The following is a 91,711-nucleotide window of genomic DNA, read 5'->3' as shown; positions in this document are numbered from 1 at the left end:
GCCTGGAGCCGGCCAGCGGCCGGCGCTGGTCGGCTGCCATCAGCCACGCATGGCGTGGCTCTACCGGTTGCCGCGGTCTCCGGGGGTAGAGCCACGCCATGCGTGGCTGCCCCTGCCCGGTTGCCGGATCAGGCGTCCAGCTCTTCCCAGCGCGCGTACGCGGCATCCAGTTCGGCCTGGACCTTGCCCAGCTGCTGGGTGTGCGCCGCCATGTCGGCAGCGCTGCGCTGATAGAACGCGGGGTCGTTCATCGCGGCGGTGAGGCCTTCGACGTCCTTCTCCAGCCTTTCGATCTTCAGCGGCAACTGCTCCAGCTCACGCGCGTCCTTGTAGCTCAGCTTGCGCTTCGGCTCGGCCGGTGCCGCCGCGGCAGCGGTCGCCGCAACGGGCTTGGCGGTCACCACCGGGGCGGACGCCGCCGCGGCGGCCACGCGTGCGGCATGGCGCTGCCAGTCGGTATAGCCGCCGACGTATTCGCCGACCACGCCGTCGCCTTCCATCACCATCGTGGAGGTCACCACGTTGTCCAGGAAGTCACGGTCATGGCTGACCAGCAGCAACGTGCCGGTGTAATCGCTCAGCAGCTCTTCCAGCAGCTCGAGGGTTTCCACGTCCAGGTCGTTGGTCGGTTCATCCATCACCAGCAGGTTGGACGGCTGCGCGAACAGCTTGGCCAGCAGCAGGCGGTTGCGCTCACCACCGGACAAACGGGTGATCGGCGCGCGGGCGCGCTCCGGCGAGAACAGGAAGTCCTGCAGGTAGGCATGCACGTGCTTGCGCTTGCCGTTGAACTCGATGAAATCGCGGCCCTCGGCCACGTTTTCGATCGCGGTCCAGTCTTCGCGCAGCACCGCACGGTACTGATCGAAATACGCGATCTGCAGGTTGGTACCGGCACGCACCTCACCGCTCTGCGGCTGCAGGTCGCCGAGCAGCAGCTTGAGCAGCGTGGTCTTGCCGCTGCCGTTCGGCCCGATCAGGCCGATGCGGTCGCCGCGCAGGATCACGGTGCTGAAATCCTTGACCATCACGCGCTCGCCGAAGGCGAACGAGATGTCCTTGACGTCGATGACCTTCTTGCCGGAGTTCTCCGCCTGTGCGGCTTCCATGCGCACGTTGCCACCGAGTTCGCGGCGCTGCGAGCGATCGTTGCGCATCGCCTTGAGGCGGCGCACACGGCCTTCGTCGCGGGTGCGGCGGGCCTTGATGCCCTGGCGGATCCAGATTTCTTCCTGCGCGAGCAGTTTGTCGAAGCGCGCGTTTTCCTGCGCCTGCGCGTTCATGCGCTCTTCGCGGCGACGCTCGTAGTTGGCCCAGTCGCCCGGCCAGCTGGTGACCTGGCCGCGGTCGATCTCGACGATGCGGGTGGCCAGTGCACGCAGGAAGCGACGGTCATGGGTGACGAACACCACGCTGCCGTTCCAGTTCTTGAGGAACATTTCGAGCCAGTCGATGGCTTCGATGTCCAGGTGGTTGGTCGGTTCGTCGAGCAGCAGCAGATCCGGCGAGGACACCAGCGCGCGGCCGAGCAGCACGCGGCGCTTCATGCCGCCGGACAGGCGCGCGAATTCGGCCTCGCCATCCAGGTCGAGCTTGGTCAGGGTTTCGCTGACGCGCTGGTCCAGGCCCCAGCCGTTGGCGGCGTCGATCTTGGCCTGCACGGCCGACAGCGCATCGCCGTCGAAATCGTCGGCCATGCTCAGGTGATGGAATTCGGCCAGCCACTGGCCCAGTTCGCCCAGGCCGTCGGCGACCACGTCGAAGACGCTGCCGGCGGCACCGTGCGGCACCTCCTGTTCCAGGCGGGTGATGCGCACCCCCTGCTGCACGCGGACTTCGCCATCATCGGGCTTGTGATCGCCGGACAGCAGTTTGAGCAGGGTCGATTTGCCGGCGCCATTGCGCCCGATCAGGGCGATACGCTCGCCCGGCTCGATCGACAGTTCGGCTTTTTCCAGCAACAGGGGGCCGCCGACGCTGAAGTCGACGTTTTGCAGAGTAATCAGAGGCATCCGACCATTGTACGGTCTGGCGGCAACCGCGTCGCTTACTCCCGACCGAACGCGTCCGCAGGCAGCCCCAACAGTGCCCGCAGCGGCGGGGGCACCCGTTTGCCCGGATGCCGCACCACCCAGAGCTGGCGCGACATCGGCGGCACCTGCGTCTCGACGATCGTCAGGCTGCCCAGCGCGATCAGATCGGCCACGGCATGTCGCGACAGGCAGGCCAGCCCGAGGCCAGCCGCGGCGGCCTGCTTGATCGCCTCGGTGCTGCCCAGCTGCATCGAACGGGCGAAGTGGTGCAGGTGCGGCAGCAGGGCCTGTTCGACCGCCTCGCGGGTGCCCGAACCCGGCTCGCGCAGCAACCAGCGCGCCTGCGCCAGCGCAGCGAGGTCCATGCGATCGGGCACGGATCCCGCAGCGGCCACGATGACCAGGTCGTCGCGCTGCCACGGCAGCACCTGCAGGCCACTTTCGTGGCAGGGGCCTTCGATCAGGCCCAGATCCACCTCCAGGCGCTGTACCGCGGTGACCACGTCGGCGCTGTTGCCGATCCGCAGGTCGACCTGGGCCTGCGGGGTGTGGCTCATCAGTGCCGAGACGCGGGCCGGCAGCAGGTAGTTGCCGATCGTGGTGCTGGCCCCGAGCCGCAGCAGCAGGGGCAGCGGGCCGGCGTTGGCCTGCCCCACTCCCGCCACCCGCTCCAGATCGGTCGCGGCCACCAACAGCGCACGGGCCGGATCGAGCAGGGCCCGCCCCTGTGCGTTCAACACCAGCCGGCGGCCGATCCGGTCGAACAAGGGGCTGGCCAGCTGGTTCTCGAGTTCATTGAGCGCGGCGCTGGTGGCCGACTGCGACAACGCCAGCTGCGCCCCGGCGGCAGCCGTGGTGCCGGCGTCGGCGATGGACACGAACACCTGCCATTGGCGGAGGGTGAGATGCATTCAAGCCATTAACGCATCAAACGGGTTGAAATAACACACATAATGCGTTTTACAGGTTGATCAGCGGCGCGCAGGCTGGGCCTGTGAACCTACCGGAGACCTCTGTGAACACCGCTGCCGCCGCCCTGCCCTCACCCTCCATCGCACAGCGCTGGCGCGGCCGTCTGCCCGGCCTGCTGCTGACCGCGGCCGTCGCTGCCGCCGCCATGGGCCTGGCGACGTTGCCGTGGCTGCAGGCGCACGGGATCAGCGCCCTGACCCTGGCCATCGTGCTCGGCATCGCCGTGGGCAACACCCTCTACCCCCGCCTGGCCACCCAGGCCGGCGCCGGAGTCGGATTCGCCAAGCACTGGCTGCTGCGCGCGGGCATCGTGCTGTACGGGTTGCGCCTGACCTTCCAGGACATCGGCCAGGTCGGCGCCAGCGGCGTGCTGATCGATGCGCTGGTACTGACCAGCACCTTCGCGCTGGCCTGGTGGGCCGGCACGCGGTGGTTCGGCATCGACAAGGAGAGCGCCCTGCTGATCGGCGCCGGCAGCGCGATCTGCGGGGCGGCAGCGGTGATGGCGGCCGAGCCGGTGGTGCGCGGGCGCGCCGAGCAGGTGACCGTAGCCGTCTCGACGGTGGTGGTGTTCGGCACGCTGGCGATGTTCCTGTATCCGGCGCTGTACCAGCTCAACCTGGCGCACGGCTGGATTCCGATGAGCGCGCAGGCGTACGGCGTATTCACCGGCTCGACCGTGCATGAGGTGGCCCAGGTGGTCGCTGCCGGACGCGCGGTGAGCGCGCCGGCGGCCGACACCGCCGTGATCGCCAAAATGGTGCGGGTGATGATGCTGGCGCCGTTCCTGATCGGGCTGTCGATGCTGCTGGCGCGGGGCCGCAAGGGAGCCGCTGACGGCCAGCGCGCGAAGATCGTGGTGCCCTGGTTCGCGTTCGGCTTCGTGGCCGTGGCCGGGCTCAACTCGCTGCAGCTGCTGCCGGCGACCGTCGTCGGCGCGGCGGTCGATCTGGACACCGTGCTGCTGGCGATGGCGATGGCCGCGCTCGGCCTGACCACGCACGCCTCGGCACTGCGCAGGGCCGGGATGAAGCCGCTGCTGCTCGCGCTGCTGCTGTTCGGCTGGCTGCTGGCGGGCGGGCTGGGGATCAATCTCGGCGTGCACGCGCTGCTCGGCTGAGGCACGCCGGGCGGACTTCTGCGACACTACCGCATGTCTGAATTCTCCTCCCTGCCGCTGAAACCAGCGCTGCTGCCCGGCATCGATGCCATGGGCTATACCTCGCTCACCCCCGTGCAGGCCCAGAGCCTGCCGGCCATCCTCGAGCGCCGCGATGTCATCGCACAGGCCCCCACCGGCAGCGGCAAGACCGCGGCCTTCGGCCTGGGCCTGCTGCAGGCGCTGGATCCGTCCGTGACCCGCGCGCAGGCGCTGGTGCTGTGCCCGACCCGCGAGCTTGCCGACCAGGTCGGCAAGCAGATCCGCAAGCTGGCCACCGGCATCCCGAACCTGAAACTGCTGGTGCTGACCGGCGGCATGCCGCTGGGCCCGCAGCTGGCCTCGCTGGAAGCGCACGATCCGCAGGTGGTCGTCGGCACTCCCGGGCGCATCCAGGAACTGGGCCGCAAGCGCGTCCTGCACCTGGGCGGCGTGACCACCCTGGTGCTGGATGAAGCCGACCGCATGCTCGACATGGGCTTCGAGGAGCCGATCCGCGAGATCGCCGGTCGCACCAGCAAGGACCGCCAGACGCTGCTGTTCTCGGCGACCTTCCCGGATGAGATCCGCGAGATCGCCCGGGTGCTGCTGCGTGACCCGGTGGAAGTCACCGTGGAAGGCGCCGACCATGCGCCGGCGATCCGCCATCTGTTCTGCGAGACCGAGCTGGCGCTGAAGCAGAAGGCGCTGGCCGGCCTGCTGCTCAAGTACACGCCGGAATCGGCCGTGGTGTTCTGCAACACCCGTCGCGACGTGGACGATGTCGCCATTTCGCTGCAGCAGTTCGGGTTCTCCGCGCTGCCACTGCACGGCGAGATGGAACAGCGCGACCGCGACGAAGTGCTGGTGCGCTTCGCCAACCGCAGCTGCAACGTGCTGGTCGCCAGCGACGTCGCCGCGCGCGGGTTGGATGTGCAGGACCTGGCCGCGGTGATCAATTACGAGCTGCCGACCGACATCGAGACCTATGAGCATCGCGTCGGCCGTACCGGCCGCGCCGGTGCGACGGGCTTGGCGATCAGCCTGGTGACGCACCGCGAGCGCAGCCGCGCCGATGCGCTGGAAATGGCACAGGGCAAGCCGCTGGACTGGCAGAAGACGCCGCTGGCCACCGCCCGCCCGCCGGTGCTGCCGCAGGCGGCGATGACCACGCTGCGCATCGACGGCGGCAAGACCGACAAGCTGCGCCCCGGCGACATCCTTGGTGCGCTGACCGGCGACGCCGGGCTGGCGGCCAAGTACATCGGCAAAATCGATATCTACGCGACGCGCTCGTATGTGGCCATTGCACGCGAGCAGGCCGGCCGGGCGATCGCCCAGCTGGAGGCCGGCAAGATCAAGGGCCGCCGGTTCCGCGTGCGGAAGATGGATGTCTGAGCGGTAGAGCCGACCGTTGGTCGGCTGCGCCTTCGTCGGGGCGTTTGAGGTGCCGGCCAGCGGCCGGCACTACGAGATGATGCGTGGGCTGCCGGCCAGCGGCCGGGTCGCCGCGGATTCCGCGATCAATAGACCAGGTTGGCCAGCAGTGGGACGTCACTCGTCCAGCGTTCGCGGCCGCCGAGGCCGGCCAGTTCAACCAGCACGGCCGCACCGACCACCTCGACCTGCAGCTGACGGGCCAGCGACAACGCGGCCAGCAGGGTGCCGCCCGTGGCCAGCACGTCGTCGATCACCAGCACGCGCGCGTCGGCCGGCAAGGCATCGGCGTGCACTTCAATGCTGTCCGTGCGGTATTCCAGGGTGTAGTCCTGGCGCAGCACCTTGCCCGGCAGCTTGCCCGGCTTGCGTACCGGCACGAAGCCCACGCCCAGCACCCGCGCCATGGCCGCGCCCAGGATGAAGCCGCGCGATTCGATGCCCATCACCGCCTGCAGCTTGGCATCGCGCCACGGCGCGACCATCGCATCGATGGCCGCCGCGAAATCCGGACCATCGGCGAGCAGCGGCATGATGTCCTTGAACAGGATGCCCGGCTTGGGGAAATCGGCGATGTCGCGCAGGCGGCCGGCCCAGGCGGGCGTGGCGGAAGACTCGGTCATGGGTCTGGAAACGAACAGGGTGGCATAGGGTAACCGAGCCTCCTGCCGCAGCGCCTCACACGACCGGCATGCGGCAGAACGGTTCGTCCCGCCCTACCCGCCCGCGCAGGTCAGGAGCTGCAGGACAGCATCGAGCAGCCGGCCTTCTCACGCGCCCACTCGGGCCGCTTGCCCGCGAAGTGCTCGCGCCCGGGCTGCACGTCATACGGGTGGCGCAGCACCTCCAGCAACGCATGCACGCCACTGAGGTCACCCTGCTCCGCCTGTTCGATCGCCTCCTGGGCCAGCCAGTTGCGCAGCACGTAGACCGGATTGGCACGGCCCATCTGCTGCTGCCGCGCCTGCACACTCAAGTCATCGGCACGCAGGCGCGCCGCATACTGCTGCAGCCACGCCAGCAGTGACGGCAGTACCGCTTCGCGGCGTGCCGGGCTGTAGAAGGCCTCCTCCAGCACCGCCACGGAAGGCGACGCGGGATCGAGCGCCATCAGGCCGCGGAAAGCAAGGGTCATGTCCATCTCGCCCTCGTGCAGGATCTCCAGCCAGGCCGCCATCAACGCCACATCGGCATCGCGGCAGCGGTCCAGGCCCAGTTTGGCGGCGATATCGGCGCGCTCGCATTCGGCGTGCACCTGCTGGAAGCGCGCCAGCCCGTCGTGCAGCGGCGTGACATCCTCGAACAACGGCGCCAGCGCCTGTGCCAGCCGGGTGAGATTCCAGTACGCCACCTGCGGCTGCGTGCCGAAACGATAGCGTCGCCCCTGCGCGTCGGTGGTGTTGGGCGTCCACTCGGGATCGTAATCCTCGACCCAGCCATACGGGCCGTAATCGATGGTGAGCCCCAGAATGGAGAGGTTGTCGGTGTTCATCACCCCGTGCACGAAGCCGACCCGCATCCAGTGCGCGACCAGCACCGCGGTGCGCTCGCAGATCTCGCCGAACCAGCGTGCATGGCGCGCGTCGCCCAACTCGGCCAGTGCAGGAAAATCCCGCGCGATGCAGACATCGGCGAGTTGCCGCAGCAGCGCGGTGTCGCCGCGCGAGGCCGGCAGCTCGAAGGTGCCGAAGCGGATGAAAGACGGCGCGACGCGGCAGACGATCGCGCCGGGTTCGGCCTCGGGGTGGCCGTCATAGAACATGTCGCGCACGACGGCATCACCGGTCCCGACCAGGCTCAATGCGCGCGTGGTCGGCACGCCGAGATGATGCATCGCCTCGCTGCACAGGAACTCGCGGATCGACGAACGCAGCACTGCACGTCCGTCGGCACCGCGCGAGTACGGCGTGCGCCCGGCGCCCTTCAACTGCAGCTCCCAGTGCGCACCGTCCGGCGTGAGCAGTTCGCCCAGCGAGATCGCGCGGCCATCGCCGAGCTGCCCCGCCCAATGCCCGAACTGATGGCCACCGTAGTTGGCCGCCCACGGCGCCATGCCGGCGTACAGCGCATTGCCGCCGAACACCCGCGCGAAATCGGCGCTCTCGATCAGGTCCTCGCCCATGCCGAGCAGTGCGGCCACCTCCGGCGAGTACGCCAGCAGTTGGGGCGCCGCGACCGGGGTCGGCATCACCGACGACCACGCGGCCTCGCGCACTTCACGCACGCGCGGGCCGGTTTCCGGGTCGCCGGGCAGGTCACGGATGAAGCGATTGTCGAAACGCAGGGGCTGGGTGCTCATCGGTATGAAATGGGGGCAGCCAGGCTGCCCCGCAAGCTCAGCGCGAACCGCCGCCGAGGTTCAACGGACCACCGCGTTCCACCGCACGCTGGTACGCCGGGCGCTGCTCGATCCGCGCCAGGTACGCCTGCAGCCGCGGATAGGCGGCCATGTCGCCACCGCGCGCGGCGGCGGCCTGGATCGGGAAACTCATCTGGATATCGGCGGCAGTGAAGCGCTCACCCGCGAACCACGGCGACTGGGCAAGCTCGCGCTCCATCCAGTCCATGTGCAGCTTCACCTGCGGACCGACGAAGCCCTTCATCACCTTGTCGGCGATCGAGCGCGCGATCGGCTTGGCGAAGAACGGCATCGGCGCCTTGCGCAGCCGCGCGAACACCAGCGTCATCACCAGCGGTGGCATCGCCGAGCCTTCGGCGTAGTGCATCCAGTAGCGGTAGCGCACGCGCTCGGGCGCCTGCGCCGGCATCGGCTCGGGCGAGAACTGGCGGCCACTGTCGTAGCGATCGGCCAGGTATTCCAGGATTGCGCCGGATTCGGCGAGGACCAGCGCGTCGTCCTGCAGCACCGGGGACTTGCCCAGCGAGTGCACATCGCGCAACGCCTGCGGCGCCAGCCAGGTCTTGGGGTCGCGCTGATAGTTGACGACCTGGTACGGCAGGCCCAGCTCTTCGAGCATCCACAGCACGCGCAGCGAGCGCGAGTGGTCCAGATGGTGCACCTTGATCATCGACGGTTCCGCAGGGTCAAAGCGGCATCGTAACCGGGCGGCCGGGAGGATGACGTCGTCAACACAGTCTGCGTCGACCAGGGCCGAATGCCGCCCAATAAAAAACGCCGGAAGCTTTCGCTTCCGGCGTTTTAGGCGACCTTACGGTGGCGGGGGGTCGATTAGACCGCCTGCACCTGGTCAGCCTGCATACCCTTCTGGCCCTGAACGGCGACGAACGTCACCTTCTGGCCTTCCTGCAGCGACTTGAAGCCGGTGCCCTGGATCGCGCGGAAATGCACGAAGAGGTCGGGGCCGCTTTCCGGGGTGATGAAGCCGAAGCCCTTGGCGTCGTTGAACCACTTCACGGTGCCCTGCTGACGATCAGACATGTACTAACTCCTGAAACAATAGTTGAAATAATCGCGGCCGCCGCGTATCGGAGCCGAGACTGAGTTGCAGGCGTTGGTAAAGCGGATCGATGAGCAGATCGTGAGATCAACTGCACCAGGCCACGATTCACGGTGACCCTAGCAAACACAGTGTGGGTGACGATACTCGTGTTTTACCGAAAAAGCGATAGCTGGTTTATTCAGCCATCCCCCCTTCTCGCCTGACAGGACAAGGGGTCGGGCGATCTTACACGAAATCCCACCCCCTATTCAGATTTTTCCTACCTTAAGATCAGCCAAATGACCGACGCCCCTGCCCCTAAAGTTCACATCTGGGTGGACGCCGACGCCTGTCCGGCGGTGATCAAGGAGATTCTGTTCCGCGCGGCCGAACGCGCCGGCATCGAGATGACCCTGGTCGCGAACCACTGGCTGCGGACGCCACCGTCCCGTTTCATCCGCTCGATCCAGGTGCCGCCGGGCCTGGACGTGGCCGACAGCGTGATCGTGGAACGGGTCCAGCCCGGCGATCTGGTCGTCACGCAGGACATCCCGCTGGCGGCGCTGGTGCTGGACAAGCACGCGGTTGCGCTGAACCCACGCGGCGAGCTGTACACCCCCGACAACATGGCGGAGCGGCTGTCGATGCGCAATTTCATGGAGGAACTGCGCGGATCGGGCATCCAGACCGGCGGGCCGGCGCCCCTGCACGCGCGCGACAAGCAGGCTTTCGCCGCGCAACTGGACCGCTGGCTGGCCAAGCGTTAAGGCTGATGAACCGTTATCACCCTGATGAACCGTCAGCAGGCGGAGGTTCCGGCGTGGAAGGGGTCCGACGTGGCTGAGGCCCGGTCCTGGTAGTGCCGGCCGCTGGCCGGCTCCTCCGTAGCACCCGGTGACCACAGGACCGACCATGGCCCCCGGCAGCCGGCCAGCGGCCGGCCCTACAGGTGAAGCGACAGGCCGCTGGAGAACGTGCGCCGCTCCCCGGTCAACGGATCATCGAACGCCAATTCCTTGGCCAGCAGCTGCAGCGGCGCGTCCGCCGGCGCGTCCGCGAGCAGCTCCGGGTACAGATCGTCGCCCAGGATCGGCGCGCCCAGTCCTGCCATGTGCACGCGCAGCTGGTGCTTGCGGCCGGTGACCGGGTGCAGCCGGTAGCGCCAGACCGGTCCGGCGCCGTCGATCACCTCGATGCGGGTCCGCGCATTGGGCTCACCGGGCACCTCGGCCATGCGGAAGAACGGCTCTCCCGGGACCAAGCGGGTCTGCCGCTCCAGCGGGAACGGAAGTTCGGGCAGTCCCGGCGCCAGCGCCTCGTACACCTTGTCGATCCGGCGCTCGCGGAACAGGCGCTGGTAGGCATCACGACTGTCCGGCCGGGTCGAGAACAGCACCAGCCCGGCGGTCAGCCGGTCCAGGCGGTGCAGCGGCACCAGGTCGCGGTTGCCGGTGCGCGCCACCAGCCGGGCCAGCAGCGTCTCGCGCACGTAGCCCCCGGCCGGGGTGACCGGCAGGAAGTGCGGCTTGTCGGCCACCAGCAGGTGCGCGTCCTGGTGGACGATGGTCTCCACGAACGGAATCACCGGCTCATCGGCCACTTCACGGAAATACACGATCTCCAGCCCGACCTGCCAGGCAGCAGCCGGCCGCAGCGCCCTGCCCTGCACATCCTGCACCCGCCCACGGGCGAAGCGGTCCACCCACTGCGCGCGGTCGATGCGAGGGAAGCGCGCGCACAGCCCGTCGAGCAGGCTGGGCCAGTCGCCGGGCGGCAACTGCAGGCGGCTGGGCGCGGGGGCAGCGAGGATCGGATCGGACGGGCTCATGGCGAACCATTATCATGGCGCTCTTTGTTTCAGGTATCCCCATGGCCCTCACCGCCACCATCCGCAAGGCCGAACTGCAGATCAGCGACATGGACCGCGGCTATTACGCCAGCCACACGCTGACGCTGGCCCAGCACCCGTCCGAGACCGATGACCGCCTGATGGTGCGCCTGCTCACCTTCGCGCTGAACGCCGATGACCGGCTGGAATTCGGCCGCGGCCTGAGCGTGGACGACGAGCCGGACCTGTGGCGCCGCGATTACACCGGCGACGTCGAACTGTGGATCGAACTGGGCCAGCCCGACGAGTCGCGCCTGCGCAAGGCCGCCGGCCGCGCGCGTGCGGTGCAGCTGGTCACCTACGGTGGCCGCGCCGCCGATATCTGGTGGGACCGCAACGCCTCCGCGCTGAAGAAGCTGTCCGCGCTGGAAGTGATGGACCTGCCGGGCGAGTTCGTCACCGAATGGGGCGCGCAGATCGAACGCACGATGCAGTGGGACGTGCAGATCCAGGACGGCGAAGTGCAGTTGACGTCCGACAAGGCGCAGCTCAGCGTCATCCCGACCTGGCGCAAGCAGAAGCCGCAGGCGTGAGTGTGATCCGCTGCGACGTGCTGGTCATCGGGGCCGGTGCGGCCGGGCTGATGTGTGCGCTCACGGCGGGCCGGCGCGGACGCATCGTGCAGGTGATCGACCACGCCAACAAGGTCGGCAAGAAGATCCTGATGTCCGGCGGCGGGCGCTGCAACTTCACCAATACCGGCACCACGGCGGCCAATTTCCTGTCGGCCAACCCGCACTTCTGCAAATCCGCGCTGGCCCGTTACACGCCCTGGCACTTCATCGAGATGGTGGAGCGGCACGGCATCGCGTATCACGAAAAAGAGCTGGGCCAGCTGTTCTGCGACATCTCCTCCAAGCAGATCGTGAAGATGCTGGTGGACGAATGCCAGGCCGCCGGCGTGCAGATCCGCACCGACTGCGGGGTGCAGAAGGTGGAGCGCGGCACGGACGGCTTCCACGTGCACACCGCGCAGGGGCATTTCCATGCCGCCTCGCTGGTGGTGGCCACGGGCGGCCTGTCGATCCCGAGCATGGGTGCGACCGGCTTCGGCTATGAGCTGGCCCGCCAGTTCGGCCATGAGGTCCTGCCGACCCGCGCCGGGCTGGTGCCGCTGACCCTGAGCGGCAAGCACCAGGAGCGCTTCAATGACCTCAGCGGGGTGGCGCTGCCGATCACGGCGCGCTGCAACGACGTCGAGTTCCGCAATTCCATGCTGATCACCCACCGCGGCATCAGCGGCCCGGCGATCCTGCAGATTTCCTCGTACTGGCAGCCCGGCGACGAGCTGCGGCTGGACCTGCTGCCCGGCCAGGACGCGCTGGAGTGGCTGCGCCGGATGAAGGCCGAGCGCGGTGCCGCCGAGCTGCGCACGGTGCTGTCCGAGGTGCTGCCGCGCCGGCTGGCGCTGCGCCTGTGCGAGCACTGGCTGCCGGACCGGCTGGTGCGCCAGATCGACGAACCGCAGCTGCGCCAGGCGGCCGATCTGCTGCAGAATTTCCCGCTGGTGGCCAGTGGCACCGAGGGATACCGTACCGCCGAGGTGACGCTGGGCGGGGTCGACACCCGCAAGGTGTCCTCCAGTACATTTGAATCCCAATTGGTTCCCGGCCTGCACTTTATTGGGGAAGTGCTGGACGTGACCGGCTGGCTGGGGGGCTACAACTTCCAGTGGGCCTGGGCCTGTGGCCATGCCGCGGGCAGCGTGGCCTGAGCCGGAACGAACGTTCCGTGATCGGCTGCCGTTTGCCGCATGGACGTAGTCACACGCATCGTGTATCAAGTTTGCAGTCCGGGGAGTAGTGAATGCAGAACGCGAATGACATGACGGTCCGCCTGCTGATCGTGGACGACAGCGGCGAGAACGCCGAGACCATCGTCAGCACGCTGCGCAACAGCGGCATCGCGGTGCGCCCGACGCGCCCGCAGCACAGCGAGGAACTGGCCCAGGTGCTGGGCACCCAGCCGATCGACCTGGTGCTGGTCACCGCCGCGCAGAGCATCCCGCTGCTGCAGGTGACCCAGCAGATCGCCGCCAGTGGCAAGGACATCCCGATGATCCTGCTGGCCGAATCGATCAACGAAAACGAGTGGGTCGAGGCCGGCGCCAACGGCATCCGCGCCATTGCCCTGCGCCACCGCCCCGAGCACCTGCTGGCGGTGGTCCGCACGGAATGGACCGATCTGCATGCGCGCCGCGGGCTGCGCCGGATTGAGGCGCAGATGCGCGAGACCGAGCGCCGCTGCGACGCGCTGATCTCCTCCTCGCGCGACCCGATCGCCTACGTCCATGAAGGCATGCACATCCGGGCCAACGAGGCCTACCTGGAGATGTTCGGCTACGAGGCCTTCGACGACGTGGAAGGCATCTCGCTGCTGGACATGGTCGCCCCGCAGCACGTGGACGGCTTCAAGCAGCTGCTCAAGTCGATGAGCAAAGGCGATGCCCCGCCCCCGCAGTACCAGGTGGATGCGCGCAACCAGGACGGCGCGGTGTTCCCAGCGACGATGGAGTTCACCCAGGCCAGCTACGAGGGTGAATCCTGCCTGCAGGTGGTGTTCCGCCGGCGCATGGAATTCGACCCGGAGCTGGCGCGCGAGGTCGAAGACCTGCGCCAGCGCGACCAGGTCACCGGCCTGCTCAACCGCCCGACCTTCATGCTGCACGTCGAGAACGCGGTCGCCCAGGCCGGCCGCAGCGAAGGCCGTTTCGGTCTGCTGCTGATCGAGCCGGACCATTACGCGCGCCTGCTGCCGGAGATCGGCCTGGACTCGGCCGATGCGCTGATCGGCGCCCTCGCCCGCGTGCTGGCCCAATCGGTTGGCGACACCGCCCAGGTGGCCCGCTTCGGCGAACACAGCTTCGCGGTGCTGACCGAGGGCGCGTATGCGCAGACTGTCGCGTTGGCCGACCAGATCCGTGACGCCTTCGCCGGGCAGGTGTTCAGCATCGGCGAGCGCTCGGCCACGGTCACGGTCAGCGTGGGCGGCGTGCAGGTCGGCGAGAAGATCGCGAGCATCGGCCAGGTGCTGGCCCGCGCCACGGAGTGCACGCAGGCCGCACTGGAGCTGGGCAACACCACGCGGGTATTCGACCCGGCCGCAGTGGACCGCGTGGAGGAAGAGCGCATCCAGCACTGGGTGGCACGCATCCGCCAGGCGCTGGAAGGCGATGGCTTCCAGCTGCATTACCAGCCCGTGCTCAACCTGCAGGGCGAGGCGCTGGAGCTGTACGAGGCGTACCTGCGCCTGGAGCACAACGGCGAGCTGCTCAGCCCGACCGCATTCCTGGGCATCGCCGAGGATCACGGCCTGCTGGCCGACATCAACCGCTGGGTGGTCACGCACGCGATCGGCATGCTCGCCGCGCGCAGGCGCGAGGGTCATGTCACCCACATGATGGTCAAGATCACGCCGGAATCGTTCAACGATCCGCAGATGATCGCCACCCTGCGCCGCGAGCTGCAGGCCCAGGGGGTGCCGGGCGAACAGCTGTGGCTGCACGCGCCGGAGGCCAAGGTGTTCACCCATCTGCGCAACGCGCAGCAGTTCCTGTCGGCGGTCGCGCCGCTGGGCTGCCGGATCGGCCTGGAGCAGTTCGGTTCGGGGCTGGATTCGTTCCAGCTGCTGGCGCATTTCCAGCCGCAGTTCCTCAAGCTGGACCGCGATTTCACCTGCGATTTCGCCAGCACCCGCGAACACAGCGAGAAGATCAGCGAGATCACCGCCCGTGCGCAGGCGGCCAATATCCAGACCATCGCCGAGTTCGTCGCCGATGCCAACTCGATGAGCCTGTTGTTCAGTGCCGGCGTGGATTACGTGCAGGGCGAGTTCGTCGGCCCCGCCGGCCCGGCGATGAATTTCGATTTCAGTTGAGGGGGAGCGTCACGACCAACGGTCGTGACCCACCGATCATGCGGCGCGGGGCGGTAGATGCCGACCGTGGGTCGGCATCGATCCTTCCGATCAGGCCATCTCGACCAGGTTCGGAATCTTCACATCGGTCGCGACGTCGGCGTCGTAATCCACGCCCTCCACGCCGAACCCGAACAGGCGCAGGAAGTCGGCCTTGTAGCCGGCCAGATCGCTGATCTCGTACAGGTTTTCGTTGGTGACCTGCGGCCACAGCGCGACCACCTCACCCTGCACTTCCGGCGCCATTTCCTTGTAGTCCGCGCGCAGGCGGCCGGCGTCATCGATCAGCGCGACCTTGCGGCCGCCGTCGGTGACCAGGTCATGGCGCAGGCGCTCGGTGGCGGTACCCGCGTCCTTGCCGCCGTAGAGTATGTCGTACAGCGTATCAAGCTGCTCGATGCAGCCTTCGTGCGTGCCCTTGGCCTTCATCACCTTGAACAGCAGCGACAGGTACAGCGGCATGGTCGGGATCGCCGAGCTGGCCTGGGTGACCACTGCCTTGAGCACGGACACGCGCGCATCGCCACCGATCGGGGCCAGCTTCTGGCGCAGGCCGACGACCTTCTCGTCCAGATCCTTCTTGGCCGCGCCGATGGAGCCGTTCCAGTAGATCGCCTGGGTGATTTCCTCACCGACGTAGGTGAACGCCGTGGTGGTCGCGCCTTCGGCCAGCACACCGGCCTCCAGCAGCGCATCGATCCACATCTGCCAGTCTTCGCCGCCCATGACGGCAACGGTGCCGGCGATCTCTTCCGGCGTCGCCGGCTCGATCGTGGTCTCGGTGATCACTTCCTTGTCGGTGTCCAGGCCACGCAGCGTGATCGGCGCACCGATCGGCTTGAGCGTGGAGCTGATCACTTCACCGGTCTTGGGGTGCTTGCGGCGCGGCGCAGCCAGGCTGTACACCACCTGGTCGACCTGGCCGAGATCCTGCTTGATCAGCTCGATGACCTTGGCCTTGACCTCGTCGGAGAAGGCATCGCCATTGACGCTCTTGGCGTACAGGCCGGCCTGCTCGGCGTACTTGTGGAACGCGGCGGTGTTGTACCAGCCAGCCGTGCCCGGCTTGCTCTCGGTGCCTGGGCGCTCGAAGAACACCCCCAGCGTCGCCGCATCGCTGCCGAAGGCGGCGGTGATGCGCGCAGCGAGTCCGTAGCCGGTGGAGGCGCCAAGCACCAGCACCTTCTTCGGGCCGTTGGCGATCTTCGGCTTGGACTGGATGTAATCGATCTGCTGCTTGACGGCCGCATCGCAGCCGACGGGATGGGTGGTGACGCAGATGAAGCCGCGCACACGCGGTTTGATGACCATGTAAACCTCGAGGGGGACTGGCGCAGGGCGGACCGGCGCGATGAAAAGGGAGGTCGCGCGCCACCTGGGCGGCTGCGCGGAACGCAAGGGATCGTAGTGCGCAGCGCTGCGGAGTACAACCGACGGGGGTGTATGTTCCTTGTGGCCTGGGACCGGTGAGGGCAGCTCGGGACGCGCCGTGAATCCGTCCTTGGAGGCTCGACACCCGCATCCATGCGGGTGACGGTCCCGCCCTGCCCTCACCGGCCCCTGCCCGACACAGGGCCGCTACGGATGGGAGAGCAGCCACGCATGCCGTGGCTCTACTCTTGATACCCCGCGTGATATGGCCTCTGACCGGGCCGCCGCCGTCGGATCGTTATCGCCCGCCTGGCAGCGCCGAAAATCTAACGCGCGGCGAACCACGCAGGATTCGACACCTAGCAGTCTTGAGAGTTTTGTCAGTTCCTGCGGAGCCGCCCACTGAAAAAGCTGATCCCGCCAGTTCTTGACGCATCTTGCACCCATATTGAAAGTCCCCCGGACAGGGGCTAGTGCCTTGAGTTAGGTTTCGGACCTGCACCTTCCGACCGCAGTAAATTTGCGGAAGCGCGAGTGCCAGACCGGACAAACACCGACAGCACAAACTGGGCCTATGAGCGAATTCGCTGATTACTTCATCAAAAGATACGGGAGCCCGGAGCTCACCGTTGCGTTGAGACCCGACGAGCTGGATCAAGCAGAACGCGTGCTTCCCCAACAGTTGATTGAGCTCTATCGGCGCTTTGGCCGATGCGTCATGCGTGGCGGGCGCATCCAACTCTGTCTCCCTGATGATCTTGGCCCCGTCCTTGACCAGACGTTCGACGGAGATGAAACGTTCTCAAGCTCAAACACACACGCATTCGCTTATACCGCGTTCGGATGTATCTACTTCTTTCACGAATCACTAGGTCTGGGGTCGGTCGACCTACTAACCGGTCATGTCGAGGTAGAAGATCTGACATCCCCACCTCCACCAGGTACGCCGATTGACACGGCTGTTCACATTCCCCTGGTCCTGAGCGACGAATCTCTGGACTTTCGGGATCTGGACGGAAACCCGCTGTTTGAGAGAGCTACCAAGGCATTGGGGACGCTGCAGATCGGCGAATGTTATGGCTTCTTCCCAGCACTCGGCCTCTGTGGCATTGCACATATCGATTACGTTCGCAGAACACCCGCTAGAGCGCATATGTCATTGATCTGCCAAATGACGGAGTTTGCGATCTTCGGCACGACAGAGACGTACAGCCTGTTTTTGCACCGAAAAGTAGGGCCTCAATGAGACCCTGCTTCGCATAGCGGCAGCGTGCGCTCCGATCCGCTGCGAAGCAGCCACACATGTCCTGGAAAGATCCGCCCGATTGCTTCCTCGTACACAACAGTTGCTAGCGGCAATGGTTGTCTGCGCCAATTGGACCTGACGCTGGCATCATGCCGGACACCGCGCACGCTCTGCCCGATCCTGCCTTGGCTTCGCTCCACCAACCGCCCTCCCGCACCCTCTCTGGAGGGCGACGGATAGCGATGTGCAGGACCGTTGGAGCGCCAAGGATGGCGCTCACGAGCCCCCAAGGATGGGTTTACGGCGGGTCCAGCACAGCGCTATCCGTCGCCCTCCAACCATGAGAACCCGAGGCGCCGCTCTGGCTCTGGCTCTTGTAAGGCTCCCGATCCAGCCGACTCGACGCACACCCAAAAGAAAGGCCGCGCAATGCGCGGCCTTCCGGATGTTGCAGGCCACCAGAAACCTTACGGACGACGCTCCAGCGCTTCCATGTCCTTGGCCTTCGGCAGCAGATCCTGCTTGCTCACCGCCAGCGCGCCCATCGTCAGCAGCGGGCAGGCAATGAAGATCGACGACAGCGTACCGATCACCGCACCAATCATCTGGCTCAGCGCCAGCCCTTCCAGCGAACCACCGCCGTACAGGTACAGCGCCAGCACCGACAGGAAGAACACCAGCGAGGTGATGATCGTGCGCGACAGCGTCTGGTTGATCGACCGGTTCATCACTTCCAGCGGCTCGACACGCAGGCTGCGGAAGTTTTCACGCACACGGTCGAACACCACGATGGTGTCGTTGATCGAGAAGCCCATCACCGACAGCAGGCCGGCCAGCACGGTTAGATCGAACTCGCGGCCACTCAGGGAGAAGTAACCGGCCACCACCAGCACGTCGAACAGCGTGGTGATGATCGCCACCGTCGCGAACTTCCACTCGAAGCGGAAACCGATGTAGATCAGGAAACCGATCAGCACGAACAGCGCCGCGTACAGGCCGTTCAGGGCCAGCTCCTTGCCGACCTGCGGGCCCACGAACTCGGCACCCACGATGGCGGCCTGGTTGCCCTCCACCGAGATCGCCTTCTGCACGGCCTGGGCGGTGCGGCTGTTGGCTTCACCGGCATTCTCGCCAGCGGCCATCTCCTGCGGCTGCAGACGGATCAGCAGGTTGCTGCCGCTGCCGAAGCTCTGCACCTGGGCACCGGCATAGCCGGCACCTTCCAGATGCTCGCGGACGGCATCGACGTCAGCGGGCTTGTCGAAGCGCACTTCGACCACGGTGCCGCCGGTGAAGTCCAGCGCGTAGTTGAAGCCCTTGAAGGCAATGCAGCCGATGGCGGCAATGAACACCAGCGCCGCCAGCGACACGGCCACCCAGCGGGTGCGCATGAAGTCGAACTTGGTGTCGTTCGGGATCAGATGCAACGGGAAAAGTTTCATGGTTTCTATTCGCTTCCCGTCAGATGGCCAGGGTCTTGAGCTTCTTGCGGCGGCTGTAAAGCAGCACGGCAAGGGCACGCGAGACGGTGATTGCAGTGAACATGGAGGCCAGGATGCCGACGATCATGGTCACGGCGAAGCCCTTCAGCGGGCCGGTACCGAACGCATACAACGCCACACCCGCCAGCATGCCAGTAAGGTTGGCGTCCAGGATGGTTCCGGAAGCCTTCTCGTAACCGGCGACGATGGCCGACTTGGGCGGCATGCCGGCCCGCAGCTCTTCACGGATACGTTCGTTGATCAGCACGTTGGCGTCGACCGACAGGCCGATCGACAGCGCCAGACCAGCAAAGCCCGGCAGCGTCATCGTCGCACCGAACAACGACATCACCGCCACCACGATCAGCAGGTTGAACAGCATGGCCACCGAGGTGATCACGCCGAACATGCGGTAGTACACCGTGAAGAAGATCAGGGTGAACAGGAACGCGAAGCCGACCGCGGTCACGCCGCGCTCGACGTTCTCCGCACCCAGGCTCGGGCCGACGATGCGCTCTTCGACGAAGTCCATCGGCGCGGCCAGCGAGCCGGATTTCAGCAGCTTGGCCAGGTTGTCCGCTTCAAGCTTGTCCAGGCCGGTGGTCTGGAAGTTCTTGCCGAACACGCCGTTGATGTTGGCGACCGAGATCACCTCCTCCTTGACGCGGAAGCTGCGCACTTCCTTGCCGTCAACCACGTTCACGGTCGGGATGCGTTCGGTGTAGACCACCGCCATCGGCTTGTTCACGTTGGCGCTGGTGAAGTCGAACATGCGCTGGCCGCCGACATTGTTCAGCGTCACGCTGACCGCCGCCGAACCGTTCTGGTCGGTGGTGGCCTGCGCGGCGACCATCTGGTCACCGGTGACGATCACGCGCTTGTTGAGCAGGATCGGGCCGCGGTTGTCGCGCTGCTGGTAGACCTTGGCCTCCGGCGGAATGCGGCCGCTGGTGATCGCATCCTGGGCATTGCCCTCGACCACGGCGCGGTATTCCAGCGTCGCGGTGGCGCCGATCATGCGCTTGGCTTCGGCGGTGTCCTGCACGCCCGGCAGCTGCACGACCACGCGGTCGGCACCCTGGCGCTGGATGATCGGCTCGGCCACGCCGAGCTGGTTGACACGGTTGCGCAGGGTATTGACGTTCTGCTCGATGGCGCCATTGGCGATCGCGGTCAGTTCGGCCTCGGGCATGCTCACGGTGATGCGGTTGCCCGCCACTTCGTAGCCCAGCGTCGGCTGCGCCTTGACCATCACTTCGCGGGCACGCGCCGCCGCATCGGCACCGGCGGACGGGCTGATGGTGGCCACGATGGTGTTGTCACCACGACGCTCGACCGACTGGTAGGCGATGCGGGCATCACGCAGGCTGGTCCGCACGTCTTCGGCGTAGGCATCCAGACGCTTGTCCAGGGCCGCCTTCTGATCGACCTGAAGCACGAAGTGCACGCCGCCCTGCAGATCCAGGCCCAGCACCATCGGCTTGGCGCCGAGGTCGCTCAGCCAGTCCGGCACGGTGGAGGCCAGGTTCAGGGCGACCACGTAGTCCTCGCCCATCTCGTCGCGCAGGGCGTCGTTGGCGGCGGTCTGCGCCTGCAGCGTCGGCAGGCGCACGATCAGGCTGTCGCCTTCCTTGGCCACCGACAGCGGCTCCACGCCGGCCTGCTTGAGGTCACCCAGCACGCGGTCGCGCAGGGCGTCGTCGATCTGCCCGCCACGGTTGGCGGTGATCTGCACGGCAGGGTCCTTCTGGTAGATGTTGGGCAGTGCATACAACGCACTGACCGCCAGCACGATCAGGATGAGGAAATACTTCCAGCGTGGAAATTCGAGCATTGCTTGGGTCCCGCGCGGTGCCCGTCCCGGCACCGCGGTTGAACGGAAAGGGAGTGGATCAGTTGGCCGACTTCAGCGTGCCGGTCGGCAGCACATTGCCCACGGCGCCCTTCTGCACGCGGATGCGCACGTTCTCGGCCACTTCGATGGTGATGAAGTTGTCGCCGATGTCGGTGACCACGCCGGCGATGCCGCCGTTGGTCAGCACTTCGTCACCGCGCTTGACCTTCTCCAGCATGGCCTTGTGTTCCTTCTGGCGCTTCATCTGCGGCCGGATCATCAGGAAGTACATGATCGCGATCAGGATGATCGGGAACAGCAGGGTGGTCAGACCCATGCCCTGCGGCTGGCCACCGGCGGCCTGTGCGTTGGCGGTGGGAATCAGGAAGGCGAGCAGGTTCATAGTGTGTCCTTGGGTTGGGAGGCGCCCTGCCCCTTTGAGGGTCAGGGAGTCGCCGCGAAACGGGGGTCAGCCTCGAAGTATGCCATGGCCCCGGGAGTTCGTCCTTGGGCCGTTTGGCAGGGTCGGCGCGCCGGAGCGGCCGGCCGGGGTCACTTTACAGCGCGGGCGTGACCGCACCACGGGCCGCGTAGAAAGACTCGCGGAAGGCGGTAAAGGTTCCCGCCGCGATCGCCTCGCGCATGTCGGCCATCAACTTCTCGTAGTAATAGAGGTTGTGGATGGTGCCCAGCATGGGCGCCAGCATCTCGTTGCAGCGGTCCAGGTGGCGCAGGTACGAGCGCGTGTAACCGCTGGTGCAGGCATGGCAGCCGCAGCCGGGCTCGATGGTGTCCATGTCGCGCTCGTAGCGGGCGTTGCGGATGCGCACCGTACCGAACGAGGTGAAATAGTGGCCGTTGCGGGCGTTGCGGGTCGGCATCACGCAGTCGAACATGTCCACCCCGCGGGCGACGCCTTCGACCAGATCTTCCGGGCGGCCCACCCCCATCAGATACCGCGGGCGGTCGGCCGGCAGAATCGGATGCATGTGGTCGAGCATGGCGTTGCGCTCGTGCTCGGGCTCGCCCACGGCCAGCCCGCCGATGGCATAGCCGTCGAAGCCGATCTGCTGCAGGCCCTCGGCCGAGCGGCTGCGCAGATCGTGATGGACACCGCCCTGGACGATGCCGAACAGCGCCGCGTCGTTGCCCAGCTCATCGTGCGCGTTGCGGCTGCGCTGGGCCCAGCGCAGGCTCAGCTCCATCGAGGTGCGCGCGACCGGCTCGGTGGCCGGGTACGGGGTGCACTCGTCGAAGATCATCACCACGTCCGAGTCGAGCACCTTCTGGATGCGCATGCTCTCTTCCGGGCCCAGGAACACGCGGGCGCCGTCGGTCGGCGAGGAGAAGGTCACGCCCTGCTCGGTGATCTTGCGGCGGTGCGCCAGCGAGAACACCTGGAAGCCGCCGGAGTCGGTCAGGATCGGGCCGTTCCAGCGCGCGAAGCCGTGCAGGCCGCCGTGGTCGGCGATCACGTCCAGGCCCGGGCGCAGGTACAGATGGAAGGTGTTGCCGAGGATGATCTCCGCACCCAGCGCGCGGATCTGCTCCGGCAGGATGCCCTTCACCGAGCCATAGGTGCCCACCGGCATGAAGGCCGGGGTTTCCACGGTCCCGCGCGGGAAGGTCAGGCGGCCGCGGCGGGCGCGACCGTCGGTGGTCTGGAGCTGGAACTGGAGTCGGGACATGGAGCGGTCATTCGGGCAAATAGTCTGCCATTGTCGCCGAAAACGGCGGCGCCTGCCCCGCCAGCCTCATTCCCCCTGCGGGAACAGCAGCATCGCATCGCCATAGCTGAAGAACCGGTACTTCTCCGCGATCGCAGCCCGGTAGGCCTCGAACACCCGGGCCTGGCCGGCAAACGCCGAGATCATCATCAGCAGCGTGCTTTCCGGCAGATGGAAGTTGGTCACCATCGCGTCCACGCTGCGGATGCGGTAGCCCGGGGTGATGAAAATCTGGGTTTCCCCGGCGTACGGCAGCAGCTCGCCCTCGCGCATGGCGCTTTCCAACGCCCGCACCACGGTGGTGCCGACCCCGATCACCCGGCCGCCGGCAGCGCGCGTGCGGCGCACCTGCTGGACCAGCTCGGCGCCGACGTTCAGCCATTCGCGGTGCATCACGTGTTCCTTCAGGTCGTCCACGCGGACCGGCTGGAACGTGCCCGCGCCCACGTGCAGGGTCACATGGCCGAAGTCGACGCCGGTGTCCTTCAAGGTGGCCAGCAGGGCCTCATCGAAGTGCAGCCCGGCGGTCGGGGCGGCCACCGCGCCGATCTCGCGGGCGAACACCGTCTGGTAGCGCTCGCGGTCGTCCACCCCCGGCTCGCGCTGGATGTAGGGCGGCAACGGCAGCCGGCCGGCGTGCAGCAGCCACTGCTCCAGCGCTTCGGGCACATGGAACTGCAGCACATAGAACTCGCCATCGCGGCCCAGCACCTCGGCCTCGCCACCCGCATCCAGGGCGATGCGGCTGCCCGGCTTGGGCGACTTGCTGGCGCCGACCTGGGCGCGCGCCTGCTGCCCGCCGAGCAGGCGCTCGATCAGGATCTCGACGCGGCCGCCGCTGGCCTTCTGGCCGAACAGGCGGGCCGGGATCACGCGGGTATCGTTGAACACCAGCAGATCGCCCGCACGCAGCAGCTGCGGCAGGTCGCGCACCTGTCGGTGCTCGAAGGGGGCCGGGGCCGGCGGGACCACCATCAGGCGGCTGGCCGAGCGCTCCGCGAGCGGGGCCTGGGCGATCAGTTCGGGCGGCAGGTCGTAGTTGAAATCGGACTTCTTCAAGGGAGCGCACGGCAACGTGTAGGCAATGTCGGCCATTGTACGACTGGCCCTCGGTGGCAATGCAGCTTTGAGCGAACGTCGCGCAAAATGCTGCTCTGCAACAGTTTTTGACGGGGTTATCGCGCGAAAAACCGCGTGCTAGCATCGAGCCGGAAGTCTGATGCACGAGCAGGAATGCCCGAAGCGCGCGCGAATAGACGCGCGTTTTGCTTTTCCGCCGTGCCGCCATCGTTTCAGGAGATCTGCAATGAGCTTCATCGAACGTCTCGCCCCGCTTCGCGCCCAGCCCGGCACCCGCCTCACCACCGGCCTGGATGACGCCACCCTCGAACGCCTGGCCGCCGGCCACCCCGCCCTGGTCGCCGCCATCGATGCCGCCGCCGCTGAATTCGAGCGTGTGCGCGCCGATCTGGGCGACCTGCTGGCCCTGGACGAGCGCGCCCAGATCGATGCGATGCAGGAGGGGTTCGTCAATTTCTATGCCGATGATGCGGTCACCCCGTATGTCGCCCTCGCCGCCCGTGGCGCGTGGGTCGTCACCCTGAAGGGTGCGGTGCTGTACGACGCCGGCGGCTACGGCATGCTCGGCTTCGGCCACACCCCCGAGGCGGTGATGGAGGCGATGGCCGCCCCGCAGGTGATGGCCAATGTGATGACCCCCAGCCTGTCCCAGCAGCGCTTCATCCAGGCGCTGCGCAAGGAGATTGGTCACCGGCGCGGCGGCTGCCCGTACAGCCACTTCATGTGCCTGAATTCCGGCTCCGAAGCGGTCGGCCTGGCCGCCCGCATCGCCGACGTCAACGCCAAGCTGCAGACCGACCCGGGCGCCCGCCACGCCGGTGCGAAGATCAAGCGCGTGGTGGTCAAGGGCAGTTTCCACGGCCGCACCGACCGTCCGGGCCTGTATTCCGACTCCAGCCGCAAGACCTACATGCAGCACCTGGCCAGCTACCGGGGCGAGGACACGGTCATCGCGATCGCGCCGTATGACGAAGACGCGCTCAAGCGCGTGTTCGCCGAGGCCGAGCAGAACCGCTGGTTCATCGAGGCCGTGTTCCTGGAGCCGGTGATGGGCGAAGGCGATCCGGGCCGTTCGGTGCCGCCATCGTTCTATGCGCTGGCCCGCGAGCTGACCCGCCAGCACGGCAGCCTCCTGCTGCTGGACTCGATCCAGGCCGGCCTGCGCGCGCACGGCGTGCTCTCGATCGTGGATTACCCGGGCTTCGAAGGCCTGGACGTGCCGGACATGGAGACGTATTCCAAGGCGCTCAACGCCGCCCAGTTCCCGCTCTCGGTGCTGGCCGTGACCGGGCATGCCGCGCAGCTGTACCGCAAGGGCATCTATGGCAACACGATGACCTCCAACCCGCGGGCGCTGGACGTGGCCTGCGCCACGCTGTCGCTGCTGACGCCGCAGGTGCGCGAGAACATCCGCGTGCGCGGTGCCGAAGCGGTGCGCAAGCTGGAGCAGCTGAAGACCGAGCTGGGCGGGCTGATCACCAAGGTGCAGGGCACCGGCCTGCTGTTCTCCTGCGAGCTGGCCCCGCAGTTCAAGTGCTACGGCACCGCTTCCACCGAGGAATGGCTGCGCAACCACGGCATCAACGTCATCCATGGGGGCGAGAACTCGCTGCGCTTCACCCCGCACTTCGGGATGGATGGCGAGGAGCTGGACCTGCTGGTCGGCCTGGTCGGCCGCGCCCTGAAGGAAGGCCCGCGCAAGGAGCAGTCGCAGGCCGCCTGAGTTCGGCGGCCGTGCGGGTGTGAGCCCGCACGGTGGGTAGCCGACCGACGGGAGGAGAAAAGGCAGCCGACCAACGGTCGGCTCTACCCCGCTGGCCGATTGGCCCCCGCGCCCGAAACACGCGATAATCCGGCACCGCACCTGCGGAACGACACCCCGTCACGAGACCAGCGCACCGGTCATCGGCGGGGCTTTTTCGTTTCCGGTTGCTACAGATACGAACAACAGGAAGATCCAATGAAGTCGATTTGCGTTTACTGTGGTTCCAACCCCGGCAGCAAGCCGGTCTATACCGAGCGCGCCATCGCGCTGGGTGACCGCATCGCCCGGGACGGCCTGCGCCTGGTCTACGGCGGGGGCAACGTCGGCCTGATGGGCACCGTGGCCAATGCCGTGCTGGAAGGCGGCGGTGAAGTCACCGGCGTGATCCCGCAGCAGCTGGCGGACTGGGAAGTGGCCCACCGCGGCCTGACCGAGCTGGAAATCGTCGGTTCGATGCACGAGCGCAAGTCGCGCATGTTCGACCTCTCCGATGCGTTCGTGGCCCTGCCCGGCGGCTTCGGCACCATGGAAGAAATCTTCGAGATGCTGACCTGGCGCCAGCTGGGGATCGGCAACAAGCCGTGCGCGTTCCTGGATGTGGACGGCTTCTACGCCCCGCTGATCGGCATGATCGATCGCATGGTCGAAGAGCGCTTCCTGCACCCGGCCCAGCGCGCGGACCTGTGGTACGGCTCGGACATCGATGAAATGCTCGCCTGGATGCGCGCCTACGAGCCGGCGCAGGCGTCCAAGTGGATCGATGAGAAGCGGGCCAACGCGCTGCGTTGATCCACCCGCTGCCGCGACGGTTCAGGCCGTCGCGGTCGCCGCCATCGGGGCCGGCCGGCCGAGCAGGTAGCCCTGGCCGTAATCGCAGCCCAGCTGCAGCAGCGTGTCGTGCTGGGCCTGGGTCTCGATGCCCTCGCCCACGGTTTCGATGCCCAGCGTGCGCGCCAGCGACAGCACGCCCTGCACCAGTGCGCGCGTGCTCTGCATGTCCTGCCCGTGCAGGCCGGCAATGAACGATTGATCGATCTTCAGCGTCGAGATCGGGAACCGGTGCAGGTAGGACAGCGCCGAGAATCCGGTGCCGAAATCATCCAGCTGCACCAGCACGCCGCGGTCACGCAGGGTCTGCAGGATACGCAGCGTACGCGGGCCATCATCGAGCAGCGCCACTTCGGTGATTTCCAGGCGCAACCGGTGCGGATCGGCGCCGGCCGCTTCGATCAGTCCGAACAGGCGGGCGCTGAAGTCGGCCGAGCGGAAGTGCCGCGGCGACACATTCACCGACAGATAACCGCGGCCGCCGCGCGCGAGCTGGGTGATCACCTGCTCGTACAGCAGCCAGTCCACCTGCTCGATCAGGCCGCTCTCCTCGCCCAGGTCCAGGAACGCACTGGGCAGCAGCAGCCCGCGACGCTCGTGCTGCCAGCGCAGCAGGGCCTCGTGGCCGACCAGCTCACCATCGCTGAGTCGCATGATCGGCTGGTAGAACGGCACGAAATCGCGGTTGATGATGGCCCGGCGCAGGTCCGCTTCCAGGTCCAGGCTGCGCAGCGCCTGCTCGCGCATCGCCTCATCGAACACGGCGCAGCGGTCATTGCCCTGCGCCTTCGCCCGGTACATCGCCGCATCCGCATCGCGCACCAGCTCTTCGCCGTTGCGATAGCGCGGATTCCACATGGCAATGCCCAGGCTGCCGGACGGGAACAGCTCGCGCCCCTTCACCCACATCGATTCCTCCAGCGCCACCAGCATGCGCTGCGAGAACTCCAGCGCCGAGGCCAGGCCATCGCCACACTGGAGCAGGATCGCGAACTCGTCACCCCCGAGCCGGGCGACCACGTCCTGTGCGGAAATCATCGAGACGATGCGTTTGGCCACCTCCACCAGCATCTGATCGCCGGCGGCATGGCCGATGCTGTCGTTGACCAGCTTGAACCGGTCCAGGTCCAGGAACAGCACCGCAAAGCCCTGCCCTTCGCTGCCGCGCGCACGCGCGATCGCATCTTCCAGCCGATCCAGCAGGTGCAGCCGATTGGGCAAACCGGTCAGCGCGTCGTGCATGGCCTGGTGGGTCAGGCGCTGTTCGGCACGCAGGCGCTCGCCGATCTGGCCGAGCAGTTTGTCGTTGACGTCGGCCAGCTCGCGGGTTCGCTCGTCCACGCGCTTTTCCAGGTCGGCATGCGCGTTGCGCAGCCGCTCCTGGTCGCGCTGGCGGGACAGGCCGTTGCCGATGTTCTGCGCGACGAAGGTCAGCAGGCGCTGGTCGTGGACGGTGAACACCACCTCCGGCGAATAGCTCTGCACCACGATCACGCCGACCACATCGTCATCGCTCAGCAGCGGCACCCCGAGCCAGCAGTTCGACCGGGCGCCGAACTCACGGACCACGCCGCTGTCGCGCAGCGCGTCGATGCGCTCGCGGGTCGCCAGCAGCGGTTGCCGGTTGCGCACGATGAACTCGGTCAGTCCTTCGCTGAAGGGACGCGGCGCGCGCGACGGGTTGTACTCGTCCACCGAGTACACGAATTCCAGCCCATCGCCCTTTTCGTTGACCAGCGCGATGTAGAAATTGCGTGCGTCCAGCAACGTACCGACGACGCCATGCACCTGGCCGTAATACTGCGACAGCGACTCGGCGCTCATCGCCAGTTCGGCGATGTTGAACAGGGCCAGCTGCAGTTTCTCGGCGCGGCGGCGCTCGACCACCTCCTCCTGCAGGTTTCGGTTGGCGCGCTGCAGCTCCACCGTGCGGCGCTCGACCTGGCGTTCCAGCTGCACCTGCGCCTGGCGCCGGTCCATCGCGGTGAGAATATGCTGGGCGACATAGCCCAGCAGGGTGCGGTCGGCCTCGTCATAGCGCGCGCGGTGTTCGTAGCTCTGGACCACGATCGCGCCGCACACGCGCCCATCGCGCAGCATCGGGACGCCGAGCCAGTCCAGGCTTTCCGGCCCGCGCTGCGGATCGTGCTCGTCATCGAGGGTGGCCAGCAGCTCGCGCGAGGGGCCGCTCAGCGGCTCGCCGTGCCGCAGCAGCGCGAAGGTCAGGCTGCGCGGCATTTCATGTTCTTCGTAGCTGCGGTCCGGGTCGGCGACGAAGTCGTCTTTCTGGTCGGCGAAGTACAGGAAGCGCACCCGGTGCCGGATGTCGTCGTACTCGACGATGAAACAGTTCTGCGCGTACATCAGCGAATTGAGCACGCGGTGGAAGTGGCGCAGCATCTCGGCCATTTCCAGATCGGCGCCGGCGAGATCGGCGATCTCGTACAACGCCTGCTGCAGGCGTTTGGATTCCTCCAGCGAGGCGATCTCGCGACGCTGCCGGGCCAGCGACAAGGTGCTCTGGACCAGCAGGCGTGCGGCCGTCCACCAGCTGTCCGGCGGCGGGCCGGCAGCCAGCGTCACGCTCACGCTCAATCCGGCACCGTCGTGGGTCCAGCGCTGCTGCCATGGCGGCCCGGCCGGGATCGCCGCGCCGCTGCCCTCCGGCTGGCCTTGGCTGCCCTCGCCCAGCAGCGGATCAGACCAGGCCAGTACGACCGCTGCCCCGGCCGGCAACAGGGCGCACAACGCCGTGGCGACTGCGGCAGGGATCACCGCATCACCGTCCCGTTGCACTGAAGAGGTCACCATCTGGCTGGACACGTCGCTCATCTCTCGGGTGCCGGCTGCCCGGCACCTCCCCTGTCCTGCGAGCATAACGCGCGAACCGGGGGGGCAGTGGAAGAGCCCCAACCCCTTCCGGCTCGGCGGGACGTTGTTACTGCCATGCCCCAGGTCATCGCCATGCCAGCCCGTTCCGCCACCCGGCACGCCATCGACTATGCGAACACCCCCGCAGCGCTTACTCTGTGCGGCGTGGATGCCCTCGCCCTGCCGACCGACGAAGCACTGATGCTGGCCTGGGCCGGCGGCGACCTGCGTGCGTTCGAGGCGCTGTATGGCCGCCATCGCAGCCGCCTGTACAGTTTTCTGCTGCGTCAGCTGCGTGACGGAGCGCTGGCCGATGAGATGTTCCAGGATGTCTGGCAGCGGGTGATCGCGGCCCGTGCCGGCTGGCAGCCCGAGGCGGCCTTCACCACCTGGCTGTTCCGGATCGCCCACAACCGCCTCAACGACCATTGGCGCGCCGCCAGGCACCGTCCCTCGGCACCGATCGACGCCGACGAGCGCGTGGCGGCGATCACCGATGCACGGACCCCGGAAACCCAGCTGTCCGACTTCGAACAGCGCCGCCAGCTGCAGTTGGCGATGGAGCAGCTGCCGCCGGAACAGCGCGAAGTCCTGCAGCTGCGTCTGGAACAGGAGCTGAGTCTGGAAGAGATTGCCGAGATCACCGGTGTCGGCCGTGAGACGGTCAAGTCACGGCTGCGCTATGCCATGGACAAACTGCGTGCGGGGTTGAGCGGATGAATCGCCCGGATCCGCTGACGCCCGAAGAACGCGAGCTGGCCCGGCTGCTGGGTCGGCCAAACACGACCTGCCCGGCGCCGTCGATCGACGAGGCCGTGTTGGCCGCCGCGCGTACCGCGGTGGAAGCACCGGCCGCGGACGCGGCCACCTGGAAGCTGCCACCGGACGCCCCGGCACGTTCGCGGCGCCCGCGCTCGCGGCTGCCGGCGGTGTTCGGGCTGGCCGCCTCGGTGATCTTCGCCGTCGGCATCGCCTGGCAGCTCAAGCCCGAAGACCCGCCCGCGCCTCCGCTGGCCGAACCAGTCGCCGCACCCGCATCGAGCGCCGCCGTGACGGAGGCTGCGCCGGCGATGGACGCCGCGCCGCTGCCGGCCCCGGCCGCTGCACCACTGCCCGTCCCGCAGCAGCGCGCGGCGAAGGCGGCAGTAGAGACGCCGGCACCGGCCAGTACGACCGCTGCGCCCGCGCGTGCGCGCGCCGTGTCTGCGCCGCGCCCCGAACCCATTGCCGCACCTGCGCCGCCCGCACCGGCACCGCCACCGGCACCGGCACCGGCACCGATGATGTCCGCTCCCGCACCCGAAGCAGCGGCGTCCCATGCCATGGATGCAGGCGAACCGGCGCTGGACGCCGTCGCGGTGACCGGCTCGACGATCGAGCGCTCGACGCCGGCCAAGCCCGCCCCGGGTGCTCCCGGCGTGATGCGTCGCGCCGCCGCGCCGATGGCCGCACCTGCCTCGGCAGACGATGCCGTGCGTGCACTGCACCAGGCCGTTGCCGCCGATGCCGGCCTGCCCCGCAAGCAGTGGCTCAAGCGCATCCGCGAACGCCGCGACGCCGGTGATGTGGACACCGCGCGCGCCAGCCTGGAGCGCTATCTGCAGCAATACCCGGAAGTACGCATCCCGCGCGACCTGCGCCAGCTGCTCGAGAACTGATGCTGCGCGTACGGTGGCCGGGCATCCCCACTAGAATGAGGGGAATGCCCGATACGCTCGCCACCCCCGTCAGCCACAGCCTGGAGATCAAGCACAGCCGCTTCGTCGCCCATGCCGCGCCGATCCCGCATACGGCCGCCGCGCTGGAGTTCCTGCAGCAGGTTGCCATCGTGGATGCCACCCACAACTGCTGGGCCTATCGCTACGGCAACGAATACCGCTCCAGCGACGATGGCGAACCGTCCGGCACCGCCGGCCGTCCGATCCTGGCCGCGATCGATGGCCAGGGCTTCGATCGGGTGATGGTGGTGGTGACCCGCTGGTATGGCGGCATCAAGCTGGGCGCCGGCGGCCTGGTCCGTGCCTATGGCGGCACCGCCGCCGAATGCCTGCGGGTCGCGCCGCGACTGCCGCTGATCGCCATGGCCGAGCTGGACGTGCACGCCGGCTTCGAGGATCTGGGCCCGCTGCACGCCGCGCTGGGCATGCATCTGGCCGAGAAAGTGGACGAAGGGTTCACCGCCGACGGCGTGAACCTGCACCTGCGCTTGCCGGCCGATCAGGTCGAGCCGTTGAAAAACCGCCTCCGCGACGCCACTCGTGATCGTGTCCGTATTGAATCCCGCACCGAACCAGGCCCATCGAATGACTGACGCACCCGCTCCGCACGACACGCCGATGCGCCGCCTGGGCAGCTTGAACACCCTATGGCCGTTCGTACGCCGGCATGTCGGGCTGTTCAGTGCCTGGCTGGTGGCCCTGGCGGTGTCCTCGGTCGCCACCCTGAGCCTGCCGGTCGCGGTGCGCCAGATGATCGACCACGGCTTCACCAGTGGCGGCCAGATCAACAAGGCCTTCGCGCTGCTGTTCCTGGTCGCGGTGGTGCTGGCCCTGGCCACCGCCGCGCGCTTCTTCTTCGTCTCCCTGCTGGGGGAAAAGGTGGTCGCCGATCTGCGCAGCCGCCTGTATGCGCATCTGATCACGCTGGGCGCCGGCTTCCATGACCGCAGCCGCAGCGGCGAGCTGGTCTCGCGCCTGACCGCCGACAGCGAACTGCTGCGCAGCGTGATCGGCTCGACCATGTCGGTGGCGCTGCGCAGCACCGTCACCGTGATCGGCAGCCTGGTGATGCTGTTCGTCACCAGCCCGCATCTGGCGGCGTGGTCGCTGGTCGGCATTCCGCTGGCCGTGCTGCCGATCATCATCGGCGCCCGCCGCCTGCGCAACATCGCGCGCGCCAGCCAGGACCGCATCGCCGATGCCAACAGCCTGGCCTCGGAAACCTTGGGCGCAGTGCGTACCGTGCAGGCCCACGCCCGCGAACCGTATGAGCGCGGTCGCTTCAACGCCGCCCTCGGCGATGCCATTGGTGCCGCGCGTCGTCGCATCCGCGCGCAGTCGATCGTCACCGCCAGCGCGATCGTGCTGGTATTCGGCGCCATCGTCGGCGTGCTGTGGCTGGGCGCGCACGAGGTAATCGACGGCAACATGAGCGCCGGCACGCTGGGCCAGTTCGTGCTGTATGCGCTGATCGGCGGCGGCTCGGTCGGTGCCTTGGCCGAAGTCTGGAATGAGCTGCAGCGCGCGTCGGGTGGCATGGGCCGGATCGCCGAGCTGCTGCAGGAGGACGTGGAGATCACCGCCCCCGCCCATCCGACCCCGTTGCCGCAGCCGCTGCGTGGCGAAATCCTCTTCGAGGATGTGGTGTTCCATTACCCGCAGCGCCCGGATACCGCCGCGCTGGACCATGTGGACCTGCACGTGCGCCCGGGCGAGACCGTCGCGCTGGTCGGTCCGTCCGGTGCCGGCAAGAGCACCATCCTGTCGATGCTGCTGCGCTTCCACGATCCCGCGGCCGGCCGCATCCTGGTCGACGGCGTGGACCTGCGCGAGGTCGATCCGGCGCAGCTGCGCGAGCAGTTGGCACTGGTGCCGCAGCAGCCCACGTTGTTCGCGAGCAGCGCGTTCGAGAACATCCGCTACGGTCGCCTGGAAGCGAACGATGAAGAGGTGCAGCGCGCGGCCGAAGCCGCCGAGGCCGATGAGTTCCTGCAGGCCCTGCCCGAAGGCTATGCCAGCGAACTGGGCGAGCGCGGCGCGCGCCTCTCCGGCGGCCAGCAGCAGCGCATCGCGATCGCCCGCGCCCTGCTCAAGGACGCACCGATCCTGCTGCTCGACGAAGCCACCAGCGCCTTGGATGCCCAGAGCGAGCGCGCCGTACAGCAGGCCTTGGAGCGTTTGATGGCTGGCCGCACCACGCTGGTGATCGCGCACCGCCTGGCCACCGTGCTCAAGGCCGACCGCATCGTGGTCATGGACCACGGCCGCATCGTCGCACAGGGCACGCATGCCGAGCTGCTGGCCGAGGGTGGTCTCTACGCCGAACTGGCACGCCTGCAATTCATCGATTGATGACGGGCCGGTAACACCGGGCATCGCATCCTGCAGCCCTCACTGGATGCGCTGCAGGAGGTGTTTCATGTCGTTCCGACAGTTCCCCGCCACCGACGCCAACGGCGACGATTACGTCATCATCGAGTTCAAGGATGAGCAGCCCGATGCTTCTGCGGGCAACGGCCAGAGTGCGCGCTACGAGCTGGCCGATGGCCGCCATCTGATCCGCGACGGCCGCGAGTTCCGCACGGCGGGCGGCGAGCTCACCCTCGTCATCTGAGGCGTTGAAAAAAAGTTACGCGGATGTTGGTCAATTTTTGACCAAGCATCTTGACAGCCTTTGCCCGCAAGGCGCGTACGCACTTATCCACATGTTTGTGCGCAGATCATCCACACCCCCTGTGGATGAATGCTGCAGCGCACCGCGTCAGCGGACCAGCACGCGGCCGATGCCCGAGGCATCGATCTCGATGGCCGCCGCCTGCAGCGCGAGGGCATCGCTGCCCGCCACGAAGCCCACCCGGAAGTGCACCTCACCGGTCGGCGTGCGCGAGGAATGGATCGAGGCCAGGCTGACCCCATGCCGCTCGAACACATGCAGCAGTTCGCGCAGCGAACCGGCCCGGTCTTCGGGCAGGTGCACGCTGATCGCGTTGCGCTCGGTGAGGTCGGCCAGCAGGTAGCCGACCCGCTCGAAGGTGTAGTTGCCGTCGGCCAGCACCTCCGTCCCCATGCTGTCACGGTTGTCCAGCAGCAACTGCTGGCGGAACGCTGCGCGCGCCCCGTCATCGCCCTGCTCCAGCTGTGCCCGCAGCTGCTGCAGCTGGGCCAGCAGGCGATCCAGCATCGGTGCCACATGCGGATTGCCGAACTGGATGTCTTCGTAGATCGCCGGATTGAGCGAGAGGATGCGCGCGATGATCGCGGTATCCAGCTCGAACGAGGCCGACCGGTACGGCATCAGCGCCGGCAGCGCGCCCAGGATCGGCGCGTACTCGCGCAGCACGCCGGCCTGCGCCAGATGCGTGGCATGCACCATCGCCTGGACCAGCGCCATGACCTGGTCGTGATGTTCGGGCGTGGCGCGCACGCACTCCGCTTCCAGTGCGTCGCACAGCTGCTGCACGAACGGCTGCCACTGCGCCAGCCGCGCCTGGCAGACCACCATCACCCTGCCCTTCAGCGTGGGTGCCTTGGGCGGGGCCGTCATCGGATGCAGGCCCACCACCTCGGCCTGCGAGGCAAGCATCGCCTCCACCGGTGCGGATTTGACCGAGGTGACATCCAGCCACAGGCGACCGGCTTCACGACCCGCCGATCGCGCGACGTAGTCGGCGATCAGCGCGGGCGTGTGCCGGATCGGTGCCGAGAAGATCAGCACCTGCGCGCGCTCGAGCAGGGTCTCCGGGCTGTCCGACTGCGGATCGGCTGGATCGTGGCCGATCACTTCCAGACCCAGGCGCTGCGCCAGGAACCGGCGCAGCCAGCGCCCGTAGGCACCGTCGCTGCCGACGATGCCGACCACCGGCGTCAGACTCACGCCAGGCGCTCGGGGACGAAGCGATCCGGCAGGGCCAGCGCTGCCGGCGCCGCCGCCAGCACATCGAACTCTTCATGGCCGTTGGCCAGGGTGGTCTCCAGCGCGACGTGCACGCCGGCGATGGCGCGCGAGATCGCCTGTTCGAAGGTTTCCCCACGCAGCAGGAAGGCGACCAACAACGACATCAGCACGTCGCCCGTGCCCGCCACGTCCACCGGCAAATGCGGCGATGACCAGCGCCAGATCGCGTCGCGGCTGACCGCCAGCGTGACCAGCTGGCCCGGATCGCCACCGACGCTGTGCGCCAGCACCCACTCCGGGCCACGCGCCAGCAGCGCCTGTGAGGCGGCGATCGCATCGTCCTGGGCCAGGCTGGGCATCCCGGTCAGGCGGCCGAGTTCAAAGGCATTCGGCGTGACCAGCCAGGCATGCGGCAACAGACGCTCGGCGAAGACTTTTTCCAGGCCTGGCTCGACATAAGGGCCGGTGTGGGTGTCGCCGATGACCGGGTCCAGGCAGTAACGCAGCTGCGGCGAGGACGGCAGCACCGCATCGAGCCAGTCGGCGAAGGCCGCACCGTTGCCAACGCTGCCGAAGTAGCCGGACACCAGCATCCGTGCGCGCTGTGGCAGGCCGCGCTCACCGGCGCCGAGCAGCAGATCGGCGAACCAGTCCGAGGGCAGCACGCGACCGCGCGTCGTTTCGTAGAACGGCGCGTTGCTGAGCAGCGTGGTGGGGATTTCGGCCACGCGCACGCCCAGCGCGCGCAGCGGCGGCACGGCAGCGCTGTTGCCGGCATAGCCGTACACCAGCTGGGACTGCACCGAGATGACGTCGACCGGCGACGGACCGTCCGGGCGCTGGCGGCGGCCGTGGACCAGGTGGCTTTCGAGGGATTCGTTCATGCCGACATTTTACGCCCGGTGCCGCCCGGTAGAGCCACCCCATGGGTGGCTGTCGACTTACCGAGCCACCCGCGCAGCCACCCATGGGGTGGCTCTACACCGCCGTCTGCGCACAAAAAAGCCCCCTGTCGCCAGGGGGCCTTCGGTGGTTCGCAGGAACCGTCGTCGCTTACGACGTCATCCGGTCCCAGAAGCCCTTCACGCCATCGATGAAGGTCGCCGACTTCGGCGAGTGCTTGCGCGCTTCATCACCGGTGAAGGTGGTCTCGAACTGTTCCAGCAGCTTGCGCTGCTCCGGGGTGAGATTGACCGGGGTCTCCACCACCACGCGGCAATACAGGTCGCCTTCGCTGCGGCTGCGCACCGAGCGCACGCCCTTGCCGCGCATGCGGAACAGCTTGCCGGTCTGGGTCTCGGCCGGAATGCGGATTTCCGCATAGCCACCCAGCGTGGCCACACGGACGGTATCGCCCAGCGCGGCCTGCGAGATGCGGATCGGCACTTCGCAGTGCAGGTCGTCGCCATCGCGCTGGAAGATCGCGTGCTCGCGCACCCGCACTTCCACGTACAGATCGCCTGCCGGGGTGCCGGCCGGACCGGCCTCGCCCTCGCCGGACAGCCGGATGCGGTCGCCGGTGTCGACGCCCGCAGGCACCTTGACCGACAACACCTTGTCTTCCTCGACACGGCCATTGCCGTGACAGGTCTTGCAGGGGTTCTGGATGATCTGGCCACGGCCGTTGCAGTGGTGGCAGGCCTGCTGCATCGCAAAGATGCCGCGCTGGATGCGCACCTGGCCCTGGCCACGGCAGACCGAGCAGGTCTCGACCTTGCCATCTTCCGAACCGCTGGCGTTGCAGTCATCGCACTCGACCAGACTCGGAATCTCGATGCGGCGTTCCACGCCCATCACCGCTTCTTCCAGGTCCAGCTCCATCACGTAACCGATGTCGGCGCCGCGACGGGCCTGGCGCGGACCACCACCACCGGCGCCACCGCCGAAGATGTTGCCGAAGATGTCCCCGAAGATATCGCCCATGTCCGGGCCACCCGGACCACCGCCACCGCCGCCCATGCCGTGCTCGAACGCCGCGTGGCCGTGGGCATCGTACATACGGCGTTTGTTGCCGTCGGACAGGGTTTCGTAGGCTTCCTTGCATTCCTTGAAGGCGGCCTCGGCCTCGTTGTCACCCGGATTGCGGTCCGGATGGAACTTCATCGCGCAACGGCGATAGGCCTTCTTCAGTTCTTCGTCGCTGGCGGTGCGGGACACGCTCAGCACTTCGTAATAATCGCGCTTGCTCATAGCTTGAATCGGTTTCCGGAAGTCGGGATTCGTCAAAGCGGAAGAGCGGCACCAGGTCCGCTCTTTCGCCGGGCGCCCCGACAGGCCGGGATACGGCTGTCAGGACCAGAAGGGGGATACGACAACGGGACGTTGCCTGCGCAACGTCCCGTGTCATGGCCGGATCAGGACTTCTTGTCGTCCTTGACTTCGGTGAACTCGGCGTCGACCACATCGTCGTGCGCGCCGTTGTTGCCACCGGCATCCGGGCCCGGTGCGGCGCCACTCTGCTCGGCCGCCGCGGAGGCCGCGAACAGGGCCTGGCCGGCTTCTTCCAGCACCTTCGACTTGGCTTCGATCTGGGCCTTGTCGTCGCTCTTCATCGCGGTTTCCAGATCGGCCAGGGCCGACTCCACCTTGCCGATCACGTCGCCACCGACCTTGCTGCCGTGCTCGGTGATCGCGGTACGGGTACCGTGGATCAGCGCGTCAGCCTGGTTGCGGGCCTGGACCAGCTCGTGGAACTTCTTGTCTTCTTCGCGGTTGGCTTCCGCGTCGGCGACCATGCGCGCGATCTCGTCCTCGGACAGACCCGAACCGGCCTTGATCTCGACCTTCTGCTCCTTGTTGGTCTTCTTGTCCTTGGCCGACACGTGCAGGATGCCGTTGGCGTCGATGTCGAAGGACACTTCCACCTGCGGCAGGCCGCGCGGCGACGGCTCGATGCCGGAGAGGTCGAACTTGGCCAGCGACTTGTTGAAGCGGGCCTGCTCGCGCTCACCCTGCAGCACGTGCACGGTCACGGCCGACTGGTTGTCCTCGGCGGTGGAGAACACCTGCGAGGCCTTGGTCGGGATGGTGGTGTTCTTCTCGATGATCTTGGTGAACACGCCACCCAGGGTCTCGATGCCCAGCGACAGCGGGGTCACGTCCAGCAGCAGCACGTCCTTGACGTCGCCGCCCAGCACGCCGCCCTGGATCGCGGCACCCAGTGCCACGGCTTCGTCCGGGTTGACGTCCTTGCGCGGTTCCTTGCCGAAGAACTCGGTCACGGCCTGCTGCACCTTCGGCATGCGGGTCTGGCCGCCGACCAGGATCACTTCACCGATGTCGCTCGAACGCAGGCCGGCATCGTTCAGCGCGATGCGGCACGGCTCGATCGACTTCTTGATCAGGTCTTCCACCAGCGCCTCCAGCTTGGCGCGGGTCAGCTTGATGTTCAGGTGCTTCGGGCCCGACGCGTCAGCGGTGACGTACGGCAGGTTCACTTCGGTCTGCTGGCTGGTCGACAGCTCGATCTTGGCGCGCTCGGCGGCATCCTTCAGGCGCTGCAGGGCGAGTGGATCCTTGCGCAGGTCGATGCCCTGGTCCTTGTTGAACTCGTCGACGAGGTACTCGATGACGCGGTTGTCGAAGTCTTCGCCGCCCAGGAAGGTGTCGCCGTTGGTGGCCAGCACTTCGAACTGCTTCTCGCCGTCGACGTTGGCGATCTCGATGATCGACACGTCGAAGGTGCCGCCGCCCAGATCGTACACAACGATCTTGCGGTCACGGCCGTCGCCCTTGTCCAGGCCATAGGCCAGGGCAGCCGCGGTCGGCTCGTTGATGATGCGCTTGACTTCCAGACCGGCGATGCGGCCGGCGTCCTTGGTGGCCTGGCGCTGGCTGTCGTTGAAGTAGGCCGGCACGGTGATCACGGCCTCGGTGACGGTCTCACCCAGGAACGCTTCGGCGGTCTTCTTCATCTTCTCCAGCACGCGGGCGGAGATTTCCTGCGGGGCCATCTTCTTGCCGTCGCTGGTCTGAACCCAGGCGTCGCCGTTGTCATGGGCCAGGATGCCGTAGGGCACGTGCGCGATGTCCTTCTGGACTTCAGCGTCGGTGAACTTGCGGCCGATCAGGCGCTTGACAGCGTAGAAGGTGTTCTTGGGGTTGGTCACCGCCTGGCGCTTGGCCGAGGCGCCGACCAGGACTTCGCCGTCCTTGGTGTAGGCGACGATGGAGGGCGTGGTGCGATCGCCTTCCGCGTTTTCGATGACGCGGGCCTTGCCGCCGTCCATGATCGCCACACACGAGTTGGTGGTGCCGAGGTCGATACCAATGATCTTGCCCATGAGGGAGACTCCTGAAGTTCTGGGTACATCCGGCAGCTGCCGGGTTATGAATGGGATGTGTGGGACGCTGCGGACACTTTCAAGCCGTCCATCAAACACAGTGTTCGATGGCGACCCAACGCGTTCAGCGTCCGGTCGAGCCGCCGGGCCAGGCCCGGCAGCCCGGGATGCGGGTCAGTCGCGGGCCACCACGACCAGCGCCGGACGCAGCAGGCGGTCGTTGAGCAGGTAGCCCTTCTGGAACACCTGGACCACGCTGCCCGGCGCCGCGCCGGGCGCGTCGACCTGGCTGATCGCCTGGTGGTGGTCCGGGTTGAAGGTCTGGCCGGTCGGGTCGAGCAGGGTCAGGCCATTGTCGGCGGCGACCTTGAGCAGCTGCTTGTAGGTCAGTTCAATACCTTCGCGCAGCGGGCTCGGTTCGCTGCCGGCGGCATTGAGGCCGGCATCGAGGCTGTCGAACACCGGCAGCAGCTCGCCGAGCAGCTTTTCATTGGCGAAGCGGCGCGCCTGTTCCACGTCGCGGGCAACGCGCTTGCGCTGGTTGTCCAGGTCGGCGCGTTCGCGCAGCGACTCCGAACGCAGCAGGGCCAGCTCGTTGTGCAGGCTGTCCAGCTGCTGCTGCAGGGACGGCTCAGCGGCCGGCTCGCCGGCGGGATTCTGGGATGCGATATCTGACTGATCTTGGTTCATTTCCGGATCCTTGGCGGTGACTCTCCGCCTCCACCCACCCCTATGTGGGCGCGGCTACGGGATTCAAGAGTCCAGGGCTGCTTTATGCGCGATCGCGGGACAATCCACCGCCGCCGGGCGAGCCCAGCGCGGCCCCCAGTACCTGGGCGGTGGCTTCAACCAGCGGGATCATGCGGTCGTAGGCCATCCGCTTCGGGCCGATCACCCCCAGCACGCCCAGCACCTGGCCATCGGCCGAGTACGGGGCGGTGACCAGCGAGACGCTCTCCAGCGGCATCACCCCGGTCTCTTCGCCGATGAAAATGCGCACGCCCGGGGCCTGGATGGTGCGCTCGAGCAGTTGCAGGATCTCGCGCTTGCTGGCGAACACGTCGAACAGCTCGCGCAGCCGCTCCAGGTCGGAGAGGTCCTGCACGCCCATCAGCCGGGTCTGCCCGGCCAGCACCATGTCATCGGCCGGCGGCACCATCGCCTGCTCGGCCAGCTCGATGCTGTGCGCCAGCAGCTGCTCCATTTCCGACTGCGCATCGCGCAGCTCCAACAGCAGCCGGGCCCGGATCTCGGCCAGCGGGCGCCCGGCGCAGTTCGCATTGAGATAGTTGGCGACCTGCTCCAGCTCGCCCGGGTCGAAGCTGCGGCGCGGCTCGATCACCCGGTTCTGCACTTCGTTGTCGGCGAACACCAGGATCGCCAGCACCCGACGCGCGTCCAGCGCCACGAAATCGATATGCCGGAACGCGAACTGCTCCCGGCGCGGCGCACTGACCACCCCGACGAAGTGACTCATCGCCGACAGCAGCTCCGAGGCACTGCCGAGCAGGGCCTGGGTGCCGGTGCCGGTGGCCAGTTCGGTGCGCAGGCGGCTGAGCTCGCCCTCGCCCGGCGGCTGCATCTTGACCAGGCTGTCCACGAACACCCGGTAGCCGTGCGCGGTCGGCACCCGGCCGGCGGAGGTATGCGGCGAGCTGAGCAGGCCCAGGTCTTCCAGGTCGCCCAGGATGTTGCGGATCGTGGCCGGGCTGACGTCCAGGCCGGCATGCCGGGCAAGCGTCTGCGAGCCGACCGGCTCGCCATCCTGGATATGGCGGGCGATCAGCGTCCGCAGCAGATGGCGGGCGCGTGGCGCGAGATGTGACGCGGAAGGATGCATGGAATCAGCCTGTGAGACGCCCACTTAGATAATGGCTGCACGGGGCGTTGGCAAGTCATTGGAGACGCCCCCGGCCCATGCTAGCGTGCGCGGCTTGGAGACACCCCTCGTGTACAACGTAGACCATGCTTAGACATCTATCGATCAAGGATTTCGCGGTCGTCCGCGCCACCGAGCTGGAATTCGGCGCCGGCATGACCGTGGTCTCGGGCGAAACCGGCGCGGGCAAGTCGCTGATGGTGGACGCGCTGGGCTTTTTGTCCGGGCTGCGCGCCGACAGCGGCGTGGTCCGCCACGGTGCCGCGCGCGCCGAGCTCTCGGCCGAATTCGCGCCGCTGGCCGACGCCCCGGCGCGCCAGTGGCTGCGCGACAACGAGCTCGACGACGAAGAACAGTGCCAGCTGCGACGCGTGATCCGCGCCGACGGTGGCTCGCGCGCCTTCATCAATGGCCGCCCGGTGACGCTCTCCCAGCTGACCGAGCTGGCCGGCATGCTGGTGGAAATCCACGGCCAGCACGAACAGCAGGCCCTGCTCTCGCGCCCCTCGCAGCTCTCGCTGCTGGACGCCTTCGCCCGCAACGACGCCGAGCGCGCCCAGGTCCGCCAGACCGCGGCACGCTGGCAGGCGCTGGTCGATGAAGCCGAGGCCTTGTCGCGCCAGGGCGACGTGAGCGACCGGATCGGCTACCTGGAGCACCAGCTCGGCGAGCTCAAGCGCGAAGACCTCGACCCGGCCTCGATCGCCACCCTGGGCAGCAGCCACCGCCGCCAGGCCCATGCCAGCGCGCTGATCAGCGCCTGCGACGTGGCCGTCAGCCGCCTCAACGGCGACGACGAGGTCTCGGTGCTGCAGCTGCTGCAGCAGACCCGCCACGATCTGACCCGCGTGGCCGAACACGACAGCCGTCTCGGCGAGGTCGACGCCCTGCTCGACAGCGCCGCCATCCAGCTGGACGAAGCGCTGTCCCTGCTCGATCGGGTCCACGACGACCTGGATGCCGACCCGGAGCAGTTCGAGGACATCGAACGCCGGCTGGGCCGCCTGCACGACCTCGCCCGCAAGCACCGCGTGCCGATGGAAGCACTGGGCGAGCACCGCGACGCGATGGAGGCCGAAGTCGAGCAGCTGCGCGGCGCCGATGAGCGCCTGCAGGCCCTGGCCGGTGAGATCGACCGCGCCGCCGGGCAGTGGAAGACCGTGGCCGAGGTGCTCAGCGCCAGCCGCCGGAAGGCTGCCAAGGCGCTGTCGGACACCACCACCACCCTGATCGGCGAACTGGGCATGGGCGGTGGTCAGTTCCTGATCGATATCGAGCCGCAGACCGTGGCCAAGCCGGACCCGAACGGCGCCGAGCGGGTCGAGTTCCTGGTCGCCGCCAACGCCGGCCAGCCACCGCGCGCCCTGCGCAAGGTGGCTTCGGGCGGTGAGCTGTCCCGGATTTCGCTGGCGATCGAAGTGGCCGCGCTGGGCCTGGATGCGGTGCCGACCATGGTCTTCGACGAAGTCGACTCGGGCATCGGCGGCGCCGTGGCCGATATCGTCGGGCAGAAACTGCGCGCCTTGGGCGAGAAGCGTCAGGTGCTGTGCGTCACCCATCTGCCGCAGGTCGCCTCCAAGGGCCACGCCCACTACCGGGTCAGCAAGGCCCCGGTGGACGGCATGACCCAGAGCGCGGTCGAGAAGCTCGATGCCAAGGCCCGCGAAGAAGAGCTCGCCCGGATGCTGGGCGGCGTGGAAGTCAGCAAGGAAGCCCGCGCCGCAGCGCGCAAGCTGCTCCAGGTCTGACCGGTAGTGCCGGCCGCTGGCCGGCTCCTCCAGATGCCGGACCGCCCTGCCATCACCGGCCGCTGGCCGGCTATCCCGGCAACCCGACGCCGCACCCGGTCGCGCGCCGATAGCCCCTCCCCGCCAAGGCGATCCGGTCGCCGCGCGCGCCGCGATACGCCGCCAGGGTGCTGCGGTTGACACTGCTGTAGGTGTCAGCCGGTTGGTCGCCCCCGTCTTCCCAGCCACATACCGGGCAGATGTCGTAGTCCCCACGCGCCGGCAAGGTCATGTGGAAGCAGCACGGACAGGCCGCCAGATCGGGCTCCGGGCCCACTACGGTGACCGGCCGGCCGAGAATCCCGGATACGTGGGCCTGGAGGAAGTCATTGGAGACCCCCGCCAATACGACCTCGGCGAAGTGCCGCAGCAGGAACCGTTGCGCCGCAGGGTCATGCGCCCCGGTATACGGCAATGGCTCGCCGGTGGCGGCGTCGACGTAGTCGGCCCGCAGGTGATCCTCCCGCGCCGCGTCAGACAGCCGAGACACCCGACCCTCCGCCAGCGCGGCCAACGCTGCCGCCCGCTGCATCTCGTTCATGCCTGCCCTCCCTCGGTGCCGATGACGGTTCCGCTGCTCACCCCTGTCCGGAAACGAAAACCCCGGGCGAGCCCGGGGTCTTTGATCGCATCCGGGCGGCCGGCAGGCCGTTACCGGCGCTTCTTGCGCACGTAGAGCACCAGCGAGTGCTCTTCCAGCTCGTAGCCGTGGTCCGCGGCGATCTTGCGCTGCAGCTCCTCGATCTCGTGGCTTTCGAACTCGATGATCTTGCCGCTGTCCACATCGACCATGTGGTCGTGATGACCACCGCGGTCCAGCTCGTAAACAGCCTGCCCGCCTTCGAAGTTGTGCTTCAGCACCAGGCCGGCAGCCTCGAACTGGGTCAGCACCCGGTACACCGTGGCCAGGCCGATCTCGTCACCGTGCTCCAGGAGCTGGCGGTAGATGTCTTCGGCGGTCATGTGGTGGCTGGCATTGCGCTGCTCGAGCAGCGCCAGGATCCGCATACGCGGATGGGTCACCTTCAGGCCGACTTTGCGCAGGTCGTGGGTTTCCATAGTTCTCCGTTCATTGGCGATTTAGCGCCAGCTGCCTCGGATTGGGTCGCGGCGACACGTCAGGAGTGTATCATCGACTCGATTTCCCCAAACGCCATTCCCCGATGCGCAATCTCCTGCTGGTCGCCGCCGTTGCCCTGTCCACCACGGGCTGCGGCATCATTTACAAGCAACCCATCTATCAGGGCAACCTGATCCGGGAGCAGGCCGTCGGTCAGCTGCAGGTGGGCCAGAGCAAGCAGCAGGTCAGTGCCCTGCTCGGCACGCCCTCCGTCGCGGACCCGTTCCACGCCCAGCGCTGGGACTACACCGCCAGCCAGCGCGTGAACCGCGTCGGCAAGACGGACGTGAAGAACTTCACCGTCTACTTCGAGAACGACGCGGTCACCCGCTGGGACGGCGAGTACTTCGCCAGCGATGATGCCCAGCTGGCCCGCAGCACGGTGCGCCAGTTCGGCCGCAACCTGCCCAAGGACAAGAAGAAGCGCGGCCGCTGAGGCCCGCTTTCTTCACTCAGCTGCCGGCGCGTGCGCGTCGGCGGCGATTGTCTTTCGGGTCGGCCAGCAGCGGACGCAGCAGCTCGACCCGGTCGCCCTCGCGCAGCCCCTGATCCGCCTTGGCGAGCAGGCCGTGCACGGCCACGGCCGGGCACCGGTCACTGCCTTCGATGGCGGCCAGCGCGACGGCGTCGGCAACGGCGGCCCCCTCGGCCAGCGCCAGCACCCGCGACTCGACCCGGTCAGGCCAGGCCAGCACCACCTCGACCGTGATCACGGCTCACTCCTGGGCGTCGGCGACGCGGACGAAATCGTTCACCATGCGATCGGCCAGACCCTGGAAGCCCAGCGCCAAGGCCGGACCGAGCAGGCGTGAGGTCGGCTCGAACTCCAGCGTCAGCGTGACCTTGCAGGCGTCCTCGGCCAGCGCATGGAACTCCCAGCGCCCGTGCAGGCGCTTGAACGGCCCGTCCTTGAGCTGCATATCGATGCTGTGCGGGCGCTGCAGCGTGTTCTCGGTCATGAACCAGGTCGAGAACGAACCGAAGCCCAGATCCAGGCGCGCGACCAGACGGTCCGGGCCGGACTCCAGGATCTGCGAGGCCGAACACCAGCGGAAGCGGCGCGGATAGGCGTCAATATCATTGACCAGGTCGAACATGCGGGCAGCCGAATGTTCGACCAGGGCACTACGGCGGATAGTTGGCATGCGATACAGATGTCTGATGAATCGACCGGGCGTGCCCGAATCGGAGACAATAGGGAAATGAGCAAGAACAGCGGCAAGGATAAAGCAAAGGACGCGACGGCCAACAAAACCATCGCGCTCAACAAGCGTGCCCGTCACGAGTACCACATCGAAGATCGCTTCGAAGCCGGCCTGGCCCTGCAGGGCTGGGAGGTCAAGTCGATCCGCGCCGGGCGCGGCAACATCATCGATGCGTACGCCTACGTGCGTGATGGCGAGATCTACCTGATCGGTGCGCAGATCACCCCCTTGATCCAGGCCTCCACCCACGTGGTGGCCAACGACCGCCGGGAGCGCAAGCTGCTCCTGCATCGCAACGAGATCGACAAGCTGATCGGCAAGGTCCAGCGCGACGGTTACACGATCGTGCCCACCGCGATGTACTGGAGCAAGAACAAGATCAAGCTCGAGATCGCGCTGGCCAAGGGCAAGCAGACCCACGACAAGCGCGATGCCGAGAAGGACCGCGACTGGGCGCGCGAGAAGTCGCGCACGATGCGCCGCCACAACCGCGACGCCTGATGACGCGCACGGTGCCCGCAGCGGGCATCCAGCCGGCCAGCGCCGAGGACACCCGCGCGGTGTTCGCCGGTCTGCTGGCCTTCAACCAGGCCCGCACGCTCGGCGCGCACGCCGTGACGCCGGATACCTTCTCCTGGCAGGCCGAGGGCTTCTACCTCAAGCAGGGCTATGAGGTGTTCGGCCGGCTGCAGGCGTTTCCGCCCGGCCGTCAGCGGCTGTATCTGCGCAAGCGGCTGTAGGGCCCCTACGCAGCGCCGGCCTCGCCGTCCGGACAGTAGGCGTCATGCAACGCCGCCAGCACGCGCAGTGCCGGCGACTCGGCCAGCGCATAGAAAATCGTCTGGGCCTCGCGCCGGGTGGTGACCAACGCCATTCCCCGCAGCACCGCCAGGTGCTGGGACAGCGCCGACAGACCCAGCCCACTGAGCGGCTGCAACTCCCCCACCGACGCCTCGCCTTCCACCAACCGACACAACACCCGCAGCCGTGCCGGATGTGCCAGCGCCTTCAACAGGGCAGCGGCCTGGTCCGCTTGGGCGGCCATCTCTGCAGCACGGGAGGTCACAGGGGAATGTCGAGTCGGGTTCGAATCACGCATGACTTGCACTTTACCTGAGACAACCCTAATTTAGATTTATCTGAATTACAGGGCGAGCCCATGTCGCATCCAGACTTTTCTACCGCTGCCGTTGATCGCCCATGACGCCGGGCTGGGTGACCGCCCTGGCGGGCGGAGTATTGATTGGCCTTGCCGCCACCGCCCTGCTCTGGCTCAACGGCCGCATCGCCGGCATCAGCGGCATCACCGCCGGCGCCTTGTTCCCGAAACGTGGCGAGACGGCGTGGCGCTATGCATTTCTGCTGGGGTTGATCGCGGCCGGTGCACTTGCGCTGCACTGGCTGCCCTCCGCCGCGCCCTCACGCACCGGCTTTCCGCCGGTACTGCTGATCGCAGGCGGCCTGCTCGTGGGCTTCGGCACCCGGCTGGGCGGCGGCTGCACCAGCGGCCATGGCGTCTGCGGCCTGGGTCGCCTGTCATTGCGCTCGCTCGTCGCCGTAGGGGTGTTCATGGTCACCGCGATACTGACCACCTTCATCGTGCGCCACGTCGCGGGGATCGCATGAACCGACAGAGTCTGGCCGCGCTCTGTGCGGGCGCCCTGTTCGGTCTCGGCCTGGCAGTCTCGGGCATGACCGATCCGCTGCGCATTCTCGGTTTCCTGGATGTCACCGGCGCGTTCGACCCGTCCCTGCTGTTCGTTCTCGGCGGCGCCGTCGCCACCACCGCGCTGCTGTTCCGGTTCGTGCTGCGCGCGCCGCGGCCGCGCCTGGCCGATCACTTCCATCTCAGCGACAGCCAACGGATCGACACCCGCCTGCTCGGCGGCGCAGCGTTGTTCGGCATCGGCTGGGGCTTGGCGGGCTATTGCCCCGGGCCGGCGCTGGTCGGTCTCGGCTATGGGGCCCACGAAGCCCTTTGGTTCGTGCCGGCGATGCTCGTTGGCATGGCAGTGCACCGGGGGTGGGAACGTCAGGCTCAGCGCGCGTCGTCGACCTGATACGGTCGCATCTCCACCGGCGGCGGGTCCACGCCGTGCTTCTGGCGATACAACGCATTGAGATGGAGGTTCAGATGCAGCGCCTCGGCCTCGGCCAGCAGGCGCTGCTCGCCGCTCAGCCGCGCTCCCAGCATCATTTCCCGGTGCAGCGCCGTGGTCAGATCGCCGCGCATCTCGGCCACGCGGGATATCGCGTAGGCCTCGGGAATCCCTGCCGCACGGGCACCCGCCTTCCAGGACGACAGCAGGCTCAGCGCGAACAGATCGCCTTCCGCGCCGGCGGCCAGCAGACGGCTTTCGGCCTTCGGATCCACGCCCAGCCGCCGCGCATCGCGCATCGTTGCCGCCACCGTGTCGCCTGCCCGTGCCGCCTGGTCGACCTCGGCATCGGAGGCCTGCTGATAGCGGGTCCACTGCGCGCCATTGGGAAAGCCGTGCTGGTCGAGCCAGCGCCGCTCCTCCGGGTGACCGCTGCTGAAGGGGTCCTGGGCGATATCCAGGCCGTCCCGCGAGCCGGGGAGATCGGGGAAGGGATGGGGCGGCTTGGTCGAGGGGCGCGGCGCCACTTCAACCGAAGGCGTGGCCGCCTGTCCGGTCGGTTTCGACGCCCGCCCTGCCCCGCCAGGCGCCTGCGCACCCGACGTCGACCGCCAAACGCTGGCGGCTCCGATCACCGCCACCACCAGCACCGCCACTGCAATCCACACCTGCTTCTTCAACGCCTCGTCCCTGTCAGCAACCACGCTTCCGGGGCCGGATTGTAGTCCTCCGGTGCACCCGGGTGCCCGCCCCGCCTGACCCGCGGACGCCAGCGGGACAACGATCTTTCCCCGCCAACCCCGCACAACTGTCAGAATCCCCGCATTGATACGGAAAGGATCCGCGCGTGACTCTCGAAACTACCCCGGCACCCGCACTGGCGGCGGACGAACTGACCACCCTGCGCGCCGACGTGGCGGCGCTGGAGTTCATCTTTGACGAACTCGCCCGCGCCATGGACCCGGCCGCGCTGCTCAAGGTGCTGACCTACCTGATCCGCAACGCCAAGCGCGTCGCCTCGGAGACACAGAGCTACGACAGCCTGGAGCACCGCCGCCTGGTGGCCCAGGTGGAGTCGCTGATGGCCCGGGTCGAACCGCAGGCCAAGAAGCAGGCGATGACCGTGCGCAACGAGCACAACCGCCTGAAAAAGGAAAAGGCCCGGCACAAAGCCGACAGCCGCCGCCAGCTGCAGAAGTAAGTACCTGGCGGACAAGGTGACTGTTCAGCTGGATTGGAGTAGCATCCAATCCGTCAAGTAGACGTCCGGTGCTGTTTCCGGATGAAGTGCGGTTCTTGAAGAAACCGGGGGTGCATTGGTTTCGACGGGGGTTGTGAAGTTACTTGGTGCATGCCGAGGGGGCAGCTTTCCTCGTTAATCCAGCAGCAAACTTTTAGTTGCCAACGACGACAACTACGGTTCGAACGACTTCGCAATCGCTGCCTAAAAACAGCTTTAGCGTTTAGTTCTACAGCCGCCTTAGGCGAACCCCCGAACCTACTTGTGCCCGTGCTCGTAGATGTAGGGTCATTATCACGGAACCGGTTGTGATGGCTGCCTGTCAGTCACGACTTAACTAAAGCAGGCTGGTCCTGGGGTGCGCTTTGCACACCGTGCTGCCACAGGATGAGATCTAACGGTGAGCTAAGCATGTAGTACCGGGGATGGAGTGCCTTCGGACGGCGGTTCAATTCCGCCCACCTCCACCAATGAAGGGTCTGAGAAGACCCAGAGAAGCCGAGAAAGCCTTATAAAACGGGCCTCTCGGCTTTCTTTTTGTCCAAGGCAGTCTGGGGCTATCCGTTGCAGGCTGTGACGGCGGGGGTATATCTAGGGATATTCGCTCTGCCCCGAAACACGATACCCCCATGCCCCTGACCGACGTAGCGATCCGTCGCGCCAAGCCGTCCGAGAAGCCGCAAAAGCTGGCTGACGGCGGCGGACTCTATCTCCTCATCACCACGGCCGGCGCCAAGAGCTGGCGCTGGAAGTACCGGGTGGCCGGCAAAGAGAAGCTGCTGACGCTGGGCCTGTATTCGGAGGTGACACTGGCCCATGGCGCGCGACGCCCGCGAGGACGCTCGGCGGCTGCTGCGTAGCGGCGGCGACCCGGGCCAGCAGCGCAAGGCGGCTACCGCCTCCCCGCCAGGCGCGCCCGAGGACTGTTTCGAGACCATCGCCCGGGAATGGCTACGTGGCCGGCCTTGGGTGCCGGGCTACCAGAAGAAGGTCGAAGCCTGGCTCAAGAATGACGTGCTTCCCGCCATCGGCATGGCCGTGCGGTGGAGCTGAAGGCTTCCGACTTCCTCGCCATCGCCTGCAGGATGGAGGAGCGCAAGGCGTTCGAGTCCGCCCACCGGATGATGCAGAACTGCGGGCAGGTCATGCGGTATGCCGTGGCCACAGACCGTGCCGAGCGGAACCCTGTCGCTGACCTGGGGGGGCGGTGGTGCCGGCGCCAGAGAAGAACCACGCCGCGGTGGTGGACCCCGTACAGCTGGGTGGCCTGCTGCGTGCCCTGCACCCCTACACCGGGACGCCAGTCGTACGCGCCGCGCTGCAGCTGATGCCGCTGGTGTTTGTGAGGCCTGGCGAGCTGCGCGCCGCCGAATGGGCGGAGATCGATCTGGATGCCGGCCTCTGGAGCATCCCGGCCAGAAGGAAGAAGATCCCACAGCCACACATCGTGCCGCTGGCGACCCAGGCCGTTGCGGTGCTGAAGACGCTGAAGGCCACCTTCCCCAACCGACTACACCGGTGCATACGTGTTTCCCGGGATTCGGACCTACATCCGACCGATGTCGGAGGTGGCCGTTCTCGCCGCCCTGCGCAGCATGGGCTTCGACAAGGACACGGTCACCGGCCACGGATTCCGGGCGACCGCGGGCACGCTGCTGGATGAGGTGCTGGGTTACCGCCCGAACATCATCGAACCAGCTGGCGCACGCCTTGCGCGCCCCCAACGGCCGGGCATACAACCGTACGACCCATATGGCCGAGCGTGCGCATGATGCAGGAGTGGGCGGACTACCTGGACCGGCTGAGGGCCGGCAACGTTTTCCCGCGGCAGCTCGACCTAGCTTCCGGCGGACAAGCTTAGAAGGGAGGCAGCAGGGGCACGAGCCTTCGAGCTTCCCGGCGCTGCGCGGCAGGGGCGCCGCCGCGTGCCCTTCCTGCCTGCCTAACGCGGCCGGCGCAGCTAAGACGGCGGGCTTTACGCGCTGCTAGGAACAGCGGAGGCACAATGACCTGATTTGCTCGGAGGCTCCAAACCGCCGCATTTCAGGTAGCGTTTTGTCACTGCCGCGTTCTCAACGCTAGACCGGAATTCTTCGATAAGAGCCATAACCGTTTTATGCAGTTCCTGATACTCATCAGCGGAGACATTGAGTTCTTCGCCGTGCGCAACGTGATTGCGAGGGTTGACCAAATTACTGTCGATGAACTGCATTTTCGTAAGAAATCCGGAGTCATCTAGCCCCAACATCAACAGGATGTCCTTCAGAACGTTCGACCCAAGGTTAGACTTTGTGTCAATCATCTTCTTGTGTGGAACATTCGCTCTCCGACCTCCACAACTGAGGTAAAACTCAGCCAAATCCATACCACCCTTAAACCCACCTATACCGGACGCTTGGGCGGTGGAAGAGCGCGCAGAGAGGACGAGAAAATTTGTTTGCAGCTCATCCAAATTGGCGCGCTGCATAGCCACATATTTTAGGTAATGACCTGACGCTTTCTTGACGAAGCCCTCCCAATGCGCATAGAGGAGAGCGACGGCCGCTCTGATCAACACTCGCTGCCTGATCTTTCCCTCGTGGCTATCCACGAGAGCTCTCAGCTCGGTGAGCTCCTTCTTCCGCCAGACAAGATCAATCGAAATCGCGCGCAGAAGTTCGTCAGTAGTGCGCATCATCAGGTCCTGAACAGACTGCGTCCGTACGGGATCAAATGTGGCAGACGGCGCGTGGCCGTCATCCCCGACGTGGCCCATCTGGTAAAAGACTCAGAGGACCAGACAGACTGGGCGCGCTCTCGAATCAAGCTCGTATCGCACAGAGTCTTCTCCGAGAGATTGTAAGCCACGCCTAGAGCGACCACTTCGAAGAGAGACAACAAGAACCCCCCCTCATGGCGCCCTTTGGAGGCGTTATAGCGCTTAAACGCATCATCTCCCATGGCATCCTGGATGATCGCGAACGTTTGATTGAATAGCTTGGACGCAGCCGCTTTACCAAACCTCTTAGCCCCGGCAATCTCTGTCATTCGGTCAGTCAGGAAAACACCGATGTCGCCAATGGACTTCAGCTCGCTCACTGAAATGGTGCCAAATACGAGGAATCGCAAAGCTAGCTCCGTGTCATACGCCTCCTCAAGTGGGCGGTCACTTAAAGCCGTTGTCTCAATGAACGCCTCATTTGCACGAAACTGCCGAATCCACTCATAGAATTCCTTGTTTATCATCACCATCAGGCAGTTGCGCACTTCCTGAGGGCTGAGTTCAGACCCGCCCGTATTAAGCCGCTGAAAGAGATCGTATTTTGCTGATTCGTCGCTCTCCTTCAAAACAATGCTCGCACCGATTTTGGAGCGCTTGACCAGCAGCCTTAGTTCCTTGGGCATGGACTTCTCGGTTTCCTCGCCCTCTTCACCCCATACGACACCTTTTAAAGCGGGAAGATACTTCGTTCCACTGAGAACGAGAGGTCCAACAGGCTTACCCTCTTCATCCTTAAGAATGCCCATGAACTGAAAAATCGTTGAAAGTCGCTGCAGCCCATCTACAACATCCCACACCCCATCTTCTCGCTGACTCACAAAGATCGGCGGAAGTGGAATGCCTAAAAGAATAGACTCGATCAGGCCAGACTTCTGAGCCTCGGACCATCGGTAGAACCGTTGAAATTCTGGATGGATGTCGAGCTCAAGGCTCTCATACATGCTTACCCATTCGCCGATCGACATTGGGTAGCCGTCGGTCTTTATATCTCGACGCTTATCGTTAATTTGCTGTTGAAGGGACATTGCGCACTCCTTGCTGATTCTGGGTTCATGGTCAAGGAAGGTGAAGAAGCCGTCAACTCCTTCTCAACTTTAGACCAGCGTCATCTGGCAAGAAGCAAGCGTCGGCGCCCCACGCGCCCAGCGCGCCTTGCCGATGCTCTTTTGATCCATGCAGCCACCGTCGCCGCCGGCGGTCGCACGCGCCGATACGGAGGCAGCGCCGGCTGACTGGCACCGCTACAGCTTCGGGTTGGGGATCGGGTCCAGCCGCCTCTGCTGCTGGATCTCGGTGCGGGATAGTTTGGGGGCTGGCTCATTCTCCGCTACCAACTGCGCCACGGCCTCCTTCAGAGGCACGCCCTCGAGCACTCTCGCCGCGCACCAGGGCTCGGCGTAGCGTTTACCCTGGCGCACGCTGGCGGCCCGGACTTCCTTGTCCTCCCAGAGCTTCCTGCATGACAGACGGACTCGAACGCCCTTGGCATCTGGCTGCACGGCGGCGATCTCGCGACCGTTCCGCCACAGCCCCCACGCTCGCCGTCCTGCACCCAGCCTTGAGGCTGAGGGGCGGTCATGAAGCCGGTGAAGTAACAGAGCGGAAGAATGCGCGCAAGATGCGGACCAGGGCCTCAGATTCCGCGACGGAACGTCAGGGCGACGCAAAGGTGCCGGCCGGGCGCTGCTCAGGCGCCCCAGCACCCTGGCTTAGCTGCCTCCGGCTCCCCGATCCAGCGAGCACAGATTGCCCTGACGCGCCCTGCCGCAGTACAGGGTGAGTGCCCGACCTGGTGTGGGGATCGGCCGTCCCATCCCGTCGGAGTGCAGGCCGCGAAGGCTTGGCCCACAGGCAGGGGGTGTGGTTCGCCCACGTGCGGTCGATTCGTCCAAGCCTCGATCAGACGCGACGGCGCGTCAGGGCCATGCAAAGGTGCCAGAGGGCAAAGATTCCGAGAGGGAGGAGCGGCTGATCCCCACAACAGGCCGGGCGGTCATCCGATAGTTCCGCATGTCTCGTTCGGGCAATCTGTGGTCGCCGGCTGCGGGAGCCCGTTGGCAACTCAGTCCAGGCGATGAAACGCAAGGCTCCCGTTTGCAACCATGCCCGCTACTACAACAAAGGTGACAGAAAGAGATGAAAAAGGGGCTAATCGCATTCGTCGTGATCGCAGGGGCATTGGCAGCTACAGCAATTTACGCCACAAAAGAGGAACCCGAAAAGAGGATCGGCCAAGAGAACAAGCCCGCTCAAGCAACGCAGCTTCCGCTATCGGTGGCAGCGACCGCGCAGGTGCTTGAGAGAGACAACAAGATCCCGCCGGGTTCGTACAAAGCAGTGGGGCCTAGGGCCTACGAAATCGTCAGGGCACATGAATTTCGCCCTACAGGCGATGCACTCGTTCACGTCAAGAAGTTGATAGAACGCTCCGCATCCGGAGATGCCACAGCAACATACGAAATCTATCTAACCATCGAGCAGTGCCAGACGTTCACTTCAGATCGCGCTGACACGCTGGCCGACTCAGCCGCTAGCGTCGGGTCAGGAAGCTGGTTCCTTGAGCGGTCAGAACGAATCCTCAAGGAGTGCGAACCGCTGGTCATGGACCAAGAGATATATCAAGCCGATTGGCTTTCAAAGGCCGCCGCCATGGGGTCGCAAGAAGCGATGCGCGCTTACTCACTGTCTCCTGAGAAAGCCATCGGTTCGCTAGGTGATGCCATCCGTGACCCAGAGAAGCTCGAGCAGTGGAAGCACACAGCTTTGGGCTATGTCCATGAACTGGCGGCACAAGGAAACGCCAATGTTCTTAGCGACCTGGCAATGGCGTACACCTACGGCGGCATCGTCCCTGCGGATCCTGTTGCAGCACTGGCTTACACGCGCGTACTCAACAAAATAGACCCGCGGTTTGCCACGAGCTCTGACATTGCAAACCACGAGAAGAACCTTAGCAGTCAAGAAAAAGAGAAAGCGCGCCTGTCATCAAATGACATTTTCAAGAACTGCTGCACCCCACGATAAGGACGTAAGGTGAAAGTCGATTTAAATGGATTTATTTCTTCGCTGGGCAGAATCTCACTCCCTGCAATTGCAGGCGCATTACTCCTTATGACAGCAGGAAATCTTCATGCGAGAAAGATTCCTGGAGTGATGAACTGCACAAACGGTTGCACGCTGCAAATCCCATATCCAGATCCTGTGACTAGGCAGCTTCTTAACCAAGAAGTAGCGAAGCTCAACGACGGCCGGACAACCGTATGGTCGGCCCAAACCAGAGTATTGGTCGGAGACGTCCTAACGGTGTGCAACGGCATCTCCTGTGTCAACTACACGTGGAGAGGGGCGGTATTCGACTCTGGTGAAGTCATCTCGACGGTCCTCCCGCCCCCCTCTAGCGGTGGTGGCACTGGCGGTGGCACTGGCGGTGGCAATGGTGGCGGTAGTGGTGGCACTGGCGGCTGCTACGGTAACTGCGGCAACGTCAGCATAGGCGAGCTCGATCCGGAGTGATCCATCATCGATGGCGCTCAAATAGAGTGTCCACCACGACGTAACCAAGGCCAGCGCCCTGCGCTGGCCTCTTTCGTTGCTAGCCGCTGGCCGTCGGCCTGTGGGAAGACAGCTGCCCCAGCTCGACCCCGACAACTTGGGCACCTTCACCGTAATCACCGGCGACAGCAGTGGCGTGTAGGCCGATATCCACGACCGGACGCCAGTGTGGCTGACGGCCGGCCAGGCCGATGGGCGGCTGGCGGCCGAGCCGGACGATGCGATGGCGATATTGCTGGCCAGCGCGCCCCGTCCATGGAGGCGTACCGCGTCAGTCGCGCGGTGAACACGCCTAGGAACAACCGGCCCGGGCTTCTGGAACCCATCTAGGCCCCTTGAATCACCGCTGACCAGCACCCATTAGGCCATTCCAACAGGAGAAGATGAACATGGGCGAGACGCGCGAGCAGCTGCTGGCTGAACTCGAATTCTTGGAGCAGGAAATCAAACGTGTGACGACGCTGCAGGCATCCCTCACGCCGGCGCAATACGCCGCGCGGGTTCAGGAGAACCATGACCGCATCGACGAAATCGCCAAGCGTTTGGCGGAGCTCGAAGAAGATGACTTAGAGGAAGAGGAAGACCTCATCAACGAGCGCGACGCGCTCCTGAATGAAGGTCCTGGCGGCCTCGACGATCTGGACGATGAGATCAAAGAATGCAAGGACAAGCTCAGCAAGATGAGCGAGTGAGCACCAAGGCGAGGCCTCGCGGCCTCGCCATTTTTATTCCAGCCACGATGCGAGGCGCGTGCCCAGAAGGCGGTGCTCATGGGGTCCGGGGTGAACATCAAAGGTCGCAACACTGAAGTCATTGGCTGAAACACCAAGCGCCCCGGGCACCGCATCGTCGTACAGCAGCTCAGTGGACACATTCGCTGCGCCGCAGGCATATGCAGCCTCGCGCAATGCACGTTGCGTGTATCGCCAGTTTCCGTTGGCGTGGCCGGTGTGCAGATCGTTGGCGTTCGCGCGGAAGCACCCCATCACCAGCACTGCGGCGCCAGCCGCTTGGAATGTCTGGCAGATCGCGATGACGTTCGCGCGGGTGGTGACCCGGCCGAGTTCGTTCTGCCCGAAACCGATGATGACCAGATCGCCGTCGGTTACGTCAGCTACCGCCCCACCCAGCCGTACGCTGTCCTGGCCCTGACGTGGAGTTGGCAGAGGTGGTTCCGGGGATGCTGCGGTTACGCATGGTGACCGGGCCGCCGTACGCCGACTCCATTGCCCTGATCAGCTCCCACATCATGCCGAAGCGCGTGCACCGCCTCCGCGCCAACTCCGTTGTCGTGCACCGGCAAGGCCGCCAGAACGTCGGCTCCATACGGCGGATTCGCCAGCAGACCATTCACGTCCTTGGTCCGGTCGAGGAACTGGATGGTGGCCGTGGACCGCACAGCAGCGAGGTTATATGCAGCGCCCATCTGGGCGAAGTTGCTGTCTCCGTAGGGCACAACGACCAGACCCTGATCGGCATAGCCGCTGAAGAGCTGCCCGCCGACGGTCACGACGTACCCGCGGTCCTTGGTCGCCTGCCGCCCGTTGTCGGCTCCTTCGGGCCAGGCGAGCATGTCGAGGAAGGCCACAATGTTCACGCCGCCAGCCTGTTGGGGTGTGATCTGCGCCATCGTGGCCTTTCCTGCATGGGTGCCCGCCACCGCAGCCCGGCCGGCTCTGCGAATGTGTCCGGTAAGGGTGCGCGGGCGTAGAAGGCCGATCACCACCGCTGGATAGGCACATTGCCCGGGGTCATGGACCCAGCCCAGTTTTCGCCCACGAATGGCTGTGCCGGCCCCTGTCGCCTCACGGCGAGGATGATGAGCCTGGTCGCAGGGTGGTCGATCGGTGTAGGTATCCCGGAAACGCAAAAGCCCCAGCGCAGGGCCGGGGGCTTCAGGAACAATTATTGAAAGTTGCAGAATCAGCCCATCTAGTGACGTCACTGTCAACCCTTTGGGTGGCCCTCCCTGACGAACCAATCCAAACTTCGCTTGTAAGGCTCCTGGAGTTCGTTGTAGATGTCCCTGTACACGACATGGATTTCCAGAACCGAAAGTAGCCCGCGCAGATGCTCGCGATCGGAAATGGATTCATCTGAATAGATCAGCAGGTCAATGTCCCCGCCCACAGGGATCGATCTCCCATCGACTGCTCCAACGAACCACTCCAAGCGCAGCCAGTCATCGCATCGCTCGCGAAGACTTTTTCCGACCTCCTTCCCTTCCGATACGATCCGTAGCGTCTCAATAATCAGAGGGCCGGTACCGTGGTTGGCAAGGGTCACCACGATCCTTCGATTGAGATCATTGTGAAGGATCGCGGCGAGCGGTCGAACGGAGAGCTTGTCGTGCCGCTGTTGGGACCGCCACGCGAGTACCGCAACAAAAACCGCCACCGCCGCTACGAAGACATCCATTCTTTGCCCCATAGGTTATGCGGCAGCCTTGCCGCGCACCAAGTCTTGGGCACGGCTCAGCTCGTAGCGATATAACCTCAACGTCAGGCTGCCACCGTACTGCTCGGCCACCATCCGCGCCTTCACGGCCTGGCTGGCCGACACCGTGAATTCGGTCCGCACGATCAGCGGCCGGAGCTGGTACTGCCGCGCCATCGACGCCAGAGCGCGGTCTACCCACCGCGGCTCATCCGGGATGCCCCCGTCCACCGCAATCTCCGGCATATCCTGGGGATGGCTCGCATCGTTCGCTCTGCCCGTCACGCAGCACGGCACCCACCGCGCCCACCGCAAGGATGATCCGCTTCCAACCATCACTGGCGCCAACCGGGGTGAACTCGAACTGGCCCTGCCCGCCACAGAGCTGGTCGACGAGGTCGTGATCGACATCAACTACAGGATGCTGCACTGGCGCGAGTTGGCGAGGGCTGGCGCGGGCCCGTGAAGCCGGCTGGCGGATTATCACTAGATTTCTGATGGACGAGGGCGCATCAACTTCCAACTCGACCGAATCAGCGCAGGGCTATGGAATCCGCCCGATCAACGTCGTTCGCAGTTCTTCCTCGGTCTGACCGGGATTCAGCTCAGACAGCTTTCCCAGCGTCTTAAGGTTCTGCGCCATGAGATCAATCGCCCCGTGCAGATCTTGGGCCGGCTCCCCAAGGTAACTCTGCAGCTGCCGACGGACATCCCACATCGCGCTGACTCCCCGATTGAGAATAGCAGCGAGGTTAGACGGGATCAGAATTCCCCCCGGTGTTCTGAATTGAACGCGCGCGAGCATGGAGCGGAGGATTTCTATTTCCGCAACGCATTTGCCGATCGCAACGCTCAGATCTTTCGGCATCACGTCAAAGTACGGAATGAGATCCGCAAGCGGCTTCGAATCGATCTGCTCAGCATTTACCTTCGCGACATTGTGATCACTCACACTTGTCGCCGCCTTCGCAACTGCAGCACTAGCGCCCAGATGAAGCAACTGGATTTCGAGACGAATGTGGGCAATTCTGGTCACGGCGATCGCATGGCGGCGCCTTGCGATAATGGGCTTCGTTCCGAGCCACACGGCTGCGATCGCAGCGCTTATGGTCCCTACCGCGGCCCAAGCATGCCACCACACTACGCAGCCACCCTGCCCAGGGGGCCAGCAGGTGCTGATGGCGTTCCACCAACTCATCGCCCTACCTCGGTGTCGACTGGCCGCCATTCTGCCACGGAGGCCGTCCGTGATTGACGACCCTCTACTAACCTTCAGTGACGCGATCCATCGCACCGGCCATGATCTGGCCAGCATGAGCGGGATCGACCTGCAATCTGCCGGCCCGACCACGGTCCGCGCATGGGAGGCGCGCGGTCTGGCCTTGCACCATTTGACCGCCGACATGGCCGAGGCGCTGAAGGTCACGGTCGCAGCCCGGTCGGCAAGCCGCCCCTCCCGAACTCCTGCAATGATTCAGCCGCGCGCTGCGGCAAAGACCAGTAACGTGCAACCGCTCACCGCTCACCGCTCACCGCTCACCGCTCACCGCTCACCGCTCACCGCTCGCCGCCTGCTCCGCAGAGCCGAGGTACAAGACCGGGTCGGCCTGTGCAAATCGACCCTCTATTCGCGCATTTCGGTCGGAACCTTCCCGAAACCGGTCACCTTGGGGAGCTCGGTTCGGTGGGTGGAATGCGAGGTCGAGGCCTGGATTTCGGAGCGCGTTTCGGAGCGAGATCATGCCAACGAAAGTGGGGGTACGGCTGGGGGTACAGACCCAGATTCCGGCGCGCCGCCCCTTGCCGCGTAAGGCTCGGCCGGGCGACTAAGGTAGAGCCCACCTCCACCATTAGACGGTCCCACAAGGACCACAGAAAGCCGGAACCTCCCGTCAAACAAGGGGTTCCGGCTTTTTTGTTGTCCGGTGCCAGGCCACTGCTTATGGCGAGGCAGACGCTGGCGCCGGAAACATCGTACGCAACGCCTGCAGGGCCGCCGGGTGATAGATCGTGGCGTGGGTCTCGTCCGGCATCGGCTGGTACTTCACCAACAGCGAGGGCGAAGCCTGCTGCAGCAGCGCCGAGAACTGCAGCGTGGTGGCCGCCAGTTGCGGCTGACCGCTGCTGGCCAGGAACACCCGCGGCTCCGCCTGGCGGGCGGCCGCCAGTTGCTTCGGTGCATCAGCCAGCAACTGCCCCCGGTTCCACCACAGGCTGGGGTCGAGCGCGATATAGCTGCTGAACAGCGTGGGTTCCTGCAGCAGCGTCTCCACCACGAACAGACCCGCCAGCGATTCTCCGATCAGTGCCCGCTCGTCGGTGGTCGCATAGCGCTGGCGCACTTCCGGCATCAGCTCATCGCGCAGGAACGCACGGTACGCAGCTGACCCAGCGATGCGCGGGGCGATTTTCCTGTCCTCGGGATCGCTACTGGGGCCGGTCATATCACGGCGACGCTCGGTGTTCTCGATGCCGACCAGGAGGAAGGGACGGATGCTGCCATTGCCGGACAGCACCTGCACCAGGCCCGCCACGTGCAGGAAATCCTCCTCGATGCCGCCGTCGGGCATGTAGATCACCGGAAGCGGCGCTTTCGGGTCCAGTCCCCATGGCCGCGGACGGTACACGTTGATGCGGCGGGTCTCACCCAGCACCTTCGACTGCACCGTGAACGTTTCACCGATGACCAGCGGCGAGCTGGGTGCGGACGAGGCCAGCTCAGCGGCCAGCGAGGGTGCAACGAACCCGGTAAGCAGCAACAAGAACAGCACGAACAGGCGCATACAGCGATCCATCGATGGAAAGCAGCGAGCATAGCCGCCAGCGAACCGGAAGCGAATCAACCGGAGTGACGGGAACGCCCTGACCGACAGGAGCCCCTCACGGCAACGTAAACTTCCGCGCCATCCGCAGCGGCCACACCGAGGTGAACTGCGCGCCGCCCACCAGCCGGTACGCCGCAGACACACTGTGCAGCACTCCCAACCTCTCCAGCACATCCTTGGTCTTCCGGAATGTCGGGCGCGGATCCGCGGTGAACATGAAAAGGTTGATCTCTTTCGCGCTGACGTCATAGCCATCCAGCGTCGCGGTCTTGCCGAGCGCGGCGGTCAGCTCAGCCTCCAGCGTCGGCAGGAAGGCCTCATCGTCCAGCGACTTGCGCCAGAACTTGATCACAAGCTGGTAATCCATCAGGCGGACCCGTCATTCAAGAAGTGAACCGCCAAGGTTACCCGCATGGGGGGCATCACGCTGTCGTCGAGGCGGCCGCGATCGTCTGCGCCAGCCGGTCGGCGATGGCCTGCCGCACCTCGGGTGCCAGCCGCGAGCGCGACAGCGCTTCGAACACCCACATGCCGTCGGCGGCGAGCTTAGCGATGAACAGGTCCAGCGCGGCCGGGTCGCTCAGGTCCTGCGGCGTAGGCGGCGACCAGCGCTCCACCACCGTGGTCCAAGGCTGCATGTTGTCGTCGGTGGCGGCCGCATCGAACATCAGCTGCAGCTCGGCCCGGCTGGCAGTCTGCGCACAGGTGAGTGCGTAGGCCTGGTAACGCTCCGCCCTCCCCGCGGCCTCGGCCGGCTTGCCGGCCGCATCGATCATGCTCGCTTCCCACACGCTGGCCAGGTGCTGGTGGATGCCCTGCAGCAGCGCGTCACGCGAGGGGAAGTGGTACAGCAACCCGCCCCTGGCGATGCCGGATTCGGTGGCGACCGCTTCGAAGGTGAGCGCAGTGATGCCGTCGCGTTCGATCACGCGGACGGCGGCATCGAGGATGTTGGTTCGGTTGCTCGGGCGCATGGGCTCAGTGGGCGTGGGAGACGGTGGTGGCCGTGCCGGGGCCATGGCGGCGCAGCAGCACGCCGGTGACGACGGTGCCGACCAGCAGCACGGCGGCGATCACATACAGTACCCAAACATAGCTTGCGTCGTAGGCGCTGGCGGCGGCAGTGAGCCACCCCGCGTCAGCGCCCGGCCGGGCCGCCAGCGCGAACGCCTGCTGGATGCTCTCACCCGCACCGGCATCCACGCTGTCCGGCAGCGACACGGTGGCCGAGTACAGCGCGGCGATCAGGCTGCCCAGCAGCGAAACCGCGAACAGGCTGCCGAACTCGTAGGAGACCTCCTCCACCGACGACGCCATGCCGGCGCGGTGCGGCGGCACGTTGCCGATGATCGCGGTGGAGGCGACGGAAATGGTCGCGCCCATGCCCAACCCGGTCAGCAGCAGCCCGGCAACGGTCCAGCCCACGTCGCTGCCGAAGGTCATCGCCACCAGCAGCACGCCCGCGGTGCCGACGCCTAGGCCGCCGGTGATCAAGGGCAGCAGCCCGACGCGGTGCAGGAACGCACCGCCGAACATCGCGCTGGGCAGGCAGCCGAGCGCGATCACCGACACCAGCAGACCGGCCTGCAGCGGCGTGTAATCGGCCACCAGCTGGAAACGCTGGGTGGTCAGCAACTGCAGGCCCGCGATGGCAAACATCGCGAACGCGGCCGAGAGCACGCCGGCCAGGAACGGCGCGTTGCGGAAGATGGCGACGTCGAGCATCGGGTATGGCAGGCGGTGCTGGCGACGCAGGAACAGCACCAGGCCGACAACGAAGATCAGCGCGGCCGCACCGGCGAGCGGCCAGTTCGGCGGTGCATGCGCGATTTCCTTGATCGCCACCACCAGGCCGGACAAGGCCACCAGGCTGAGCAGCGAGGAGATCATGTCCCACGGCCTGCTCGCATCGGGCGTGCCGTGCGGCGCGAACAGCACCGCACCCATCAGGGCCAGCAGCACGATCGGCACGTTGATCAGGAACACCGAGCCCCACCAGAAGTGCGCCAACAGCACGCCGCCGACGATCGGGCCGATGGCACTGCCGATGATGGAGATGCAGCCCCATACCGCGATCGCCAGGTTGCGCTCGCGCTCGTCTTCGAAGGTCAGGCTGATCAGCGCCAGGGTGGCCGGCATCATCGCCGCAGCACCCACCGCAAGCAGCGCGCGGGCCCCGATCAGCAGGTTGGCATCCGGGGCGAACGCGGCCAGCAGCGAGGCGATGCCGAAGATCACCAGGCCGATCAGGAACATCCGGCGATGACCCAGGCGGTCCCCCAGGGTGCCCGCCCCCAGCAGCAGGCCCGCCATCACCAGCGGGTAGGCGTTGATGATCCACAGGCCCTGCATCGGTGTGGCGCCGAGTTCGGCGGTCAGGGTCGGCAAGGCGGTGTAGAGCACCGAGTTGTCGAGCGTGATCAGCAGCAGGCCGGCGGCGACGGTGAGGAGCAGGCTCCAGCGCTGGGTCTTGGTCGGGGTCATGGGGCGCAAACGGATCGGGCGGGGTCGTAACTATACAGGATGTCCTGTTTTGTTAAGAACCCTCTCCTGGTCGGGTGTTCAGCCTGCGGATGGCGCATCGGTGCGCCGCCCGGACGTGGCCGCCCGGCCCGTCCATTCGCGTTTGTCCGATGGCAGGGGGGCTCACCCGGGCAGGCACGTCTGTCCGGTCCGCACGGTGTCGGGGATGGCTATGGACGGACAGAAAGAGGCGTTTCGGCAGGCACACGCCGAGCTGGAACAGTGCTGGACAGGCGGCCGGTCGGCCGCCCAGCGTTGGGCGGTATACGACCAGATCCACGATCGGCTGGTCGCGCGGTGGCCGACCGATGCCAACCGTATCGTCGGGATGATGGTGATGTGGGTGACCGAAATCCGCGGCAGCTGCCCGTCCCCCTACCCGGCCACCGGGTCAGCCGGGAAGAGCACTACGCTGCGGCTGCGCCCCTGCCGCATCGATTCCTGACCGCCTACGGCGCGGGCGGCTGGAAGGGCTCGTTGTGCCCGGCCACTTCCATGTTGATGGCATTGATCAGTGCCGATACGGCGGACGCCAGGCGGCGGCTGTCGGCGATGGAGCCGAAAAACAGGATCGAGGTGCCGTCCAGTTCGACGCCGGCCAGGCCGAGCTCGCCCTTGAGCGCGGCGACGCGCTCGTCGAACAGTTTCAACCAGTGCGCATCGGGAATGACATCGAGCATCGCCACGATGGCTTCGTCCGCACCATGATCGACACGGGTCTGCAGTGTCGGGACGTCGAAACCCAGCAGTCGTGGCACGCTGCTGTCCGGTACGGGGATGCTCATGCGCGCATGGTAGCCGGTAACCCTGGGCGGTGCTGGGGAATCCAGCCACGGAACATCCACAATCCCTTGATCGGCGCGCGATCATGCTCGGCACGACACGCCCCTGCCGGGCCACCGAGGACCTGCCATGACACTGCTCCGTTCACTGCTGTTGACCACCCTGCTCGCCGTGACACCGATGCTGGCCACCGCGGCGGACAAGGTCACCACCACGCCCGTGCACTTCACCAAAGGTGCCAGCAGCGCCACGCTGCGCGGCACGCTGTCCGGCTATGACACCGTCCGTTACACGATCGCGGCGCGCGCCGGCCAGACCATGGCGGTGACGATCGATGGCAGCCCGAATGCCAACTTCAACGTATTCGCCCCCGGCGTGGTACCCGCCCAGGGTGAGGCGCTGGGCAGCAACGATGAGAAGCGGCGCTGGAGCGGTACCTTGCCGGCCACCGGCACCTATGTCGTGCAGGTCTACCAGATGCGCGCGCAGGCCCGCCGTGGCGAAAAAGCGCCGCACAGCCTGACGGTCGCCATCCGCTGAGCATGGACTTCCTCAAACTGCTGCGGTCGCTGGAAGAGTTTCTCTACGAACTGTGTACCTGGTTCCTGTTCTTCCCGCGCACGCTGTATCGGGTGATCGTGCATCCGCGGCGGATGGCGCAGTACGTGGACACCGAGCTGAAGGAAAAACTGGAGCATCAATTCGACGATGCGATCAGTCCGCCGATGTTCCTGATGCTGGCGGTGCTGGTCGCGCACGGGGTCGAGCTGATGCTGCACCAGCAGATCGTCGGCACCGGGGCGCTGTCGCGCTCGGTCTTCGGCAATGAGGAAAGCCTGCTGCTGTACCGCTCGATCACTTTCGCGATCTGGCCCCTGGTGACCACCACGCACCTGCTGCGGCGCAAACACGTGGCGCTGACCCGCGAGTCGCTGCGCCGGCCGTTTTTCATGCAGTGCTACCTGACCGCGCCCTTCGCGGTGACGCTGTCCACCAGCATGGTGTTCGTGCGGCTGCCGGGCGAGCTGTCGACCGTGCTCGGCATCATCGTCGGCGTGATCGCCGCGCTCTGGTACGCCACGGTGCAGGCCCGCTGGTTGAAGGTCGCACTGCAGCGCTCCTGGCTCAATACGATCCTCTCCACGGCGTGGGTGCTGGTGCTGGGCGCGCTGATCAACCTCACGCTCGGGATCATCCTGCTGTCGAACTGAGCACCTCGGCGGAGGGCTCCGCGAGTCGGGAGTAGACGTCGAAATCACGCGACACGCCGGCGACCCGGCGGTAACGGCGCAGGCGGCCTTCCAGGTCGAAGCCACACCGGCGCAGCACGCCTGCCGAGGCGGCATTGGTATCCAGCACCGACGCCTGGATCCGCTGCCAGCCGAACCGCTGCCAGGCCCACGCGACCACTTCATTGCACACGGCACTGGCGATGCCCCGTCGCCAGTAGTGCGGTGCAAGTTCGTAGGCGATCTCGGCCGTGCCATGCTGCGAGTTGATGATGTGGAAACCGATGCTGCCCGCCAACGCACCCTCGGTGTCGACGATGGCCAGCCGCACCTGGGAGGCGGATGCATCCTGGCCGCAGGCAGCGAGGATGGGCTTCAGATCCTCGGCGGAGGCCAGCGACCAGCTGGTCTGGGCGGTCACCTCCGGCAGCCGCAGCACCGCGTACCACGCGTGCGCGTCTTCGGGCTGCAACCAGCGCAGGGACACATCGGGGTGGCCGGCGGGCGGCACGGTAACAGGCGAACGGGTCACATCGATCTCCAGCAAGGCGTAGCGTCATTCAAGCGGAGTGCCGCAGCGTCTACAAGCGTATTGGCGCACATTCCCCAACGCCTGACCAAGCCTGCCCCGATCAACCGCCATGTCGCGCATAGCCTTGCCCCGCCCTTCCATGCGACCCTCTGGGAACGTTTTCATGGAATGGAGGGATTCCACATGCTGTCTCGTTTCCATCGGCCCGCGTTGCTGGCCCTGATGATGTTCGCGGCCCCGCTGGGTACCGCCTGGGCGCAGGCACCGGCTGCGTTGAAGGTGATGTCCTTCAACGTCCGCACGCCGGCCGATACCGACCCCGGCAAGCGCTGGGAAGACCGCCGCGATGCGATGGTCACGCTGATCCGTGAGCAGAAGCCAGAAGTGATCGGCACGCAGGAACTGGTGCAGAAACAGGGCGCGTACCTGGTTGAGCACCTGCCCGGGTATGCGCTGTTCGGCAAGGACCGCCGCGGCGGCCACGGCGACGAACACATGGGCGTGCTGTACGACACGGCGCGCCTGAAAGTGCTGGAATCGGGGGACTTCTGGTTGTCCGATACGCCGGACGTGCCGGGCAGCATCACCTGGGGCAACCTGTTCCCGCGCATGGTGACCTGGGCGCTGTTCCAGCGGCAGGCCGATGGCCAGCGCTTCTATCTGTTCAACACCCACCTGCCCTACCGCGATGAGGATGAGCCGCGTCGCGTGCTCGGTGCGAAATTGATCGTCTCGCGCCTGGCGGCGCTGCCCAAGGACATTCCGGTGGTGGTCACCGGCGATTTCAACAGTGAGCCCGGCAGCGACACCTACAAGGCGTTCACCGCCGCGCTGGGCGATGCACGCACGCTGGCCGGCAGGGTCGACGGCCCGCGCCTGACCTTCCACGATTTCACCGGAAAGCCCACGGTGGAACTGGACTGGATCCTGGTGCGCGGCTTCAGCGTGGACCGCTTCAGCACGCTGGACCAGAAACCCGGTGGCGTGTTGCCGTCGGACCATTATCCGGTCCAGGCCGAGCTGCGTTTCGGTGCAAAGGCTGCTGCCGCAGGCAGGTAAGCGCCTGTCCGCTGGAAGGCCGGGGGCCGTCCAGCGGCATCACACCGCCGCGATGGCGGTGCGATAGCGGGGTCGTCACCGGCGCTGCGGTCAGCGCTGGGTAACCGCCACCGGGGTATTGGCCGCGTCCTGCTGCTGGCCCCAGCCACCCAAGGCCTTGTACACACCGACCACGCTGACGTTCACCGTGGATTCGGCCTCGGCCAGCGCGTCATCCGCGGCAAGCTGCGTGCGCTGTGCATCCAGCAGGGTCAGGAAGTCTTCCGAGCCCTCGCGGAAGCGGATCTGCGCCAACTCCTCGGCACGCCCTGCCGCCTGGGCCTGCTCGGCGACGATCGCCAGGCGGGCCTGCTGCTTGGCGTAACGCGTCAGTGCGTTCTCGGTGTCTTCCAGTGCCAGCAGCACGGCCTTTTCGTACTCGGCCGCGGCACCGTCGGCCTGCGCCTTGCTCGCGCGCAGACGGGCTTTCACCGTACCGAAATCGAACGCGGCCCAGCTGATCGACGGGGTCACCGACCATGCCTTGTTGTTGCCGTTGACCAGCCCACTGGCATCGCCGGACAGGAAGCCGACGAAGCCGCTCAGGCTGATCCGCGGGAACAGATCGGCCGTGGCCACGCCAACGCGCGCGGTCGCCGCTGCCAGGCGGCGCTCGGCCACGCGCACGTCGGCACGCTGACGCAGCAGATCGGTGGTGTCACCCAGCGGCAACGCCTTGGCGTACGGCCGCATCTCGCGCGGCTGCAGCAGGTTGTCCAGCGCGTCCGGGCGCTGGCCCAGCAATACCGCCAGACGATGACGTGACTGCACTTCGGCCACTTCCAGCAGCGGGATGTCGGCCTCGATCGCCTTCAGTCGGGCACGGCTGCTCTGCACGTCCAGCTCGCTGCCGGCGCCCAGTTCCCACCGGGTTTCGGTGAGCTTCTGGGTGTCGCGCAGATTGACCAGGGTGCGCTTGGCCACCGCGATGCGCTTCTGGGTACCGCGCAGCTCGAAGTAGTTGCGGGCCACTTCGGCGGCGACGGTGACCTGTGCATCGGCGAGGTTGTCCTGCTCGGCACCCAGGTCCGCGCGCGCCGCTTCGGCGGCACGGCGCTGGCGGCCGAACAGATCCAGTTCCCAGCCGGCATCGAAGCCGAGCTGGTAGGTCTCGCTGAAGACGCGCTCGCCACCGACGGTTGCATCCGGCTGCTTGCGCCGGTCGTAGCTGCCCCCGCTGGTGACGTGCGGCAACTGGTCCAGGCGCTGCTCGACGAACACCGCGCGGGCCTCACGCACACGCGACATCGCGATGCGCAGGTCCAGGTTGGTGCCCAGTGCGTCATGCACCAGCTGCTCCAGCACCGGGTCATCGAACTGGGCCCACCAGCTCGCCACCGGCGAGGTGGTGGTGAACACCGGCGCGGCGGCGCCCTGCAGGGTCACCGGCTGGGCCGGTGGCGCCTGGTAGTTGGGGCCGACGCTGACGCAGCCGGCCAGCAGCGCGCTGGTCACGGCCACGGTCAACAGGCGGATCACCATGGCAGCACCTCGCCGAGGTAGGTGAAGCTGCCGTTCGGGCCGTCGGCATCGATCAGCGCCATGCCGACGCTGGAACGCGCGCCTTCGCTGATTTCGATCTCGCCCTCGCCACCGTTCATATCGGTTTTGACATAACCCGGATGCACGGTGTTGACCTTGGTGGTGCTCTCGCGCAGCTCGTACGCCAGCTGCACGGTCCAGGCATTCACCGCGGTCTTGGACGCGTTGTAGGCCGGCACCGCGAAACCGTAGATCGGCGAGCCGGGCTGGCTGTGCAGGGTCAGCGAGCCCAGGATGCTGGACACGTTGACGATGCGGCCGGCTGGCGAGGCGTTGAGCAGCGGCAGGAAGGCCTGGGTAACGGCGATCACTGCGAACACGTTGGTGTCGAAGGTATCGCGCCAGGTCTGCAGGGTCTGTGCCGACGGCGCCAGCTTGGGGTCGTCGAGCAGGATGCCGGCGTTGTTGACCAGGATGTCCAGGCGGCCGTGACGCTCGGTCACGGTCTGCACGGCGGCGGCGATGCTGGCGGCATCGCCCACGTCGAGCTGGATCGCCTCGACCGGCAGGCCCTCGGCCTGCAGCTTCAGCGCCTCGGCCACGGCGACGTCGCGCTTGCGCCCGGCCAGCAGCGTATGCACGCCGGCCTGGGCCAGCTGGCGGACGGTTTCCAGGCCGATGCCGCGGGTGGCACCGGTGACCAGGGCGATCTTTTGGGTAGCGGTATTCATGTGAACAACCTCGCGGGGGAAGGAATCAATGGTGGATGGTCGGTTCGCCGTGGGTCACCAGCTGTCCGCCGCCGTTACGGCTGACGAACTTGCGCAGGGCCACGTAGAACACCGGGGTCAGGAACAGACCGAACAGGGTGACGCCGAGCATGCCGGCGAACACCGTGATACCGGTCACCGAGCGGACTTCCGCACCGGCGCCATGCGAGATCACCAGCGGGATGGTGCCGGCAATGAACGCGATGGAGGTCATCACGATCGGGCGCAGACGCAGGCGGCACGCTTCCAGTGCAGCCTCGACGATGCCCTTGCCGCCCATTTCCAGTTCGCGGGCGAACTCGACGATCAGGATCGCGTTCTTGCATGCCAAGCCCATCAGCACCACCAGGCCGACCTGCACGAACACGTTGTTGTCGCCACCGGTCATCCATACGCCGAACAACGCGGACAGCAGGGTCATGGGGACAATCAGGATCACCGCCAGCGGCAGCGACCAGCTTTCATACAGCGCGGCCAGCACCAGGAACGCCAGCAGGATCGCCACCGGGAACACGATGAAGGCGGCCTTGCCCTGGGTGGCCTGCTGGTAGCTCAGGTCGGTCCACTCGGTCTGCATGCCCACCGGCAGGACCTGCCCGGCGATCTCGGTCAGCTTGGCCATGGCCTCGGCCGAGGACAGCATGCGCGGGTCGGCTTCGCCGGCCAGATCGGCCGCCGGGTAACCGTTGAAGCGCAGCACCGGATCCGGACCGTAGGTCTCCTTCACGGTGACCATCGAGCCGATCGGCACCATCTCGCCACGGTTGTTGCGGGTGCGCAGGCGACCGATGTCTTCCACGCTGTCGCGGAACTGGCCGTCGGCCTGCGCGATCACCTGCCAGGTACGACCGAACTGGTTGAAATCGTTCACGTACGCCGAACCCAGGTAGGTCTGCAGCGTGTCGAACAACTCGGTCAGCTCCACGCCCTGGGCCTTGGCCTTGACGCGGTCCACTTCGGCATCCAGCTGCGGCACGTTGGCCTGGTAACTGGTGATCGGGAACGCCATGCCCGGGGTCTGCGCGACCGCACCCTGCATCGTGCTCACGGCAGTCTGCAGTGCGCCGTAGCCGAGATTGCCACGGTCCTGGATGAACATCTGGTAGCCGTTGCCGTTGCCCAGGCCGAGGATCGGCGGCGGCATCATGGAGAACGCGAAGCCCTCCTGCAGCCCGGCGATCTTGGCGTTGATCTCGGCATTGATCTGCGCGGCGGTACGGCCCTTGCGCTCACTGAACGGCTTGAGCGGAACGAAGGCCACACCGGTATTGGGCGTGTTGGTGAACTGCAGCGCGTTCAGACCCGGGAACTGGATCGTGTGCGCCACGCCATCGGTATTGCGCGCGATCTCGGCGACCTTGGCCAGCATGGCGTCGGTACGTGCGATCGAGGAACCTTCCGGCAGCTTCACACCGGCGATCAGGTACAGCTTGTCCTGGGTCGGGATGAAGCCGGCCGGCACCGCCTTGAACATCAGGCCGGTGGCCAGCAGCAGGCCGGCGTAAACCACGAACACCAGGCCACGACGGCCCAGCAGGCGGCCGACCGAACCGTGGTACTTCTCCGAGCTGGTCTTGAAGAAGCGGTTGAACGGACGGAAGATCCAGCCGAACAGACGGTCGATCAGACGGGTCAGGCCATCCTTCGGTGCACCGTGCGGCTTGAGCAGGCGCGCGGCCAGGGCCGGCGACAGGGTCAGCGAGTTGATCGCCGAGATCACGGTCGAGATGGCGATGGTGACGGCGAACTGCTTGTAGAACGCACCGGTCACGCCCGACAGGAACGCCATCGGCACGAACACGGCACACAGCACCAGCGCGATCGCCACGATCGGGCCGGAGACTTCACGCATCGCCTGGTGGGCCGCGGCCAGCGGGGTCAGGCCTTCTTCGATGTTGCGCTCGACGTTCTCCACCACCACGATCGCGTCATCGACCACGATGCCGATCGCCAGCACCAGCCCGAACAGGGTCAAGGTGTTGATCGAGAAGCCCAGCACGTACAGCGCCGCAAACGTACCCACGATGGACACCGGCACGGCGATCAATGGAATGATCGAGGCGCGCCAGGTCTGCAGGAACAGGATCACCACCAGCACCACCAGCGCGATCGCCTCCAGCAGCGTTGAGACCACGGCCTTGACCGAGTCGCGCACGAAGATGGTGGTGTCGTACACCGCTTCGTACTTCACGCCGGCCGGGAACTGCTTGGTCAGCTCATCCATGGTGTGGATGACCGAGTCGCGGATTTCCAGCGCGTTGGCGCCCGGGGCCTGGAAGATACCGATACCGACCGCGTTCTTGCCGTCCAGCTGCGAGCGCAGCGTGTAGTCACCGGCGCCCAGTTCCAGGCGGGCGACATCGGACAGGCGCACCACTTCACCGTCGTCACCGGCCTTGAGCACGATGTCGCGGAATTCCTGCTCGCTGCGCAGGCGACCCTGGGCGTTGATCAGGGTCAGGAAGTCGCTGCTCGGCATCGGTTCGGCGCCGAGCTGGCCGGCCGAGACCTGCACGTTCTGCTCGCGCATCGCACGCACCACGTCGCTGGCGGTCAGGCCGCGCGCGGCGATCTTGTCCGGGTCCAGCCACGCACGCATGGCGTAGTCGCCGCCGCCGAACATCTGCGCATCACCGACGCCCTGCAGGCGTGCCAGGGCATCCTTGACGTGCAGGCGGGCGTAGTTGCGCAGGTACAGCGAGTCGTACTTGCCGTCCGGCGAGGTCAGGTGGACCACCATCAGGAAGGTCGGCGACTGCTTCTGGGTGGAGACACCCTGGCGGCGCACGTCTTCAGGCAAACGCGCCTGCGCCTGGGCGACGCGGTTCTGCACCTTGACCGCCGCCTCGTCCGGGTCGGTACCCGGGCGGAAGGTCACGGTCATCTGCAGTACGCCGTCGGAGCCGGCGACGGACTTGATGTACATCATGTCCTCGACGCCGTTGATCGCTTCTTCCAGTGGCGTGGCCACGGTTTCAGCGATCACCTTGGGGTTGGCGCCCGGGTACACCGTGCGCACCACCACCGATGGCGGCACCACTTCGGGGTACTCGCTGATCGGCAGCATGGGGATCGCGATCAGGCCTGCGGCGAAGATCACGATCGACAGCACCGCCGCGAAGATCGGCCTGTCAATGAAAAAACGGGAAAAGTCCATGGGTGGATTCCTGGGTGTTCGCCGACACCGGCGTGCAGGACCCCTGCCGCTGTCGCGGACGACAGCGGAGACGGGCAGCCCCGCACGGGGCATCAGCGAGGGAAGATCAGTTCAGAGCGGCGGTGGCTTTCGGTGCAACGGTGCCGCCGGCCGGCTGCATCGCGACGGCCTTGGCCTGGACCGGCATGCCCGGCATGAAGACTTTCTGCACGCCGTCGATGATCACGCGGTCACCGGCCTTCAGGCCCTGCTCGACGATGCGCAGGCCGTCGGCGGTGCGGCCAAGTTCGATATCGCGGCGCTGTGCCTTGTTGTCCTTGTCGACCACGTAGACGAACTTGCGGTCCTGGTCGGTCAGCACGGCCTTGTCATCGATCAGCATGGCCTGGAACTGGCCGCTGCCGAGCAGTTGCACGCGCGCGAACAGGCCCGGGGTGAAGGCGCGGTCGGCGTTGTCCAGCAGCGCGCGGACCCGGATGGTGCCAGTGCTGCGGGTGACCTGGTTGTCCAGGAAGTCGACCTTGCCTTCATGCGGGTAGCCGGTCTCGCCGGACAGGCCGACCTTCACCGGCAGTTCGCTGTCGCGCTCGCTCGGGCGTTCACCTTTGCGGGCCATCTGGGCGTAGCGCAGGAAGGTCCCTTCATCGGCATCGAAGTACACATGCACCTTGTCCAGCGAGACCAGCGTGGTCAGCACGCTGGCACTGTCGCCGGCGGTCACCAGGTTGCCGGCGGTCACCATCGCGCGGCCGGCACGGCCGTTGATCGGGGCGCGCACCTGGGTGAACTCCATGTTCAACCGCGCCGCATCCACCGCTGCCTGTGCGGCCTGGACCTGCGCCAGTGCCTGTTCGGACACCGCGCGGCGCTGTTCCCAGGTCTCGGTGGAGATCGCCTGCTGGTCGGACAGGCGGCGGGCACGGTCGGCTTCGCTGCGGCTCACCTGGGCCTGGGTGCGCGCGCGGTTGAGCTCGGCGGTGGCGCGGTCCAGCTCGGCGCGGTAGCTGCGTGCGTCGATGGTGAACAACACGTCGCCCTTCTTGACCTCCTGGCCTTCGACATAGTTGACCTTGTCGATGTAGCCGGAGACGCGCGGGCGCAGCTCAACGCTTTCGACCGCTTCGACGCGGCCACTGAAGTCGTCCCACTGGCTGACCTGCTTGACCAGCACCGGGGCGGCACTGACCGACGGCGGCGGCGGCATGCCGGCTTCTTCAGCGTGGCTGCCACTGCACGCGGTCAGCACTGCGGCGGCGAGGATGGAAACGCCGGCCATGGCCAGCCGTCGGGTGAAACGATGCGGGGAGGAGTTGGAAGTCATGTCATGCATCCGTACGTAGGGGTGGTGATACAGAATCGAAAACGTGGGGCGACGTGGGGGGCGTAGCCTGGGACCTGAACCTTGGTAGAGGTCAAGCCGTGCCGGCCGTATTGCGCGACATCGGAGGGGGGCGGTCCAGATGCAGCAGCCCGCGCGGCAGCTCGGCATCGCGCGCGTCGCAGCGCACGATCGCGCGGTTGTCGGTGCAGTTGTCCAGCAGCGAGACCACGCGACGGCCGACCAGCAGCGCGCTCGGCCATTCGATGCAGGCCTTGGCCGCATTGGCCGGGGTACACACCGGATCGCACACTTCCAGCATCTGCGCGCGCACACCGAGGGCCTGGGCCTCCTGGTGCAGCACCTGCGCGTACATGCGCGTGGCGGACATGGTGATGGAGGATTCCCCATGCCCGGCCCACGGCTTGAAACCGGCGGGGCCGCCGACCAGTACGTAGCGCCGTGCCTGCCCGCCACCGCGCAGCAGCGGCAGCAGATGCCGCCCCGCATGCACGTGCGGCATCACGTCGGCCTGCAGCGCCTGCAACAGTGCATCGCCACTGCGATCGGTCACCCGACCGCGGTTGTACGGGCCGCCCATTGCATCGACCACGGCCGCCAGCGCGCGGCGACGCCCGCCGATCCGCTCGGCCACGGTGCGCGCAGAGCCGTCATCGCCCAACGAGCCCAGCAGGACTTCCAGCCCCGGCTCATCGGCGAACTGCTCCTGCAGCGCGGCCAGCCGCGTGGGATCGCGGCCGACCACCAGGACCGGGCTGCCGGCCTCCAGCAAAGCGGCCACGATGCCCTGGCCCACGCTGCCGGTGCCACCGAGCACCAGCACCTCGGGGGCCAATGTCCCATTCATGGGACTTTCACTCCCGTCGCCGGGATAATCCCAATTCGACCCAGTCGGTCGTTGCCACGGGCACCCAGGCGAAGGCTGCCACCGCGCTGCATGTTGGCAGGCGGGGTGAATTCCCGGAAAGCCTTGCGGGACAAGGAACCCAGACGGGGTTCCACGGTCATCGCGAGGTCCAGCGGGGCGTTGGGGCCGCTACGCAGGCGGCCAAGAATGTTCCGCAACCACATGGTTGTCGTCCTTCATATCTGGAATGGCGCCAGATTAGTCCTCAAACTCCCCCTTGATTAGTCCGGATTTAGGGGAATAATCATCCCGTGCCCGGCACAATCATGTGCGGCACTCTTCCCCTCCCCCGACTTTGGATCCCGTCATGGCCCACGATCTCAACGACACGCTGATCTTCGTCAAAGTGGTCGAGCAAGGCAGTTTCATCGCCGCCGCCACTGCACTGGGGCTCCCCAAGACGACGGTGAGCCGCAAAGTGCAGGAACTGGAAACGCGTCTCGGCGCACGCCTGCTGCACCGGACCACCCGCCGCCTCGGCCTCACCGAGGCCGGCTCGGTCTATCACGAGCACTGCCAGCGCATCGCACGCGAACTGGAAGAAGCCGAAGGTGCGGTCAACCAGCTGCAGTCCGGCCCGCGCGGCTGGCTGCGCTTCACCGTGCCGTATTCGATCGGCATCACCTGGATCGCGCCGCTGCTCGGCCAGTTCCACGCGCAATACCCGGAAATCCAGCTGGACATGCACCTGGGCAACGAGAAGCTCGACCTGATCGCCGGTGAAGCGGATCTGGCGCTGCGCGTGGGCACCCTGCCCGACTCCAACCTGGTGGCGCGCAAACTCGGCAGCCTGCGCACGCAGGTGTTCGCCAGCCCGGCCTACATCGAGCGCTACGGCGAGCCGCTGCATCCGGATGAGCTGCAGTTCCACCGCATCCTGGCGATGCGCAAGGCGCGCAACCTCAACAACAACCGTTTCTTCTGGCAGCTGGGCGAGAACGGCGGCGAGCTGCTCGATTTCCCGGTCAATCCGCTGCTGGTCGCCAATGATCCCTCCGCGTTGAACGGCGCACTGGTGTGCGGCGAAGGCCTGCTGCTGACCGGTGACGTGATGGCCAAGCCCTTCGTCGAATCGGGCATGGTGCGGCGCGTGCTGGCCGGCTGGACCGGCCCGGAAGTGGACTTCAACGCGGTGTTCGCCGGCGGCCGGCTGGTTTCGCCGAAGGTGCGCGCGTTCGTGGATTTCCTGGTCGAGAAGATGAACTTCGACGCCAACTACATGCTCGCCCAGTGCCCGGCGGCGAAGCTGGCCAAGCAGCAGCAGACCCAGGTGGAAACGGAGATGCAGGCGGCCGGGAAGCGGATTCTGGAGACGGTGACCGCGGGGTGATGCTGCTTCATCAGCGCAGCGCCGTATGAACCACAACGCCGCCCTTGGGCGGCGTTGTGGTTTGGGCGGTGCGGGTGTGCGGGTGTGCGAGCGGACGGAGTTGTTCCGGGCGTACCGGCCAACGGCCGGTACCTACAAAAAATGCCGCCTGTAAGGGCGGCACTTTTGTGTTGCGAACCTGCGGGTCGCAACACGCAATAACAGCGCGCTGGCGCGCTGTTATTGCTGCAACGGAATCACACGGATCTCGACGCGGCGGTTCTGCGCGCGGCCGGCATCGGTGTTGTTGTCGGCGATCGGGTAAGCCTTGCCGGCACCGAGGGTTTCGATGCGGGCGCGCTGGACGCCCTGACCGGCCAGGTAAGCGGCGACCGAGTCGGCGCGTTCCTTGGACAGGCGGTTGTTCACCGCATCACTGCCGATGCTGTCGGTGTGGCCGACCACTTCGATCATGGTCTGGTTGTACTCGGCCAGCGTGCTCGCCACGCCGTTGAGCGACCCGTAGAACTGCGGCTTCAGCGTGGACTTGCCGAAGTCGAAGGTGATGCCGTCCGGCAGGTTCAGCACGAGGTTGTCGCCATTGCGGGAGACGTCGATACCGGTGTTGGCGGTGCGCTCGCGCAGGGCGCGTTCCTGGCGGTCCTGGTACTGGCCGACGGCCGCGCCGCTCAATGCGCCGATACCGGCACCGATCATGGCGTGCTGGCGGCGTTCGGTGGCGCTGTTGCCGCTGAGCAGGCCCGCGGCGACGCCGACAGCGGTACCGATCAGCGCGTTGCGGCCGGTGCGGTTCTGCTGCTCGACGGGATTGCCGTACTGGTCACTCTGCACGTAGGAACCACCGGTGGCGCAGGCCGTCAGGGCGGCAGCAGTCATCAGGGCCAGGGCCACGTTGCGGGTTGCGGGTCGAATCATGAGGTTTCTCCTTGGTTACCGGACGGCGCCGGCGTGCGGGCCGTGAAGAGCATAAACAGCCCAACGCGATGCCGGCATGATGAATGGCACGCTCGGCAGCTCCCTGTTCAGGTAATCGTTTACGGCCGCGGGGTTCGATCCGGGCTGCGGGTCACGCTCCGCCGGTGTGGCGATACGCGGCCAAGGCGGCATCCCGGCCCTCGGAAAGATCCACCAGCGGCAAGGCCGGATAGCCTGGCGCGCACTCGGCCAGCAGCTGCGGTGACTGCCACGGAGCAAAGCGCGCCTTGACCGGCAATGCCGCCAGTTCCGGCACCCAACGCGAGATGTACCGCGCCTGCGGGTCGAACTTCTGCGACTGCGTCACCGGATTGAAAATCCGGAAGTACGGCGCGGCGTCCGCCCCGGTGCCGGCAACCCACTGCCAACCCATCGTGTTGTTGGCCAGGTCCGCATCGACCAGCGTGTCCCAGAACCAGCGCGCGCCTTCGCGCCAGTGCTGGCGCATGTGCTTGCACAGGTAGCTGGCGACGATCATGCGCACGCGGTTGTGCATGTAACCGGTGGCCCACAGCTCACGCAGGCCCGCATCCACGATCGGAATGCCGGTGCGGCCCTGCTGCCATGCCTGCAATGCCGCCGGGTCCGGCTTGGCCCACTCGAACTGATCGAAGCGCGGGTTGAGGTTGTGATCCGGCGTCTGCGGGAAGTGATGCAGCAGGTGATACGAAAACTCGCGCCAGCCCAGCTCTCGGATGTAGCCGTCGATGTCGGCATCCCGGCTGGCACTGCGCTCGCCCTGCAGGCGGCGGACGATCTGCCACGGGGCGATCTCGCCGAAATGCAGGTGCGGCGACAGCAGCGAGGTGCCGACCCGGTCCGGCAGATCACGTTGCTCGCGATAGCCGTTGAGGGCACCGTCGATGAAGACCGTCAGTGCCTCGTGGGCGCCCGCTTCGCCGGGCTGCCAGTGCGTCCAGAACTCCCGGTCCCACGGAATGGAGGGCGCAAGGTTGAGCGCGTCGAGGCTCTCGCCGCTCACGCGGTGCGCGGGCATGCCCTCCGGCGCGTGGGCCGGCGCCGGCAGCTGCAGGCGGGTCAGCGCATTCCGCCAGAACGGGGTGAACACTTTGTACGGCCCGCCCTGCTGGGTTGCCACGTCCCACGGCTCGAACATCAGGCTGCCGTTGTGGCTGTCGGCCTCGATGCCCTGCTCGCGCAACGCCCGCTTGATCTTCGCATCGCGCGGCTGGGTGGCCGGTTCGTACTTGCGGTTCCAGTAGACCGCCACCGCACCGGTCTGCTCGATCAGCGCCTGGAGCTGCGACTGACTGTCGCCCTCGCGCAGTACCAGCGAAGAACCGCGCGCACGGAGGTCAGCGTCCAGCGCTGCCAGCGAGCGATGCAGCCACGCGTTGGACGCGCCACCGGGCGCCCAATCGCCTTCTTCGTGTGGCGCATGGATGTAGACCGGCACCGGCACATGGCCGGCATCCAGGGCGGCCTGCAGGGCCGGGTTGTCCTGCAACCGCAGGTCACGGCGAAACCACACCAACGCTACCGACACGAGACTACCCCGGAAGATTCGAGAGGCAATGATAGCCAGTGCAGGTGAAGGACAGGCAGCGATCACGCGTGGGTGGCCCGCACTGTTCCACATCGCCGCGCTTGACCTCAATCATGCTTGAGGTTCTATCGTGGCGTCCTCCCCCCCTGCTTCCCCTCTGGAGATGCACATGGCTTACACCCTCCCCGCCCTGCCCTACGCCTACGACGCACTCGAACCGCACTTCGATGCACGCACGATGGAAATCCATCATGCCAAGCACCACCAGGCCTACGTCACCAATCTCAATGCCGCCCTCACCGATGCCGGGATCGAGAGCACCGACATCGACGCGCTGATCGCCGATATCGGGGCTCTGCCGGAGGGTGTGCGCAACGTCGTCCGCAACAACGGCGGCGGGCATGCCAACCACAGCCTGTTCTGGACAGTGCTGACCGCCAGCGGCGGCACGCCGGAAGGCGCCGTGGCCCAGGCGATCGAGCGTGACCTCGGCGGCTACGCCGCGTTCAAGGAGGCCTTCACCAAGGCCGCGCAGACCCGCTTCGGCAGTGGCTGGGCATGGTTGACGTTGAGCCGCGACGGCAAGCTTCTGGTGGAGAGCAGCCCGAACCAGGACAACCCGTTGATGGGCGACTTCGCGGGTCTCTCCGGTGGCACGCCGATCCTGGGGCTGGATGTGTGGGAGCACGCTTACTACCTGAACTACCAGAACCGCCGCCCGGACTACATCGCCGCGTTCTTCGAGCTGATCGACTGGGCCGAAGTCGCGCGCCGTTACCAGGCCGCCGGCGGCCGTTGATGGACACGGGTCCTGCACTGGGCCTCGGCACGCAGCCCTCCGCCACGCCGTCCGAGGCTGCAGTGCTGGACCCGCCGCTTTCGGCGGCCGCGCTGCGCCATGCCTTTGGCCAGTACCCGACCGGGGTCGCCATCGTCGCCGCCCGCAGCGACGACGATGCTCTGTTCGCGATGACGATCAACTCCTTTGCTTCGTTGTCGCTGGACCCACCGCTGGTGATGTGGAGCCTGTCGAACCGCTCGCCCGATGTGGCCGTGTATCGCATCGGCAGGCCGTTCTCGATCAGTATCCTGGCCGCCCGGCAGCTCGCCTTGGCGCGGCATTTCGCCGATGGAAAACGGCGGCGCGTGCCGGTGCCCGGCACGATGATGGCGCACGCCAGTGGCGTGCCCCTGGTCCGCGATGCGGTTGCACAGCTCGTCTGCACGGTCGAACAAACGCTGCCCGCCGGTGATCATGTGCTGGTCATCGGCCAGGTGGTGCAGCTGGATACCGCCCCCGGCGACACCCTTGCCTTCCACCGCGGGCGCTACGCCCGCGTCACCGCTGCCTGAGTCCGCATCGAATGGATATCCCCGCACTGCAACGTCTGCTCGAACAGGGTCGCGACAGCGCCCTGCTCCGCTTCGGCCTGGGCAAGGCCCTGCTCGACGCGGGTGACACCGCGGAGGCGGTCATCCATCTGCAGCGCTGTGTCGCACAGGATCCACAGTACTCGGCAGGCTGGAAATGGCTGGGTAAAGCCCATCTGGCGGTCGGCGATCCGGACGCGGCGGCACAGGCATGGCACCAAGGCCGTTCTGTCGCCGAGACCAACGGCGACAAGCAGGCGGTGAAGGAAATGGCCGTGTTCCTGCGGCGGCTGCAGAAGGCGAGCGCCGGCCCGGCGTGATCGCCTGCGATGGCTACCAGAGCAGACCGTTGTTATGGAGCGCGATCAGGGTCCACACCAAGGCGATCAGCCCGAAGCCAGTGAAATAGCTCCAGTTCTGATGCGCGGCCGTCCAATCGTCCTTCCCGAAGCGGCCCCCGCTGAAGGCGAACAACGTCAGGCGACCAATGCCGAACACCATAATCTGTACGATGAAAACGACCACGATCCAGTGGATCACGGTCAGTACGCCGCGCTTGATCTCCTCTTCCATGTGCCGCCGCCCCGTCCCTTGAAAGGCCGGTCATCGGCGATGCGCAGACGACCGATACCGAGCATAGCGGACGTCACCGGCCGCGCGGAAGCTGTTGGATCACCCCCTGGTCCGACAACCCGAACGATCAATCGCCTTTCGCCCGCCGCTGCTGCGCGTCGAAGCGCTGCATCGAAGCTCGGATCAGCGCCTTGGCCTCGGCGGCATTGCCCCAGCCGTTGAGCTGGACCGGATTGCGGCCGGCCGGCAGGTCCTTGTAGACGCGGAAGAAGGCTTCGATGCGCTGCCGTTCGATCAGCGGCAGATCGTCCAGATCGCGGATGTTGGCGTAGGTGGGGTCGATCTTGTCGGTCGGCACGCCGATGACCTTTTCATCCTGCTCGCCGTCATCGACCATCTTCAGGTAGCCGATCGGACGGAACCGCACGATCACGCCGGGATGCAGCGGCTCACGGGTCAACACCAGTGCGTCCAGCGGATCGTTGTCGCCGGCCAGGGTGCGCGGCATCGAGCCGTAGTTGGCCGGGTACGCCACCGGCATCGACTGGAAGCGGTCCACATGGACCAGGCCGTCTTCCTTGATCTCGTACTTGGTGAAGCTGCCGGCCGGGATCTCCACGGCCAGATGCACTTCGTCCGGCACGCTCTTCGGCTGGGCGGCGAGGAACGGGTGCAGGACGGCGTTGCCGGCCACGCCGGCACCGGCGAGCAGCAGCAGCGAGGTGGCCAACACGGCCCGCGCGATGGAACGGCGATGCGTCATCTCGATCTCCACGGAAGGCCGGGCGCACCGCAGTGGCCCGGCCGGTCGGTCATTCCCAGCAACGGTCGGCGCGGCCCTTGAGGGTCTGGGCGCGCGCGCAGTCACGGGGGGCGATGCGTCCCTGCGTCAGTTCGGCCTTCTGTTTGCGGCCATCGGCAGCGCGTGTCAACTCGAAGCCGTCGTACAGGCGGCCGGTGACGGTGCGCGCCTCGTAGCGCAGGTGCGTCGGATCGATCTTCAACACCTGGAACAGCTGCGTGTCCTCGCCGACCGGCGCCATGGTGGTCCGGGCCTCGTCGGAGAGCCGGTACTGCTTCGGCCCGGCGACGGTGACCACGAACTGCGGCGTCGCGCCCTGCCCTTCGCCACGGCGGCCGTAGGTGTGGTCGTGTCCCTGCAGGACCAGATCGACCTGGCGGCGGCGCACCACCGGCAGCAGTACATCGCGCAGTTCGGTGTTCTCGCGGCCCTCGCGCGGGGAATAGAACGGCTGGTGCAGCAGCACGATACTCCACGGGTGCGGATTCTCCGCCAGCACATTGTCCAGCCAGGCGGCCTGCGCCTTGGCCGTGCCCAGATCGAGCGCGGAGGTACCGTCGAGCACGGCGATGCGCACGCCCTGGTAATCGAACCAGTAGGTACTGGTATCGGCGGCGTCCACGCCGTTGCGCGGCAATGCGAACGTCACCGGCCAGTGGCGGCCCAGCACGCGGCGCTCCTGCGGCGTGTCTTCGAACTCCTCGAAATACTCGTGGTTGCCGATCGCCGGGGCGACCGCGGTCTCCTGCGGCAGCCAGCCGGCGGCGGCGAACCACTCGCCCCACTCGCTGTCATCCTGCCCGTCGCCGCCGCTGACCAGGTCACCGGCGAACAGGCTCAGGCGCGCGTCCGGGGCCGCCTTGATGCCGGCCCGCAGGACCCGGGAGACGTGGCTGAGGTTCTTGTTCTGGGTGTCACCGAAATACAGCAGCGTGAGCGGCTGATCGGCACGCCCGGCGGTGCGCAGCTGGTTCCAGGCACTCCAGGTGTTCTGGCCCTGCACGCGCCACAGGTACAGGGTGTCCGGCTGCAGGCCGGTCACGTCGGCACGGTGATGATGGGACGCGCCGAGTTCAGTGGTCAGCGCCTGGGTGGTCGCGGTGATGCGGGTCGGCGTGCCGACATCCGGCGAGTCGCCGGCCACGACCCATTCCAGCACGGGCGCTTTCACCGAGGTGTCGGTACGCCAGGCGACCGAGAAGCCGCGCGCGGCGTCCTGCGCCGGCGAGGCGACCAATCGATCCGGGAAGCCAGTCGCTGCGTAATGGCGGTTGCCCACAGGAACCTGGGTGTTCGGCTCGGCACCGTTCTCGGTCCCTTTCTTCGCCACGGCACTGCCGCTGCACAGCAGCAGCGCCATCGCCAGCGCGGTCAGGGCGGCAGGAACGCGGCTCACGCGCCACACTCCAGCGGCAGCGAAAACTGCTTGGCGATGCTCGCCCAGTCGAATGCCACCACGCTCTGGTCATCGTGCACCGCGTACAGCGCGCCATGCGGGAAACGCGCGGACGGCGCCTGCATCGACCAGATGCCGTCGGTGTTGGCCACCGTATTGCCCTGGAACGCGCCGACATGTTTCAGGCTGTGCCGCTCGAACAGGTGAAACACGCTGCGCTGCTTGCCCTGCTCGGTGGTGATCCACCAGCCATCCTTGCCACAGGTCCGCAGCATCACGCCTTCGGCCTGGGCCTGAAACGCATCGCGTCCGAAGGTGGTGCCGCTGAAACGGCCTTCCAGCGTGTAGACCTTGAACTCGCTGGCGTAGGTTTCGTCTTCTTCGGCGATCAGCAGGCGGTCGTTGGCCGGGTCGCCCCAGATCGATTCGACCACGCGCAGCGCACCCGCGTCGGTGGTGTCGCCGATGCTGGCGGTGAGCGTGGCCTGCGCCTTGCCGTCCTGCACGGTGAGCGCGTAACGGCGCACGCGCTTGTCCAGTTCGGCCAGCGGCGGCAGCACGTCGTTGCCCTGCGCGTCTTCGCCCGCGTCGTAGGAATCGGTCACGTACACGTCGTAGCCGCTGCCCTGCTTGTTCACCCACAGGCCGTAGGGTTTGCGCAGGTCGGCGGCGGCGAACACCCCCAGGGGGGTGAAGTCCGGCAGCTGCAGCACCTGCACGCGGTGGTTGTCGCGCTCCACGATCAGCACCAGATCATCGACCACGGCGATGCCGTTGGGGCGATCGAACTGGCCGGGGGCGGTGCCGAGGCTGCCGACGTCACGCAGCTTCGCGCCGGTCTGCCCGTCGTAGACCACCAGCTTGTCGGTGGCCTTGGCGGTCGCGATCAACCAGACCTGGCCCTCGGGCGTGGTCCAGCTGGCCGGCGAGTCGATGTTGTCGTCCGGCGTCATCGGAGTCAGGAACGCCTCGGCGACCGTGGCGACATCGCGTGCGGCGGCGGCGTCGGCCGCAGTCGTCGGCGCGGCGGGTGCGGCAGCGTCCGGCGTCGCTGCCGGGGTGCAGGCGGTCAACAGCGCCAGCGCAAGCAAGCTCAGGCAAGGGGCGGCGCGCATCACAGGGCCACCTTCAGGCCGAGGGCGTAGGTGCGGCCATATTCTTCGTTCTGCAGAGTGCGCGAGCGCACGCCCTGGTAGAGCTCCAGCGGCTTGTCGAGCAGGTTCTGGGCTTCGAAGTAGAGGCTCACGTTGGAGGTGAACTTGTAGTCCAGGCTGAAATCGAGCTGGGTATTCGGCGCTACGTAGATATCGTAGGCGCGGCTGTCGCCCAGCGAATCCAGATACTCGCTGCGGTAGACCGCAGCCACGCGGGTGCTGAAACCGGCCTTTTCATAGCCCAGGTGTGCGCTGTACACATGTTTGGAGGCGCGCGGCAGCATGAAGTTGTCGCGCTCGCGGCCGGCCACGCCAGGATCGAAATCGGTGTCCAGCCAGGTGCCGCTGGCGCCGACCAGCAGGCCATTCCAACCCGCCGGCAGGAAGGCAAGCTGCTGCTGCCAGTTGAATTCGGCGCCCTTGACCGTGGCCTTGTTGCCGTTGATCACACGGGTGACCTCGAAGTCCGGGTACGCGGGATCCGTGTTGCTCACCGTGTTGACGATATAGCCATCGATCGACTTGTGGAACACGCCCAGCGAGACGATGCCGGTGCTGCCCAGGTATTTCTCGAGCGACAGGTCGATGTTCTTCGATTCATACGGATCCAGCTGCGGATTGCCGATCCGGACTTCCTCGTCGCCCCGGCTCAGGCCGACGCGCGGCGCCACATCGCCGAACGACGGGCGCGAGACGGTCTTGTTGGCGGCCGCGCGCAGCACCCAGTCATCGCCGGCGTCGTAACGCAGGTGCAGGCCGGGCAGCACGTTGGTGTAGCTGCGACTCACGCTCAGCGGCGTGACCGTGAAGCTGCGGCCGTTGCTGGCCACCTCGACGCTGTTGCCGGTCGCGCTGAACTGGGTGTTCTCCACGCGCACGCCGCCGATGATGCGCAGCGCGCCGACATCCCAGGTGCCCATCGCATAGCTGGCGAAGATGTCTTCGCTGGCGGTGTAGTCCTCTTCCAGCGAGGTCAGCGCGTTGCCACCGGCGTCCTGCGGACGGGCGCTGTACTGGCCGCCATGCTGGGCCCAGTGGCGACGCATGGCGTCCGAGCTCATGCCCTGGCCGAGGCTGCCACCGCGGTGATCGGGGGTGGCGGCGGTCCAGTCCGACAGCGCCACGTCCGGGCCGACGCGCAGTTCGCGCTCGTCGACATTGACGTCGCGGTCGCGCCAGCGGCCGAGCAGGCCGAACTTGACGCTGGAGGAATCCCCATCGAAGCGCACGTTGATCTGCGCACTGCGCTCGCTGTCGTTGACCTGCTTCGGCGAGAGCACGAAGCGGTCGAAATCGTAGTTGCCGTTGTCCATCCACTGCGCGCTGGTCAGCGTATAGCGCGGAATGCCGCTGTTCTGATCGACGCTGGCGCCGAGGTCGTCGCCGTTGTACTCGAAGCGCGCCTCCATCTCATCGTTGACGCGCTCTTCGGTGCGGGTGTAGCCGACCTTGTAATCGATCACTGCATTGGTGAGGCGGTTTTCGCCACCGGCGCTGGTGGTGAACGTGTTTTCCTTCTTGGTGCGGTAACGCATCCGCTTCTGGATCGCATCGGCCGGCAGGTCCTCGACGCGGTACTGGTTGTTGCCCAGCGCGATGACCTCGCCATCGCCGAAGTTGAAGATGGTGCGCTGGCGGGTTTCTGCATCATCGAACTGGCTGTACAGCGTGCGCAGGTAATAGCGGTTGTCTTCATCCGGATGCCAGTCGAGATTGAGGTTGGCGCCGATGCGCTTGCGTTCGATCTCGTACTTGCGCTGCTGCAGGCTGGTGGCGAACAGGTCGTCTTCCGCACCGCCGTCGAATTCGCCGTACTCCACTTCGGTGTTGTCCGACTCGAACTTGCGGTTCTGGTAGTTCACGCCCAGCGCAACGCCGAACGTATCGGCGAACACTTCGCTGTAATTGATCGCCGCCTTCGGGCTGGTGTTGCCGGAGAGCTGCTGGTGGCTGGCTTCGATCTTGCCGCGCAGGTTGCGGCCTTCGCGGTCGAAGGCCGAGGCGGACTCGACCAGGATCGCACCGCCGATCGCGTCGCCGGGTATGTCGGGGGTCGGCGATTTGACCACGCGCAGGCGCTCGGTCGAATCGGAGGGAATCACATCCAACGGCGCCGCACGGCTCGAATCTTCCGGGGTGCCGATGGCGATGCCGTCGACACTGACGCTGTTGAGGTTGGCATCCAGGCCGCGGATGACCACGAAGCGCCCCTCGCCCTGGTCACGGGTGACGCTGACGCCCGGCAGGCGCTGCAGCGATTCGGCCACGTTCTTGTCCGGATAGACGCCCATGGCATCGGAGGAGACCGCATCTTCGATCGCATCGCTGCTGCGCTTGAGGTCGACCGCACGGGTCTGCGACTCCAGCTGCGGGCGGACCTCGACGCGGTCCAGGTCGATGGCGGCGGCCCCGGCGGCGGCGCTGCCGGCCACCGTGCTGCCATCGGGGGTATCGGCGGCATGGACCGACGGGGTGATCACCGCCAGCAACGAAAGGCTGATCGCCAGGCCCAACGGACGCTTCTTCTGCACTGCATTCCCCAATCTGTGTAAAGAATGGGTCAGCACGGTATGTCCGGGAAGTTGCATGGGGATGACACCGGGGACATCGAGGCGGGCATTGCGGCTTCGGCTTTTGGCTTCGGTGGGGTGTTGCGGCACACTATCGGCCTCTCCTTTGCAGTCTTTCCCCCATGAAAATCGTCGAAGTGCGCCATCCGCTGGTGCAGCACAAGATCGGCCTGATGCGCGATGCGTCCCTGAGCACCAAGGACTTCCGCGAGCTGGCCAATGAACTCGGTGGGCTGCTGGCCTATGAGGCCACCGCCGATCTGGATACCGAGGCCCACACCATGGCCGGCTGGGCCGGGCCGGTGACGGTGCAGCGCATCGCCGGGGCCAAGATCACCGTGGTGCCGATCCTGCGCGCCGGCCTGGGCATGCTCAGCGGCGTGCTCTCGCTGATCCCGGCCGCGCGCGTGAGCGTGGTCGGCCTGCAGCGCGATGAGGAAACCCTGCAGCCGGTGCCCTACTTCGAGCGCCTGACCGGCCGCCTGGAAGAGCGCGATGCGCTGATCCTGGACCCGATGCTGGCTACCGGCGGCACCCTGATCGCCACCATCGACATGCTCAAGCGCGCCGGTGCCCGTCGCATCAAGGGCATCTTTCTGGTCGCCGCACCGGAGGGCATCGCCGCGGTGCAGGCCGTGCACCCGGACGTGGAGATCTTCACCGCCGCGATCGACGCCCAACTCAACGAGAAGGGCTACATCCTGCCGGGCCTGGGCGATGCCGGCGACCGCATTTTCGGGACCCGCGTGGTCGGTTGACCCCGGCGTCTGCAGCGGCGGCCGTCACCGGCCGCCGGTGCTTCACATGGTGTAGCGACGGCCGGGATGCGTCGAGGGTGCCGTGCCAACCAACGGTCGGCACCTACCGGTGTGGTTGCCCAGGCGCGCCAACCGTAGCGTTACGCCAGCGCGCGGGCCTTCAGTTCGCCCTGTTCGTGCACGGTGCCGAAGCGGCCCTTCTCATCGCGTGACACCTGCGCCAACGCGCAGTGCGGGTCATGGGTGAAGAACAGATGGACGTTGCGGGCGAGCTTATCTTCCAGGAAGCTGCGCTTCTCGTCGATCAGCAGCTCGGCGTTTCGGTCGTAGCCCATGGTGATCGGGACGTGCACCCATGAGCGGCCCGGGATCAGGTCTGCACAGAACACTACGCCGCCCCGCGGCTGACCCTCCACGGTCTCCGGCCCGATGATCTCCGCCAGCATCAGGCCCGGCGTATGCCCGTCGCTGAAGCTGAAACGCACGCTGTCGCCCAGGGTTTTCGAGTACGGGCCATCGACGATTTCCAGCCGACCGCTCGCCTCCAGCAGGCCGGGCAGTTCCGGAATGAAACTGGCGCGGTCGCGTGGATGCGGATGCAGCGCGCGGGCCCAGTGCTCGGCCCCGACCAGGAAGGTCGCATTCGGGAACAGCAGTTCGGGCGAGCGGCCCTCGCTCCAAGGCGCCAGCAGGCCGCCGGCGTGGTCGAAGTGAAGATGGCTCAGTACCACCACGTCGATGTCTTCGTGCTCGAAACCTGCCTCGCGCAGCGATTCGATCAGCACGTGGCCGGGTTCCTGCACGCCGTAACGGTCCCGCAGTTTCGGCTCGAAGAAGGCGCCGATGCCGGTTTCAAACAGCACGGTCCTGCCGGCCAACGGGCTGGCCAGCAGCGCGCGGCAGGCCAGTTCGATCCGGTTGAGATCGTCCGGCGCCGCCCATTTTTCCCAGACCGCGCGCGGCGCATTGCCGAACATCGCGCCGCCGTCGAGTTTCTGCGAGTTACCGCGGATGGACCATAGTTTCATCCGCAAATTATCGTCGTGCGACCGTTAAATATTCGCTAGCCGTCGCCCATGAAAAAACCCCGCCACTGGGACGGGGTTTTTCGTTTCCGCACGCAATCAGTGCGCTTGGCTGACCTTGGCGCTGCCCACCGGGTTACGCGGATCGCTGCCACCGCTGAGCACGTTGCTGCGACGGTCCCATTCCACGGTCTGCAGGTTGCCCCAGACGTGGCTGGAGCCGCGACCGCCGGCGGCGCTGTCGCCGGGCAGATCGATCTTGTGGCCCATCGCCTGCAGCTGCTTGATCGTATCCGCATCGAAAGTGCCGTCTTCGGCCTCGATCAGGTCCGGCAGCCACTGGTGGTGGTAGCGCGGCAGCGCGGCGACCTGCTGGGCGGTCAGGCCGTCGTCGTAGCCGAGGATGCCGAGCAGCACCATGGTGATGATGCGGCTGCCACCGGGCGTACCAAGCACCACGACCTTGTCGGCGGATTCCATGAAGGTTGGCGTCATCGAACTGAGCATGCGCTTGCCCGGCTTGGGCGCATTGGCCGCATAGCCCATCACGCCGAAGGCATTGGGCGTGCCCGGCTTCAGCGCGAAATCGTCCATTTCGTTGTTCAGCAGCACGCCGGTACCCGACGGAATCAGGCCCGAGCCGTACAGCAGGTTCACGGTCTGGGTCGCACCGACGCGGTTGCCTTCGCGGTCGATGATCGAGAAATGCGTGGTCTCGTCATCTTCCAGCGGGGTCGGGTTGCCCGACAGCAGATCGCTCGGGGTGGCCTTCTCCGGGTGGATGGTGGCGCGCAGGCCCTGGGCGTAGTCCTTGCTGGTCAGCACCTTCTGCGGGATATCCACGAAGTCCGGATCACCGAGGAAGAAGGTGCGGTCGCGGTAGGCGCGGCGCATCGCTTCCACCACCAGATGGGTGCGGTGGGCCTGGTCCATCGACTTCAGATCCCAGCCTTCCAGGATCTGCAGCATGGCGGCCAGCGCGATGCCACCGGAGGACGGCGGCGAGGCAGTGGTGATGGTCCAGTCGCGGTACTTGAAGGCGATCGGCTCGCGCAGCTTGACCCGGTAGCCGGCCAGCTCCTCGGCGGTCCAGTGGCCGCCGGCCTGCTTTACGCCCTTGAGCAGCAGCGTGCCGGTCTCGCCGCGGTAGAACCCATCGAAGCCCTGGTCGGCCAGGCGTTCCATGGTCCGCGCCAGTTCCGGCTGGCGGAACAGGTCGCCCTCGGCGATCGGCTTGCCGTTGCGCTCGTACACCTCACGCGTGCCGGGATAGCGCTGCATCACCTCGCGCCGGGACTGATAGCCCTTGGCCATGCGCGCATACACCGGGAAGCCCTCGCGCGCGATGCGCATGGCCGGTTCCAGCGAGGTCTTCAGCGGCAGCTTGCCGTGTTTGGAGGACAGCTCCACCAGCGCTGCCGGCAGGCCCGGGATGCCGGCCGACCACGCACCGTTGACCGAACGGTCGCGGTCCAGCTCGCCCTTCTTGTCCAGGAAGGCGGCCGGGGTCGCGGATTGCGGCGCGGTTTCGCGCGCATCCAGCATCACGTCCTTGCCGGTGGCGGCATCGTGCAGCAGGAAGAAGCCGCCGCCGCCGAGGCCCGAGCTGATCGGCTCGACCACCGCCAGCGTGGCGGAGACCGCCACCGCGGCATCGAACGCATTGCCGCCCTTGGCCAGGATTTCCATGCCGGCTTCCGTCGCCAGATGGTGACCACTGGCGACGGCCACGCCATCAGGATGTTTGGCCAGGACCGCCTGCGCGGATCCGGCAGCCCAGGCACCCGGGGCCACCAGCAGGACGAGCAGCAACCAACGACGCGACAGCGTTCTCATTTCGGCAGAAACTCCGTGACATACAATTCGGGATGATCGCGCTGCAGCCCGCGCAGTTTGGCGAGCAGGGCGTCCTGGGTTTCCGGAATGTCCGGATCGGGATCGATGCATTCGACCGGGCAGACGACCACGCACTGGGGTTCGTCGAAATGCCCCACGCACTCGGTGCAGCGGGCCGGATCGATCACGTAGATGGTTTCACCCATCGAGATGGCCTGATTGGGGCAGGCCGGCTCACAGACGTCGCAATTGACGCAGAGCTCATTGATTTTCAGCGACATGGCGTTACTCCACGCCCGCGCCGGCGGATGAGAACCGGCCCACGCGGGCGCGCGGGCCGGTCATCGGTGACGCCCCTGCGGGCGCCACCCGGGCCGCGCACGAGGCGCGGCCGCCACTGCACGGGTTACTTGGCTTCGACGAAGATGTACTCGGCGCCGGTCGGCTGGATGATCGACTGGACGCGGGCGTTGTCGGCGGCCTTGCCGATGAAGACCACGCGCACACCCTTCATCGAGTCCGGCGAGACGTCCTTGAACACGGCCTGGATCATGTCGGCCATCTTGGCCGAAGCCGAGGAACCGAAGGCCAGCATGTTGCCCGGCTGCACGCCACGGGCGACGGCCTGGGTGGCGCTTTCGACCTGACGCTCATACTTGGCGGCGAATTCCGGATCCGATTCCGGCGAGAGGTAGTACAGGTACGGGCTGTTGCTGATGTTGCCCATGTTCTGCACGGCCACGGCCTGCAGGTACTTCTTCCAGCCGGCATCGTCATCGGCAGCCGGGGCGACCAGCGCCTGCTGGGCTTCGACGACCGGTGCGGCCTCTTCCTTCTTGCAGGCGGTGAAGGCCAGCGCGAACGACGCGATCAACATGGCACGCATGGTGTTGTTCATGGAATTCCTCCCTTGGTGATTCTTGGTATGTATGGGTCTGACAGGTACTACGCTTGGCCCGACTTCGCTTCACGGACCTTGCGCAGCGCCTCAAGCACGGCGGACGGCACAAAGCCGGACACGTCGCCGCCCAGGCGGGCGATCTCGCGGACCAGCGAAGACGAAATGAAGCTGTGCTGCTCGGCCGGGGTCAGGAACAGCGTCTCGACCTCCGGGATCAGATGACGGTTCATGCTCGCCATCTGGAATTCGTATTCAAAATCGGACACCGCGCGCAGGCCGCGCAGCAGCACCCCGCCCTGCACCGAGCGCACGAAATGCGCCAGCAGGGTATCGAAACCACGCACTTCCACGTTGCGGTTGTGGCCCAGCGCATCACGGGCCAGCTGGACACGCAGCTCCAGCGGCAGCGTCGGCCCCTTGGACGGACTCTGCGCCACGCCCACCACCACCTTCTCGAACAGGGGCGCAGCGCGGTTCACCAGATCGATGTGACCGTTGGTGATCGGATCGAAGGTGCCCGGGTACACGGCAATGCGGCGGTTGGCCACGGTCATACGTCAGCTACGCGTGTTGGTCTGGTGAAAGTGTAGCAGTGGCGCGCCGATACAGGGCAAAACGGACCTCCCGGGTGCCCCCCTCGCGGTGCAGCAGCCAGGCCGCAGGCATCTTCGGCGCCTGATCGGCCGGCGACTCGACGTACAGCCAGGCATCGGCGGCCAGATGCGACGGCAGCCCGGCGATCACCGCCTCCCACAGCCCATCGGCAAACGGCGGATCGACGAACGCGATATCCGCCAGCGGACCGGCCGGCTGCCGCAGCCACTGCAGCGCATCGGCCTGGACCACCGTGATCTGGTCCTGCGCCCCCAGCCTGGCGACCGACTCGCGCAACTGCCGGGACAATGCCGCATCGCGCTCGACCAGCGTCGCCTGCGCCGCCCCCCGCGACACCGCCTCCAGCCCCAGCGCCCCGCTCCCGGCGAACAGATCCAGCACCCGCGCCCCGCCCAGGCGCGGCATCAGCCAGTTGAACAGCGTCTCCCGCACCCGGTCACTGCTGGGCCGCAGCCCCGGCGACAGCGGTACCGGCAGCTTCGTATTGCGCCACCTGCCCCCGATGATCCGCACCTGGCCCACGGCGGCTGCCGGCTGGCGCGGCTTCATGCGTGGCTCCGGGGGCAGAGGGTGATGGGAGGGGCGTACGGGCGGAAACGGGTCATGGGCACGGCTGGCAGGCGGTTCAGGTCGACATTCTAGGCGGTCCGGTGGTTGTCTCCACCCGGCGCCCCGATGCCGGAAGGAAATGCAGCCACGCATGGCGTGGCTCTACGGCCGCACGTACGACCTACGTGCCGAGGGCGGCGGCCTTGAATTCGGGACAATCCACCCCTACCCCTTGAGCCAGCCGCCGCGCCGGGCGCGGCAATGTCCCAAGGAGCAACACGACCCATGACCGTGCAGACCCAAAAAGAAACCCTGGGCTTCCAGACCGAAGTCAAACAGCTGCTGCAGCTGATGATCCACTCGCTGTACTCCAACAAGGAAATCTTCCTTCGCGAGCTGATCTCCAACGCGGCCGACGCCTCGGACAAGCTGCGCTTCGAAGCGCTGACCCAGCCGGACCTGCTCGAGAACGACGGCGACCTGCGCATCCGCGTCAGCTTCGATGCCACGGCCAACACCTTGACCATCGACGACAACGGCATCGGCATGAGCCGTGACGAAGCGATCGCCCACCTAGGCACCATCGCCAAATCCGGCACCGGCGACTTCCTGCGCCAGCTCTCCGGCGACCAGAAAAAGGACTCCCAGCTGATCGGCCAGTTCGGCGTCGGCTTCTACAGCGCCTTCATCGTCGCCGACCAGGTCGACGTCTACTCCCGTCGTGCCGGCCTGCCCGCCAGCG

94 protein-coding genes and 1 other RNA gene (1 of these 95 only partly in view) are annotated in these 91,711 nt (G+C 66.4%); 38 read left to right on the top strand and 57 right to left on the bottom strand.

Features of this window, described 5'->3' with window-relative positions; genetic code table 11:
• Positions 1 to 128: 128 nt before the first annotated feature.
• Both ABE473_RS08845 and ABE473_RS08840 read right to left on the bottom strand, forming a co-directional pair.
• Positions 129 to 2,012: an ATP-binding cassette domain-containing protein gene (locus ABE473_RS08845; RefSeq protein ID WP_346489200.1), complete on the bottom strand. Its 1,884-nt coding sequence runs from the start codon at positions 2,010 to 2,012 to the stop codon at positions 129 to 131.
• A 35-nt stretch (positions 2,013 to 2,047) separates the two neighbouring features.
• Positions 2,048 to 2,944 carry a LysR family transcriptional regulator gene (locus tag ABE473_RS08840; RefSeq protein ID WP_346489199.1) on the bottom strand — a complete coding sequence of 299 codons (897 nt, stop codon included), beginning with the start codon at positions 2,942 to 2,944 and terminating at the stop codon, positions 2,048 to 2,050.
• A 104-nt stretch (positions 2,945 to 3,048) separates the two neighbouring features.
• Here ABE473_RS08840 and ABE473_RS08835 point away from each other — a divergent pair, with 104 nt between their 5' ends.
• Positions 3,049 to 4,125 carry a YeiH family protein gene (locus tag ABE473_RS08835; RefSeq protein WP_346489198.1) on the top strand — a complete coding sequence of 359 codons (1,077 nt, stop codon included), beginning with the start codon at positions 3,049 to 3,051 and terminating at the stop codon, positions 4,123 to 4,125.
• 33 nt (positions 4,126 to 4,158) lie between these two features.
• Positions 4,159 to 5,541 (top strand): ATP-dependent RNA helicase DbpA, encoded by a 1,383-nt coding sequence (gene dbpA, locus ABE473_RS08830; protein ID WP_346477984.1) that lies wholly within the window; start codon positions 4,159 to 4,161, stop codon positions 5,539 to 5,541.
• A 125-nt stretch (positions 5,542 to 5,666) separates the two neighbouring features.
• Here the strand turns inward: dbpA and ABE473_RS08825 are convergent, their stop codons facing one another.
• The 4 genes from ABE473_RS08825 to ABE473_RS08810 all read right to left on the bottom strand — a co-directional run bounded on the left by ABE473_RS08825 (position 5,667) and on the right by ABE473_RS08810 (position 8,980).
• Positions 5,667 to 6,203 (bottom strand): adenine phosphoribosyltransferase, encoded by a 537-nt coding sequence (locus ABE473_RS08825; RefSeq protein WP_346489197.1) that lies wholly within the window; start codon positions 6,201 to 6,203, stop codon positions 5,667 to 5,669.
• A gap of 110 nt (positions 6,204 to 6,313) precedes the next feature.
• A complete protein-coding gene (locus ABE473_RS08820) occupies positions 6,314 to 7,879 on the bottom strand; it encodes a protein adenylyltransferase SelO (RefSeq protein ID WP_346489196.1) in 1,566 nt (521 codons plus the stop codon).
• A gap of 37 nt (positions 7,880 to 7,916) precedes the next feature.
• Positions 7,917 to 8,609 (bottom strand): glutathione S-transferase, encoded by a 693-nt coding sequence (locus ABE473_RS08815; protein ID WP_346489195.1) that lies wholly within the window; start codon positions 8,607 to 8,609, stop codon positions 7,917 to 7,919.
• Positions 8,610 to 8,770: 161 nt separating this feature from the next.
• On the bottom strand, positions 8,771 to 8,980 hold the full coding sequence (locus ABE473_RS08810) for a cold-shock protein (protein WP_017356920.1): 210 nt from the start codon (positions 8,978 to 8,980) through the stop codon (positions 8,771 to 8,773).
• A gap of 300 nt (positions 8,981 to 9,280) precedes the next feature.
• Between ABE473_RS08810 and ABE473_RS08805 the strand changes: the two genes are divergently transcribed.
• Positions 9,281 to 9,748, top strand: coding sequence for a YaiI/YqxD family protein (locus tag ABE473_RS08805; protein WP_346489193.1), 468 nt, complete (start codon positions 9,281 to 9,283; stop codon positions 9,746 to 9,748).
• A gap of 176 nt (positions 9,749 to 9,924) precedes the next feature.
• On the opposite strand, the gene ABE473_RS08800 is transcribed toward ABE473_RS08805, so the two are convergent.
• Complete coding sequence (locus ABE473_RS08800; protein ID WP_346489192.1) at positions 9,925 to 10,809, bottom strand: pseudouridine synthase; 885 nt, start codon at positions 10,807 to 10,809, stop codon at positions 9,925 to 9,927.
• A gap of 41 nt (positions 10,810 to 10,850) precedes the next feature.
• Here ABE473_RS08800 and ABE473_RS08795 point away from each other — a divergent pair, with 41 nt between their 5' ends.
• The 3 genes from ABE473_RS08795 (at position 10,851) to ABE473_RS08785 (ending at position 14,745) form a co-directional block, all read left to right on the top strand.
• Entirely contained in the window at positions 10,851 to 11,402 is a 552-nt protein-coding gene (locus ABE473_RS08795) for a YaeQ family protein (protein WP_346489191.1), read from the top strand.
• Positions 11,399 to 12,583, top strand: a complete 1,185-nt coding sequence (locus ABE473_RS08790; RefSeq protein ID WP_346489189.1) for an NAD(P)/FAD-dependent oxidoreductase — start codon at positions 11,399 to 11,401, stop codon at positions 12,581 to 12,583. Before ABE473_RS08795 ends, ABE473_RS08790 begins: the two co-directional genes overlap by 4 nt.
• Before the next feature lie 92 nt (positions 12,584 to 12,675).
• Complete coding sequence (locus ABE473_RS08785; RefSeq protein WP_346489188.1) at positions 12,676 to 14,745, top strand: EAL domain-containing protein; 2,070 nt, start codon at positions 12,676 to 12,678, stop codon at positions 14,743 to 14,745.
• A gap of 90 nt (positions 14,746 to 14,835) precedes the next feature.
• Here the strand turns inward: ABE473_RS08785 and fabV are convergent, their stop codons facing one another.
• Positions 14,836 to 16,095, bottom strand: a complete 1,260-nt coding sequence (gene fabV / locus ABE473_RS08780) for an enoyl-ACP reductase FabV (RefSeq protein WP_346489187.1) — start codon at positions 16,093 to 16,095, stop codon at positions 14,836 to 14,838.
• Positions 16,096 to 16,729: 634 nt separating this feature from the next.
• On the opposite strand from fabV, the gene ABE473_RS08775 reads away from it, so the two are divergent.
• The gene (locus ABE473_RS08775) at positions 16,730 to 17,401 is read left to right on the top strand and encodes a GAD-like domain-containing protein (protein WP_346489186.1); all 672 of its coding nucleotides are present in this window, start codon (positions 16,730 to 16,732) and stop codon (positions 17,399 to 17,401) included.
• Between the two features lie 467 nt (positions 17,402 to 17,868).
• Here the strand turns inward: ABE473_RS08775 and secF are convergent, their stop codons facing one another.
• From secF to queA, 5 genes are all read right to left on the bottom strand, one after another.
• Positions 17,869 to 18,843, bottom strand: a complete 975-nt coding sequence (gene secF, locus ABE473_RS08770) for a protein translocase subunit SecF (protein ID WP_346489185.1) — start codon at positions 18,841 to 18,843, stop codon at positions 17,869 to 17,871.
• A gap of 19 nt (positions 18,844 to 18,862) precedes the next feature.
• On the bottom strand, positions 18,863 to 20,716 hold the full coding sequence (gene secD, locus ABE473_RS08765) for a protein translocase subunit SecD (RefSeq protein ID WP_346489184.1): 1,854 nt from the start codon (positions 20,714 to 20,716) through the stop codon (positions 18,863 to 18,865).
• A 58-nt stretch (positions 20,717 to 20,774) separates the two neighbouring features.
• Positions 20,775 to 21,119 (bottom strand): preprotein translocase subunit YajC, encoded by a 345-nt coding sequence (yajC, locus tag ABE473_RS08760; protein ID WP_019183141.1) that lies wholly within the window; start codon positions 21,117 to 21,119, stop codon positions 20,775 to 20,777.
• A gap of 154 nt (positions 21,120 to 21,273) precedes the next feature.
• Complete coding sequence (tgt, locus tag ABE473_RS08755) at positions 21,274 to 22,404, bottom strand: tRNA guanosine(34) transglycosylase Tgt (RefSeq protein WP_176989755.1); 1,131 nt, start codon at positions 22,402 to 22,404, stop codon at positions 21,274 to 21,276.
• A gap of 66 nt (positions 22,405 to 22,470) precedes the next feature.
• Positions 22,471 to 23,502, bottom strand: a complete 1,032-nt coding sequence (gene queA, locus ABE473_RS08750) for a tRNA preQ1(34) S-adenosylmethionine ribosyltransferase-isomerase QueA (RefSeq protein WP_346489183.1) — start codon at positions 23,500 to 23,502, stop codon at positions 22,471 to 22,473.
• 247 nt (positions 23,503 to 23,749) lie between these two features.
• Between queA and ABE473_RS08745 the strand changes: the two genes are divergently transcribed.
• Together ABE473_RS08745 and ABE473_RS08740 are read left to right on the top strand one after the other, a co-directional pair.
• Positions 23,750 to 25,246: an aminotransferase class III-fold pyridoxal phosphate-dependent enzyme gene (locus ABE473_RS08745; protein WP_346489182.1), complete on the top strand. Its 1,497-nt coding sequence runs from the start codon at positions 23,750 to 23,752 to the stop codon at positions 25,244 to 25,246.
• A gap of 237 nt (positions 25,247 to 25,483) precedes the next feature.
• Positions 25,484 to 26,077, top strand: coding sequence for a TIGR00730 family Rossman fold protein (locus ABE473_RS08740; protein WP_123729018.1), 594 nt, complete (start codon positions 25,484 to 25,486; stop codon positions 26,075 to 26,077).
• A 21-nt stretch (positions 26,078 to 26,098) separates the two neighbouring features.
• Here ABE473_RS08740 and ABE473_RS08735 read toward each other — a convergent pair whose 3' ends face one another.
• Positions 26,099 to 28,948: an EAL domain-containing protein gene (locus ABE473_RS08735; RefSeq protein ID WP_346489181.1), complete on the bottom strand. Its 2,850-nt coding sequence runs from the start codon at positions 28,946 to 28,948 to the stop codon at positions 26,099 to 26,101.
• Between the two features lie 204 nt (positions 28,949 to 29,152).
• Between ABE473_RS08735 and ABE473_RS08730 the strand changes: the two genes are divergently transcribed.
• The 5 genes from ABE473_RS08730 (at position 29,153) to ABE473_RS08710 (ending at position 33,319) form a co-directional block, all read left to right on the top strand.
• Positions 29,153 to 29,707 (top strand): RNA polymerase sigma factor, encoded by a 555-nt coding sequence (locus tag ABE473_RS08730; RefSeq protein ID WP_176989905.1) that lies wholly within the window; start codon positions 29,153 to 29,155, stop codon positions 29,705 to 29,707.
• Entirely contained in the window at positions 29,704 to 30,645 is a 942-nt protein-coding gene (locus ABE473_RS08725; protein ID WP_346489180.1) for a hypothetical protein, read from the top strand. The genes ABE473_RS08730 and ABE473_RS08725 overlap by 4 nt, the downstream gene beginning before the upstream one ends.
• A 44-nt stretch (positions 30,646 to 30,689) precedes the next feature.
• On the top strand, positions 30,690 to 31,298 hold the full coding sequence (locus ABE473_RS08720; RefSeq protein ID WP_346489179.1) for a YigZ family protein: 609 nt from the start codon (positions 30,690 to 30,692) through the stop codon (positions 31,296 to 31,298).
• Entirely contained in the window at positions 31,291 to 33,057 is a 1,767-nt protein-coding gene (locus ABE473_RS08715; protein ID WP_346489178.1) for an ABC transporter transmembrane domain-containing protein, read from the top strand. Before ABE473_RS08720 ends, ABE473_RS08715 begins: the two co-directional genes overlap by 8 nt.
• Before the next feature lie 67 nt (positions 33,058 to 33,124).
• Positions 33,125 to 33,319 carry a hypothetical protein gene (locus ABE473_RS08710; RefSeq protein ID WP_346489177.1) on the top strand — a complete coding sequence of 65 codons (195 nt, stop codon included), beginning with the start codon at positions 33,125 to 33,127 and terminating at the stop codon, positions 33,317 to 33,319.
• A 147-nt stretch (positions 33,320 to 33,466) separates the two neighbouring features.
• Here the strand turns inward: ABE473_RS08710 and ABE473_RS08705 are convergent, their stop codons facing one another.
• From ABE473_RS08705 to hrcA, 6 genes are all read right to left on the bottom strand, one after another.
• The gene (locus ABE473_RS08705) at positions 33,467 to 34,579 is read right to left on the bottom strand and encodes a prephenate dehydrogenase (protein WP_346489176.1); all 1,113 of its coding nucleotides are present in this window, start codon (positions 34,577 to 34,579) and stop codon (positions 33,467 to 33,469) included.
• Complete coding sequence (gene pdxY, locus ABE473_RS08700; protein WP_019183153.1) at positions 34,576 to 35,484, bottom strand: pyridoxal kinase; 909 nt, start codon at positions 35,482 to 35,484, stop codon at positions 34,576 to 34,578. The genes ABE473_RS08705 and pdxY overlap by 4 nt, the downstream gene beginning before the upstream one ends.
• 169 nt (positions 35,485 to 35,653) lie before the next feature.
• On the bottom strand, positions 35,654 to 36,790 hold the full coding sequence (dnaJ, locus tag ABE473_RS08695) for a molecular chaperone DnaJ (protein ID WP_176989746.1): 1,137 nt from the start codon (positions 36,788 to 36,790) through the stop codon (positions 35,654 to 35,656).
• A gap of 164 nt (positions 36,791 to 36,954) precedes the next feature.
• Positions 36,955 to 38,883, bottom strand: a complete 1,929-nt coding sequence (gene dnaK, locus ABE473_RS08690; protein ID WP_346489175.1) for a molecular chaperone DnaK — start codon at positions 38,881 to 38,883, stop codon at positions 36,955 to 36,957.
• Positions 38,884 to 39,057: 174 nt separating this feature from the next.
• Positions 39,058 to 39,573, bottom strand: coding sequence for a nucleotide exchange factor GrpE (gene grpE / locus ABE473_RS08685; protein WP_346489174.1), 516 nt, complete (start codon positions 39,571 to 39,573; stop codon positions 39,058 to 39,060).
• Between the two features lie 82 nt (positions 39,574 to 39,655).
• On the bottom strand, positions 39,656 to 40,723 hold the full coding sequence (gene hrcA / locus ABE473_RS08680) for a heat-inducible transcriptional repressor HrcA (RefSeq protein WP_019183158.1): 1,068 nt from the start codon (positions 40,721 to 40,723) through the stop codon (positions 39,656 to 39,658).
• Between the two features lie 125 nt (positions 40,724 to 40,848).
• Here hrcA and recN point away from each other — a divergent pair, with 125 nt between their 5' ends.
• On the top strand, positions 40,849 to 42,510 hold the full coding sequence (recN, locus tag ABE473_RS08675; RefSeq protein WP_176989743.1) for a DNA repair protein RecN: 1,662 nt from the start codon (positions 40,849 to 40,851) through the stop codon (positions 42,508 to 42,510).
• Positions 42,511 to 42,580: 70 nt separating this feature from the next.
• On the opposite strand, the gene ABE473_RS08670 is transcribed toward recN, so the two are convergent.
• Positions 42,581 to 43,090 carry a CPCC family cysteine-rich protein gene (locus ABE473_RS08670; RefSeq protein WP_346489173.1) on the bottom strand — a complete coding sequence of 170 codons (510 nt, stop codon included), beginning with the start codon at positions 43,088 to 43,090 and terminating at the stop codon, positions 42,581 to 42,583.
• 110 nt (positions 43,091 to 43,200) lie between these two features.
• The gene (gene fur / locus ABE473_RS08665; RefSeq protein ID WP_070470227.1) at positions 43,201 to 43,608 is read right to left on the bottom strand and encodes a ferric iron uptake transcriptional regulator; all 408 of its coding nucleotides are present in this window, start codon (positions 43,606 to 43,608) and stop codon (positions 43,201 to 43,203) included.
• 104 nt (positions 43,609 to 43,712) lie between these two features.
• Between fur and bamE the strand changes: the two genes are divergently transcribed.
• A complete protein-coding gene (gene bamE / locus ABE473_RS08660) occupies positions 43,713 to 44,105 on the top strand; it encodes an outer membrane protein assembly factor BamE (protein ID WP_121042056.1) in 393 nt (130 codons plus the stop codon).
• 16 nt (positions 44,106 to 44,121) lie between these two features.
• Here bamE and ABE473_RS08655 read toward each other — a convergent pair whose 3' ends face one another.
• A complete protein-coding gene (locus ABE473_RS08655) occupies positions 44,122 to 44,382 on the bottom strand; it encodes an RnfH family protein (RefSeq protein ID WP_346489172.1) in 261 nt (86 codons plus the stop codon).
• Between the two features lie 3 nt (positions 44,383 to 44,385).
• Positions 44,386 to 44,814: a type II toxin-antitoxin system RatA family toxin gene (locus ABE473_RS08650; protein ID WP_176989739.1), complete on the bottom strand. Its 429-nt coding sequence runs from the start codon at positions 44,812 to 44,814 to the stop codon at positions 44,386 to 44,388.
• Positions 44,815 to 44,871: 57 nt separating this feature from the next.
• Between ABE473_RS08650 and smpB the strand changes: the two genes are divergently transcribed.
• Together smpB and ABE473_RS08640 are read left to right on the top strand one after the other, a co-directional pair.
• Positions 44,872 to 45,375 (top strand): SsrA-binding protein SmpB, encoded by a 504-nt coding sequence (smpB, locus tag ABE473_RS08645; protein ID WP_179459174.1) that lies wholly within the window; start codon positions 44,872 to 44,874, stop codon positions 45,373 to 45,375.
• The gene (locus ABE473_RS08640) at positions 45,375 to 45,614 is read left to right on the top strand and encodes a hypothetical protein (protein WP_346489171.1); all 240 of its coding nucleotides are present in this window, start codon (positions 45,375 to 45,377) and stop codon (positions 45,612 to 45,614) included. The genes smpB and ABE473_RS08640 overlap by 1 nt, the downstream gene beginning before the upstream one ends.
• A 5-nt stretch (positions 45,615 to 45,619) precedes the next feature.
• Here ABE473_RS08640 and ABE473_RS08635 read toward each other — a convergent pair whose 3' ends face one another.
• The gene (locus ABE473_RS08635) at positions 45,620 to 45,919 is read right to left on the bottom strand and encodes a metalloregulator ArsR/SmtB family transcription factor (protein ID WP_346477950.1); all 300 of its coding nucleotides are present in this window, start codon (positions 45,917 to 45,919) and stop codon (positions 45,620 to 45,622) included.
• A gap of 155 nt (positions 45,920 to 46,074) precedes the next feature.
• On the opposite strand from ABE473_RS08635, the gene ABE473_RS08630 reads away from it, so the two are divergent.
• Both ABE473_RS08630 and ABE473_RS08625 read left to right on the top strand, forming a co-directional pair.
• Entirely contained in the window at positions 46,075 to 46,500 is a 426-nt protein-coding gene (locus tag ABE473_RS08630) for a YeeE/YedE family protein (protein WP_346477949.1), read from the top strand.
• Positions 46,497 to 46,934, top strand: a complete 438-nt coding sequence (locus ABE473_RS08625; protein ID WP_346489170.1) for a YeeE/YedE family protein — start codon at positions 46,497 to 46,499, stop codon at positions 46,932 to 46,934. The genes ABE473_RS08630 and ABE473_RS08625 overlap by 4 nt, the downstream gene beginning before the upstream one ends.
• On the opposite strand, the gene ABE473_RS08620 is transcribed toward ABE473_RS08625, so the two are convergent.
• Positions 46,913 to 47,653, bottom strand: coding sequence for a hypothetical protein (locus tag ABE473_RS08620; RefSeq protein ID WP_346489169.1), 741 nt, complete (start codon positions 47,651 to 47,653; stop codon positions 46,913 to 46,915). The genes ABE473_RS08625 and ABE473_RS08620 overlap by 22 nt on opposite strands.
• A gap of 167 nt (positions 47,654 to 47,820) precedes the next feature.
• On the opposite strand from ABE473_RS08620, the gene ABE473_RS08615 reads away from it, so the two are divergent.
• The 4 genes from ABE473_RS08615 to ABE473_RS08600 all read left to right on the top strand — a co-directional run bounded on the left by ABE473_RS08615 (position 47,821) and on the right by ABE473_RS08600 (position 49,266).
• Positions 47,821 to 48,174: a hypothetical protein gene (locus ABE473_RS08615; RefSeq protein WP_121042052.1), complete on the top strand. Its 354-nt coding sequence runs from the start codon at positions 47,821 to 47,823 to the stop codon at positions 48,172 to 48,174.
• A 106-nt stretch (positions 48,175 to 48,280) separates the two neighbouring features.
• Positions 48,281 to 48,683, top strand: a transfer-messenger RNA (tmRNA) gene (ssrA, locus tag ABE473_RS08610).
• Positions 48,684 to 48,842: 159 nt separating this feature from the next.
• Positions 48,843 to 49,073 carry an Arm DNA-binding domain-containing protein gene (locus ABE473_RS08605; RefSeq protein WP_346489168.1) on the top strand — a complete coding sequence of 77 codons (231 nt, stop codon included), beginning with the start codon at positions 48,843 to 48,845 and terminating at the stop codon, positions 49,071 to 49,073.
• Positions 49,030 to 49,266, top strand: a complete 237-nt coding sequence (locus tag ABE473_RS08600; RefSeq protein WP_346489167.1) for a hypothetical protein — start codon at positions 49,030 to 49,032, stop codon at positions 49,264 to 49,266. The genes ABE473_RS08605 and ABE473_RS08600 overlap by 44 nt, the downstream gene beginning before the upstream one ends.
• Before the next feature lie 922 nt (positions 49,267 to 50,188).
• Here the strand turns inward: ABE473_RS08600 and ABE473_RS08595 are convergent.
• The gene (locus tag ABE473_RS08595) at positions 50,189 to 50,887 is read right to left on the bottom strand and encodes an MAE_28990/MAE_18760 family HEPN-like nuclease (RefSeq protein WP_346489166.1); all 699 of its coding nucleotides are present in this window, start codon (positions 50,885 to 50,887) and stop codon (positions 50,189 to 50,191) included.
• A gap of 2 nt (positions 50,888 to 50,889) precedes the next feature.
• Positions 50,890 to 51,999, bottom strand: a complete 1,110-nt coding sequence (locus ABE473_RS08590) for a DUF262 domain-containing protein (protein ID WP_346489165.1) — start codon at positions 51,997 to 51,999, stop codon at positions 50,890 to 50,892.
• Positions 52,000 to 53,110: 1,111 nt separating this feature from the next.
• On the opposite strand from ABE473_RS08590, the gene ABE473_RS08585 reads away from it, so the two are divergent.
• Together ABE473_RS08585 and ABE473_RS08580 are read left to right on the top strand one after the other, a co-directional pair.
• A complete protein-coding gene (locus ABE473_RS08585) occupies positions 53,111 to 53,998 on the top strand; it encodes a hypothetical protein (protein WP_346489164.1) in 888 nt (295 codons plus the stop codon).
• 917 nt (positions 53,999 to 54,915) lie between these two features.
• Positions 54,916 to 55,218 (top strand): hypothetical protein, encoded by a 303-nt coding sequence (locus ABE473_RS08580; protein WP_346489163.1) that lies wholly within the window; start codon positions 54,916 to 54,918, stop codon positions 55,216 to 55,218.
• Between the two features lie 33 nt (positions 55,219 to 55,251).
• Here ABE473_RS08580 and ABE473_RS08575 read toward each other — a convergent pair whose 3' ends face one another.
• The 4 genes from ABE473_RS08575 to ABE473_RS08560 all read right to left on the bottom strand — a co-directional run bounded on the left by ABE473_RS08575 (position 55,252) and on the right by ABE473_RS08560 (position 57,193).
• On the bottom strand, positions 55,252 to 55,521 hold the full coding sequence (locus ABE473_RS08575; protein WP_346489162.1) for a hypothetical protein: 270 nt from the start codon (positions 55,519 to 55,521) through the stop codon (positions 55,252 to 55,254).
• A gap of 194 nt (positions 55,522 to 55,715) precedes the next feature.
• Complete coding sequence (locus tag ABE473_RS08570; RefSeq protein ID WP_346489161.1) at positions 55,716 to 56,156, bottom strand: lysozyme; 441 nt, start codon at positions 56,154 to 56,156, stop codon at positions 55,716 to 55,718.
• Between the two features lie 317 nt (positions 56,157 to 56,473).
• Positions 56,474 to 56,944: a hypothetical protein gene (locus ABE473_RS08565; RefSeq protein ID WP_346489160.1), complete on the bottom strand. Its 471-nt coding sequence runs from the start codon at positions 56,942 to 56,944 to the stop codon at positions 56,474 to 56,476.
• A gap of 15 nt (positions 56,945 to 56,959) precedes the next feature.
• A complete protein-coding gene (locus ABE473_RS08560) occupies positions 56,960 to 57,193 on the bottom strand; it encodes a hypothetical protein (RefSeq protein WP_346489159.1) in 234 nt (77 codons plus the stop codon).
• On the opposite strand from ABE473_RS08560, the gene ABE473_RS08555 reads away from it, so the two are divergent.
• Complete coding sequence (locus ABE473_RS08555) at positions 57,180 to 57,428, top strand: hypothetical protein (RefSeq protein ID WP_346489158.1); 249 nt, start codon at positions 57,180 to 57,182, stop codon at positions 57,426 to 57,428. The genes ABE473_RS08560 and ABE473_RS08555 overlap by 14 nt on opposite strands.
• 78 nt (positions 57,429 to 57,506) lie before the next feature.
• On the opposite strand, the gene ABE473_RS08550 is transcribed toward ABE473_RS08555, so the two are convergent.
• Positions 57,507 to 57,998 (bottom strand): hypothetical protein, encoded by a 492-nt coding sequence (locus ABE473_RS08550; RefSeq protein ID WP_346489157.1) that lies wholly within the window; start codon positions 57,996 to 57,998, stop codon positions 57,507 to 57,509.
• Between the two features lie 211 nt (positions 57,999 to 58,209).
• Here ABE473_RS08550 and ABE473_RS08545 point away from each other — a divergent pair, with 211 nt between their 5' ends.
• On the top strand, positions 58,210 to 58,773 hold the full coding sequence (locus ABE473_RS08545; protein ID WP_346489156.1) for an AlpA family phage regulatory protein: 564 nt from the start codon (positions 58,210 to 58,212) through the stop codon (positions 58,771 to 58,773).
• 129 nt (positions 58,774 to 58,902) lie between these two features.
• Here ABE473_RS08545 and ABE473_RS08540 read toward each other — a convergent pair whose 3' ends face one another.
• The 4 genes from ABE473_RS08540 to ABE473_RS08525 all read right to left on the bottom strand — a co-directional run bounded on the left by ABE473_RS08540 (position 58,903) and on the right by ABE473_RS08525 (position 62,271).
• Complete coding sequence (locus ABE473_RS08540) at positions 58,903 to 59,745, bottom strand: alpha/beta hydrolase-fold protein (protein ID WP_346489155.1); 843 nt, start codon at positions 59,743 to 59,745, stop codon at positions 58,903 to 58,905.
• Between the two features lie 97 nt (positions 59,746 to 59,842).
• A complete protein-coding gene (locus ABE473_RS08535) occupies positions 59,843 to 60,139 on the bottom strand; it encodes a hypothetical protein (RefSeq protein WP_346489154.1) in 297 nt (98 codons plus the stop codon).
• A 70-nt stretch (positions 60,140 to 60,209) separates the two neighbouring features.
• Complete coding sequence (locus tag ABE473_RS08530) at positions 60,210 to 60,761, bottom strand: TetR/AcrR family transcriptional regulator (protein ID WP_346489153.1); 552 nt, start codon at positions 60,759 to 60,761, stop codon at positions 60,210 to 60,212.
• A gap of 4 nt (positions 60,762 to 60,765) precedes the next feature.
• Positions 60,766 to 62,271: an MFS transporter gene (locus tag ABE473_RS08525; RefSeq protein ID WP_346489152.1), complete on the bottom strand. Its 1,506-nt coding sequence runs from the start codon at positions 62,269 to 62,271 to the stop codon at positions 60,766 to 60,768.
• A gap of 205 nt (positions 62,272 to 62,476) precedes the next feature.
• On the opposite strand from ABE473_RS08525, the gene ABE473_RS08520 reads away from it, so the two are divergent.
• Complete coding sequence (locus ABE473_RS08520) at positions 62,477 to 62,755, top strand: hypothetical protein (RefSeq protein WP_346489151.1); 279 nt, start codon at positions 62,477 to 62,479, stop codon at positions 62,753 to 62,755.
• A gap of 4 nt (positions 62,756 to 62,759) precedes the next feature.
• On the opposite strand, the gene ABE473_RS08515 is transcribed toward ABE473_RS08520, so the two are convergent.
• Entirely contained in the window at positions 62,760 to 63,095 is a 336-nt protein-coding gene (locus ABE473_RS08515) for a hypothetical protein (protein ID WP_194243709.1), read from the bottom strand.
• Positions 63,096 to 63,222: 127 nt separating this feature from the next.
• On the opposite strand from ABE473_RS08515, the gene ABE473_RS08510 reads away from it, so the two are divergent.
• Together ABE473_RS08510 and ABE473_RS08505 are read left to right on the top strand one after the other, a co-directional pair.
• Entirely contained in the window at positions 63,223 to 63,633 is a 411-nt protein-coding gene (locus ABE473_RS08510; RefSeq protein WP_346489150.1) for a g-type lysozyme inhibitor, read from the top strand.
• 2 nt (positions 63,634 to 63,635) lie between these two features.
• Positions 63,636 to 64,304: a hypothetical protein gene (locus ABE473_RS08505; protein ID WP_346489149.1), complete on the top strand. Its 669-nt coding sequence runs from the start codon at positions 63,636 to 63,638 to the stop codon at positions 64,302 to 64,304.
• Here ABE473_RS08505 and ABE473_RS08500 read toward each other — a convergent pair.
• Entirely contained in the window at positions 64,285 to 64,854 is a 570-nt protein-coding gene (locus tag ABE473_RS08500) for a GNAT family protein (protein WP_346489148.1), read from the bottom strand. The two genes, ABE473_RS08505 and ABE473_RS08500, sit on opposite strands and share 20 nt — an antisense overlap.
• A 183-nt stretch (positions 64,855 to 65,037) precedes the next feature.
• Between ABE473_RS08500 and ABE473_RS08495 the strand changes: the two genes are divergently transcribed.
• The gene (locus ABE473_RS08495; protein ID WP_346489147.1) at positions 65,038 to 65,913 is read left to right on the top strand and encodes an endonuclease/exonuclease/phosphatase family protein; all 876 of its coding nucleotides are present in this window, start codon (positions 65,038 to 65,040) and stop codon (positions 65,911 to 65,913) included.
• Between the two features lie 90 nt (positions 65,914 to 66,003).
• On the opposite strand, the gene ABE473_RS08490 is transcribed toward ABE473_RS08495, so the two are convergent.
• The 5 genes from ABE473_RS08490 to ABE473_RS08470 form a co-directional block, all read right to left on the bottom strand.
• Positions 66,004 to 67,434: an efflux transporter outer membrane subunit gene (locus tag ABE473_RS08490; RefSeq protein WP_346489146.1), complete on the bottom strand. Its 1,431-nt coding sequence runs from the start codon at positions 67,432 to 67,434 to the stop codon at positions 66,004 to 66,006.
• On the bottom strand, positions 67,428 to 68,165 hold the full coding sequence (locus tag ABE473_RS08485) for an SDR family oxidoreductase (protein WP_346489145.1): 738 nt from the start codon (positions 68,163 to 68,165) through the stop codon (positions 67,428 to 67,430). Before ABE473_RS08485 ends, ABE473_RS08490 begins: the two co-directional genes overlap by 7 nt.
• Before the next feature lie 25 nt (positions 68,166 to 68,190).
• The gene (locus tag ABE473_RS08480) at positions 68,191 to 71,361 is read right to left on the bottom strand and encodes a multidrug efflux RND transporter permease subunit (protein WP_176989719.1); all 3,171 of its coding nucleotides are present in this window, start codon (positions 71,359 to 71,361) and stop codon (positions 68,191 to 68,193) included.
• Positions 71,362 to 71,467: 106 nt separating this feature from the next.
• Positions 71,468 to 72,682 carry an efflux RND transporter periplasmic adaptor subunit gene (locus tag ABE473_RS08475; RefSeq protein ID WP_176989718.1) on the bottom strand — a complete coding sequence of 405 codons (1,215 nt, stop codon included), beginning with the start codon at positions 72,680 to 72,682 and terminating at the stop codon, positions 71,468 to 71,470.
• Between the two features lie 91 nt (positions 72,683 to 72,773).
• Entirely contained in the window at positions 72,774 to 73,547 is a 774-nt protein-coding gene (locus tag ABE473_RS08470; RefSeq protein WP_346489144.1) for an SDR family oxidoreductase, read from the bottom strand.
• A 367-nt stretch (positions 73,548 to 73,914) separates the two neighbouring features.
• Here ABE473_RS08470 and ABE473_RS08465 point away from each other — a divergent pair, with 367 nt between their 5' ends.
• Positions 73,915 to 74,937, top strand: coding sequence for a LysR family transcriptional regulator (locus ABE473_RS08465; protein ID WP_346477925.1), 1,023 nt, complete (start codon positions 73,915 to 73,917; stop codon positions 74,935 to 74,937).
• A 219-nt stretch (positions 74,938 to 75,156) separates the two neighbouring features.
• Here ABE473_RS08465 and ABE473_RS08460 read toward each other — a convergent pair whose 3' ends face one another.
• Together ABE473_RS08460 and ABE473_RS08455 are read right to left on the bottom strand one after the other, a co-directional pair.
• Positions 75,157 to 75,852: an OmpA family protein gene (locus tag ABE473_RS08460; protein ID WP_176989714.1), complete on the bottom strand. Its 696-nt coding sequence runs from the start codon at positions 75,850 to 75,852 to the stop codon at positions 75,157 to 75,159.
• A gap of 151 nt (positions 75,853 to 76,003) precedes the next feature.
• Positions 76,004 to 77,419, bottom strand: a complete 1,416-nt coding sequence (locus ABE473_RS08455) for a deoxyribodipyrimidine photo-lyase (protein ID WP_346489143.1) — start codon at positions 77,417 to 77,419, stop codon at positions 76,004 to 76,006.
• A 169-nt stretch (positions 77,420 to 77,588) separates the two neighbouring features.
• Here ABE473_RS08455 and ABE473_RS08450 point away from each other — a divergent pair, with 169 nt between their 5' ends.
• Genes ABE473_RS08450 through ABE473_RS08440 form a run of 3 tightly spaced genes read left to right on the top strand, consistent with a single transcriptional unit; the run spans position 77,589 to position 79,110 of the window.
• Positions 77,589 to 78,218 carry a superoxide dismutase gene (locus tag ABE473_RS08450; protein WP_346489142.1) on the top strand — a complete coding sequence of 210 codons (630 nt, stop codon included), beginning with the start codon at positions 77,589 to 77,591 and terminating at the stop codon, positions 78,216 to 78,218.
• A complete protein-coding gene (locus ABE473_RS08445) occupies positions 78,218 to 78,772 on the top strand; it encodes a flavin reductase family protein (RefSeq protein WP_346489141.1) in 555 nt (184 codons plus the stop codon). The genes ABE473_RS08450 and ABE473_RS08445 overlap by 1 nt, the downstream gene beginning before the upstream one ends.
• Positions 78,773 to 78,783: 11 nt before the next feature.
• The gene (locus tag ABE473_RS08440; protein ID WP_346489140.1) at positions 78,784 to 79,110 is read left to right on the top strand and encodes a tetratricopeptide repeat protein; all 327 of its coding nucleotides are present in this window, start codon (positions 78,784 to 78,786) and stop codon (positions 79,108 to 79,110) included.
• Between the two features lie 13 nt (positions 79,111 to 79,123).
• Here ABE473_RS08440 and ABE473_RS08435 read toward each other — a convergent pair whose 3' ends face one another.
• The 5 genes from ABE473_RS08435 to ABE473_RS08415 all read right to left on the bottom strand — a co-directional run bounded on the left by ABE473_RS08435 (position 79,124) and on the right by ABE473_RS08415 (position 85,246).
• The gene (locus tag ABE473_RS08435) at positions 79,124 to 79,363 is read right to left on the bottom strand and encodes a hypothetical protein (RefSeq protein ID WP_346489139.1); all 240 of its coding nucleotides are present in this window, start codon (positions 79,361 to 79,363) and stop codon (positions 79,124 to 79,126) included.
• Between the two features lie 127 nt (positions 79,364 to 79,490).
• Complete coding sequence (locus tag ABE473_RS08430) at positions 79,491 to 80,126, bottom strand: inorganic diphosphatase (RefSeq protein ID WP_346489138.1); 636 nt, start codon at positions 80,124 to 80,126, stop codon at positions 79,491 to 79,493.
• Positions 80,127 to 80,175: 49 nt separating this feature from the next.
• On the bottom strand, positions 80,176 to 81,525 hold the full coding sequence (locus ABE473_RS08425; protein ID WP_346489204.1) for a metallophosphoesterase family protein: 1,350 nt from the start codon (positions 81,523 to 81,525) through the stop codon (positions 80,176 to 80,178).
• 32 nt (positions 81,526 to 81,557) lie between these two features.
• Entirely contained in the window at positions 81,558 to 82,676 is a 1,119-nt protein-coding gene (locus ABE473_RS08420; RefSeq protein WP_346489137.1) for a phytase, read from the bottom strand.
• Positions 82,676 to 85,246: a TonB-dependent receptor gene (locus ABE473_RS08415; RefSeq protein WP_346489136.1), complete on the bottom strand. Its 2,571-nt coding sequence runs from the start codon at positions 85,244 to 85,246 to the stop codon at positions 82,676 to 82,678. Before ABE473_RS08415 ends, ABE473_RS08420 begins: the two co-directional genes overlap by 1 nt.
• Positions 85,247 to 85,407: 161 nt before the next feature.
• Between ABE473_RS08415 and upp the strand changes: the two genes are divergently transcribed.
• Positions 85,408 to 86,043, top strand: a complete 636-nt coding sequence (upp, locus tag ABE473_RS08410; RefSeq protein WP_019183235.1) for a uracil phosphoribosyltransferase — start codon at positions 85,408 to 85,410, stop codon at positions 86,041 to 86,043.
• 140 nt (positions 86,044 to 86,183) lie between these two features.
• Here upp and ABE473_RS08405 read toward each other — a convergent pair whose 3' ends face one another.
• From ABE473_RS08405 to rsmD, 6 genes are all read right to left on the bottom strand, one after another.
• Positions 86,184 to 87,071, bottom strand: a complete 888-nt coding sequence (locus tag ABE473_RS08405; RefSeq protein WP_346489135.1) for an MBL fold metallo-hydrolase — start codon at positions 87,069 to 87,071, stop codon at positions 86,184 to 86,186.
• Between the two features lie 96 nt (positions 87,072 to 87,167).
• Positions 87,168 to 88,904: a gamma-glutamyltransferase gene (gene ggt, locus ABE473_RS08400; RefSeq protein WP_346489134.1), complete on the bottom strand. Its 1,737-nt coding sequence runs from the start codon at positions 88,902 to 88,904 to the stop codon at positions 87,168 to 87,170.
• The gene (locus ABE473_RS08395) at positions 88,901 to 89,185 is read right to left on the bottom strand and encodes a YfhL family 4Fe-4S dicluster ferredoxin (RefSeq protein ID WP_019183239.1); all 285 of its coding nucleotides are present in this window, start codon (positions 89,183 to 89,185) and stop codon (positions 88,901 to 88,903) included. Before ABE473_RS08395 ends, ggt begins: the two co-directional genes overlap by 4 nt.
• Positions 89,186 to 89,310: 125 nt before the next feature.
• Entirely contained in the window at positions 89,311 to 89,802 is a 492-nt protein-coding gene (locus ABE473_RS08390) for a hypothetical protein (protein ID WP_070427135.1), read from the bottom strand.
• 47 nt (positions 89,803 to 89,849) lie between these two features.
• On the bottom strand, positions 89,850 to 90,359 hold the full coding sequence (gene coaD, locus ABE473_RS08385) for a pantetheine-phosphate adenylyltransferase (protein WP_019183241.1): 510 nt from the start codon (positions 90,357 to 90,359) through the stop codon (positions 89,850 to 89,852).
• 7 nt (positions 90,360 to 90,366) lie between these two features.
• Positions 90,367 to 90,969, bottom strand: coding sequence for a 16S rRNA (guanine(966)-N(2))-methyltransferase RsmD (gene rsmD / locus ABE473_RS08380; RefSeq protein WP_319211694.1), 603 nt, complete (start codon positions 90,967 to 90,969; stop codon positions 90,367 to 90,369).
• Positions 90,970 to 91,254: 285 nt separating this feature from the next.
• Between rsmD and htpG the strand changes: the two genes are divergently transcribed.
• Positions 91,255 to 91,711, top strand: the beginning of a protein-coding gene (gene htpG / locus ABE473_RS08375) for a molecular chaperone HtpG (RefSeq protein ID WP_179459204.1). 1,442 nt of this gene lie beyond the right edge of the window; only the first 457 of its 1,899 coding nucleotides appear in the window; the start codon lies at positions 91,255 to 91,257; the stop codon falls past the right edge of the window.

It is taken from the genome of Stenotrophomonas sp. TWI700 (assembly GCF_039673645.1).
Classification (GTDB): Bacteria; Pseudomonadota; Gammaproteobacteria; order Xanthomonadales; family Xanthomonadaceae; genus Stenotrophomonas; species Stenotrophomonas maltophilia_AA.
This window is presented reverse-complemented; position numbering and strand designations above follow the sequence as displayed.

Coding starts and splice junctions, on each gene's coding strand:
- ABE473_RS08845 (WP_346489200.1), bottom strand. CDS start 2,012: ATGCCTCTGATTACTCTGCAAAACGTCGACTTCAGCGTCGGCGGCCCC.
- ABE473_RS08840 (WP_346489199.1), bottom strand. CDS start 2,944: ATGCATCTCACCCTCCGCCAATGGCAGGTGTTCGTGTCCATCGCCGAC.
- dbpA (WP_346477984.1), top strand. CDS start 4,159: ATGTCTGAATTCTCCTCCCTGCCGCTGAAACCAGCGCTGCTGCCCGGC.
- ABE473_RS08825 (WP_346489197.1), bottom strand. CDS start 6,203: ATGACCGAGTCTTCCGCCACGCCCGCCTGGGCCGGCCGCCTGCGCGAC.
- ABE473_RS08820 (WP_346489196.1), bottom strand. CDS start 7,879: ATGAGCACCCAGCCCCTGCGTTTCGACAATCGCTTCATCCGTGACCTG.
- ABE473_RS08815 (WP_346489195.1), bottom strand. CDS start 8,609: ATGATCAAGGTGCACCATCTGGACCACTCGCGCTCGCTGCGCGTGCTG.
- ABE473_RS08810 (WP_017356920.1), bottom strand. CDS start 8,980: ATGTCTGATCGTCAGCAGGGCACCGTGAAGTGGTTCAACGACGCCAAG.
- ABE473_RS08805 (WP_346489193.1), top strand. CDS start 9,281: ATGACCGACGCCCCTGCCCCTAAAGTTCACATCTGGGTGGACGCCGAC.
- ABE473_RS08800 (WP_346489192.1), bottom strand. CDS start 10,809: ATGAGCCCGTCCGATCCGATCCTCGCTGCCCCCGCGCCCAGCCGCCTG.
- ABE473_RS08795 (WP_346489191.1), top strand. CDS start 10,851: ATGGCCCTCACCGCCACCATCCGCAAGGCCGAACTGCAGATCAGCGAC.
- ABE473_RS08785 (WP_346489188.1), top strand. CDS start 12,676: ATGCAGAACGCGAATGACATGACGGTCCGCCTGCTGATCGTGGACGAC.
- fabV (WP_346489187.1), bottom strand. CDS start 16,095: ATGGTCATCAAACCGCGTGTGCGCGGCTTCATCTGCGTCACCACCCAT.
- ABE473_RS08775 (WP_346489186.1), top strand. CDS start 16,730: ATGAGCGAATTCGCTGATTACTTCATCAAAAGATACGGGAGCCCGGAG.
- secF (WP_346489185.1), bottom strand. CDS start 18,843: ATGAAACTTTTCCCGTTGCATCTGATCCCGAACGACACCAAGTTCGAC.
- secD (WP_346489184.1), bottom strand. CDS start 20,716: ATGCTCGAATTTCCACGCTGGAAGTATTTCCTCATCCTGATCGTGCTG.
- yajC (WP_019183141.1), bottom strand. CDS start 21,119: ATGAACCTGCTCGCCTTCCTGATTCCCACCGCCAACGCACAGGCCGCC.
- tgt (WP_176989755.1), bottom strand. CDS start 22,404: ATGTCCCGACTCCAGTTCCAGCTCCAGACCACCGACGGTCGCGCCCGC.
- ABE473_RS08745 (WP_346489182.1), top strand. CDS start 23,750: ATGAGCTTCATCGAACGTCTCGCCCCGCTTCGCGCCCAGCCCGGCACC.
- ABE473_RS08740 (WP_123729018.1), top strand. CDS start 25,484: ATGAAGTCGATTTGCGTTTACTGTGGTTCCAACCCCGGCAGCAAGCCG.
- ABE473_RS08735 (WP_346489181.1), bottom strand. CDS start 28,948: ATGAGCGACGTGTCCAGCCAGATGGTGACCTCTTCAGTGCAACGGGAC.
- ABE473_RS08725 (WP_346489180.1), top strand. CDS start 29,704: ATGAATCGCCCGGATCCGCTGACGCCCGAAGAACGCGAGCTGGCCCGG.
- ABE473_RS08720 (WP_346489179.1), top strand. CDS start 30,690: ATGCCCGATACGCTCGCCACCCCCGTCAGCCACAGCCTGGAGATCAAG.
- ABE473_RS08715 (WP_346489178.1), top strand. CDS start 31,291: ATGACTGACGCACCCGCTCCGCACGACACGCCGATGCGCCGCCTGGGC.
- ABE473_RS08710 (WP_346489177.1), top strand. CDS start 33,125: ATGTCGTTCCGACAGTTCCCCGCCACCGACGCCAACGGCGACGATTAC.
- pdxY (WP_019183153.1), bottom strand. CDS start 35,484: ATGAACGAATCCCTCGAAAGCCACCTGGTCCACGGCCGCCGCCAGCGC.
- dnaJ (WP_176989746.1), bottom strand. CDS start 36,790: ATGAGCAAGCGCGATTATTACGAAGTGCTGAGCGTGTCCCGCACCGCC.
- dnaK (WP_346489175.1), bottom strand. CDS start 38,883: ATGGGCAAGATCATTGGTATCGACCTCGGCACCACCAACTCGTGTGTG.
- grpE (WP_346489174.1), bottom strand. CDS start 39,573: ATGAACCAAGATCAGTCAGATATCGCATCCCAGAATCCCGCCGGCGAG.
- hrcA (WP_019183158.1), bottom strand. CDS start 40,723: ATGCATCCTTCCGCGTCACATCTCGCGCCACGCGCCCGCCATCTGCTG.
- recN (WP_176989743.1), top strand. CDS start 40,849: ATGCTTAGACATCTATCGATCAAGGATTTCGCGGTCGTCCGCGCCACC.
- ABE473_RS08670 (WP_346489173.1), bottom strand. CDS start 43,090: ATGAACGAGATGCAGCGGGCGGCAGCGTTGGCCGCGCTGGCGGAGGGT.
- fur (WP_070470227.1), bottom strand. CDS start 43,608: ATGGAAACCCACGACCTGCGCAAAGTCGGCCTGAAGGTGACCCATCCG.
- bamE (WP_121042056.1), top strand. CDS start 43,713: ATGCGCAATCTCCTGCTGGTCGCCGCCGTTGCCCTGTCCACCACGGGC.
- ABE473_RS08650 (WP_176989739.1), bottom strand. CDS start 44,814: ATGCCAACTATCCGCCGTAGTGCCCTGGTCGAACATTCGGCTGCCCGC.
- smpB (WP_179459174.1), top strand. CDS start 44,872: ATGAGCAAGAACAGCGGCAAGGATAAAGCAAAGGACGCGACGGCCAAC.
- ABE473_RS08640 (WP_346489171.1), top strand. CDS start 45,375: ATGACGCGCACGGTGCCCGCAGCGGGCATCCAGCCGGCCAGCGCCGAG.
- ABE473_RS08635 (WP_346477950.1), bottom strand. CDS start 45,919: ATGGCCGCCCAAGCGGACCAGGCCGCTGCCCTGTTGAAGGCGCTGGCA.
- ABE473_RS08630 (WP_346477949.1), top strand. CDS start 46,075: ATGACGCCGGGCTGGGTGACCGCCCTGGCGGGCGGAGTATTGATTGGC.
- ABE473_RS08625 (WP_346489170.1), top strand. CDS start 46,497: ATGAACCGACAGAGTCTGGCCGCGCTCTGTGCGGGCGCCCTGTTCGGT.
- ABE473_RS08605 (WP_346489168.1), top strand. CDS start 48,843: ATGCCCCTGACCGACGTAGCGATCCGTCGCGCCAAGCCGTCCGAGAAG.
- ABE473_RS08600 (WP_346489167.1), top strand. CDS start 49,030: ATGGCGCGCGACGCCCGCGAGGACGCTCGGCGGCTGCTGCGTAGCGGC.
- ABE473_RS08595 (WP_346489166.1), bottom strand. CDS start 50,887: ATGCGCACTACTGACGAACTTCTGCGCGCGATTTCGATTGATCTTGTC.
- ABE473_RS08590 (WP_346489165.1), bottom strand. CDS start 51,999: ATGTCCCTTCAACAGCAAATTAACGATAAGCGTCGAGATATAAAGACC.
- ABE473_RS08585 (WP_346489164.1), top strand. CDS start 53,111: ATGAAAAAGGGGCTAATCGCATTCGTCGTGATCGCAGGGGCATTGGCA.
- ABE473_RS08580 (WP_346489163.1), top strand. CDS start 54,916: ATGGGCGAGACGCGCGAGCAGCTGCTGGCTGAACTCGAATTCTTGGAG.
- ABE473_RS08570 (WP_346489161.1), bottom strand. CDS start 56,156: ATGGCGCAGATCACACCCCAACAGGCTGGCGGCGTGAACATTGTGGCC.
- ABE473_RS08565 (WP_346489160.1), bottom strand. CDS start 56,944: ATGGATGTCTTCGTAGCGGCGGTGGCGGTTTTTGTTGCGGTACTCGCG.
- ABE473_RS08555 (WP_346489158.1), top strand. CDS start 57,180: ATGCCCCCGTCCACCGCAATCTCCGGCATATCCTGGGGATGGCTCGCA.
- ABE473_RS08540 (WP_346489155.1), bottom strand. CDS start 59,745: ATGCGCCTGTTCGTGCTGTTCTTGTTGCTGCTTACCGGGTTCGTTGCA.
- ABE473_RS08530 (WP_346489153.1), bottom strand. CDS start 60,761: ATGCGCCCGAGCAACCGAACCAACATCCTCGATGCCGCCGTCCGCGTG.
- ABE473_RS08525 (WP_346489152.1), bottom strand. CDS start 62,271: ATGACCCCGACCAAGACCCAGCGCTGGAGCCTGCTCCTCACCGTCGCC.
- ABE473_RS08520 (WP_346489151.1), top strand. CDS start 62,477: ATGGCTATGGACGGACAGAAAGAGGCGTTTCGGCAGGCACACGCCGAG.
- ABE473_RS08515 (WP_194243709.1), bottom strand. CDS start 63,095: ATGAGCATCCCCGTACCGGACAGCAGCGTGCCACGACTGCTGGGTTTC.
- ABE473_RS08510 (WP_346489150.1), top strand. CDS start 63,223: ATGACACTGCTCCGTTCACTGCTGTTGACCACCCTGCTCGCCGTGACA.
- ABE473_RS08505 (WP_346489149.1), top strand. CDS start 63,636: ATGGACTTCCTCAAACTGCTGCGGTCGCTGGAAGAGTTTCTCTACGAA.
- ABE473_RS08495 (WP_346489147.1), top strand. CDS start 65,038: ATGCTGTCTCGTTTCCATCGGCCCGCGTTGCTGGCCCTGATGATGTTC.
- ABE473_RS08490 (WP_346489146.1), bottom strand. CDS start 67,434: ATGGTGATCCGCCTGTTGACCGTGGCCGTGACCAGCGCGCTGCTGGCC.
- ABE473_RS08485 (WP_346489145.1), bottom strand. CDS start 68,165: ATGAATACCGCTACCCAAAAGATCGCCCTGGTCACCGGTGCCACCCGC.
- ABE473_RS08480 (WP_176989719.1), bottom strand. CDS start 71,361: ATGGACTTTTCCCGTTTTTTCATTGACAGGCCGATCTTCGCGGCGGTG.
- ABE473_RS08475 (WP_176989718.1), bottom strand. CDS start 72,682: ATGACTTCCAACTCCTCCCCGCATCGTTTCACCCGACGGCTGGCCATG.
- ABE473_RS08470 (WP_346489144.1), bottom strand. CDS start 73,547: ATGAATGGGACATTGGCCCCCGAGGTGCTGGTGCTCGGTGGCACCGGC.
- ABE473_RS08465 (WP_346477925.1), top strand. CDS start 73,915: ATGGCCCACGATCTCAACGACACGCTGATCTTCGTCAAAGTGGTCGAG.
- ABE473_RS08460 (WP_176989714.1), bottom strand. CDS start 75,852: ATGATTCGACCCGCAACCCGCAACGTGGCCCTGGCCCTGATGACTGCT.
- ABE473_RS08450 (WP_346489142.1), top strand. CDS start 77,589: ATGGCTTACACCCTCCCCGCCCTGCCCTACGCCTACGACGCACTCGAA.
- ABE473_RS08445 (WP_346489141.1), top strand. CDS start 78,218: ATGGACACGGGTCCTGCACTGGGCCTCGGCACGCAGCCCTCCGCCACG.
- ABE473_RS08440 (WP_346489140.1), top strand. CDS start 78,784: ATGGATATCCCCGCACTGCAACGTCTGCTCGAACAGGGTCGCGACAGC.
- ABE473_RS08435 (WP_346489139.1), bottom strand. CDS start 79,363: ATGGAAGAGGAGATCAAGCGCGGCGTACTGACCGTGATCCACTGGATC.
- ABE473_RS08430 (WP_346489138.1), bottom strand. CDS start 80,126: ATGACGCATCGCCGTTCCATCGCGCGGGCCGTGTTGGCCACCTCGCTG.
- ABE473_RS08425 (WP_346489204.1), bottom strand. CDS start 81,525: ATGGCGCTGCTGCTGTGCAGCGGCAGTGCCGTGGCGAAGAAAGGGACC.
- ABE473_RS08420 (WP_346489137.1), bottom strand. CDS start 82,676: ATGCGCGCCGCCCCTTGCCTGAGCTTGCTTGCGCTGGCGCTGTTGACC.
- upp (WP_019183235.1), top strand. CDS start 85,408: ATGAAAATCGTCGAAGTGCGCCATCCGCTGGTGCAGCACAAGATCGGC.
- ABE473_RS08405 (WP_346489135.1), bottom strand. CDS start 87,071: ATGAAACTATGGTCCATCCGCGGTAACTCGCAGAAACTCGACGGCGGC.
- ggt (WP_346489134.1), bottom strand. CDS start 88,904: ATGAGAACGCTGTCGCGTCGTTGGTTGCTGCTCGTCCTGCTGGTGGCC.
- ABE473_RS08395 (WP_019183239.1), bottom strand. CDS start 89,185: ATGTCGCTGAAAATCAATGAGCTCTGCGTCAATTGCGACGTCTGTGAG.
- ABE473_RS08390 (WP_070427135.1), bottom strand. CDS start 89,802: ATGAACAACACCATGCGTGCCATGTTGATCGCGTCGTTCGCGCTGGCC.
- coaD (WP_019183241.1), bottom strand. CDS start 90,359: ATGACCGTGGCCAACCGCCGCATTGCCGTGTACCCGGGCACCTTCGAT.
- rsmD (WP_319211694.1), bottom strand. CDS start 90,969: ATGAAGCCGCGCCAGCCGGCAGCCGCCGTGGGCCAGGTGCGGATCATC.